Origin of the sequence: Microbacterium sp. UBA1612, from assembly GCF_002321605.1 — a bacterium.
Taxonomy (GTDB): domain Bacteria; phylum Actinomycetota; class Actinomycetes; order Actinomycetales; family Microbacteriaceae; genus Microbacterium; species Microbacterium luteum.
Window position 1 is genome coordinate 144,925 of record NZ_DCMW01000019.1, and the last position, 113,192, is coordinate 258,116.

General features: G+C 70.3%; 105 protein-coding genes, 4 tRNA genes, 1 other RNA gene and 1 pseudogene (1 of these 111 running past the window's edge). 71 read left to right on the top strand and 40 right to left on the bottom strand.

Annotated elements, in window-relative coordinates; all coding sequences use genetic code 11:
• Positions 1-246 precede the first annotated feature (246 nt).
• The 3 genes from B3S45_RS08495 (at position 247) to rplL (ending at position 2,547) form a co-directional block, all read left to right on the top strand.
• Entirely contained in the window at positions 247-1,221 is a 975-nt protein-coding gene (locus B3S45_RS08495; RefSeq protein WP_286719752.1) for a type IV toxin-antitoxin system AbiEi family antitoxin domain-containing protein, read from the top strand.
• A 373-nt stretch (positions 1,222-1,594) separates the two neighbouring features.
• A complete protein-coding gene (gene rplJ, locus B3S45_RS08500) occupies positions 1,595-2,110 on the top strand; it encodes a 50S ribosomal protein L10 (RefSeq protein WP_071044368.1) in 516 nt (171 codons plus the stop codon).
• Positions 2,111-2,151: 41 nt separating this feature from the next.
• Positions 2,152-2,547 (top strand): 50S ribosomal protein L7/L12, encoded by a 396-nt coding sequence (gene rplL / locus B3S45_RS08505; RefSeq protein ID WP_071044369.1) that lies wholly within the window; start codon positions 2,152-2,154, stop codon positions 2,545-2,547.
• Between the two features lie 107 nt (positions 2,548-2,654).
• Here rplL and B3S45_RS08510 read toward each other — a convergent pair whose 3' ends face one another.
• Positions 2,655-3,683 (bottom strand): LacI family DNA-binding transcriptional regulator, encoded by a 1,029-nt coding sequence (locus B3S45_RS08510; protein WP_286719755.1) that lies wholly within the window; start codon positions 3,681-3,683, stop codon positions 2,655-2,657.
• A 228-nt stretch (positions 3,684-3,911) separates the two neighbouring features.
• Between B3S45_RS08510 and B3S45_RS08515 the strand changes: the two genes are divergently transcribed.
• The 5 genes from B3S45_RS08515 to B3S45_RS08535 all read left to right on the top strand — a co-directional run bounded on the left by B3S45_RS08515 (position 3,912) and on the right by B3S45_RS08535 (position 9,605).
• Positions 3,912-5,267: an ABC transporter substrate-binding protein gene (locus B3S45_RS08515; RefSeq protein WP_071044371.1), complete on the top strand. Its 1,356-nt coding sequence runs from the start codon at positions 3,912-3,914 to the stop codon at positions 5,265-5,267.
• A gap of 94 nt (positions 5,268-5,361) precedes the next feature.
• Positions 5,362-6,330, top strand: a complete 969-nt coding sequence (locus B3S45_RS08520; protein ID WP_071044372.1) for a carbohydrate ABC transporter permease — start codon at positions 5,362-5,364, stop codon at positions 6,328-6,330.
• The gene (locus B3S45_RS08525; protein ID WP_194384745.1) at positions 6,327-7,313 is read left to right on the top strand and encodes a carbohydrate ABC transporter permease; all 987 of its coding nucleotides are present in this window, start codon (positions 6,327-6,329) and stop codon (positions 7,311-7,313) included. The genes B3S45_RS08520 and B3S45_RS08525 overlap by 4 nt, the downstream gene beginning before the upstream one ends.
• A gap of 144 nt (positions 7,314-7,457) precedes the next feature.
• On the top strand, positions 7,458-8,849 hold the full coding sequence (locus tag B3S45_RS08530) for a multidrug effflux MFS transporter (RefSeq protein WP_286719759.1): 1,392 nt from the start codon (positions 7,458-7,460) through the stop codon (positions 8,847-8,849).
• 39 nt (positions 8,850-8,888) lie between these two features.
• Positions 8,889-9,605 (top strand): phosphatase PAP2 family protein, encoded by a 717-nt coding sequence (locus tag B3S45_RS08535; RefSeq protein WP_083336473.1) that lies wholly within the window; start codon positions 8,889-8,891, stop codon positions 9,603-9,605.
• Here the strand turns inward: B3S45_RS08535 and fdhD are convergent.
• Positions 9,561-10,409 (bottom strand): formate dehydrogenase accessory sulfurtransferase FdhD, encoded by an 849-nt coding sequence (gene fdhD, locus B3S45_RS08540; RefSeq protein WP_286719762.1) that lies wholly within the window; start codon positions 10,407-10,409, stop codon positions 9,561-9,563. The genes B3S45_RS08535 and fdhD overlap by 45 nt on opposite strands.
• Positions 10,410-10,508: 99 nt before the next feature.
• Between fdhD and B3S45_RS08545 the strand changes: the two genes are divergently transcribed.
• From B3S45_RS08545 to moaA, 3 genes are read left to right on the top strand one after another with little or no spacing between them, the layout of a single operon-like run.
• Complete coding sequence (locus tag B3S45_RS08545) at positions 10,509-10,988, top strand: MogA/MoaB family molybdenum cofactor biosynthesis protein (protein WP_071044377.1); 480 nt, start codon at positions 10,509-10,511, stop codon at positions 10,986-10,988.
• On the top strand, positions 10,988-11,416 hold the full coding sequence (locus tag B3S45_RS08550; protein WP_071044379.1) for a molybdenum cofactor biosynthesis protein MoaE: 429 nt from the start codon (positions 10,988-10,990) through the stop codon (positions 11,414-11,416). The genes B3S45_RS08545 and B3S45_RS08550 overlap by 1 nt, the downstream gene beginning before the upstream one ends.
• On the top strand, positions 11,413-12,420 hold the full coding sequence (gene moaA, locus B3S45_RS08555) for a GTP 3',8-cyclase MoaA (RefSeq protein ID WP_083336474.1): 1,008 nt from the start codon (positions 11,413-11,415) through the stop codon (positions 12,418-12,420). Before B3S45_RS08550 ends, moaA begins: the two co-directional genes overlap by 4 nt.
• A 12-nt stretch (positions 12,421-12,432) precedes the next feature.
• On the opposite strand, the gene B3S45_RS08560 is transcribed toward moaA, so the two are convergent.
• The 5 genes from B3S45_RS08560 to B3S45_RS08580 are packed head-to-tail and all read right to left on the bottom strand — an operon-like array spanning position 12,433 to position 16,382.
• A complete protein-coding gene (locus tag B3S45_RS08560; protein WP_286719767.1) occupies positions 12,433-12,690 on the bottom strand; it encodes a MoaD/ThiS family protein in 258 nt (85 codons plus the stop codon).
• Positions 12,687-13,559 (bottom strand): molybdenum cofactor guanylyltransferase, encoded by an 873-nt coding sequence (mobA, locus tag B3S45_RS08565; RefSeq protein WP_286719770.1) that lies wholly within the window; start codon positions 13,557-13,559, stop codon positions 12,687-12,689. The genes B3S45_RS08560 and mobA overlap by 4 nt, the downstream gene beginning before the upstream one ends.
• Positions 13,556-14,038 carry a cyclic pyranopterin monophosphate synthase MoaC gene (gene moaC / locus B3S45_RS08570; RefSeq protein ID WP_071044384.1) on the bottom strand — a complete coding sequence of 161 codons (483 nt, stop codon included), beginning with the start codon at positions 14,036-14,038 and terminating at the stop codon, positions 13,556-13,558. Before moaC ends, mobA begins: the two co-directional genes overlap by 4 nt.
• Positions 14,035-15,273: a gephyrin-like molybdotransferase Glp gene (glp, locus tag B3S45_RS08575; protein WP_071044548.1), complete on the bottom strand. Its 1,239-nt coding sequence runs from the start codon at positions 15,271-15,273 to the stop codon at positions 14,035-14,037. The genes moaC and glp overlap by 4 nt, the downstream gene beginning before the upstream one ends.
• The gene (locus B3S45_RS08580; RefSeq protein ID WP_286719774.1) at positions 15,270-16,382 is read right to left on the bottom strand and encodes a ThiF family adenylyltransferase; all 1,113 of its coding nucleotides are present in this window, start codon (positions 16,380-16,382) and stop codon (positions 15,270-15,272) included. Before B3S45_RS08580 ends, glp begins: the two co-directional genes overlap by 4 nt.
• A 67-nt stretch (positions 16,383-16,449) precedes the next feature.
• Here B3S45_RS08580 and B3S45_RS08585 point away from each other — a divergent pair, with 67 nt between their 5' ends.
• Genes B3S45_RS08585 through B3S45_RS08610 form a run of 6 tightly spaced genes read left to right on the top strand, consistent with a single transcriptional unit; the run spans position 16,450 to position 21,757 of the window.
• On the top strand, positions 16,450-16,845 hold the full coding sequence (locus B3S45_RS08585; RefSeq protein ID WP_071044386.1) for a TOBE domain-containing protein: 396 nt from the start codon (positions 16,450-16,452) through the stop codon (positions 16,843-16,845).
• Positions 16,845-17,597 carry a molybdate ABC transporter substrate-binding protein gene (gene modA / locus B3S45_RS08590; RefSeq protein WP_071044387.1) on the top strand — a complete coding sequence of 251 codons (753 nt, stop codon included), beginning with the start codon at positions 16,845-16,847 and terminating at the stop codon, positions 17,595-17,597. The genes B3S45_RS08585 and modA overlap by 1 nt, the downstream gene beginning before the upstream one ends.
• The gene (locus tag B3S45_RS08595; protein WP_286719779.1) at positions 17,594-18,406 is read left to right on the top strand and encodes an ABC transporter permease; all 813 of its coding nucleotides are present in this window, start codon (positions 17,594-17,596) and stop codon (positions 18,404-18,406) included. Before modA ends, B3S45_RS08595 begins: the two co-directional genes overlap by 4 nt.
• A complete protein-coding gene (locus tag B3S45_RS08600) occupies positions 18,403-19,533 on the top strand; it encodes a sulfate/molybdate ABC transporter ATP-binding protein (RefSeq protein WP_071044549.1) in 1,131 nt (376 codons plus the stop codon). The genes B3S45_RS08595 and B3S45_RS08600 overlap by 4 nt, the downstream gene beginning before the upstream one ends.
• A gap of 9 nt (positions 19,534-19,542) precedes the next feature.
• Entirely contained in the window at positions 19,543-20,148 is a 606-nt protein-coding gene (locus tag B3S45_RS08605) for a GNAT family N-acetyltransferase (protein ID WP_286719782.1), read from the top strand.
• Positions 20,149-20,206: 58 nt separating this feature from the next.
• Positions 20,207-21,757, top strand: a complete 1,551-nt coding sequence (locus B3S45_RS08610; protein WP_286719784.1) for an SDR family oxidoreductase — start codon at positions 20,207-20,209, stop codon at positions 21,755-21,757.
• 4 nt (positions 21,758-21,761) lie between these two features.
• Here the strand turns inward: B3S45_RS08610 and cydC are convergent, their stop codons facing one another.
• The 4 genes from cydC to B3S45_RS08630 all read right to left on the bottom strand — a co-directional run bounded on the left by cydC (position 21,762) and on the right by B3S45_RS08630 (position 27,644).
• Positions 21,762-23,435, bottom strand: a complete 1,674-nt coding sequence (gene cydC / locus B3S45_RS08615; RefSeq protein ID WP_414683082.1) for a thiol reductant ABC exporter subunit CydC — start codon at positions 23,433-23,435, stop codon at positions 21,762-21,764.
• On the bottom strand, positions 23,432-25,093 hold the full coding sequence (gene cydD, locus B3S45_RS08620; RefSeq protein ID WP_286719786.1) for a thiol reductant ABC exporter subunit CydD: 1,662 nt from the start codon (positions 25,091-25,093) through the stop codon (positions 23,432-23,434). The genes cydC and cydD overlap by 4 nt, the downstream gene beginning before the upstream one ends.
• A gap of 73 nt (positions 25,094-25,166) precedes the next feature.
• Positions 25,167-26,198, bottom strand: a complete 1,032-nt coding sequence (gene cydB / locus B3S45_RS08625) for a cytochrome d ubiquinol oxidase subunit II (RefSeq protein ID WP_071044391.1) — start codon at positions 26,196-26,198, stop codon at positions 25,167-25,169.
• Between the two features lie 18 nt (positions 26,199-26,216).
• On the bottom strand, positions 26,217-27,644 hold the full coding sequence (locus B3S45_RS08630; protein WP_071044392.1) for a cytochrome ubiquinol oxidase subunit I: 1,428 nt from the start codon (positions 27,642-27,644) through the stop codon (positions 26,217-26,219).
• A gap of 122 nt (positions 27,645-27,766) precedes the next feature.
• On the opposite strand from B3S45_RS08630, the gene B3S45_RS08635 reads away from it, so the two are divergent.
• The 3 genes from B3S45_RS08635 to B3S45_RS08645 all read left to right on the top strand — a co-directional run bounded on the left by B3S45_RS08635 (position 27,767) and on the right by B3S45_RS08645 (position 29,235).
• Positions 27,767-28,270 (top strand): MarR family winged helix-turn-helix transcriptional regulator, encoded by a 504-nt coding sequence (locus tag B3S45_RS08635; RefSeq protein WP_071044393.1) that lies wholly within the window; start codon positions 27,767-27,769, stop codon positions 28,268-28,270.
• Between the two features lie 70 nt (positions 28,271-28,340).
• On the top strand, positions 28,341-28,844 hold the full coding sequence (locus B3S45_RS08640) for a bifunctional nuclease family protein (protein WP_071044394.1): 504 nt from the start codon (positions 28,341-28,343) through the stop codon (positions 28,842-28,844).
• Between the two features lies 1 nt (position 28,845).
• Positions 28,846-29,235, top strand: coding sequence for a (deoxy)nucleoside triphosphate pyrophosphohydrolase (locus tag B3S45_RS08645; protein WP_286719792.1), 390 nt, complete (start codon positions 28,846-28,848; stop codon positions 29,233-29,235).
• Between the two features lie 178 nt (positions 29,236-29,413).
• Here B3S45_RS08645 and B3S45_RS08650 read toward each other — a convergent pair whose 3' ends face one another.
• Entirely contained in the window at positions 29,414-30,454 is a 1,041-nt protein-coding gene (locus B3S45_RS08650; RefSeq protein ID WP_071044396.1) for an LLM class flavin-dependent oxidoreductase, read from the bottom strand.
• A 90-nt stretch (positions 30,455-30,544) separates the two neighbouring features.
• Between B3S45_RS08650 and B3S45_RS08655 the strand changes: the two genes are divergently transcribed.
• The 4 genes from B3S45_RS08655 to B3S45_RS08670 all read left to right on the top strand — a co-directional run bounded on the left by B3S45_RS08655 (position 30,545) and on the right by B3S45_RS08670 (position 34,261).
• Positions 30,545-31,618, top strand: coding sequence for a lactate/malate family dehydrogenase (locus B3S45_RS08655; protein WP_071044397.1), 1,074 nt, complete (start codon positions 30,545-30,547; stop codon positions 31,616-31,618).
• 3 nt (positions 31,619-31,621) lie between these two features.
• Positions 31,622-32,062: a hypothetical protein gene (locus tag B3S45_RS08660; protein WP_071044398.1), complete on the top strand. Its 441-nt coding sequence runs from the start codon at positions 31,622-31,624 to the stop codon at positions 32,060-32,062.
• A gap of 92 nt (positions 32,063-32,154) precedes the next feature.
• Positions 32,155-32,802, top strand: a complete 648-nt coding sequence (locus B3S45_RS08665) for an SDR family oxidoreductase (protein ID WP_071044399.1) — start codon at positions 32,155-32,157, stop codon at positions 32,800-32,802.
• Positions 32,803-33,073: 271 nt separating this feature from the next.
• Positions 33,074-34,261 (top strand): IS481 family transposase, encoded by a 1,188-nt coding sequence (locus B3S45_RS08670; RefSeq protein WP_286719799.1) that lies wholly within the window; start codon positions 33,074-33,076, stop codon positions 34,259-34,261.
• Positions 34,262-34,308: 47 nt separating this feature from the next.
• Here the strand turns inward: B3S45_RS08670 and B3S45_RS08675 are convergent.
• From B3S45_RS08675 to B3S45_RS08690, 4 genes are all read right to left on the bottom strand, one after another.
• Positions 34,309-34,393, bottom strand: a tRNA-Ser gene (locus B3S45_RS08675).
• Positions 34,394-34,442: 49 nt separating this feature from the next.
• Positions 34,443-36,728 carry a transglutaminase TgpA family protein gene (locus B3S45_RS08680; RefSeq protein ID WP_286719802.1) on the bottom strand — a complete coding sequence of 762 codons (2,286 nt, stop codon included), beginning with the start codon at positions 36,726-36,728 and terminating at the stop codon, positions 34,443-34,445.
• Positions 36,712-37,959, bottom strand: coding sequence for a DUF58 domain-containing protein (locus tag B3S45_RS08685; protein WP_286719806.1), 1,248 nt, complete (start codon positions 37,957-37,959; stop codon positions 36,712-36,714). Before B3S45_RS08685 ends, B3S45_RS08680 begins: the two co-directional genes overlap by 17 nt.
• A 7-nt stretch (positions 37,960-37,966) precedes the next feature.
• Positions 37,967-38,983, bottom strand: coding sequence for an AAA family ATPase (locus B3S45_RS08690; RefSeq protein ID WP_414683083.1), 1,017 nt, complete (start codon positions 38,981-38,983; stop codon positions 37,967-37,969).
• Positions 38,984-39,106: 123 nt separating this feature from the next.
• On the opposite strand from B3S45_RS08690, the gene ffs reads away from it, so the two are divergent.
• The 7 genes from ffs (at position 39,107) to recR (ending at position 48,989) form a co-directional block, all read left to right on the top strand.
• An RNA gene (ffs, locus tag B3S45_RS08695) (signal recognition particle sRNA small type) lies at positions 39,107-39,203 on the top strand.
• A gap of 97 nt (positions 39,204-39,300) precedes the next feature.
• A complete protein-coding gene (pta, locus tag B3S45_RS08700) occupies positions 39,301-41,442 on the top strand; it encodes a phosphate acetyltransferase (protein WP_286719809.1) in 2,142 nt (713 codons plus the stop codon).
• A 1-nt stretch (position 41,443) separates the two neighbouring features.
• Positions 41,444-42,670 (top strand): acetate/propionate family kinase, encoded by a 1,227-nt coding sequence (locus B3S45_RS08705; RefSeq protein WP_286719811.1) that lies wholly within the window; start codon positions 41,444-41,446, stop codon positions 42,668-42,670.
• 93 nt (positions 42,671-42,763) lie between these two features.
• Positions 42,764-43,507 carry an HAD family hydrolase gene (locus B3S45_RS08710; RefSeq protein ID WP_286719814.1) on the top strand — a complete coding sequence of 248 codons (744 nt, stop codon included), beginning with the start codon at positions 42,764-42,766 and terminating at the stop codon, positions 43,505-43,507.
• A complete protein-coding gene (locus tag B3S45_RS08715) occupies positions 43,504-46,026 on the top strand; it encodes a glycoside hydrolase family 65 protein (protein WP_286719816.1) in 2,523 nt (840 codons plus the stop codon). The genes B3S45_RS08710 and B3S45_RS08715 overlap by 4 nt, the downstream gene beginning before the upstream one ends.
• A 186-nt stretch (positions 46,027-46,212) precedes the next feature.
• A complete protein-coding gene (locus tag B3S45_RS08720) occupies positions 46,213-48,393 on the top strand; it encodes a DNA polymerase III subunit gamma and tau (protein ID WP_286719819.1) in 2,181 nt (726 codons plus the stop codon).
• Positions 48,393-48,989, top strand: a complete 597-nt coding sequence (recR, locus tag B3S45_RS08725) for a recombination mediator RecR (RefSeq protein ID WP_071044406.1) — start codon at positions 48,393-48,395, stop codon at positions 48,987-48,989. Before B3S45_RS08720 ends, recR begins: the two co-directional genes overlap by 1 nt.
• Before the next feature lie 35 nt (positions 48,990-49,024).
• Here the strand turns inward: recR and B3S45_RS08730 are convergent, their stop codons facing one another.
• A complete protein-coding gene (locus B3S45_RS08730) occupies positions 49,025-50,422 on the bottom strand; it encodes a threonine/serine ThrE exporter family protein (RefSeq protein WP_071044407.1) in 1,398 nt (465 codons plus the stop codon).
• 229 nt (positions 50,423-50,651) lie between these two features.
• On the opposite strand from B3S45_RS08730, the gene B3S45_RS08735 reads away from it, so the two are divergent.
• The 7 genes from B3S45_RS08735 (at position 50,652) to B3S45_RS08765 (ending at position 58,495) form a co-directional block, all read left to right on the top strand.
• Positions 50,652-51,938, top strand: coding sequence for an aspartate kinase (locus tag B3S45_RS08735; RefSeq protein ID WP_071044408.1), 1,287 nt, complete (start codon positions 50,652-50,654; stop codon positions 51,936-51,938).
• A 78-nt stretch (positions 51,939-52,016) separates the two neighbouring features.
• Positions 52,017-53,087: an aspartate-semialdehyde dehydrogenase gene (locus B3S45_RS08740; RefSeq protein ID WP_286719821.1), complete on the top strand. Its 1,071-nt coding sequence runs from the start codon at positions 52,017-52,019 to the stop codon at positions 53,085-53,087.
• 37 nt (positions 53,088-53,124) lie between these two features.
• Positions 53,125-54,597: a malate:quinone oxidoreductase gene (locus tag B3S45_RS08745; RefSeq protein WP_071044410.1), complete on the top strand. Its 1,473-nt coding sequence runs from the start codon at positions 53,125-53,127 to the stop codon at positions 54,595-54,597.
• Positions 54,598-54,658: 61 nt separating this feature from the next.
• Positions 54,659-55,315: a thymidine kinase gene (locus tag B3S45_RS08750; protein WP_286719824.1), complete on the top strand. Its 657-nt coding sequence runs from the start codon at positions 54,659-54,661 to the stop codon at positions 55,313-55,315.
• Between the two features lie 35 nt (positions 55,316-55,350).
• Entirely contained in the window at positions 55,351-56,373 is a 1,023-nt protein-coding gene (galE, locus tag B3S45_RS08755; protein WP_071044412.1) for a UDP-glucose 4-epimerase GalE, read from the top strand.
• A gap of 81 nt (positions 56,374-56,454) precedes the next feature.
• On the top strand, positions 56,455-57,171 hold the full coding sequence (locus B3S45_RS08760) for a FadR/GntR family transcriptional regulator (RefSeq protein WP_071044413.1): 717 nt from the start codon (positions 56,455-56,457) through the stop codon (positions 57,169-57,171).
• 28 nt (positions 57,172-57,199) lie between these two features.
• The gene (locus tag B3S45_RS08765; protein WP_286719828.1) at positions 57,200-58,495 is read left to right on the top strand and encodes an alpha-hydroxy acid oxidase; all 1,296 of its coding nucleotides are present in this window, start codon (positions 57,200-57,202) and stop codon (positions 58,493-58,495) included.
• 136 nt (positions 58,496-58,631) lie between these two features.
• Here B3S45_RS08765 and B3S45_RS08770 read toward each other — a convergent pair whose 3' ends face one another.
• The 5 genes from B3S45_RS08770 to B3S45_RS08790 all read right to left on the bottom strand — a co-directional run bounded on the left by B3S45_RS08770 (position 58,632) and on the right by B3S45_RS08790 (position 65,862).
• The gene (locus tag B3S45_RS08770; protein ID WP_286719829.1) at positions 58,632-59,411 is read right to left on the bottom strand and encodes an HAD-IIB family hydrolase; all 780 of its coding nucleotides are present in this window, start codon (positions 59,409-59,411) and stop codon (positions 58,632-58,634) included.
• An 81-nt stretch (positions 59,412-59,492) separates the two neighbouring features.
• Positions 59,493-59,566 (bottom strand) — tRNA-Pro (locus B3S45_RS08775).
• Positions 59,567-59,635: 69 nt separating this feature from the next.
• Entirely contained in the window at positions 59,636-62,095 is a 2,460-nt protein-coding gene (locus B3S45_RS08780) for a hypothetical protein (protein ID WP_286719831.1), read from the bottom strand.
• A gap of 96 nt (positions 62,096-62,191) precedes the next feature.
• Positions 62,192-63,127 carry a metallophosphoesterase gene (locus B3S45_RS08785; protein WP_071044417.1) on the bottom strand — a complete coding sequence of 312 codons (936 nt, stop codon included), beginning with the start codon at positions 63,125-63,127 and terminating at the stop codon, positions 62,192-62,194.
• Positions 63,127-65,862, bottom strand: coding sequence for a transglycosylase domain-containing protein (locus B3S45_RS08790; RefSeq protein ID WP_071044418.1), 2,736 nt, complete (start codon positions 65,860-65,862; stop codon positions 63,127-63,129). The genes B3S45_RS08785 and B3S45_RS08790 overlap by 1 nt, the downstream gene beginning before the upstream one ends.
• An 86-nt stretch (positions 65,863-65,948) precedes the next feature.
• Between B3S45_RS08790 and B3S45_RS08795 the strand changes: the two genes are divergently transcribed.
• Positions 65,949-66,176: a DUF4177 domain-containing protein gene (locus tag B3S45_RS08795; RefSeq protein WP_071044419.1), complete on the top strand. Its 228-nt coding sequence runs from the start codon at positions 65,949-65,951 to the stop codon at positions 66,174-66,176.
• Positions 66,173-66,640 (top strand): RidA family protein, encoded by a 468-nt coding sequence (locus B3S45_RS08800; protein WP_071044420.1) that lies wholly within the window; start codon positions 66,173-66,175, stop codon positions 66,638-66,640. Before B3S45_RS08795 ends, B3S45_RS08800 begins: the two co-directional genes overlap by 4 nt.
• Positions 66,641-66,648: 8 nt before the next feature.
• Here the strand turns inward: B3S45_RS08800 and B3S45_RS08805 are convergent, their stop codons facing one another.
• On the bottom strand, positions 66,649-67,224 hold the full coding sequence (locus B3S45_RS08805; protein ID WP_286719834.1) for a uracil-DNA glycosylase family protein: 576 nt from the start codon (positions 67,222-67,224) through the stop codon (positions 66,649-66,651).
• A gap of 35 nt (positions 67,225-67,259) precedes the next feature.
• Entirely contained in the window at positions 67,260-69,233 is a 1,974-nt protein-coding gene (acs, locus tag B3S45_RS08810) for an acetate--CoA ligase (protein WP_286719835.1), read from the bottom strand.
• Positions 69,234-69,636: 403 nt separating this feature from the next.
• Here acs and B3S45_RS08815 point away from each other — a divergent pair, with 403 nt between their 5' ends.
• The 11 genes from B3S45_RS08815 (at position 69,637) to B3S45_RS08865 (ending at position 79,312) form a co-directional block, all read left to right on the top strand.
• The gene (locus B3S45_RS08815; protein WP_194384793.1) at positions 69,637-70,692 is read left to right on the top strand and encodes a TadA family conjugal transfer-associated ATPase; all 1,056 of its coding nucleotides are present in this window, start codon (positions 69,637-69,639) and stop codon (positions 70,690-70,692) included.
• On the top strand, positions 70,677-71,645 hold the full coding sequence (locus B3S45_RS08820) for a type II secretion system F family protein (protein ID WP_349675991.1): 969 nt from the start codon (positions 70,677-70,679) through the stop codon (positions 71,643-71,645). Before B3S45_RS08815 ends, B3S45_RS08820 begins: the two co-directional genes overlap by 16 nt.
• A 48-nt stretch (positions 71,646-71,693) precedes the next feature.
• Positions 71,694-71,888, top strand: a complete 195-nt coding sequence (locus B3S45_RS08825; protein ID WP_143003687.1) for a DUF4244 domain-containing protein — start codon at positions 71,694-71,696, stop codon at positions 71,886-71,888.
• Positions 71,885-72,238 (top strand): TadE family type IV pilus minor pilin, encoded by a 354-nt coding sequence (locus B3S45_RS08830; RefSeq protein WP_194384794.1) that lies wholly within the window; start codon positions 71,885-71,887, stop codon positions 72,236-72,238. The genes B3S45_RS08825 and B3S45_RS08830 overlap by 4 nt, the downstream gene beginning before the upstream one ends.
• On the top strand, positions 72,238-72,555 hold the full coding sequence (locus tag B3S45_RS08835; protein WP_286719838.1) for an Rv3654c family TadE-like protein: 318 nt from the start codon (positions 72,238-72,240) through the stop codon (positions 72,553-72,555). Before B3S45_RS08830 ends, B3S45_RS08835 begins: the two co-directional genes overlap by 1 nt.
• Before the next feature lie 66 nt (positions 72,556-72,621).
• On the top strand, positions 72,622-75,318 hold the full coding sequence (gene topA, locus B3S45_RS08840) for a type I DNA topoisomerase (protein WP_286719840.1): 2,697 nt from the start codon (positions 72,622-72,624) through the stop codon (positions 75,316-75,318).
• Entirely contained in the window at positions 75,315-75,968 is a 654-nt protein-coding gene (tmk, locus tag B3S45_RS08845; protein WP_286719842.1) for a dTMP kinase, read from the top strand. Before topA ends, tmk begins: the two co-directional genes overlap by 4 nt.
• Positions 75,969-75,978: 10 nt before the next feature.
• On the top strand, positions 75,979-77,163 hold the full coding sequence (locus B3S45_RS08850) for a DNA polymerase III subunit delta' (protein ID WP_071044426.1): 1,185 nt from the start codon (positions 75,979-75,981) through the stop codon (positions 77,161-77,163).
• A gap of 11 nt (positions 77,164-77,174) precedes the next feature.
• Positions 77,175-78,713 (top strand): alpha/beta hydrolase, encoded by a 1,539-nt coding sequence (locus B3S45_RS08855; RefSeq protein WP_286719977.1) that lies wholly within the window; start codon positions 77,175-77,177, stop codon positions 78,711-78,713.
• Positions 78,714-78,787: 74 nt separating this feature from the next.
• Positions 78,788-78,860 (top strand) — tRNA-Thr (locus B3S45_RS08860).
• Positions 78,861-78,919: 59 nt separating this feature from the next.
• On the top strand, positions 78,920-79,312 hold the full coding sequence (locus B3S45_RS08865; RefSeq protein ID WP_071044427.1) for a hypothetical protein: 393 nt from the start codon (positions 78,920-78,922) through the stop codon (positions 79,310-79,312).
• A 5-nt stretch (positions 79,313-79,317) separates the two neighbouring features.
• Here B3S45_RS08865 and B3S45_RS08870 read toward each other — a convergent pair whose 3' ends face one another.
• Positions 79,318-80,277: an EamA family transporter gene (locus tag B3S45_RS08870; RefSeq protein ID WP_286719845.1), complete on the bottom strand. Its 960-nt coding sequence runs from the start codon at positions 80,275-80,277 to the stop codon at positions 79,318-79,320.
• Positions 80,278-80,333: 56 nt separating this feature from the next.
• On the opposite strand from B3S45_RS08870, the gene B3S45_RS08875 reads away from it, so the two are divergent.
• The 4 genes from B3S45_RS08875 to B3S45_RS08890 are packed head-to-tail and all read left to right on the top strand — an operon-like array spanning position 80,334 to position 86,482.
• Complete coding sequence (locus B3S45_RS08875; RefSeq protein WP_286719847.1) at positions 80,334-82,640, top strand: MMPL family transporter; 2,307 nt, start codon at positions 80,334-80,336, stop codon at positions 82,638-82,640.
• Complete coding sequence (locus B3S45_RS08880) at positions 82,637-83,218, top strand: isochorismatase family protein (protein ID WP_286719849.1); 582 nt, start codon at positions 82,637-82,639, stop codon at positions 83,216-83,218. The genes B3S45_RS08875 and B3S45_RS08880 overlap by 4 nt, the downstream gene beginning before the upstream one ends.
• Positions 83,219-83,255: 37 nt before the next feature.
• Positions 83,256-83,525 (top strand): hypothetical protein, encoded by a 270-nt coding sequence (locus B3S45_RS08885; RefSeq protein ID WP_286719851.1) that lies wholly within the window; start codon positions 83,256-83,258, stop codon positions 83,523-83,525.
• A gap of 5 nt (positions 83,526-83,530) precedes the next feature.
• Complete coding sequence (locus B3S45_RS08890) at positions 83,531-86,482, top strand: DUF2207 domain-containing protein (RefSeq protein ID WP_286719853.1); 2,952 nt, start codon at positions 83,531-83,533, stop codon at positions 86,480-86,482.
• Here B3S45_RS08890 and B3S45_RS08895 read toward each other — a convergent pair.
• From B3S45_RS08895 to B3S45_RS08905, 3 genes are all read right to left on the bottom strand, one after another.
• Positions 86,469-87,266 carry an MOSC domain-containing protein gene (locus B3S45_RS08895; protein WP_286719856.1) on the bottom strand — a complete coding sequence of 266 codons (798 nt, stop codon included), beginning with the start codon at positions 87,264-87,266 and terminating at the stop codon, positions 86,469-86,471. The two genes, B3S45_RS08890 and B3S45_RS08895, sit on opposite strands and share 14 nt — an antisense overlap.
• A 47-nt stretch (positions 87,267-87,313) precedes the next feature.
• Positions 87,314-87,389, bottom strand: a tRNA-Lys gene (locus B3S45_RS08900).
• A gap of 118 nt (positions 87,390-87,507) precedes the next feature.
• A complete protein-coding gene (locus B3S45_RS08905) occupies positions 87,508-88,173 on the bottom strand; it encodes a fasciclin domain-containing protein (RefSeq protein ID WP_286719978.1) in 666 nt (221 codons plus the stop codon).
• A gap of 191 nt (positions 88,174-88,364) precedes the next feature.
• Between B3S45_RS08905 and sigK the strand changes: the two genes are divergently transcribed.
• The 4 genes from sigK (at position 88,365) to B3S45_RS08925 (ending at position 91,614) form a co-directional block, all read left to right on the top strand.
• Positions 88,365-88,967, top strand: a complete 603-nt coding sequence (sigK, locus tag B3S45_RS08910; RefSeq protein WP_176759402.1) for an ECF RNA polymerase sigma factor SigK — start codon at positions 88,365-88,367, stop codon at positions 88,965-88,967.
• Positions 88,964-89,731, top strand: a complete 768-nt coding sequence (locus tag B3S45_RS08915; RefSeq protein ID WP_286719859.1) for an anti-sigma factor — start codon at positions 88,964-88,966, stop codon at positions 89,729-89,731. The genes sigK and B3S45_RS08915 overlap by 4 nt, the downstream gene beginning before the upstream one ends.
• Before the next feature lie 29 nt (positions 89,732-89,760).
• Positions 89,761-90,399 carry a DNA-directed RNA polymerase subunit beta gene (locus B3S45_RS08920; protein ID WP_071044435.1) on the top strand — a complete coding sequence of 213 codons (639 nt, stop codon included), beginning with the start codon at positions 89,761-89,763 and terminating at the stop codon, positions 90,397-90,399.
• 330 nt (positions 90,400-90,729) lie between these two features.
• Positions 90,730-91,614, top strand: a complete 885-nt coding sequence (locus tag B3S45_RS08925; RefSeq protein WP_286719862.1) for an aminodeoxychorismate lyase — start codon at positions 90,730-90,732, stop codon at positions 91,612-91,614.
• A gap of 68 nt (positions 91,615-91,682) precedes the next feature.
• On the opposite strand, the gene pstB is transcribed toward B3S45_RS08925, so the two are convergent.
• From pstB to B3S45_RS08945, 4 genes are all read right to left on the bottom strand, one after another.
• Positions 91,683-92,462, bottom strand: coding sequence for a phosphate ABC transporter ATP-binding protein PstB (gene pstB / locus B3S45_RS08930; RefSeq protein ID WP_071044437.1), 780 nt, complete (start codon positions 92,460-92,462; stop codon positions 91,683-91,685).
• 25 nt (positions 92,463-92,487) lie between these two features.
• Positions 92,488-93,579, bottom strand: coding sequence for a phosphate ABC transporter permease PstA (gene pstA, locus B3S45_RS08935; RefSeq protein WP_071044438.1), 1,092 nt, complete (start codon positions 93,577-93,579; stop codon positions 92,488-92,490).
• A complete protein-coding gene (gene pstC, locus B3S45_RS08940) occupies positions 93,579-94,547 on the bottom strand; it encodes a phosphate ABC transporter permease subunit PstC (RefSeq protein WP_071044439.1) in 969 nt (322 codons plus the stop codon). Before pstC ends, pstA begins: the two co-directional genes overlap by 1 nt.
• A 109-nt stretch (positions 94,548-94,656) precedes the next feature.
• Positions 94,657-95,763: a phosphate ABC transporter substrate-binding protein PstS gene (locus B3S45_RS08945; protein WP_071044440.1), complete on the bottom strand. Its 1,107-nt coding sequence runs from the start codon at positions 95,761-95,763 to the stop codon at positions 94,657-94,659.
• Between the two features lie 221 nt (positions 95,764-95,984).
• On the opposite strand from B3S45_RS08945, the pseudogene B3S45_RS08950 reads away from it, so the two are divergent.
• Together B3S45_RS08950 and B3S45_RS08955 are read left to right on the top strand one after the other, a co-directional pair.
• Positions 95,985-96,695 (top strand): annotated as a pseudogene (locus B3S45_RS08950) (AMP-binding protein); the annotation flags it as partial.
• A gap of 31 nt (positions 96,696-96,726) precedes the next feature.
• Positions 96,727-97,275: a M1 family aminopeptidase gene (locus B3S45_RS08955; RefSeq protein WP_286719866.1), complete on the top strand. Its 549-nt coding sequence runs from the start codon at positions 96,727-96,729 to the stop codon at positions 97,273-97,275.
• A 12-nt stretch (positions 97,276-97,287) separates the two neighbouring features.
• Here B3S45_RS08955 and B3S45_RS08960 read toward each other — a convergent pair whose 3' ends face one another.
• The 4 genes from B3S45_RS08960 to B3S45_RS08975 are packed head-to-tail and all read right to left on the bottom strand — an operon-like array spanning position 97,288 to position 101,650.
• A complete protein-coding gene (locus B3S45_RS08960) occupies positions 97,288-97,794 on the bottom strand; it encodes a chemotaxis protein CheY (RefSeq protein ID WP_286719869.1) in 507 nt (168 codons plus the stop codon).
• Between the two features lies 1 nt (position 97,795).
• Positions 97,796-98,737, bottom strand: coding sequence for an NUDIX hydrolase (locus B3S45_RS08965; protein ID WP_071044444.1), 942 nt, complete (start codon positions 98,735-98,737; stop codon positions 97,796-97,798).
• Entirely contained in the window at positions 98,734-100,899 is a 2,166-nt protein-coding gene (locus B3S45_RS08970; RefSeq protein ID WP_071044445.1) for an RNA degradosome polyphosphate kinase, read from the bottom strand. The genes B3S45_RS08965 and B3S45_RS08970 overlap by 4 nt, the downstream gene beginning before the upstream one ends.
• A 49-nt stretch (positions 100,900-100,948) precedes the next feature.
• Positions 100,949-101,650: a winged helix-turn-helix domain-containing protein gene (locus B3S45_RS08975; protein WP_071044446.1), complete on the bottom strand. Its 702-nt coding sequence runs from the start codon at positions 101,648-101,650 to the stop codon at positions 100,949-100,951.
• A gap of 114 nt (positions 101,651-101,764) precedes the next feature.
• Between B3S45_RS08975 and B3S45_RS08980 the strand changes: the two genes are divergently transcribed.
• The 4 genes from B3S45_RS08980 (at position 101,765) to B3S45_RS08995 (ending at position 105,007) form a co-directional block, all read left to right on the top strand.
• Positions 101,765-102,055: a hypothetical protein gene (locus B3S45_RS08980; protein WP_071044558.1), complete on the top strand. Its 291-nt coding sequence runs from the start codon at positions 101,765-101,767 to the stop codon at positions 102,053-102,055.
• 135 nt (positions 102,056-102,190) lie between these two features.
• Entirely contained in the window at positions 102,191-102,793 is a 603-nt protein-coding gene (locus tag B3S45_RS08985; RefSeq protein WP_071044447.1) for an FABP family protein, read from the top strand.
• Positions 102,794-102,798: 5 nt separating this feature from the next.
• Positions 102,799-103,899, top strand: a complete 1,101-nt coding sequence (locus B3S45_RS08990; protein WP_071044448.1) for a YgfZ/GcvT domain-containing protein — start codon at positions 102,799-102,801, stop codon at positions 103,897-103,899.
• Between the two features lies 1 nt (position 103,900).
• Positions 103,901-105,007, top strand: coding sequence for an FUSC family protein (locus B3S45_RS08995; RefSeq protein ID WP_071044560.1), 1,107 nt, complete (start codon positions 103,901-103,903; stop codon positions 105,005-105,007).
• An 11-nt stretch (positions 105,008-105,018) separates the two neighbouring features.
• Here B3S45_RS08995 and B3S45_RS09000 read toward each other — a convergent pair whose 3' ends face one another.
• Complete coding sequence (locus B3S45_RS09000) at positions 105,019-105,861, bottom strand: class I SAM-dependent methyltransferase (RefSeq protein ID WP_176759403.1); 843 nt, start codon at positions 105,859-105,861, stop codon at positions 105,019-105,021.
• Positions 105,862-105,894: 33 nt separating this feature from the next.
• Here B3S45_RS09000 and B3S45_RS09005 point away from each other — a divergent pair, with 33 nt between their 5' ends.
• Positions 105,895-106,644: a phosphoglyceromutase gene (locus B3S45_RS09005; RefSeq protein ID WP_194384796.1), complete on the top strand. Its 750-nt coding sequence runs from the start codon at positions 105,895-105,897 to the stop codon at positions 106,642-106,644.
• Positions 106,645-106,711: 67 nt separating this feature from the next.
• Here B3S45_RS09005 and phoU read toward each other — a convergent pair whose 3' ends face one another.
• Positions 106,712-107,395 (bottom strand): phosphate signaling complex protein PhoU, encoded by a 684-nt coding sequence (gene phoU / locus B3S45_RS09010; protein ID WP_071044450.1) that lies wholly within the window; start codon positions 107,393-107,395, stop codon positions 106,712-106,714.
• Positions 107,396-107,553: 158 nt separating this feature from the next.
• Here phoU and B3S45_RS09015 point away from each other — a divergent pair, with 158 nt between their 5' ends.
• Together B3S45_RS09015 and B3S45_RS09020 are read left to right on the top strand one after the other, a co-directional pair.
• Complete coding sequence (locus B3S45_RS09015; protein ID WP_286719880.1) at positions 107,554-108,759, top strand: sensor histidine kinase; 1,206 nt, start codon at positions 107,554-107,556, stop codon at positions 108,757-108,759.
• Positions 108,756-109,439 (top strand): response regulator transcription factor, encoded by a 684-nt coding sequence (locus tag B3S45_RS09020; protein WP_071044452.1) that lies wholly within the window; start codon positions 108,756-108,758, stop codon positions 109,437-109,439. The genes B3S45_RS09015 and B3S45_RS09020 overlap by 4 nt, the downstream gene beginning before the upstream one ends.
• A gap of 74 nt (positions 109,440-109,513) precedes the next feature.
• Here B3S45_RS09020 and B3S45_RS09025 read toward each other — a convergent pair whose 3' ends face one another.
• Positions 109,514-110,035, bottom strand: a complete 522-nt coding sequence (locus B3S45_RS09025) for a hypothetical protein (RefSeq protein ID WP_071044453.1) — start codon at positions 110,033-110,035, stop codon at positions 109,514-109,516.
• A 128-nt stretch (positions 110,036-110,163) separates the two neighbouring features.
• On the opposite strand from B3S45_RS09025, the gene B3S45_RS09030 reads away from it, so the two are divergent.
• Both B3S45_RS09030 and ispD read left to right on the top strand, forming a co-directional pair.
• Positions 110,164-110,646 carry a CarD family transcriptional regulator gene (locus tag B3S45_RS09030; protein ID WP_071044454.1) on the top strand — a complete coding sequence of 161 codons (483 nt, stop codon included), beginning with the start codon at positions 110,164-110,166 and terminating at the stop codon, positions 110,644-110,646.
• A 14-nt stretch (positions 110,647-110,660) separates the two neighbouring features.
• Positions 110,661-111,866 (top strand): 2-C-methyl-D-erythritol 4-phosphate cytidylyltransferase, encoded by a 1,206-nt coding sequence (gene ispD, locus B3S45_RS09035; protein ID WP_286719885.1) that lies wholly within the window; start codon positions 110,661-110,663, stop codon positions 111,864-111,866.
• Between the two features lie 12 nt (positions 111,867-111,878).
• Here the strand turns inward: ispD and B3S45_RS09040 are convergent, their stop codons facing one another.
• On the bottom strand, positions 111,879-112,799 hold the full coding sequence (locus B3S45_RS09040; RefSeq protein ID WP_071044561.1) for a DMT family transporter: 921 nt from the start codon (positions 112,797-112,799) through the stop codon (positions 111,879-111,881).
• Between the two features lie 74 nt (positions 112,800-112,873).
• On the opposite strand from B3S45_RS09040, the gene cysS reads away from it, so the two are divergent.
• A protein-coding gene (gene cysS, locus B3S45_RS09045) for a cysteine--tRNA ligase (protein WP_071044456.1) crosses the window boundary here: on the top strand, positions 112,874-113,192 show its start. Its footprint extends 1,091 nt past the window's final position; 319 of the gene's 1,410 nt are visible here — the first part of the coding sequence; the start codon lies at positions 112,874-112,876; the stop codon falls past the right edge of the window.

Below are 113,192 nucleotides of genomic sequence, written 5' to 3' on the forward strand. Positions count from 1 at the left end.
CACCCCTCCCGCGACACCCCCGCATCCCCCGCCCCGCTTCCCCACCCGTCCCCCTCGTCCCTCGACTCGAACCACCCCTTTGTTGCCGAACCACCCCCTTTCCGTTGCGGAGAAGGGGCCCGTTCGGCGCGAAAGGGATGGCTCGATGCGTGTGCAGTGCTCCTCCCCACCTCGGCGTGACTCGGCTTCGTCCACAAGATGGATTCGGCAGCGGCTCCGGCGAGCGACCTGCGGGACCGTGCGAGTATGCGTCACGCGAGTCTCGACGAACTCCTCGGTCTGCTGCGATCACGGCCGGCGCTTATCGACGAAGGGATGAGCGACCGCTCGATCGCCGACGCCGTCGACGCCGGGGTCCTCCACCGCATCCGCCGGGGCACGTACATCGACGGCGCGGTCTGGGCCTCATTGTGGCCGGAGTCCCGTCATCGTGCGCTCGTCCTCGCAGTCGAGCGTGCGTCGCGGGGTGCGACGGTGGTTTTCTGTGGCGTCTCTGCCGCGGTTCTCCACGGGTTGCCGCTCTATCGGCTTGCTCCTCGTCGCGCGCACGTCCTCGCGGCGGCGTCCGCCCGTCACAGCGCGGATGACGTGATGCGCCACGAGGGCAGCCTCGCGGAGACGGAGGTCGACATCGTCGGTGGCCTCTTCTGCACGAATCTCGAGCGGACGACCTACGACGTGATTCGTGCGGTGTCGGCCGAGGCGTCGATCTCGGTCGCCGACGCTGCTCTTGGGCAGATCGGCGGCGATCGGCGACGGTTTGACGATCGCGCCGCTGCCGACTTCACATCGCGGCTGCTCCACCGTACGGAGATGTCGGGCCCGCGAGGTATCCGCCAGGCGCGGCGCATCGTCGAGCTGGCAGATGGTCGGGCCCAGCTGCCGCTGGAGAGCGTGAGTCGGCTCCAGCTGCATCGACTGGGGTTCGAACGGGCGGAGCTGCAGGTGCCCGTACCGGCTCCGGGCGGCGGTTCGTACTTCGTCGACATCGGGCTGAGAGGACTGAGGACGTTCGGAGAGTGCGATGGAAAGGACAAGTACGTGGATGAGGCGCGGCGCTCGGGGCGCAGCGTCGAACAGGTGCTGCTCGACGAGAAGGCGCGCGAAGACTGGATCCGAGGAACGACCCAGTGGAGACTTGCCCGCTGGGGCGACGAGCATGCGGCCACCCCGGCAGCGCTCGGTGCACGTCTCGCTCGTTTCGGCATCCACCCTTCGTGACCGACGCCTCGGTCGAGCCACCCCTTTCGTGCCGAACCAGCCCATTGCCTGCGCCACGAAAGGGGTGGCTGGGCATCAAAGGGGTGGCTCGGCGATGGTGCGTGCGTACGCAGGGTGCGGGGATTTGGGGGAGAAGGGCGGGTGGGGTAGAGTAACCGGAGCCGAAGACCGCCGGTCATCGTGTCGTGCGAACGAGACGATCGAAGCTCTGTGAAGAACAGGGGCCTGCGCAGGTGTACGACAGAGATCCCGGTCTGATGGGAAATCCAGCTCCGTGCGCTTGCGCCGGGGCTTTTTTCTTTGCCCGAGCGACCGGATGTCCCAGGCCGACGCCCCACCACTGTCGGGCGTCTCGTACACACAAGGAGTGGCCATGGCGCAGAAGGAAGCATCGGTCGCCGAGCTCACGAAGAACTTCGAGGACTCGACCGCCGTACTGCTCACCGAGTACCGCGGTCTGACGGTCGCCGAGCTCAAGGAGCTCCGCAACAGCATCCGTCAGGACGCGGAATACGCCGTGGTGAAGAACACGCTGACCAAGATCGCCGCGAACAACGCGGGGATCTCGTCGCTGGACGACGACCTCAAGGGTCCGTCGGCCGTGGCGTTCGTGCACGGTGACCCGGTCACCGTCGCGAAGGGCCTGCGCGCCTTCGCCAAGGCACACCCTCATCTCGTGGTCAAGGGCGGTTACTTCGACGGTAACCCTCTCACCGCGGACGAGGTCAACAAGCTCGCCGACCTCGAGAGCCGTGAAGTCCTGCTGGCGAAGCTCGCCGGCGCGATGAAGGCCTCGATGACCAAGGCGGCATTCGTCTTCAACGCGCTCCCGTCGAAGGCCGTGCGCACGGTCGACGCGCTGCGCGAGAAGCAGGAGTCCGCGGCCTGATCCGGCCTGCGGCGACAGATACCCAAGCAAGGAGAATCATCATGGCAAAGCTCAGCACTGAAGAGCTGCTCGACCAGTTCAAGGAGCTCACGCTCATCGAGCTCAGCGAGTTCGTCAAGGCGTTCGAGGAGACCTTCGACGTCACCGCCGCGGCGCCCGTCGCCGTCGCCGGTGCCGCCCCCGCCGCCGGTGGTGCCGGTGGCGAAGCCGCCGCCGAGGAGGAGAAGACCGAGTTCGACGTCATCCTCGAGGCTGCCGGCGACAAGAAGATCCAGGTCATCAAGGTCGTCCGCGAGCTCACCTCGCTCGGCCTCGGCGACGCCAAGGGTCTCGTCGACGGTGCTCCCAAGCCCGTGCTCGAGGGCGCGAACAAGGAAGCCGCCGAGAAGGCCAAGGAGGCCCTCGAGGGCGCCGGCGCCACCGTCACCCTGAAGTAATCACGCTTCAGCGCCTGACAGAACAGAACCCCGGATGCTTCGGCGTCCGGGGTTCTGGCGTCTCCGGTGCGTCTCCGATGCGCTCCGTCGCCCACTGTTCGGATGCGTCAGGGGATGACGCCGACCGCCACCGACGGAGTGCCCGGCGGCGGTGACGTCGAGCCGCGCACGATGAGGCGCGCGTGCAGGCGCATCTGGGTGCGCTCGGTCCCCGGGGAGCGGAGGTGATCCAGGAGAAGCCGGGCGGCGGCCGCTCCCTGGCCGCGGGGGGACTGCTCGAGCGTGGTGAGGCCGAACATCTCCGAGTACTCGTGATTGTCGATGCCGACGACGCTCAGCGCGGACGGAACGGCGATGCCGAGTCGTCGCGCGGCGATGATCGCCCCGATGGCGACCTCATCGCACGCGGCGACGATGGCCGTGGGGCGTCGGTCGGGATCGCTCAGCAGGTCGACGGCCACGTCGTAGCCGCCCGGGAGTGACACCTCGGATGGAGCGTGGTCCGGACGCAGTCCCGCGTCGCGCATGCGCGACGCGTATCCGCCCAGCCGCTCGCGGTCGACGTGGGGGCCTTCATGGTCGGAGATCCCGCCCAGGAACGTGATGCGCTCGTGGCCGAGGTCGACCAGGTGCGCGGTGGCGCGACGGGCCGCGTGAACGTCATCCAGCCCGACGACGCTCGTCTGGTCGCTGTCGCCGACCACACTGACGACCGGCCGCCCGATTCCGACGAGGCGTTCGAGCTCATGGTCGTCGGGTTCGAGGGCGACCGCGATGAGGCCGTCGAACCTCTTTCGGGCGAGGAAGTCGTCGAAGACGCGACGCCTGCCCTCGGTGCCGGGCTTCGCGTCGTACAGCGTGAGATCGAACCCCTCCGCCAGCAGCACCTCCTGAACGCCTTCGAGCACCTCGGCGAAGAACCACCGGTTCAGGTAGGGCATCACGACGCCGATGTTCCGGGTGCGTCCGGTGGCGAGACTCGACGCGGATGAGGATGCGACGTATCCGAGGTCTTCGGCCACGCGCGCCACCCGCTCGCGCGTGGCGGGGGAGACGTAGCCGTTCCCCGTGAGAGCTCGGCTCGCGGTCGACTTCGACACGCCGGCCACGCGCGCCACCTCGGCGATGCCACCCATTGTGCTCCTCGGATGCCGGTCGTCTTCGTCCGGAAAGTGGAACCGGTTGCGAGACATCGTGGCACGCACACCCGCGCCGATTCCAGCCCGTGTGACCATGGTTATTCAGTTGTGACCCGAACCGGATTGTGCCCACGGGAGCGATCCCTTAGCGTGAGCGTGGGAACGGTTCCCGAGCACCTTGGGTCGGCGACGTCATGCCGACCTGCTACTCAATGAGGAGGCACCATGAGGACTCAGTCGCGTTCGCGCGTCTTCGCCGCGGCAGCCGGACTGGGAGTCGCCGCGCTGGCCCTGTCGGCCTGTACGGGCGACATGCAGCCCGACGCATCCGATGTCGATTGCACCGACTACGAGGAGTACGGCACCTTCGACGGCGCGGAGGTGACCATCGGCGGCACCATCCTCGATCTCGAAGCCGATCGCCTCGTGGAGTCGTGGAGCGACTTCTCGGCCTGCACCGGCATCCAGATCGACTATCAGGGCTCGAGCGAGTTCGAGGCGCAGATCGCCGTGCTCGCCGAGGGCGGCAATGCGCCCGACATCGGCATCGTGCCGCAGCCCGGACTGCTCGCCCGTCTCGCCGAGGGCGGATGGCTCATCCCCGCATCGGAGGCGGTCGAAGCGCACGTCGACGAATTCTGGTCGGAGGACTGGAAGACCTACGGAACCTACGACGACACCTTCTACGCCGCGCCGCTCATGGCGAGCATCAAGGGGTACATCTGGTACTCGCCCAGCGAGTTCGAGGAGAACGGCTGGGAGATTCCCGCGACGCTCGACGATCTCGAGGCGCTGTCGGAGCAGATCGCGGCCGACGGCGACCACAAGCCGTGGTGCGTGGGCCTGGAGTCCGGCGACGCCACGGGGTGGCCGGGCACCGACTGGATCGAGGACTGGATGCTGCGTCTGCACGGCGCCGACGTCTACGACCAGTGGGTGACCCACGAGATCCCCTTCAACGACCCGCAGGTCGTGGAGGCCTTCGACGCCGTCGGCGGATACCTCAAGAACGAGGACATGGTCAACGGCGGCATCGGCGACGTGTCGACGCTCGTGACCGAGGCGTTCCAGACGGCGGGACTGCCGATTCTCGACGGCGAGTGCTCGCTGCACCACCAGGCCTCGTTCTACGAGACCTTCTGGAACCCCGAGGGCGGCGATGAGGTGACGGTCGCGTCCAACGGCGACATCTTCGGATTCCTCACCCCGCCGGCGAACGCGGGTGACCCGCTGTCGGTCACCGGCGGCGGCGAGTTCCCGGTCGCCTTCACCGACGCCGAAGAGGTCGAGGCGGTCCGCGCCTACCTCTCCAGCGACACGTGGGCGAACAACCGGGTCAGCCTCGGCGGCGTGATCAGCGCCAACACGGGCGTCGACCCGGAGAACGCGTCGAGCGAGCTGCTCGTGCAGTCGATCGAGATCCTCCAGGACCCGGAGACGACGTTCCGCTTCGACGGTTCGGACCTCATGCCCGGCGCTGTCGGGGCCGACTCCTTCTGGAAGGGCATCGTCGCCTGGGTCTCCGGCGATGACACCGAGACGGTCGTCGACGAGATCGAGGCCAGCTGGCCCGCCAGCTGATCGGTTCGCTCCGGGACCGGGGCGGTAACGGCGCCGCCTCGGTCCTGGAGCCTCCGTCGCCGCGACATGCTTCAACGACGAAGGGAAGACCTCGATGACAACCGCTGACCTCACGGGGAAGATCCTGCAGGTGGTGATGGGGCTGGTGATCTTCGCCGCCATTATCGGCATCCTCGTGCTCCTCATGGGCCGCGGGCCGAAGAAGGGCAGGGACTACTGGCAGCTGACGTGGTTCCTGCTGCCGGCGATCCTCCTCCTCGCGGTCGGTCTCATCTGGCCGGCGGTGCGGACGACCGGACTGGCGTTCCTGGACAACTCCGGGAACTTCAGCTTCGACAACTTCGTGTGGATGTTCACGCAGCCCTCGGCCATCCGCACCCTCATCAACACGGTCATCTGGGTTCTCTTCGTCCCCACGATCTCGACGGCGCTCGGACTGGCGTACGCCGTGTGGATCGACAAGTCGCGCGGTGAGCGCTTCTACAAGGCGCTGGTGTTCATGCCCATGGCGATCTCCTTCGTGGGAGCGGGCATCATCTGGCGCTTCGTGTACGAGTACCGCTCGGCCGGTCGCGATCAGATCGGTCTGCTGAACGCCATGGTCGTGGGACTCGGCGGCGACCCCGTGCAGTGGCTGCAGACCGATCCGCTCAACACCTTCCTGCTGATCGTCGTCATGATCTGGATCCAGACCGGATTCGCGATGGTCGTGCTGAGCGCGGCGATCAAGGGCATTCCGACGGAGCAGATCGAGGCGGCGCAGCTCGACGGCACGAACGCGTGGCAGCGCTTCTCGAACGTCACCGTCCCCGGGATCCGCTCCTCGCTGGTGGTCGTGCTGACGACCATCTCGATCGCGACCCTCAAGGTCTTCGACATCGTGCGGACGATGACCGCCGGAAATTTCAACACGAGCGTGGTGGCCAACGAGATGTACACGCAGGCGTTCCGCGCCAGTGAGGTCGGGCGCGGGTCGGCACTCGCTCTGATCCTGTTCGTGATGGTCCTTCCCATCGTCATCTACAACGTCAACGTCCTCCGCAAGCAGAGGGAGATCCGATGAGCAGCGTGGCCCCGGTCGATCTTCCGATCGACGACGAGCGAAAAGAAGACGCCTTCGAGGAAGCGGCAGAAGGCACGCGCACGGCTCGCGCGAAGCGCCGTCTCACGTCGCGCTGGGCGACGCTGGCCGCGCTCATCATCGCGGTGCTGTGGACGATCCCGACGTTCGGCCTGTTCGTCTCGTCGTTCCGTCCGGCGGAGCTCATCCAGACCACCGGCTGGTGGACGATCTTCCAGAACCCCGGATTCACGCTCGACAACTACCAGGACGTGCTGTTCTCGCCGTCGATGTCGTCACCGCAGCTGGGGGCGTACTTCGTCAACTCGCTAGCGATCGCGATCCCGGCGACGATCTTCCCGCTCGTGCTGGCCTCGATGGCGGCCTACGCGTTCGCGTGGATCAAGTTCCCCGGCGCCAACACGCTGTTCATCTTCGTGTTCGCGCTGCAGATCGTGCCGCTGCAGATGGCCCTCGTGCCGCTGCTGCAGACGTTCTCGTTCTGGCTGCGCCCCGGGCAGGCCTGGCTCCACGACGTCATTCCGATCATCCCCGAGCAGAACTACCTGCCGGTGTGGATCGCGCACACGATCTTCGCGCTGCCGCTGGCGATCTTCCTGCTCCACAACTTCATCTCCGAGATCCCGCGCGATGTCATCGAGGCCTCCCGCGTCGACGGCGCCTCCCACGCGCAGATCTTCTTCCGCATCATCCTGCCGCTGGCCACCCCGGCGATCGCGTCTTTCGCGATCTTCCAGTTCCTGTGGGTGTGGAACGACCTGCTGGTCGCGCTGATCTTCTCCGGAGGAACACAGGATGTCGCTCCGCTGACCCAGCGGCTGGCGGAGATGGTGGGCTCGCGAGGTCAGGATTGGCAGCGACTGACGGCCGGGGCGTTCGTCTCCCTCGTTGTTCCCTTGGTGGTCTTCTTCTCGCTGCAGAGATTCTTCGTGCGAGGTCTGCTGGCGGGATCGACGAAGGGCTGAGGCGGGGCGTCCGATACACTGAGGAGTCGAATCGATTCGGACGCTCCTGTCCGCGATCGGCATCACGGCGCATCCGCCGTCTCCTCTGCGCCAGTCCGGTCATCCCCGGCCGACGCCCCGTCACGCCGCTGAAACGAAGTCCTCTTGCTCGATACCGCCTCTCTTCCCGTCCAGAACCCCACTGATCCTCGTCCGACCGACGGTGCGCGAGCACCGGAGACCGCGACCACCCGTCTCCCGCGCGCGACGGGGTCTCCCACGGGCGCCATCCGCACCCTCGGCACGAATCCGGCGACCGCGCCGATCGTCCTGCACCCGGGGGATGCGATCTCGACGCCGCGGCGGGTGCTCTACGTCATCCTGCTCGGAGCCCTCACGGCACTCGGTCCCTTCACCATCGACCTGTATCTGCCGGCCTTCCCCGTGCTCGAGGCCGACTTCCAGACGACGGCCGCGGCGATCCAGCTGACGCTCACCGGCACGATGGTCGGCTTCGCTCTCGGTCAGCTGATCGTGGGCCCGCTGAGCGACAAGGTCGGCCGCCGCATCCCGCTTCTCGCGGTCACCGCCCTCCATGTCCTGGCGAGTGTGGCCGCGGCGATGGCGCCCACCCTGTGGACACTCGGCATCGCCCGCGTTTTCATGGGGATCGGGGCCGCCGCCGGCGGCGTCGTGGCGATGGCGATGGTCCGAGATCTGTTCGGCGGTCGGCGCCTGGTGGTCATGCTCAGCCGGCTCGCGCTCGTGACCGGGGTCGCCCCCGTCGTCGCGCCGCTCATCGGCTCCGCCCTCATGGAGGTCATGCCCTGGCGGGGGCTGTTCGTGGTCCTCGCGTGCTATGGCGCGCTGATGTTCCTGTGCGCCATCCTGCTCCTCCCGGAGACCCTGCCTCCGGCACGCCGTCAGGACCGCGGCAACACGACGATGCTTCAGCGGTACAAGAGCGTGTTCAGCGACCGCGTGTTCCTCGGCGTGCTCGTCATCGGCGGAATGGCCTTCAGCGGGCTGTTCTCCTACCTCTCCGCGTCGCCGTTCCTCTTCCAGGAGGCCTATGGCCTGACGGCTCAGGAGTACGGCCTGCTGTTCGCCGTCAATTCGCTGGGGGTGGTCGTCGGCGTGCAGGTCGCCTCTCGCCTCGCGGCCCGATTCGGGCCGCAGTGGGTGCTCGCGTTCTCGACGGCGACGCTCGTGATCGCGGGGGCGACGATCATCGCGACCGACCAGCTCGGACTCGGCCTGTGGGGCACCGTCGTGCCGCTGTTCGTGTTCATGTCCGGGGTCGGGTTCACCATGCCGTGCGTGCAGGTTCTCGCGCTGGACCGGCACGGGAAGGCGGCCGGGACGGCCGCGTCGATCCTCGGCGCCGTCAACTTCGGCGTCGCGGGGCTGGTCTCTCCGATCGTCGGCGGCGTGTCCCACGGTGCGGCGATCACCGCGACGACGATGGCGGCCGTCATGGTCGGGTGCGGTCTCCTCGCGGTGGCAGCGCTGTGGTTCATCGTCCGTCCGCGTTCCGTGGAGCGGCTCACTCCCTGAGCCGGCCCCTCCGGATCGGGGTCGGGGCACAATGGTCGGATGCCCTTTCCCTCCCGTACGCGGACGATGACCTTCTCGCTGATCGCCCTCGGTCTCCTCCTGATCGCGCTGGCGACGGCACTCGGCGCGTGGGCGTTCGCCCGGGGCAACACTCCGTTCGCGGTCGACGCCTGGTGGAACAACCTGCTCGTCGACGCCGCGGTGCCGCTGGCCGGACCCGTGTCGCACGCCATGAACGTGATCGGAGGCGGGTGGGTGGGGGTGCTCGTCGTGCCGCTGGGCGGCGCGGGGGCGCTCATCGCGGTGCGGCGGCCGTGGGCGGCGGCCTTCTTCCTCACCGCGGAGGCCGTGTCGGCGGCACTCGTTCAGCTGCTCAAGCACCTGTTCGGCCGTGCGCGACCCACCGAGATCCTCATCATGTCGGACTACGGGTCCTACCCGTCGGGGCACGTCGCGAATGCCGCAACCATCGCGGTGTGCGCGGTCGTCCTGTTCCCACGGCTCGTCGTGGCCCTCGTCGGGGCGGCGTGGATCCTGCTCATGGCCTTCAGTCGCACCTATCTGCACGCCCACTGGCTGAGCGACACCGTGGGTGGCGCGCTCGTCGGCATCGGTGCGGCGCTCGTGGTCGCGGCGGTGTTCAGCGTTCCCCTCGCGCGTGAACGACGGCTGGTCGCGTCCCGCGGCTCTGCGCGTCGGCCCGGGGACGGGTCAGATTCCGACGACGCGTTCGGGGTGCGCGTGGATCGCGAATGAGCCGTTGCGACTGAATCCGACGAGGGTCAGCCCCGTGTCGTGCGCCAGTTGCGCCGCGAGCGTCGACGGCGCCCCGACCGCCGCCAGCATCGGGATGCCCGCAAGCCGCGCCTTCTGAACGAGCTCGAACGACGCCCGCCCCGACACCTGCAGCACGTGCTGTGCCAGGGGGAGTCTCCCGTCGCGGAGCGCCCACCCGATCACCTTGTCGACGGCGTTGTGCCTGCCGACGTCTTCGCGCACGCACACCGCGGTGCCGTCCGGTGCGAACAGACCGGCGGCGTGAACGCCCCCGGTGGCGTCGAAGACCTGCTGCGAGTCGCGCAGCGTATCCGGCAGCTGCGCGACGACCGCCGCATCGACGAGCGGTTCCGCCGCCCCGAGGGGGAGCCGAGCGGTCTTGGCCACCGCCTCGATCGACTCGGTGCCGCAGATGCCGCACGCACTGGTGGTGGTGCTGTGTCGTGCGGCGGCGTCGGAGGGCGGCACCGCGCCGGCACCGAGGTGGGCGTCGATGACGTTGTAGGTCTGTTCGCCCTCGGCGTTGCGCCCCGCGCAGTACCGCAGCGATCTCAGCTGGTCGGGGGCCGTGAGCACGCCCTCGCCGACGAGGAACCCGGCGACGAGGTCGAAGTCGTCGCCCGGCGTGCGCATGGTCACGGCCCAGGACGATCCGTCGATGCGGATCTCCAGCGGCTCCTCGGCGGCCAGCACGTCTTCGCGGCGCGAGACGGCGTGGACGCCCTCGCCGTCGGCATCGATTCGCACGCGGACGACGCGGCGACGGGCGGTGGAACGAGCCATTCACACACGATATCCCGGCTCGCGAAAGACGGATCGACGGCCTCGAAACGATCCGCCGTAACGGCGCCGCGAACCGATCTCGGCACCTATCGTGGAGGGATGACATCTCTTCGCGCCGCCGTCGTGACCGTCTCGGACCGGTCGCACCGCGGCGTGCGCGAGGACTCCGCCGGCCCGGTCGCGGTGGCGGCGCTGCGCGAGGCGGGTTTCGCCTGCGACGACGCGTCTGTCATCCCCGATGGCGTCGACGCGGTCGAGAAGGAGCTTCGCGCGCTGATCGGTGCCCGAGCGCGGGTGATCGTCACGTGCGGGGGCACGGGGGTCTCGCCGCGCGACCTCACGCCGGAGGGTACCGCGCGCGTTCTCGATCGCGAGGTTCCCGGCGTGGCGGAGCGCCTGCGGGCCGACGGCGCCGCGGACACCCCGCTCTCGGCGCTGTCCCGCGGGCGGGCCGGCGTCGCCGCGACGACGTTCATCGTGAACCTCCCCGGCTCGCCGAAGGCGGTCGCCTCCGGGATGCCCTTCGTCGTGCGGATCGCCTCGCACGTCGTGTCACAGCTCGAGGGGGGCGACCACTGATGGATGCCGGAGTCGTCATCGCCGAGATCAGCGACACGCCCATCGACGTCGCCGCCCACATCCACGCCGCGAGTGATCCGTCGGTCGGCGCGCTCACCACGTTCATCGGCACCGTGCGCGACCACGACCCGGAGGCGGCCGGCAGCGTCGAGGCGCTCGAGTACTCCGCGCATCCCGACGCCCCGCGCATCCTGCGGGAGCTGGCGCAGAAGGCGGCCGGCGAGCACGCGCTGATCGCCGTGACCCACCGGGTGGGGCGCCTCGCGGTCGGGGATGTCGCCGTCGTCGTGGTGGCCGCATCCGCCCATCGCGACGAAGCGTTCACCGCCAGCCGCGAGCTCATCGAGGCCATCAAGTCCGACCTGCCGGTGTGGAAGAAGCAGCAGCAGAGCGACGGGGCATCCACCTGGGTCGGGATCGGATCGTGACGGGCTCGCGTGGGACCCTCGTCGATCGCTTCGGCCGCGTGCACCGCGATCTGCGCATCTCGCTCACCGACCGCTGTTCGCTGCGCTGCACCTACTGCATGCCCGCAGACGGCGTGGAGTGGCTCGCGAAGGACAACATCCTCACCACGGACGAGCTCGCCCGGGTCGCCGCGGTGGCGGCCAGTCTCGGCATCACCGAGGTGCGCCTGACAGGCGGGGAGCCGCTGCTGCGCAGGGACGTCGTCGACGTCGTCGCCCGGATGGCGGCCATCGAGGGGCCGGAGGGCCCGCTCGAGGTGTCCATGACGACGAACGCGCTCGCCCTGCCGAAGCTCGCCGGGCCGCTCCGCGACGCCGGACTCGCGCGCGTGAACATCTCCATCGACACGCTGCGCCGCGATCGCTTCGCCGAGCTCACGCGGCGCGATCGGCTCGACGACACCCTCGCCGGCATCGACGCGGCCCGCGCCGTGGGGTTCGCGCCGCTGAAGTTCAACGCCGTGGCCATGCGAGGCGTCAACGAAGACGAGCTGGTCGACCTCGTGCGCTTCGCGGTCGACCACGAGGCGGAGATGCGCTTCATCGAGCAGATGCCGCTGGACGCCGGCCACATCTGGTCTCGCGTGGAGATGGTGCGGGGCGAGGAGATCCTCGACACGCTGCGCCAGGCGTTCACGCTCGAGCCGGTCGGCGAGCGAGGGGCGTCGCCGGCGGAAGTGTTCCACGTCGACGGCGGGCCGGCGACGGTGGGCGTCATCGCGTCGGTGACGGCACCGTTCTGCGGTGCCTGCGACCGTGTGCGGCTGACCGCCGACGGCCAGATCCGCAACTGCCTGTTCGCGCGCGAGGAGTCGGACCTGCTTCCGCTGCTGCGGGGGGATGCCGACGACGACGACCTCGCCGATGTCCTGCGGCGCTCGATCGCGGGGAAGCTTCCGGGTCACGGCATCGACGAGCCCGGCTTCCTGCAGCCGCAGCGGCCGATGAGCGCCATCGGCGGCTGATCCGCCGTTGGCTCAGCCTCCCGCGAACGGGGGCAGCACGTCCACCGTCGACGCCTCGTCGAGGGGGGTGGCGTCGTCGGAGCGGACGCCGTCGACGAGGAGTGCGCAGCGAGGCAGCACCGCCGCGAGGGCCGGATGAGCGCTCGTGAGTGCGACGCGAAGCGCGGCGATGTCCGGTGCCGCATATGTTCCGGATGCCGCGCCGGCCGCTTCCTCGGCAGCGGCGAAGAACCTGACGGCGACGGTGGGCGGTGCGCTGACCGTGCTCACTTCGCACCCTTCCAGCGGTCGGCGAGCTTCGAGACCTCGTCGATGACCTCGGAGATCTTCGCCGGTCCGCCGCCCTCGCGAGCCGCGACGAAACCCGCCACGAACGCCGCGAGGGGCGCTGCGGGCCTCGCGACAGCGTGAGCCGCGTCGCGAGCGAGGTCGAGGATGTCGCCGGTCGGCACGGCTTCGACGGACAGGTCGAAGCGCTCGCGCATCGACACGACCCACGCGTCGAGGTCTTCCGGGCTCAGGTGCGTCGGCGAGTCGGCCATGTCATCCTCCGATATCCGGGCGACGGACGCCCTGCCTCCAGCTTCGTTCAGATCGGCTCGCGTGTCCACGTCGGCGAGGTGATCCACGGCCATCACGGGATGCGCGCATTCCAGAGTGTGCATGAGCTCACGGACCGCGGCCCCGTCGACACGACCGGAGGCGTGCACGGCCGTCCGCAGCGCGGCGGTGCGGTAGCGGGCCGTGAGCCACTGCTTCCGGCCCGCGTCGTCCACCGGCACGACCGCGTCGGTGCCCGGCGGCACCGCGCCCAGCGCGGCGAGCGCATCCGTCGGCCTGCGCAGATCGCACGCGAGCACGAGCACCTCGTCGGCTGTCACGGCGCCGATCGCGGCGCCGATCCCGGCGGCCGGTCCGCCGAACGGTGGGTCCTCCCGGCACCAGAGCACGTCCGCTCCTGCCCGCAGCGGGCGTCGCGGGCCGACGACGACGACCCGGACGGCGCCCGCGCGGCGCGCGGCATCCACCACGCGCTGCAGGAGCGTCTCGTCATCGATCGTCGCCGCAGCCTTGTCCGCGCCGAACCGCGTCGCGCGGCCGCCGGCCAGCACGATGGCATCGAGGGACGGGGACGTCATGCTTCCGCGCGGCTCCACGCACCGGATCGGCCACCCGTCTTCGCCTCGAGGCGCACCTTCTCCAGCTGCACGAGGCGGTCGATGCCCTTGAGCATGTCGACGATCGACAGGCCTGCCACCGAGACGGCGGTGAACGCCTCCATCTCGACACCGGTGCGGTCGGCCGTTCGCACCGTCGCTCGGATCTGCACGCCCTCGTCGACGATCTCGAGGTCGACGACCGCGCCGTGCACGCCGATGATGTGGGCCAGGGGGAGGAGGTCGGCCGTGCGCTTGGCGCCGGCGATCCCGGCGATGCGGGCGACGGCGAGCACGTCTCCCTTCGGCACCGAACCATCGCGCAGGGCCGCGACGGCGGACGCCGAGCAGCGGACGAATCCGCTCGCGGTCGCGGCGCGGACGGTGGGCTGCTTCTCGGTGACATCGACCATGCGGGCGTGACCGTCGCTGTCGAGGTGGGTGAAGGGCTGCTCGCTCATGAGACCAGCATGACAGTCACGAGGTCGCCCGCCGTGACGGCTTCGACCTCCGCGGGGACGACGGCGTACGCCTCCGCCTGGGCCAGGCCGCCTGCCAGGTGGGAGCCCGATCCGCCCGCCGTCGCCGGGCGGACCGTCCACGCGCCCGGATCGGTGCGGTCGAGCGCGGCGGGCACGTACTGTCGGCGTCCGGGAGGCGTGCGCCATCCCGTCGCGGCGGGAACGGCGATCAGGGTGCGATCGAGCTCGCGGCGCGCCTGGAGGTGCCGAAGCGCGGGCCGCACGAACGTCTCCCACGACACCGCGACGCTGACGGGGTTCCCCGGCAGGCAGAAGACGGGGATGCCGCTGTCGAGCACGCCGAAGCCCTGCGGCTTGCCCGGTTGCATCGCCACCTTGTCGAATCGGACGCGGTCGCCTTCGAGCACGTCGCGGACGACTTCGTAGGCGCCCACGCTCACGCCGCCGGTGCACACGACCACGTCGGCCCCGGCGTCGGCGGCTGCGGCGAGGGTCGCGCGGAAGGCCTCGGCGTCGTCCGCCACGCGCCCGGTGTGCACCACCTGCGCGCCCGCCTCCGTCGCGAGCCCTCCGAGCAGAACGCTGTTCGATTCGGGAATCTGGCCGCGCCGTACCGGATCACCGGGGGAGACCAGTTCGCTGCCGGTCGAGACGATGGCCAGCCGCACGCGGCGGCGCACGACCACCTCGGCGATCCCGGCTGCCGCCAGCGCCGCCAGCCGGAAGCCGGTCAGCTCCTCACCCGCGTGTACGACGACGTCTCCGGCGACGAGATCGGTGCCTCGACGTCGGATGTGCTGCCCGCGCGTCGGGGCGATCGTCACCTCGGTGCGGGTGAGCGAGTCGGCGAGCCCTGCCGTGGTGTGTTCGACCGGAACGACCGCGTCGGCGTCGCTCGGCACCGGCGAGCCGGTCATGATGCGCGCCGCCTCGCCGGAACGGAGCTCCGGGTCGTCGCTCGAGCCGGCGGGAAGGTCTGCGACCACGCGCAGAGCCACCGGCGCCTCGGCGGTGGCATGAGCGAGGTCATCCGCGCGCACGGCGAATCCGTCCATGGCGGAGTTGTCGAAGACCGGGATGTCGAGGGCGGCGCGAGCGTCGACCGCGCACACCAGCCCCCCGGCGGCGTCCACGGGCACGGTCTCGACGGCGAGTGGATCGAGCGCTTCGAGGATGCGGGCGCGGTGCTGCTCGACGCTGATCAGTGCGTTCACGAGACGCTCGCCAGTCGCTGCGCGGCGGCCCGCCACGCGGCCATGCCGCCATCGAGCACCGTCGCCTCGACGCCGGTGGCCCGGAGGGCGTCAGCGGCTGTCGCCGCGCGGGCGCCGCGTTCGCACACGACGACCACCGATGCCGCCTCGATCAGCGTGGTGTCCTCGATCACGCGGTCGAGTGGGACGTTCACGGCTCCGTCGATGCACCCACCGGCGAACTCGTCGTGCTCCCGCACATCGAGCAGCAGCGCGACGCGTCCCGCGGCGAGCTCGCGGCGGAGGGCCGGGGCGCTGATCCGGGGGGCTCGGCTCGCCGCGCTCGAAGGCTGCAGGGCGGCAGGCCGCGACCGGAGGGGGATCTCGCGCTGGCGAGCGCCGAACGCATCGATGATGCAGATGCGACCGAGCAGCGGCTCTCCGACACCGATCACGAGCTTCACCGCTTCGGTCGCCATCAGCGCGCCGGCCTGCATGCACAGGGGGCCGAGGACACCTGCGGACGCGCAGTTCGGCGGCTCACCCGCCGTGCCGGGCGGGAAGAGGTCGGCCAGGCGCACGCCTTGGGCGGGAGCGGGCGGCGCCGCCCAGAAGACCGTCACCTGCGCGAAGCCCGCGAGCACCGACCCCCACACGAGGGGAACGCCGAGTTCGGCGCAGGCGGCGTCGACCGCATCCCGGGTCGCGAAGGAGTCGCTGCCGTCGATCACGAGATCGCAGTCGGCGAGCAGTCGCGCGGCGTTGCCGACATCGAGGCGCTCAGCGGCGGTCTCGACCGTGATGGCGCCCGAGAGGGCGCGTGCGCGCCGGGCGGCGGACTCGGCCTTCGCGGTGCCGACCGCGTGGAGGTCATGGATGACCTGACGCTGCAGGTTCGACAGCTCGACCACGTCGTCGTCGATGATGCGGAGCAAGCCGACGCCCGCGGCGGCCAGCGCGAGCACGACGGGACTGCCGAGTCCGCCGGCGCCGACGACGGCGATGCGGGCGGCCGCCAGCCGGCGCTGCCCGGCATCGCCGACCTGCGGGAGAGCACGGTGCCGCGCGGTGCGCACGGCCTCATCGGCGGCGAGCGCATCGACCGGTGCCACGAGGGGCGGGAACGTCATGACACCACGCTACGCCGGATTCATTCCCGCCTCTTCGCCACCGCAAAAGCGGTGATATTGTGACTGAATGACCGCATTTCGGGTTTCTGAGGCCGCTTCGCTCCTCGGAGTCAGCGACGACACCGTGCGCCGCTGGATCGATGCCGGACGCCTCTCGACCACCGGTGAGGCGCCCGCGCGCGTAGATGGCGCCGACCTCGCCGCTCTCGCGGTCGGGATCGCCCGAGGCGCGGAGGACCCCACCGGCGTCGCCCGCAGCGCCCGCAACCGCTTCGTGGGACTGGTCACGCGGATAGAGGTCGACGGCATCATGGCGCAGGTCGACATCCAGGCGGGACCCCACCGCGTCGTCTCGCTGCTGTCGCGCGAGGCCGCGGAGGAGCTGGGCCTCGCGGTCGGATCCCTCGCCGTCGCGGTCGTGAAGGCGACCAATGTCATCGTCGAGACCCCGCGGGAGGGCTGATGCGCCGGTTCGTTCTCCTGGCGGCGGTCGCCTCCGTGGCGCTCCTCGCCGGATGCACCGCTGCTCCCGCCGACGAGCAGACGTCCGTTCGCGTGTACGCCGCCGCGTCGCTGCAGGCCGCCTTCGACGATCTGGCGGAGGGCTTCGAGCTCGCTCACCCCGAGATCGACGTCGAGCCCATCGTCTACGACGGGTCGAGCACACTGGCCACGCAGATCGTCGAGGGCGCTCCCGCCGACGTGTTCGCCTCCGCGAACGAGGCGACGATGGCCGATGTCGAAGCGGCCGGGGTCACCGCCGAGCAACCGCAGATCTTCGCGACGAACACCCTCGTGATCGCCGTGCCCGCCGGCAACCCCGGTGACGTCACCGGACTGGCCGATCTCGCGGACCCCGCGACGGCCGTCGTCCAGTGCGCGGTCGAGGTGCCCTGCGGCGCCGCGACGGCGACTCTCCTGGAGTCCGCCGGCGTGACCGTGACGCCGGTGAGCGAGGAGCAGAACGTCACCGCCGTGCTCACGAAGGTCGCCGCGGGCGAGGCCGATGCGGGATTCGTCTATCGGACCGATGCGGCGGCGGAGGACGCCGTGGAGGCGATCGTGCCGCCGGAGGCCGCCGACGTCGTCAACAGGTATCCCATCGCTCCGCTCTCCGGTGCATCCGATGCCTCCGCCGCTGCGCTGTTCGTGGCGTACGTGCTCTCCGAGGCGGGACGCGACGTCCTCGACGAGCACGGCTTCGGCGCGCCGTGACGCCGCGCGCGGCGCCTCGCGAAGGCTTCCTGCCTCCGCTCCTGGCCGTTCCCGCCGTGCTGGGCCTGGCCCTTCTCGTGATCCCGCTCACGGCGCTCGTCGGTCGCGTCGAATGGTCCACGCTGTGGACCGACATCTCATCGCAGGCGGCTGTCGCCGCGCTGCTGCTGTCGCTGCAGACGGGGCTGCTCGCGACGGCGTGCTGCGTCGTGCTCGGCATCCCCCTCGCCCTCGTGATCGCGCGGGCCGGCGATCGCCTGGCGGGTGTGCTGCGCGCGATCGTGACCGTGCCCCTCGTCCTTCCCCCGATGGTCGGCGGCGTCGCGCTGCTCTACCTCTTCGGGCGGTCGGGGCCCGTGGGCGCTGCTCTCGCGCAGTGGGGAGTGTCCCTGCCGTTCACGACCGGCGCGGTCGTCATCGCGCAGACCTTCGTCGCCCTGCCGTTCCTCGTGCTCGCGCTCGAAGGGGCCCTGCGCACGTCGGGCACACGCTACGAGACCGTCGCCGCCACGCTCGGCGCGGGTCGGTGGCGCATCCTCTGGCGCGTCACCCTGCCGCTCGCTCTGCCCGGGATCGTCGCGGGGGTCGTGCTCGCCTTCGCCCGCGCGATCGGTGAGTTCGGCGCGACGGCCCTCTTCGCCGGGAACGCGCCCGGCATCACCCAGACCATGCCCCTCGCGATCTACACCGCCTTCAACGGCTCCGGCGTCGGCCAGGGGACGGCGGTGGCGCTGTCGCTGCTGCTGCTGCTGACTGCGGTCGCGGTGCTTCTGCTCGTGCGCGGGTGGCGGCCGGGAGCGACGCGATGACCGACGCCGCCGCGTCGGCGACGCGGACCGCGCTCGACGCGCAGGTGCGCGTGGAGCGGGCCGGCGGATTCGTGCTCGACGCCGCGGTGAGCGCGTCGCCGGGGGAGACGATCGCGGTTCTCGGGCCGAGCGGAGCGGGGAAATCGACGCTGCTCGGGGCGCTCGCCGGTCTCGACCGTCTGTCCGCGGGGCACGTGCGCATCGGCGACCGGCTCGTGTCGTCGCCGGAACTGCACGTGCCTCCCGCTCGTCGCGGCGTCGCGCTGCTCGGTCAGGATCCGCTCCTGTTCCCGCATCTCTCCGCCCGCGACAACGTCGCCTTCGCCCTTCGCTCGCGAGGGGTTTCCCGCGCCGACGCCCGGCGTCGCGCGGAGGACTGGCTCTCCCGTGTCGGCCTCTCCGGCCTCGGCCTGCGGCGTCCCGCGGACCTCTCCGGAGGGCAGCAGCAGCGGGCGGCCCTGGCCCGCGCGCTGGCCGCCGCCCCGCAGGTCGTGCTGCTCGACGAACCCCTCACCGGACTCGACGTCGAGACGGCATCCGAGATCCGCGGCGTGCTCCGCGACCAGGTGCGTGCCGTCGGGGCGACCACGATCGTCGTCACGCACGCCGCGGTCGATGCGGCGGCCCTGGCGGATCGCGTGATCGTCGTCGAGGACGGCACTGTCGTGCAGTCCGGCACGGTCGCGGAGGTGCTCCGCGCGCCGGCCACGCGTTTCGTCGCGGCGGTGGCAGGGCTTGATCGTGTGCCGGGCATCGTGCGCGCCGGAGCGTGGCGCGACGAGACGGGGATGCTGCAGCTGGCCGTGCCGGCGGTCGCCGACGGCCGGGCGAGCGCCGTCTTCCGCCCGGGCGCCGTGCGCCTTCGACCGATGGGACGCGAGGACGTCCGCGCCCTCGCCGCGGACGGAGCGGCGGAGAGGGAGATGGCGTGGACCGCACGGATCGCGCGCGTGGAGCCGTCGCCGTTCGGCGCACTCGTGCAGACGACGGCGCCGGATGTCGCCGTCGAGGTCGACGTGGAGGTGCTTGCCGATCGTGGGCTGGACGTCGGCGGCGAGGTGCGTCTGAGTGTGGACGCCTCGAGCATCCGCCTGGTGCCGATGAGCGCAGACGGCGCACCGGGGTAGCCTGACGCGATGAGCGGCATCCGCGCGTACCGACCGTCTGATCGCGACGCCGTCGCCGAAATCTGCGTGCGGACCGCCGACGCGGGTGCGGATGCGACCGGCGTGCTGAGCGATGACGCGATCTGGCCCGCGATCTTCGTGCTGCCGTACGTCGAGCGGCATCCGGATCTCGCGTTCGTCGTCGTCGACGATCGCGACGTCGCGGTCGGGTACATCGTCTGCGCGCCCGACACCCGGGCGTTCGAGGAGTGGTTCCACGATCACTGGTGGCCTGTGCGGGGACGAGCCTGGACGGCGTCTCCGCCCGCTGATGAGCGCGAGGCGGAGATCCTGCGCTACGCCGCGAATCGCCGGGCCGGGGCCGAACCCTACGGTGAGGCGCATCCGGCCCACCTCCACATCGACCTGCTCCCGGCGGCGCAGGGGCAGGGGTGGGGAAGGCGCCTGGTCGACACGCTTATCGGCGCGCTGCGCGAGCGCGGGGTGACGGGTGTGCACCTGGTCGCGAGCGCCGAGAACGCGGGCGCCCTCGCCTTCTACCGGCGCCTCGGGTTCACGCCCCTGCCGTCGCACGACGGCGTGCAGGCGTTCGCCATCGACCTCGCGGATCGGTGAGGCGGAGCCTTCGTCAAGCCCTCGTCGCGAGAGGATGCCGCCGCGTAGCCTCGCGATCATGGACGATCTCTCCTCGCCGACCGGCCGTGAACCCGCGCTGCAGGCTGAGCCTCGCGCCGATGGCAACCCCCCGCGCGCCCTGGTTCTCGGCGGCACCGGATACATCGGCGGTCGCCTCGTGCCGCGGCTGCTCGCGGCCGGATACCGGGTGCGCCTGCTCGCCCGAGACGCGCGTCGCGTCGCGGCCTTCCCGTGGGGCGAGCGGGTGGAGGTCGTGGAGGGAACGGCGACCGACGTCGATGCGCTCACCGAGGCGGCCGCCGACGCCGACGTGCTGTACTACCTGATCCACTCCATGTCGGCGGGGCGCGATTTCGAAGACGCCGATCGGCGCGCAGCCCACGCCGTCGTGCGCGCGTCGGAGGAGGCGGGCGTCTCGCGCATCGTCTATCTCGGCGGGCTGCATCCCGAGGGCGTGGATCTCTCGCCGCACCTGCGGTCTCGCGTGGAGGTGGGGGAGACGTTCCTCGACAGCACGGTGCCCGCGCTGGTGCTGCAGGCCGGAGTCGTGATCGGTGCGGGGTCGGCGTCGTTCGAGATGGTGCGCCACCTCACCGAGGTGCTGCCGTACATGCCGGCGCCCCGCTGGGTGCGCAACCGCATCCAGCCGATCGCGGTGCGTGACGTGCTCCACTACCTGCTCGGTGCCGCCCGCATCCCGGACGAGGTCAACCGGGCGGTCGACATCGGCGGGCCGGATGTGCTGCGCTACGGCCAGATGATGAACGGCTACGCGGTCGAGGCGGGGCTGCCGCAGCGCGCCATCGCTCCGCTGCCGGTCCTCACGCCGGGGCTCGCCTCCCACTGGGTGGGCCTGGTCACCCCCATTCCCGCGTCCATCGCGCGCCCCCTGGTGGCATCGCTGCAGAACGAGTGCGTCGTCAAGAACGACGACGTCGACAACCTCATCCCGCGTCCGGACGAGGGCCTCACCCCGTATCGCGACGCGGTGAGGCTGGCCCTCGGCCGCGTCGACTCCGACCAGGTCGAGACGAGCTGGCGCGACGCCGACCTCGTCGGGGTGCCGAGCGACCCGCTCCCGAGCGACCCCGACTGGGCAGGCCGCACGGTCTTCACCGATTCGCGCACGGCGATGACCGATGCTCCCGTCGATCAGCTGTGGAGCGTCATCGAGGGCGTGGGCGGAGAGAACGGCTGGTACTCGGCGGGACTCCTCTGGGCGATCCGCGGCTGGATGGATCGCCTCGTCGGCGGCGTCGGCCTGGCTCGCGGCCGCCGCAGCCGCGCGCGCCTCGGCGTCGGAGACGCCCTCGATTTCTGGCGCGTGGAGGCGATCGAACCCGGGCGGCTGCTGCGCCTGCGGGCGGAGATGAAGGTTCCCGGTGCGGCGTGGCTCGAGCTGCGTGCGCGCGCGGAGGGAGAGGGCGCCCGCTACGACCAGCGCGCCATCTTCTTCCCGCGCGGACTCACCGGCCGCCTCTACTGGCTCGCCGTGCTGCCCTTCCACGGGCTCATCTTCACCGGCATGGCCGCGCGCATCACGGCCGCGGCGGAGGACCGGGCTCAGGCCGCATCCGACACGACGTGAACCGTCATCGCACCAGTTCGCCGTGCGCGATCCGAACGGTGCGGTCCACGAGCGACTCCGGCACGCGCACGTGCGAGATCAGGACGACCGCCTGGTCGTCGCGCGTCGCCTGGAGCAGGTCGGCCAGCAGCGCGTCGGAGGCCGCCGGATCGACACCCGCCGTGGGTTCGTCGAGAACGAGCACGGGGAAGCCCCGCAGCAGCGCGCGCGCCAGCGCCAGGCGCTGCGCCTGCCCACCCGAGACGAGCGCGCCACGCTCGCCCACGCGGGCATCGAGACCGCCGCGCTCCCGCAGCCAGGGGCCGAGGCCGACACGCTCCAGCACCGCCTCGAGATCGGCATCCGTCGCGGTGTCGCGCGCGAAGACGAGGTTCTGACGGATGTCCTCGTCGAAGAGCATCGGATGCTGTTCGCACAGCCCGACCGTTCGGCGCACGTCGTCGGGGGCGAGCTCCGACACGTCGCGACCGCCGATCGTGTACCGGCCGTCGACATCGAGGAACCGAACCAGGGCGTGCGCCAGGGTGGACTTGCCGGCGCCGCTGGAGCCGACCACGAGCAGGCGTTCCCCGGGACGCACGTCGAGGTCGATCCCGTGCAGGGCGGGCGCGGACGCTCCGGGCCAGCTCACCGAGACGTCGCGCAGCGTCAGTCCGTCGCCCAGCGGGGGAGCGTCACCGGTCGCGTGCCGCTCGGGCGGGAGTTCGGAGGGTGCGGTCTCGGGCACGGTCGCCGCGATGCGCTCCGCGGAGCCGCGCACCTGCCGCCACGATGCGGCGGCGAGCGGCACCGCCGCGAACACCTCGAACACGGCCATCGGCACAAGCACGGCCACCGCGAAACCGGGGGCCTCGAGGGTGCCGGCCGTCACGAGCGGCGCGGTGGCGAACACCGCGGCGAGTGAGGCGAGCCCGGCCAGCAGCGAGACGATCGCGGCCGTTCCCGCCTGGGCGCCGGCTCGCCGCACGACGGCACGGCGCAGGGCGCGGTCGGCCTCGCGCACGCGCCGGCGGCTGCCTCGCTCCGCGCCGAACGCGGCGAGCACGTCGAGATTGGTGAGGTGATCGACCACGGCGTCGGCGAGGCGGCCACGCAGGGGCGCGATGTCGCGCTCGGAGCGAGACCCGGCGACCCATCCCCACCCCCACGCGGCGAAGCCCGCGGTGACCAGGCACGCGAGCAGCGTGACGGCGGCCGGCCACGCCACGACGGCCACGAGCACCACCGCGCCGAGCGCGACGATGGCCGACGACAGCAGCGGCTGGGCGACGCGCAGCGGCAGATTCTGCAGATCATCGACGTCGTCGACGAGGCTCGACAGCACCGAGCCGCGTCGTGTGCGGGTGAGGCCGTCCGGCGCGAGCGGCACCAGGCGGCGCAGCAGATCCGTGCGGGTGGTGGCCAGCTGCCGCAGCGCGGCGTCGTGCCCGGTGAGGCGTTCGAGGTAGCGGAAGCAGGCGCGCGCGATGGCGAAGAAGCGCACGCCCACCACGGCGGCGGTCAGGTACAGCACCGGGGGCTGCTCGCTCGCGCGCACGATGAGCCATGCGCTCACCGCCAGGAGCGCCACGGCCGAGGCCTCAGACGCGAAGCCGGAGGCGATCGCCGGCCAGAATCGACGCAGCGGTGGCATCGCCCCGCGCAGCACCTCGCGGGTGCGGGAGTCGGCGGCGTTCACGCGGGCACCTCCGCGGCGGCGAGGTCGATGACCTGGTCGGCGATCGCACGGGCGCTGTCGCGATGCGAGATCAGCAGCACCACAGCGCCGCCGTCGGCCTCGGCCCGCAGGGCGCGCCACAGCGACGCCTCGGTCTCGGCGTCGAGGGCGGCGCTCGGCTCATCGAAGGCGACCACCGGCAGAGCGAGGCGTGCGCGACGATACAGCGCTCGCGCGACGGCGACGCGCTGGGCCTGCCCGCCCGAGAGCCCCGCACCCTGAACGCCGAGCACCTTCTGCGGATCGACGTCGTCGGCGCATGCCGCGGTGAGGGATGCGCCGACGAGCGCCGCATCCGGTTCCTCGTCGCCGAGCGCGACGTTCTCGGCGACGGTGCCGGCCGACAGTCCCGGGCGCTGGCCCGCCCACGCGAGCCACGTCGACGCGGCGAGACGGCGGACGTCGCGTTCGCCCCACGTCGCCGAACCGGAGAAGTCCGCCGTGCCGAGGAGCGCGGCGAACACGCTCGACTTGCCGATCCCGCTGGGGCCGACCAGCACCGTCACGCTGCCCGGCGTGGCGGTGAACGACACCGGAGCCAGGGGGCGGCCGCCGCGGCTCACCCGCATCCCGCGGAGGGTCAGCGCCCCGCCGCGCGGTGCGGCTTCCCGGGCATCGGGCTGCGCGTCGAGGTCGCGGGCGGCATCCAGCACCTCGAACACGTCGGTCGTGGCCGCGACCCCCTCGGCGGCGGCGTGGAACTGCACGCCCACCTGCCGCAGCGGCAGGTACGCCTCGGGAGCCAGCAGCAGCACGAACAGGCCGACGCCGAGGGCGAGGGAGCCGTCGATCAGGCGGAAGCCGATCGAGACGGCGATGATCGCCACCGAGATGCTCGCCAGGAATTCCAGCGCGAACCCCGACAGGAACGACACGCGCAGCACCTTCATCGTCTCGACGCGATAGCCGTCGGTGACGCGCTCGACGGAGGCGACGGCGCGGTGCTGGCGGCCGAACACCTTGAGGGTTCCGAGCCCCTGCACGGTGTCGGCGAATCGCGAGGCGAGGCGGCGCAGGGTGCTCCACTGCCGCGCCTGCAACGTCTGCGTGGCCAGCCCGATCAGCACCATGAAGAAAGGGATCAGCGGCAGGGTCAGCACGACCGTGAGACCGGAGATCGCGTCCTGCCACCACATCACCGCGATCAGCAGCGGCGTGGCGACCGCGGTCATCACGAGCTGCGGAAGGTACCGCCCGAAATACGCCTCGAGCGCCGCGAGACCCCGCCCGGCGGTCAGCGCGAGCGCCGTGGTCGAACGTTCGGCGAGCCAGCCGGGTCCGAGGCGGTCCACGGCATCGAGCAGGCCGTCGCGCAGCTGCGACTCCACGCGCGCGGCAGCGCGGGAGGACACCGCCTCCCGCGCCCACAGCAACAGCGACCGCACGGCCACCGCGCCGGCCAGCCAGGCGCCCGTAGCGGCGAGCTCGGACCACGGCATCCCGTCGATCACGCCCGTCACCGCGCGGGTGAGCAGCCACGCGACGCCCACGATGACGATCGTGTGGGCGATCGCGAGCACCGCTATCGCGGCGAAGAAACCGCGTGAGGCGCGGGCATACCGCAGCAGGCGCGGGTCCACCGGAGGGGTGCGCCGCTCGGCTCGTCCTGTGTCGCTCACGTCGATTCGACCCTACTCGTTCGGATGCCGCGGGCCGCTTCCCGCCGGGAGAGCGGCCCGCGGGCGACGGGGATCAGTGCGCGGCCACCGACGCCCGCTCGATCACGTCGCGGGTCACGCGCTTGCGGAACACCCAGTAGGTCCAGGCCTGGTAGGCGAGCACGAGCGGCAGGAAGACCAGCGCGGCCCACGACATGATCGTCAGGGTGTAGTCGGTGCTCGACGCGTTCTCGATCGTGAGGCTGAACGAGGGGTCGGTGCTCGAGGGCATGACGTAGGGGAACAGGGCGAACCAGAGCGTCAGCACGGCCGCGACGATCGTCACCGCGCCGGCACCGAACGCCCAGCCTTCGCGGTCCCGCGCGTTGAAGATCACCGACATCACGAGAGCGACCGCAGCGATCCCGGCGCCGGCGATGACGACCGCGATCAGCGGCGCCTCCCGCCCGGCGGCGATGAAGATCGTCCAGACCAGGAACACCGCGGCGACCGCGACCGTCAGCAGACCCGAGCGCTTCGCGAGCGACCGGGCGTCGCGGTGCACCGGGCCGTCGGTCTTCAGAGCCACGAAGTACAGCCCGTGGGTGAAGAACAGCAGGAGGGTGGTCGCCCCTCCCAGAAGTCCGTAGGGATTCAGCAGCGTCAGCAGCGTGCCGGTGAACTCGAAGTCCGCGTCGATCGGCACGCCCTGCACGATGTTCGCGACGGCGACGCCCCACAGCAGGGCCGGGACGGCCGATCCGATCACGATCATCCCGTCGAAACGTCGCTTCCACTCCTCGCCCTCGCGCTGGTGCCGGTACTCGAACGAGACGCCGCGGGCGATGAGGGCGAGGAGGATGAGCAGCAGCGGCAGGTAGAACCCGCTGAAGAGCGTGGCGTACCACTCGGGGAACGCCGCGAACAGGCACGCGCCCGCGACGATGACCCACGTCTCGTTGAGGTCCCAGATGGGGCCGATCGTGTTGATGATCTGTCGTCGGGACACGTCGTTCCTGCCGAGGAACGGCAGCGACATGCCGACGCCGAAGTCGAAGCCGTCGAGGACGAAGTAGCCGACGAACAGGAAGCCGACGATCCAGAACCACAGGTAGGCGAGATCCATGATGTGCTCCGCTCTTGCTCAGTAGACGGTCGTGGGCGTGTCTTCGACGGACACGTCGTTCGGATCGGGGTCGTCGGGGCCGGGCAGGGGGTCGGGGCCCTTCTGCGCGGCCTTCTTGATGAGGCCGAATTCGACCACCGCGAGGGCCGCGTAGATCAGGGTGAAGGCGACGAGCGAGATCAGCACCGTCCACCCCGGCACGTTGGGGGAGACACCGTCCTCGGTGAGCATGAGGCTGAAGACGATCCAGGGCTGACGGCCCATCTCGGTGAACACCCAGCCGACGAGGCTGCCGAGCAGCGGCAGCGGTGCGGCCCAGATCGCCACGCGCCACGCCCACTGCGGCACGTCCCGCTTGGCGTTCTTGCGGGTGAGCCACAGGCCGGCGATCGCGATGAGGAACGCTGCGCCGCCGAGGCCCATCATCCAGCGGAAGGACCAGTACGTGACCCACACGATCGGCATGTAGTCCACGCCGGCGCCGTAGAGCGTCTCGTACTGCGCCTGCAGGTCGTTGAAGCCCTCGACGCAGCCGTTCAGATCGTGCGTCGACAGGAAGGCCAGGAGATAGGGCACGCGGAGCGACCACACCTCGTGCGAGGCATCGGGCGTTCCGATGGAGAAGATCGAGAACGACGCATCCGCACCGCACGCGCTCTCCCACATCGCCTCCGCGGCGGCCATCTTCATCGGCTGGGTCTCGACCATGACCAGACTCAGCTGATCGCCGCTGAGGGCGACGCCGATGAACGAGACGACCATGAACCACAGGCCGAATCGCAGCGATGAGCGCATCGTCTCGATGTGCTGGCCGCGGCGCAGGTGCCACGCCGAGACGGCGATGACGATGGCGGCGGCGAACATCCACGCGCTCGTGATCGTGTGAGGGAAGGCGGCGAGGACGACCGGGTTGGTGAGCACGGCGACGATGTCGACGAGTTCGGCGCGTCCGCCGTCGGCGGCCATCTGGTAGCCCACGGGGTTCTGCATGAAGGCGTTCGCCGCCAGGATGAAGTACGCCGACAGGGTCGAACCGAAAACGACGGCCCAGATGCTCGCCAGGTGCAGCTTCTTCGGCAGGCGGTTCCACCCGAAGATCCAGACGCCGATGAACGTGGCCTCGAAGAAGAAGGCCATGAGCCCTTCGAACGCGAGCGGCGCCCCGAAGACGTCGCCGACGAAGCGCGAGTATGCGGACCAGTTCATGCCGAACTGGAACTCCTGCACGATGCCCGTGACGACGCCCATCGCGAAGTTGATGAGGAAGATCTTCCCGAACAGCCGCGTCAGGTGCAGCCACTTCACATCGCCGGTGCGGTGCCACACCGTCTGGAAGATGGCGGTGACCAGCGCCATCCCGAGGGTGAGCGGCACGAAGAGGTAGTGGTAGAGCGTGGTGAGGCCGAACTGCCATCGGGCGAGGAGGAGGGGGTCGAGCAGTTCCACGGTGCACCTTCCGGGTAGGGGCGCTGGTTCAGGTGCCGTCAGAATATCCGGGTGTGGTCTGACCACTCAACATCGAGAGGGGGAGATGTCTCGTCGTCGAAGGAGTTCGGTAAGTTCGAGCCATGGCGAAAGCGGGGCCGGATGACGAGGTCGATCTGCTGATCGACGCGTGGTCGACGAGGCTTCCCGACGTCGACCTCACGCCGCTCGACGTGTTCTCGCGGCTGCGAAGGGTCGCGCTGCGTCTCGGGCGGCTCCGCTCGGCGGCTTTTCGGGGAGCGGGACTGGCGGCGTGGGAGTTCGACGTGCTCGCGGCGCTGCGCCGTGCCGAGCCGCCGCATCGCCTGTCGGTGGCGCAGCTGATCGAGGCGTCGATGATCTCGAGCGCCGCGATGTCGCACCGCCTCGACAACCTCGTCGCCCGTGACTTCGTTGCCCGCAAGGCCAATCCGCTCGACGGACGAGGAGTGCTCGTGCAGCTCACCGACGCCGGGGCCGACCACGTCGACGCGGCGATGACCGCGCTCGCGCAGCGCGAAGCCGAGGTGCTGGCAGGTGTCTCCGACGCCGATCGCGCCACCCTGACGAGGCTCTTGCGCACCCTGCTGGACGCGCCCGTCGACTGACGGCTCCCCACTCGAGACGTCTCGCCCGCCGGGTCGTACGATGGCACCACGCCCATCCAGGGAGGTCGCCATGGTGCAGGTCCGCGTCGCCGGCGTCGCGCTCGACGCCTCGCGACAGCACGTCATCCTTCTCAAGCCCGTGGACGAGATCCCGGGCGCCGGCAAGGTGCTTCCCATCTGGATCGGGGAGCAGGAGGCGACGTCGATCCTCGTCGCCGTCGAGGGTGCGCCCACCCCTCGGCCGCTGGCCCACGACCTCATGAAGACCCTCCTGGAGAGCATGGGTGGTGCGGTCGACCGGGTCGAGGTGACCCGCATCGAGGAAGGGACCTTCTACGCCGAGGTCACCGTGACCACCGCGCTGGGGGCACGGGTCGTGGATGCACGCCCCTCCGACGCGGTGGCGCTCGCCTCGCGCACGGGATCACCGATCTGGGTCGCCGATGCCGTCATGGACGAGGCGGGCGTGACCGACATGCTCGCCGATGCCGAGGAGACCGAGGCGGCCGAGCAGAAGGTCGACGAGTTCAAGCGGTTCCTGGACGATGTCGATCCCGACGACTTCCGCAGCTGAGGTGACCGTCCTCGAGGTCGTCGCGGCGGTGATCGAGCGCGATGGTCTCGTGCTGGCGTGCCGTCGGCGGACCGTCCGCTCCGCGGGAGGGCTGTGGGAGTTCCCCGGCGGCAAGGTCGAGCCCGGCGAGACGGCCGATCAGGCGTTGCGACGTGAGATCGCCGAGGAGCTCGGGGTAGAGATCAGCGTGGTCGGCGAGCTGACGGCCGACGTGACCGTCGTGGGCGGGCGCAGCATCCGACTCGTCTGCCTGCGAGCGACACTGCTCGACGCTGCACCCGAGAGCAGCATCGACCACGACGAGCTGCGCTGGATGCTACCGGCCGACCTGCCGTCGCTGGAGTGGGCCGCTCCCGACCTCCCCGCCGTCCGCCTCTTGGCCCGCCCCTGACCTCGCCCCGGGCTCCGGGCCGCCCGGGGGGCTCCGTGGATGTCGGAGAGTCGCGCCGATGTCGGAGGATCGGCCGCGAATCATCCGACATCGGGCCGATTCTCCGACCACGGTGAGGGGTTCGGGCGTGGCGCATGGGCAGGGCGCTGGGGCAAGGCGAGGCGCTCAGCGCGGAGGCTCAGACGCGCGTGGCAGCGGGAGCACCCCTCCAGCCGAGCGCCGGCGCGACGTGGGCGGCGAAGTTCTGCACGAGGCGCAGGTTGAAGTCGACGCCGAGCTGGCTCGGGATCGTGAGCATCAGCGTGTCGGCCGACTGCACCGCGGCATCGTCGCGCAACTGCTCGACCAGGGCATCGGGTTCACCGGCGTAGGTCTTGCCGAACGTGGAGCGCATGCCGTCGATCACGCCGATCTGGTCGCCGCCCTGCGCGCCGCCGAAGTACATGGCGTCTTCGGCGGTGAGGATCGGGAAGACGGACCTGCTCACCGACACGCGCGGGGTTCCGGGATGGCCGGCTTCGCGCCATGCCGCGCGGAAGGCGTCGATCTGCTGAGCCTGGAGGAGATCGAACGGCGTGCCATCGGCCTCGGTGAGAAGCGTCGATGACATGAGGTTCACGCCGGTTCGGCCCGCCCACTCTGCCGATTCGCGGTTGCCCGCACCCCACCAGACGCGCGAGCGCAGTCCCTCCGACAGCGGTTCGATGTGGGCACGTCCGGCCACACCGCCGAACGGCGATGTCGGGTCGCCGTCGGCGAGACCCTCACCGTCGATGGCGCGCAGGAAGGTCGCGAAGTGCTCGCGGGCGATGTCGGCGCCGCGAGGGTCGCGTGATCCGGTGTAGCCGAAGGCCTCGTAGCCCCGCACCACGGTCTCGGGTGAGCCACGGCTCACGCCCAGCGCAAGGCGGCCGTCGCTGATGAGATCCACCGCTGCGGCCTCTTCGGCGAGGTAGAGCGGGTTCTCGTAGCGCATGTCGATGACGCCGGTGCCGATCTCGATGCGGCGCGTGCGCGCGGCGATCGCCGCCAGGAGCGGCATCGGCGAGGACTGCTGGCGGGCGAAGTGGTGCACGCGGAAGAAGATGCCATCCGCGCCGATCTCATCCATGCCCTGCGCGAGATCGATGGCCTGGTGCATCGAGTCGCGCGCCGTGAGCTGACGGCCTCCGCCGAGGGGGCCGTAGTGACCGAAGGAGAGCGTTCCGAAGCGTTCCATATGGTCGGTAACCCCGGCCGCCCTGGATTCATTCCGATGGATGCAGTTCGCGCGACCGCGGCGGAAACACCGACCGGCTAGCATCCGAGCGTGGATGTGGCGGTGCTGGGTGCGACGGGCGACGTCGGACGAGCGGTGTGCGCGGGACTCATCGAGCGGCGGGTGATCCGCCCGACGTCGCGACTCCAGCTGGTGGGCAGGTCCGGCGGGGCGTCCGGACGTGCCGCGCACGGCCTGCGCGCCGACCTCATCGACGCCTATGACGAGCACGCCCCCTTCATCGACGTCGCCACGGAGCCCGACGACGTGGTCGCCGACGTCGTCGTGGTCGCCGCCGGGCGCACCGTGCCGACGGTGCCGGACCAGGTCATCGATCGCGACGCGCTCGCGCAGGCCAACCTGGAGATCTTCGAGACGTATGCGCGGGCGCTCGCCGCGCACGGAAGCGGTCACGAAGTCGTCATCGTCGTCTCCAATCCCGTGGAGCTGGGGGTCGACGTCTTCGCGCGGGCCCTCGGGCGGCATCGGGTCATCGGCATGGGCGCGTGGCTGGACACGCTGCGGTTCCGCCGCGAGATCGCCGCGGCACTCGGCATACGGCGTCAGCGTGTCGGCGGGTTCGTGGCCGGCCAGCACGGGGACGGAGCCGTGCCGCTGTGGTCGACGGTGCGGCTGCGCGGACTGGATGCCGACGAGCGACGCGGCGTCGTCGCCCGGCTCCGCGGCGACCGCGATCTCGACACGTTCGTCGACGAGGTCGCCCACGCCAAACAGGATCTCGCCCGCATCGGCCGCCGCGCCGCCGCCGAGGCGTTCACCCTCGTCGAGGAGTGGCCGCCGGATGTGAAGGCCGTCGTGCGTCCGTACCTCACGCACACGAGCGGCGCGAAGACCGCGAACGGCACGGCGGGTGCCGCGATCGAGATGGTCGACACCCTCCTCGACGGACGGGAGATCGTCGTCGCCGGTCAGGTCGCCGTCGCCGGCGAAGTCTCCTTCGGCGGTGAGCCCGTGCACGGGGTGCTGGGGCTGCCGGTGGTCGTCGGTCCCGACGGATGGTCGCGCATCCTCCTCGACGACCTCGCGGTCGATGAGGAGCGACGGCTGGCGGCGGTGTCCCGGCAGATCTCTTCCGCCCTGGCGGCGTGGACGAGTGCGGGGTGAGCGATGGCGGTCGATGAGCGCTGGGTGGTGTTCGTGCGTGCCGCGGATCGCAGCGGAACGCTCACCGCGCTGTCGGAGTGCTTCTCCACGCGGGGGGTGAGCTTCGAGGCGTTCAGCACCCTCGATGTGCATGGCGGAGAGGGGCACATGGCGATCACGTTCCGGGCCAGCCGGCGCCTCGCGGAGGTGCTGGTGCGCACGCTCGGCCGCTTCACGGCCGTGCGCGGCGTGCGCCTGGAAAGGGCGGGCGACCCTCGTGTGCGCGCGACGGCTGCCGTCGAAGGCGTCGAGGTCACGTCGGCCGACGGCGTGGTCACCCTGTCCGTGTGGAGCGGGGTGACCCTCCTGGCGGGCTCGCTGGATGCCGTCGAGCGCGCCGTCGACACAGCGCGCGGCGCGGGGGCGACCGCCGTGTCGCTCACCGTACTGCCTCCGCTCGGATGATGCCGCCGTAGCACACGCGGCCGGCGATGTCTCCCGGCGGAGTCGGTTCATCTCGCGTGGGTAGGCTCGCCGCACTGACGGAAGGAACACCCATGACCACGCGCATCCTGCTCATCGGCGGCCACGGCAAGGTCGCCCTCCTGGCCGAACCCCTCCTCGTGGAAGCCGGCCATCACGTGACCGCCGTCATCCGCAACCCCGAACACGAAGCCGACGTGCAGGCGACCGGTGCCACACCGCTCGTCGCCGACGTGCAGTCGTTCGACGAGGAGCAGATGCGCAACCTCGTCAGCGGCAACGACGTGGTCGTCTGGTCGGCCGGCGCGGGCGGGGGAGACCCCGAGCGCACGTACGCGGTGGACCGCGACGCCGCGATCCGGTCGATGGATGCGGCGGTCGCCGCCGGCGCGCGTCGCTACGTGATGGTGTCGTACTTCGGTGCCGGTCCTGACCACGGGGTGCCCGAGGACAACCCCTTCTTCGCCTACGCCGAGGCCAAGGCCGCCGCCGACGAGCACCTCCGTGCCGCCGACCTCGACGCGACGATCCTCGCACCGAGCTCGCTGACCGAAGATGACGGCACCGGCATGATCGACACCGAAGCCGCGGAGGCCGGATCGGTGGCGCGCGCCGATGTCGCCGGCGTGATCGCCGCGGTGATAGCGGATGACTCCACGATCGGCCGCACGATCCGCTTCAACAACGGCGACACCCCGATCGCCGAGGCCGTCCGCGCCTGAAGCCCGGCCGTGTCGGCCTCCCTGCGGAGGACATCCCGCTCCGAGAGGATGATTCCTCTCGGAGCGTCCTCGTCAAGAGGGATCTCCTCTCGAAGCGCGGCAGGGAGGCGAGCCGGGCCCCGAAACGAAGAAGCGCCGCACCCTCGGGGTGCAGCGCTTCGTTCGGCGGAGGATAGGGTGTCGGAGTTCACGACATAGGTCACACCTGATAGGTCTCTGCTGAGTCGGGACATAGGTCACACGTGAGTCGCGTCATAGGCGACACTCGTGCATGTCGTCGAAGCATCGGGTCGTGGTGTTGAAGATCGTTGCCGGGCAGCTGTCGGTCACTGACGCGGCGCAGCAGTACGGGATCTCCCGACGGCATCTGCACCGGCTGCTGGCTCGCTACCGGCAACAAGGCCTCGACGGGTTGGACGCCCGTTCCCGTGCGCCACGGTCGTCACCCCACGCGGTCACCGACCCGGTCCGTGACCGGATCGTGCAACTGCGCCACGCGTTGACCGCGGCAGGCGCCGACGCGGGCCCGGTCACCATCGCCTGGCACCTCTCCCAAGAAGGGCTCCGGACGCCGTCGACGTCCACGATCCGTCGCGTCCTGCATACCGCCGGCCTGATCACCCCCGGACCACGCAAACGACCCCGAAGTTCATACGTCCGGTTTGAAGCCGCCCAGCCCAACGAGACCTGGCAGTCCGACTTCACCCACTGGCGCCTCGCAGGCGGCACCGACGTCGAAATCCTGAACTGGCTCGACGACCACTCCCGCCTATTGCTGTCCTGCACCGCCCACCAGCCCGTCACCGGCCGCCACGTCGTGGACACCTTCCTCACCACCATCGACACCTACGGGCCACCCGCCTCCACCCTCACCGACAACGGACGCGTCTACACCGCACGCCACGGCGGCGGCCGCAACGAGTTCGAATACGTCCTCGCCGCCCTGAACATCGTCCAGAAGAACGGCACCCCCAACCACCCGCAGACGCAAGGGAAAATCGAACGCTTCCACCAAACCCTCAAACGCTGGCTGGACGCCCGACCCCGAGCTGCGACCATCCCCGAACTAAAAGCACAACTCGAACAATTTCAGAACTACTACAACACCCACCGACCACACCGCGCCCGCGACGGCATCACACCCGCAGCCGCCTACGCAGCATCCCCGAAAGCCGCCCCCGCAGGGCACACCACCGACATCCACTACCGCGTCCGACACGACCACGTCGACACCAACGGGAAGATCAGCTTCCGCCGCGCCGCCCGCATGCACTACCTCGGCGTCGGCACCGACCACCGCGGCACAACCGTGCTCATCCTCGCCGACGACACCACCGTCACCATCGTCGCCATCCGCACCGGCGAAATCATCGCCACCAACACCATCGACCCGAACAAGACCTACTGGCGAAACACGATGAAAGCCCCCGGCCGATGGCGGGAGGCTTCCAAAACGTGACACATGTCGCGACTCAAGTGAGACCTATGTCGCGACTCATCACACGGCGGAGGATAGGGGATTCGAACCCCTGAGGGCTTGCACCCAACACGCTTTCCAAGCGTGCGCCATAGGCCACTAGGCGAATCCTCCCGGGCCCCGAAGGGCCGCGGACCATCCTAACGCACGCGCGGCGCGGGTCTCACGCGCGGGCGTGGGTTCCCGCCCCGGCGAAAGCGCTGCCCGGGCGCATGACGAGCGATCGGGGCGCGATGACGGCGAGGATGCGCCGCGCGACGGGTGCGTTGCGCAGCAGTGCCGCCGAGGAGGCGGCGGCCGCATCCGCGAGCGCGTCGTGGTCGCCGGCGGCAATCGTGCCCGAGGGTGCGTAGCTGGCTCGCTCGAGGGCGTCGGCAAGGGTCGCCATGGCCGCCTCGGGCGCACCGTGGCTCTGCGCGAGGCGCGCAGCCAGCGTGCGAGGGGTGTCGCTCGCGGGAACAGGAATGCCGAGGTCGATCGCCGTGTCCTGCACGACCAGCCACGCTGCGGCCGCGTCTCCTCGCCGGGCGGCGAGCAGAAGGCGACGCGCTCGCACCGACCTCAGCGCGGCCGGCGCCGCCAGCAGCAGCACGAGGGCGGCGATGACCGCGAGGGCGGGGAGGGCGTCGTCGGAGCCGCTCGTCGTTCCAAGCGCTTCGCCGCTCTCCTCGTTCTGTTCCTCTTCGGGCAGGAGGGTCGGCGTCGGGCTCGGCTCCGTCTCCTCGGTCTCTTCGGCCTCTGTGCCGCCGGAATCCGGACCGGCCAATGACAGTGCCGCGGAGAAGCTGGTCGGCGTGCCGAGGCTGTTGGTGGGCTCGAAGGAGACCCACCCGAGCCCGTCGAAGTGGACCTCCGGCCAGGCGTGGAGCTGCGACGACGAGACCGAGTAGACCGTCTCGCGCTCGATCGCGTCGGTCGTCGAGGAGCCGGGAAGATAGCCGACCACGATGCGGCTGGGCATGTCGAGGGCGCGCGCCATGAGGGCGAAGGCGCCGGCGTAGTGCACGCAGTACCCCTCCTTCTGGTCGAGGAACTGCGCGATCGCCTGCGCGCCCGTGCCGTCGAAACCATCCTCGACCGGCGCATCGAGCGAGTAGCGGAACTCCGGCCCGCGGAACCAGCTCTGCAGCGCGATGAGCGCGTCGTAGTCGTTCGTGGTTCCCTCGGTCACCTCGATCGCGAGGTCTTCGACGATGGCGGGCAGATCGTCCGGCAGCTGGGTCAGCTCCGGGCTGAGTCCATCGGGGGCGGCCACGTCGGCGCGGATCTGCTCCCGGGTCGGCCGCGGCACCTGCGTGGTGACCTCGTAGTCCTGGTCCTGCGTGCGCGCCCCGTCGCTGACGACGGTGCGGTTGTAGGGCACGGTCGACCAGTCGCCCTCGAGCCCGCTCACACCAACGGCCGGGAACGGCATCGGCAGCCACGTCGAGGAGAGGCTCTGGATCGACACATCGGTGGTGTACTCCTCCACGCGAACATCGGCGGGGACCGAGACCGGCTCCATCGCGGTCTCGTCGTCGAGCACGGCGGTCTCGTCCTCGTCGGGAAGCCAGACGGCGCCGTCGAAGGTCGACAGCGTCGTCGCGCGCAGGTACGGCGGCAGCGGAGCGCTGCTGTGCACGCGGAGCACCTCGACCTCGCGGGGCCTGCGCAGGTCGTCACCGAGCTGCAGCGTGGCGTCGATGCCGCTGCCGACGTTCACGCCGCCGGGGAGGCTTCGGGCGACCGGCTGCGGAAGGGCCGGGGCGACGACGAGCGTGACGACCACCGCGACGGCGCCGATCCCCACCGCGGTGGCGGGGATGCCCGCTCCGCGGGTCGCCGCACGGGCGGCGGGCGCCTGGCGGGAGAGAGTGTCGACGCGCATGAGGAAGAGGATGGAGGCGGCCAACAGCACGAAGGCGACGACATCGACGTCGTCGGGCACGACGATCGACGGGATGAGCGAGACCGCGATGAGGGCGATGCCGGCCAGCAGCGGCATACGGGCGGTCACGACCACGTGGTCGACGATCACCGTCAGGAGTCCGACCGACGCGACGATGAGGAACGCCAGGGCGGGGCCGGCGCGGAGCGGGGCTGCGCCGTACGTGATCTCCTCGGCCGCGGTGGCGAGGAGCTGCATGACCTCGTCGGCCGTACCGGCGGTGGGGATGATCCACAGCAGCGCGGTGTCGCGCAGGAAGGCGAGCATCATGAAGGCCGCCCAGACGCCGGTCTCGATGAGGGTCACCGCGAGCGCGGCCAGGCCCGCCCGGCGCGCCAGGAAACCGGCTGCCAGCACGAGCAGCACGAGGGCGACTGTTCCGGGCATCCACTGCGCCGGAAGCACGACGCGCGCGAGGGGCAGGAGCGCGGCGAAGACGGCCGCTGCGATGCCCAGCGGCAGCATCAGCGCGGTCCTCAGCCGGTCGCGACCGGCGAGGGTGGACTCAGCCGACACGGTCACCCACCAGCCTCTCGCCGACGGCAGTCCACGCCAGAGCGAGGTCCGCGTCCTCGGGGATCGCGGCGGCGTGCCAGCCCGCTTCCTCGGCGCGGAGGAGGGCGTCGCCCCGGGGGGTCACCGCCAGGAGCATGGGAAGGGTGCTGTGGTGGGCGATCGGAGCGATGGCGCTCACATCGGACGGATCGATCCGACCCACGATCAGCACGACGGGGCCCGTCATCCCGCCGGTGAACTGGGGGGAAAGGCGCGCCAGATGGTCGTCGGGACGTGCCAGGAGGGTCGCGAAGCGGGCGGTCATCGTCTCGACCTCGATCACGTCGCCGCTGTCGATGCGGTCGGTGAGGGTGGCGCCGTCGCTGTCGGTGACCTCGACGCCGTAGCCGTCGTGGACGAGGCGGGACACCACCGAGACGCACGCCGACACCGCTGCTTCGAAGGCCGGATCCGACCCGGGCTCGGTCATCGCCTCGGGTGACCACCGGAGCATACCGAGATCGAGCACGACGGTCGCCTCAGGCGTGGACTCCTGCTCCTCCTGCCGCACCATGAGCTCATCTCGGTGCGCCGTGGCGCGCCAGTGGATGCGCCGCATCGAGTCGCCGGACTGGTACGGACGGGCGACGAGGTTGTCCGCTCCTTGACCGAGGTGCAGATCGACGGTGAGTCGGCTCCCGCCCGATGCGCCGCCGACGTCGGGGATGCCGGGCAGCTCGACGACGGCCGGCGTCACGGTCACCGCGGTGCGCTCGCCGCGCACGGTGCGGCGGCGCGCGAGGCCGAACGGGTCCGTCGTGGTGAGGGCGAACGGGCCGAGGTCATGGATGCCGCGGGTGAGGCCGGTGACGGTGTACGACCGCTCGACGGCGCGCTGCGAGCCGCGCAGTCCGGAGGCGAGAGCGGGGAAGGGGCCGGTGGCCGTGCCCCCGAGCCCGCGGGGGAGGGTGTCCTCCCAGGTGCCGGGAGGGGTCGGGACCGCCGTGCGCACCGTCACCCGCGCGGTGACGACGGCGGTGTCGCCGACGCCGACCGATTCGGGGATCATGGTGCGCTCGATTGCCCCGGTGCGGCGGGTGAGGAACAGCGACAGCACCGCGGCGACCAGAACGGCGATCAGCAGCACGCCGAAGTAGAGCAGCTCCACCAGGCCGAGTTCGTTCGCGGCGATGAGGCATCCGACGGCGAGGATCAGCGCGCCGGTACCGCGGACGGTGAAGGGCCAGAGACGTCGCACGGTCACCTCATCCGCGTGTGGCCAGAGGCACCCGCACCGACCCGGCGATGGTCTCGAGGATGTGGGCCACCGCGTCGGCGCCGGACCGCGCCCGCGCGCCACCGGCGGCCCGCGTCGGAATCAGACGGTGCACGAAGACCGGGGCGAGGAGTGCGGTGAGGTCGTCCGGGATCACGAAGCCGCGGCCGTCGAGGGCGGCCCACACCTTCGCGGCGCGCACGAGCTGCAGCGTGGCGCGCGGGCTCGCCCCGAGCCGCAGGTCGGGATGGGTGCGGGTGGCGGAGGCCAGAGCGACGGCGTACTCCTCGATCGCCGGAGCGACATGCACGCGCCGGGCCCAGGAGATGAGGTCTTCGACCTGCGCCGCACTGACGACTGGCGTGATTCCGCGCAACGGGTTCACCGTCTCGCGCTGCCGCAGCATGAGCGCCTCCGACGCGGGGTCGGGATATCCCATCGAGATGCGCATCATGAACCGGTCGCGCTGGGCTTCGGGAAGCGCGTACGTGCCTTCCATCTCCAGCGGGTTCTGCGTCGCGACGACGAGGAAAGGCTCCTCGAGTTCGTGGGACCGGCCGTCGACGGTGACCTGGTGCTCCTCCATCGCCTCGAGCAGCGCCGACTGGGTCTTGGGGGAGGAGCGGTTGATCTCGTCGGCGATGACGATGTTGGCGAAGATCGCGCCCGCCTTGAACTCGAACTCGCGCGCGACCGGATTGAAGACGCTGACCCCGGTGACATCTCCGGGAAGAAGGTCGGGGGTGAACTGGATGCGCCGCACGCTGGCGTCGACCGACGCAGCGAGGGCGCGGGCGAGCATGGTCTTCCCGACGCCGGGAACGTCTTCGATGAGCAGGTGCCCCTCGGCCAGCAGGCACACGAGCGCGGAACGGACGGCGGCCGGTTTGCCGTCGATCACCCGTTCCACGGAGCCGATGATCGCGCGGGTCGCGTCGGTGAAGCTCTCGGCGGAATCGATCGCGCTCGCACCGGACGCGGTTCCGACGGTGGTCGTGTCTGTCACTGGGACTCCCCTCGCCCGCGGTGCGCGAGCATCCTCGCCCACGGCTCGATCGTAACAATGCGCATCGGCCTCGGGGCCGGTCCGGCGCCGACTCGACGCGCGCACGAGAACCGTTAGACTGGGGACAGCTCTCCGCGAGGCGGCATCCAGGCCAACTCCCCCAGGACGGAAACGTAGCAAGGGTAACCAGGCTCTGCCGGGTTCGCGGAGAGTCTTTCTTTTCCGGTGGGGATGTACGGCGTGCTCAGGCTGTCCGCTGGATGGAACATCCAGCGAACTCCGATGACCGCCGCGATGCCCGGCTCTAGGCTGGGAGCGTGGCGCAGAGCATCTACATCACATCCGCCGAGGGGCACTCCGGCAAGTCCACCGTCGCCCTCGGAGTCCTCGAGACCCTGGGGCATGCGACCCCGCGGGTGGGGGTCTTCCGCGCGATCGCACGGTCGACCAAGGAGCGCGACTACGTGCTCGAGATGCTGCTCGCGCACGACGGCGTCGATCTCGCCTACGACGACTGCATCGGAACCACCTACGACGACGTGCGCCGAGACCCCGACGCGGCCCTGTCGACGATCGTCGAGCGCTACAAGGCGGTCGAGGCGAAGTGCGACGCGGTCGTGATCGTCGGCAGCGACTACACCGACGTCGGCAGCCCCGCGGAACTCGCCTACAACGCGCGCATCGCCGCGAACCTCGGCGCCCCGGTCCTGCTCGTGCTCGGAGGACGCGCCGCACAGGGTCAGCCCGAGCAGCTCGGCTCGACGGTGCCGCGCACGCCCGACGAGATGGGACAGATCGCCGCGCTCGCCGTCACGGAGCTGCTCCACGAACGCGCCGAGGTCTTCGCCGTCGTGGCCAACCGCGCGGGGGAGGACCTCGTCACCGAGACCGCTGAGGCCGTACGCGCATCCGTGGCGGCCTCCATCGCCTCGCACCCGCGCGCAGATCAGGCCGCGGTCCCGGTGTGGGCGATCCCGGAGGACCGCTTCCTCGTCGCCCCCTCGATCCGCGGCATCATGCGATCCGTCGACGGCGAGCTGCTGGCCGGCGACCCCGACCTGCTCACGCGGCCCGCCCTCGGCGTCGTCGTCGCGGCCATGTCGATCGTCAACGTCCTGCCGCGTCTGTTCGAGGGCGCCGTCGTGGTGATCCCCGCGGACCGCGCCGAAGTGCTCCTGGCGACGCTCCTCGCGAACGCCTCGGGCACCTTCCCCTCCATCGCCGGCATCGTGCTCAACGGCGGGTTCGACCTCGCCGAACCCGTGCGACGCCTGCTCGACGGCCTCGGCTCGAAGGTCCCGATCATCACCTCCGATCTCGGTACGTACGAAGCGGCCGTGCGCATCATGTCAACGCGCGGGCGCCTCGCCGCCGACTCGCAGCGTCGGTACGACACCGCACTGTCGCTGTTCGAGAACCACGTCGACACCACCGAGCTGCTGCGCGCCTTCGGCGTCGCCCGGGCGACCGTGGTGACCCCGCTCATGTTCGAGTTCCAGCTCATCGAGCGGGCGCGCGCCGGGCGCAAGCGGATCGTGCTGCCCGAGGGCGACGACGACCGCGTGCTGCGCGCCGCGGCGACGGTGCTCAAGCGCGGCATCGCCGATCTCGTCATCCTGGGCGAGCCGTTCGAGGTGCGTGCCCGCGCCCTCGAGCTCGGCATCGACATCCAGGCGGCGGAGGTGCTCTCGCCGTTCGATGCCGTGCACGTGCACAAGTTCGCCGACGAGTACACGCGGCTGCGCGCGCACAAGGGCATGACCTTCGAACGAGCCGCCGACACCGTCACCGACGTGTCGTACTTCGGCACGATGATGGTCCATGCCGGCCTCGCAGACGGCATGGTCTCCGGAGCAGCGCACACGACCGCTCACACGATCCGCCCCGCTTTCGAGATCATCAAGACCAAGCCCGGCGTGTCCGTGGTCTCGAGCGTGTTCCTCATGGCGCTCGCCGATCGCGTGCTCGTGTACGGCGACTGCGCGGTCATCCCCGATCCGACGAGCGAGCAGCTCGCCGACATCGCCGTGTCCTCGGCGGCGACGGCGGCGCAGTTCGGCATCGAGCCGAAGGTCGCGATGCTGTCCTACTCCACCGGCGAATCCGGAACAGGAGCAGACGTCGACAAGGTGCGGGCCGCCACCGCCCTCGTGCGCGAGCGTGCCCCGGAACTGCTCGTGGAGGGACCGATTCAATACGACGCCGCCGCCGATGCGGCCGTGGGAGCCGCCAAGCTCCCGGGGTCGGAGGTCGCCGGCCGGGCCACGGTCTTCGTCTTCCCCGACCTCAACACCGGCAACAACACCTATAAGGCGGTGCAGCGCTCGGCCGGCGCCGTCGCGATCGGCCCGGTGCTGCAGGGACTGAACAAGCCGATCAACGACCTCTCGCGCGGTGCCCTCGTGCAGGACATCGTCAACACCATCGCGATCACGGCCATTCAGGCGCAGGGGGAGTGAGATGACACCCGTCCTCGTCATCAACAGCGGCTCGTCGTCGTTCAAGTACCAGCTGATCGACATGGCGGCCGAGAACGTGCTCGCGGCGGGACTCGTCGAGCGCATCGGCGAGGAGTCGGGTTCTGCCACGCACACCGTCTTCTTCTTCGCCGAGGAGGGCCCGGCGCCCGCGGTGCGCAAGGCCACCTCCACTCTCACCGAGCGCATCCCCGACCACACCGCAGGCTTCGACCTGATGATCCGGGCCTTCGCCGAGCACGGGCCGTCGCTCGACGACGAGCCGCCGATCGCCGTCGGCCATCGCGTCGTGCACGGCGGCGCGCGGTTCTTCGAACCCACCCTCATCACGCCGCTGGTCGAGATCAACATCGACGAGCTGTCGGTGCTGGCTCCGCTGCACAACCCGGCGAATCTCCAGGGGATCACCGCGGCGAAGAAGGCCTTCCCCGACGTGCCGCACGTCGCCGTGTTCGACACCGCGTTCCACCAGACCCTTCCCGCGGCCGCGTACACGTACGCGATCGACGCGGAGCTCGCCGCCGCGCACCGCGTGCGCCGGTACGGGTTCCACGGCACATCGCACAAGTTCGTGAGCGAAGCGGCGGCCGACTTCCTCGAGCGGCCCCTGGAGCAGCTGCGTCAGATCGTCTTCCACCTCGGAAACGGCGCCTCGGTCGCCGCGATCGACGGTGGTCGCTCGATCGACACCTCGATGGGACTGACGCCGCTGGAAGGGCTCGTGATGGGCACCCGCTCGGGTGACCTGGATCCGGCCGTGCTCCTGCACCTGTCGCGACGCGCGGGACTGTCGACGGATGATCTCGACACCCTGCTGAACAAACGCAGTGGCCTGCTCGGTCTCGCCGGCGCCTCGGACATGCGCGACATCCAGGCCGGCGTCGATCGGGGGGACGAGACCGCGACGCGCGCGTTCGAGGTCTACATCCACCGCCTGCGCGCCTACGCCGGCGCCTACCTCGCCCAGCTCGGCGGCGTCGACGTCATCGTCTTCACAGCCGGTGTCGGCGAGAATGCGCCGGCCGTGCGCGAACAGGCTCTCGCGACCCTCGGATTCGCGGGCGTGCGCATCGATCCGGAGCGCAATGCGGCGCCCGCGCGCGGCATCCGCACCATCTCCGCCGACGACTCCGCAGTGACCGTGCTCGTCGTGCCGACGGACGAGGAACTCGAGATCGCGCGCCAGAGTCTCGAGGTCGCCCGCGGCTGAGCGCGAGGCTGTCTCGGGCGTGCCCCCGATCCCCCTAAGCTGGCCACAGGCGCGAAGGTGTGCCCACCCCGTCCGCCCCCGCGAGGAGGTCCCGTGTCTTCCCCCGCCCTGCCCGACCTGACGACCTACGACGCCGTGCTGTTCGACCTCGACGGCGTGCTCACCCCGACCGCCGAGGTGCACATGCACGCGTGGCGCACCATGTTCGAGGAGCTCTTCGCCCAGTGGGGGATCGAGCCGCCGTACACCGAACGCGACTACTTCGACCACCTCGACGGCAAGAAGCGCTACGACGGTGTCGCTGCGCTCCTGCGCAGCCGTGACGTGGAGGTGCCGTGGGGTGACCCGTCCGACCCGACATCGGCCGACACCGTGTGCGGCATCGGAAACCGCAAGAACGACGTCTTCGCCCGGGTGCTGCGCGCCGACGGCATCGCCCCCTACCCCGGATCGGTCCAGCTTCTCGACGCGCTCGCCGCCGTCGACATGCCGGTCAGTGTCGTGTCGAGCTCGAAAAACGCCGAGGAGGTGCTCACCGCGGCAGGGATCCGCGACCGCTTCCCGGTCGTCATGGACGGCGTGATCGCGGAGCGAGACCACCTGGCCTCCAAGCCCGCCCCCGACGTGTTCGTGACGGCGGCGAGAATGATGCAGGTCGACCCCGCGCGCAGCGTCGCCGTCGAAGACGCCATCAGCGGGGTGCAGTCGGCCGCCGCGGGCGGTTTCGGTCTCGTCGTGGGTGTGGACCGAGGTGCGGGCGAGGATGCGCTGCTCGCCGCCGGCGCCGATGTCGTCGTCTCGGACCTCGCCGAGTTCGTGCCGGAGGTATCCGCATGATCGATCGCGATCGTTTCCCGGCCGATCCGTGGCATCTCATCGAGACCCGTTTCGACATGTCCGACATCGGGGTCACCGAGACGCTGTTCGCCGTCGGCAACGGCTACCTCGGACTGCGCGGCAACCTGCCCGAGGGGCGGCACGCGCACGAGGACGGCACGTTCATCAACGGCTTCCACGAGACCTTCCCGATCCACCACGCCGAACGCGCATACGGATTCGCCGAGGTCGGCCAGACCATCGTCAACGCCCCCGACGCGAAGGTCATGCGCGTCTACGTCGACGACGAGCCCCTCTCGCTCGACCTGGCCGACGTGCGCGAGTACGAGCGGGTACTCGACATGCGCGAGGGCGTTCTGCGCCAGCGCATCCTCTGGGTCACGCCCTCCGGCAAGGAGGTGCTCATCGAAGACGAGCGGATGGTGTCGTTCGGCGAGAAGCATCTCGCGGCGATGCGCCGCACGGTCACGGTGCTCAACTCCGACGCGCCGGTCACGATCTCGTGCCAGCTGCTGAACCGGCAGGATGGCGAGGACGTCTACGGCGGAACGCCGAACGCCACCAAGAAGTCGGGATGGGATCCGCGCAAGGCCGAGCGCATCCAGGACCGGGTGCTCCAGCCGCAGGAGTACTGGCAGGACCACAACCGCTCGGCGCTGTCGTTCCGCGTCTCCGAATCCGGGATGACGATCGCCGTCGTCGCCGATCACGTCGTCGAGACCGACAACGAGTACGACGCCCGCCGCCTCATCGAGCCCGACATCGCCAAGAACGTCTTCCGTGTGGACGCTCGGGCCGGCGTGCCGACCACGGTGACGAAGTTCGTCAGCTATCACACCTCCCGCGGCGTGCCGGCTCGCGAACTCGTCGACCGCGGTCGTCGGGTGATCGACCGCGTGATCGGACGCGGGTACGACGAGCTCATCGACGGTCAGCGCGCATGGCTCACAGACTTCTGGGACCGCTCCGACGTGCGCATCGGCGGTCAGGACGACATCCAGCAGGCCGTGCGCTGGTGCCTGTTCCAACTGGCGCAAGCAGCGGCTCGCGCCGACGGGATGGGCGTTCCCGCGAAGGGGATGACCGGCTCCGGCTACAGCGGTCACTACTTCTGGGACACCGAGGTGTACATCATGCCGTTCCTGGCATACACCACCCCGCTGTGGGCGCGGAACGCGCTGCGGATGCGATACCTCATGCTCCCCGCCGCTCGCCGGCGCGCGCGCCAGCTCAACGAGGCCGGTGCGCTGTTCCCGTGGCGCACGATCAACGGCGAGGAGGCGTCGGCCTACTATGCCGCCGGCACCGCGCAGTACCACATCAACGCCGACGTCGCCTTCGCCGTCGCGAAGTACGTGCGCGCCACCGGCGACGAGGACTTCCTCTACCGCGAGGGCGTCGACATCGCCGTCGAGACGGCACGGCTGTGGACGACACTCGGATTCTGGCGCTCGAGCAACGGCCACGGCGAGGACTCGTTCCACATCCATGGCGTGACCGGGCCCGACGAGTACACGACCGTCGTCAACAACAACCTCTTCACCAACGTCATGGCGCGGTTCAACCTGCGCTTCGCAGCGCGCACGGTCGAGGAGATGGCCGAGAACGACCCCGACGCCTACCGCCTGATGGTCGAGCGGCTGCGGCTCGACCCGGCCGAGGCGGAGATCTGGGATCGCGCGGCCGAGGCCATGCACATCCCCTACAGCGAGGCGCTGGGCATCCACCCGCAGGACGAGGTGTTCCTCGACCGCGAGGTGTGGGACCTCGAGCACACGCCCCGCGAGCAGCGGCCGCTGCTGCTGCACTTCCACCCGCTGGTGATCTATCGCTACCAGGTGCTCAAGCAGGCCGACGTCGTGCTCGCGCTCTTCCTGCAGGGCAATCATTTCTCGCCCGAGGACAAGCTCGCGGACTTCGAGTACTACGACCCGCTGACCACGGGCGATTCCACGCTGTCGGCCGTCGTGCAGTCGATCCTGGCCGCCGAGGTCGGCTATCAGGAGCTGGCGCTGGAGTACTTCGTCCAGTCGTTGTTCGTGGATCTCGCCGATCTGCACCACAACGCCGCCGACGGTGTGCACGTCGCTTCGGCGGGCGGGGTGTGGACCGCGCTCGTCTCCGGCTTCGGAGGCATGCGCGACCACTTCGGCGAGCTGTCGTTCGACCCGCGTCTGCCCGCCGACTGGCCGGAGCTCGCCTACACGCTGCACTGGCAGGGCACGCGCCTGGACATCACCGTGCGTCATCACGAGATGCGCGTCGACGCGGGGGAGGGGAGCCCCGTGGCGTTCACGGTGCGGGGCGCGTCCTACGTCATCGAGGGCGGGGGCGAGGTCGTCGTGCCGCTGCCGGATCAGGGTCCGCTCATCTCGGGCCGCCCGTCGTTCCAGAGCTTCCTCGACGCGCGTCGCGAGGACGGCACGCTGATCTCCGCCTCGGTTCCGGCGATGACGACGAGCGTCCCGGTCATCGGCGACGAGGAGCAGGTGTCCTCGGAGCACGGCGTCGACGCCTGACAGGCAGCCCATCCCTGCCTTGGCCGCTCTCCCCATCCGCCCGCCCGGCCTCCGATGTCGGAGATTCGACCCGACGTCGGAGGATCTGGGCCGAATCTTCCGACATCGGCGGGATTCTCCGACGTTCGCGTGGCGGGCCGTGGCGGGCGCCGTCACGATGTCGGAGCGACGCCGTAGGCTGTCGGGGTGACCACCGCCCTCTACCGCCGCTACCGCCCCGAGGCATTCGGGGAGATGATCGGGCAGTCGCAGGTCACCGAGCCGCTGATGACCGCGCTCCGCGGTGATCGCGTCGGTCACGCCTACCTCTTCTCCGGCCCGCGCGGATGCGGCAAGACGACGTCGGCGCGCATCCTCGCCCGGTGCCTGAACTGCACCGAGGGCCCCACCGACACCCCGTGCGGCACGTGCGAGAGCTGTGTCGAGCTCGGCCGCGGGGGAGGGGGTTCCCTCGACGTGGTCGAGATCGACGCCGCCTCCCACAACGGTGTCGACGATGCGCGCGACCTGCGCGAGCGCGCGATCTTCGCGCCGGCGCGCGACCGCTTCAAGATCTTCATCCTCGACGAGGCGCACATGGTGACGCCGCAGGGATTCAACGCGCTGCTGAAGCTCGTCGAGGAGCCCCCTGACCACGTGAAGTTCATCTTCGCGACGACCGAGCCCGAGAAGGTCATCGGCACCATCCGTTCGCGCACGCACCACTACCCGTTCCGGCTGGTGCCGCCGGCAGCGATGCTCTCCTACGTCGAAGAGCTGTGCGCGAGCGAGAACGTCGATGTCGAGCCCGGTGTTCTGCCACTCGTCGTCCGTGCCGGCGGCGGGTCTCCCCGCGACACGCTGTCCTTGCTCGACCAGCTCATCGCCGGGTCCGATGTGACGCACGAGCGCGTCGCGGTGCGGTACGACCGCGCTGTCGCCCTCCTCGGCTATACGCACGGCGAGCTCCTCGACGAGGTGGTCCACGCGCTCGGCGCCCGCGACGCGGCGGCCGCCTTCGGGGCCGTCGACCGCGTCGTGCAGACCGGTCAGGATCCGCGTCGATTCGTCGACGATCTCCTCGAACGGCTGCGCGACCTCATCATCATCGCCGCGACCGGCGACGGCGCATCGGCCGTGCTGCGCGGCCTGTCGGGCGAAGAGCTGCAGAACTACACGCGCCAGGCCGACGCGTTCGGTGCCGCCCGCCTCTCCCGCACCGCCGACGTCGTCATCGCCGCTCTCGACGAGATGACGGGGGCCACCTCTCCCCGTCTCCAGCTCGAGCTGATGGTGGCGCGGGTTCTCACCGCCGCAGACGCTGCGGCCGGCGCTGTGGTGAACGGCGCTGATGCGACCGGCGCTGCCGCTCCCGTCGCGATCGCGGAGGGCCCGGTAGTGCCGGCGCCCGCGCCAGCGCCCGCCGTCTCCCCCTCGCCCGGCGTCTCCTCCTCGCCGTCGCCGTCCTCGTCGCAGCCGGTCGCGTCGGCGCCATCTGCGCCGCCGGCTCCGGAGCGCGAACCTGCGCCCGAGCCGCCGTCGGGCCCCATCACGACCGAGGTCGTGCGAGCCCACTGGGATGCGGTCCTCGGCCGTCTCGAGTCGATCAGCCGCTCATCGTGGCTCGTCGTGCTCGGCGCCCGCGTCGCCGATCTCACCGATGACGTGCTGACGCTGGCGTTCACGAGCGCCGCCGACATCCGTCGGTTCAAGCAGCGCACCGCGGGTGCCGGACCCAGCGAAGACCTGCGGCAGGCCATCGTCGCCGTGCTCGGCGTGCGGGTGAAGTACCTCGCGAACCTCGACGACGGTGGTTCCGGCCCCGGCGGCGGGTCGGCTCCCGAACCGTCCGGGCCCCCGGAGGCCGGCGATTCCGCACCGCCGCCTCCCGACCCCGCCGACACGGCACCGCCGCGCTCGCGCGGACCCGCGCCGGCCCGGGCAGCGGCGAGCGCGGTGACCGACTGGGCCGTCGCCCCCATCCCGCGCGACGAGCCCCGGCCCACCGACGCGCCCTTCTCGCACGCGCCGTCGCCGGGCGCGCCTCTCGGCCAGCTCGCCGTCGACGACGACCCCGAGGACGCGCGTGCGGCCACACGGACCGAGGTCCTCGCGCCCGCGAGGGAGGGCGACGTGCTTCCCCGCGAGGACGTGGCGCCGGTCGCCGACGACGATGGCGATGAAGACGAGCTCGACACCGACGTGCGACCCGACGATGCCCCCGCCCCGCCGATCGTCGTTCCGCGTCTGACGCCGTCGGGCCCGGAGACGACCGCGCGAGCGCGCGTCGGCGGTGGGCAGCGCTACGGTGAGGCCGTCGTGCGGCAGGTGCTCGGCGCGACCTTCGTCCGCGAGGAGCCCTACGACGCACCGACGAGGTTCGCCTGATGTACGACGGCATCGTCCAAGACCTGATCGACGAGTTCGGACGCCTCCCCGGCATCGGGCCGAAGTCGGCACAGCGCATCGCGTTCCACATCCTGCAGACGCCCGGTTTCGACGTCTCCCACCTCGCGCAGCTGCTGTCGGAGGTGCGCGACAAGGTGCGCTTCTGCGAGATCTGCGGGAACGTGTCCGAGCAGGAGCGGTGCGGCATCTGTCGCGACCCGCGGCGCACCCTCAGCGTCATCTGCGTCGTCGAGGATGCCAAAGACGTCGCGGCGATCGAGCGCACGCGCGAATTCCGCGGCCTCTACCACGTGCTCGGAGGCGCCATCAGCCCGATCGCGGGCATCGGGCCGGATGACCTGCGGATCACACAGCTCATGCAGCGTCTCGCCGACGGCACCGTGCAGGAGGTGATCATCGCGACCAACCCGAACCTCGAGGGGGAGGCCACCGCGACCTACCTCAGCCGTCTGCTCCAGACCCTGCAGATCTCCGTCACGCGCCTGGCCTCGGGCCTCCCCGTCGGGGGCGACCTGGAGTATGCCGACGAGGTGACGCTCGGGCGCGCGTTCGAAGGCCGGCGCGCCATCGGCTGAGCGAGCTGACCGTCGGCGTTCAGCCGTCGCCCGGGTCAGCGGCGAAGGCGCACCCGAGTTCGAGATACCGAGCCGAGCGAGGCGCGCACCGGCTGGCCGACGTAGATGCCGAGCGAGGCGCCGACCGCCAGGCTGACGCCGACCACCGCGGCGCCGACGAGGGTCTCGAAGCCCACGATCATGAGGGCCCCCTCGTCGCCGGCCTCGACGATGCTGAGGAGGCCACGGAACACCGCGGCACCGGGCACCATCGGAAGGATCGCGGCCGTGGTGATCGCGATCGAGGGTACGTGCAGGCGGAAGGCCACGACGACGCCGACGAAGCTGCCGACGAAGGCGCCGAACCCGCTCGCAGCGGCCGTCTCCAATCCGACGGCGTCGGCGGCCAGGTAGCCCAGCCAGGCGACGAGACTCAGCCCCGTGCTCACGACGATGATGCGTCGCCCGGCGCCGTTGTAGACGGCGACGGCCACGGCCACCAGCGCGGCTCCGAGGAACTGCAGGGGCACAGGTCCCAGGGGAAGCGCCTCGCTCGGTGGTTCCATCGCCTGACCGACCACGCGCGCGACCTCGAGAGCGGCCAAGATGCCCAGCACCACGCCGAGCGTGTGAGTGATCAGTTCGAGGATGCGGCCCATCGCCGTGAGCGCGAAGCCGTCGATGGCGTCTTGGGCGGCCCCGACGACCGTGAGTCCCGCGAGCATGAGCACGATGCCGGAGGCGACGATCACCGACGGGCGGATCTCCTGCGCGCCGGGGAGCGGCGTCATGGCGAGCAGCGGGCTGAAGGCTGCCGTCAGGGTGAGGACGAAGGCGCCCGCGATCTGGCTGAAGAAGTACGGCACACGGGCCTTGGCGAGAGCGTACTGCGTCAACGCGGCGAGGATCGCGGCGACGAAGGCCAGCACGATGACGATCCACGGCGCACCGAACATGACCGCCACGCCGACGGCCAGCATGCCCTGGGCGACGACGACGGCGGGCGGGCGGTATCGGAAGGCGGTGCGCCGGATGCGCCGGTAGCGCTCGGCGGCGGTCTGCGGATCCAGCCCCGCCCGGATGTCGGCCACGAGGGCCTGCACGCGCTGCAGCCGCTCGTAGTCGGGTGCCGCCCCGCGGACGACCCGCATAGAGGTGATCGGCCTCGCGGCTCCCGGGCGATGATAGGTCGCGGTGATCGAGTTGTAGGTGACGTCGACGTGCACCTGATCCAGCCCGTAGGTGCCGGTGACGCGCACGATGGTCAGCGTCACCTCGCTCGCCGGGGCGCCGGCGACGAGCATCGTCTCGCCCATGCGGATCGCGAGCTCGACGATCTGAGCGGCGAGCGCGTCGTCGATCACCGGGAGCGCTTCGGTAAGGGTGTCGGTGGGGACGTCGCTGTTGACGAGGTCGCGAAGGCTCGGCAGCAGGCGTCGGCGGCGAGGGGGCATGCGGGTGCATCCTCCGGGTGGTGCGAGGTGTGTGGTGCGTCGATGAATCGGCCGCGTTGGCCGACTCGATCCTAGATCTCGGATGCTGTGCGCGAACAGTGCGTGCCGTGCGGGTGACCGGCGCATCCGTCACATGGCGAAGAGCGCATGGGCCCGTCCGTAAGATGGTGGGTCGGGCGACCGTTCGCCCGCACCATTCTTCGTGCCCGCGCAACCCGGGAGATCCAACGTGGCGCTGATCGTCCAGAAGTACGGCGGTTCGTCCGTCGCCGACGCGGAGAGCATCAAGCGAGTCGCCAAGCGCATCGTGGATGCCCGTCGTGCCGGCGACGACGTCGTCGTCGCCGTGAGCGCCATGGGAGACACCACCGACGAGCTCATCGACCTCGCCGGGCAGGTGGCGCCCATCCCGGCGCCGCGCGAGATGGACATGCTGCTCTCCAGCGGCGAGCGCATCTCGATGGCGCTGCTGGCGATGGCCATCCACTCGATGGGATTCGAGGCGCGCTCCTTCACCGGCAGCCAGGCCGGCATGATCACCACGGCCGACCACGGCTCGGCGCGGATCGTCGACGTCACGCCGATCCGCCTGCGCGAGGCACTCGATGACGGGGCGATCGTGATCGTCGCCGGGTTCCAGGGTTTCAACCGCGACACCCGCGACATCACGACCCTCGGGCGCGGTGGCTCGGACACGACCGCAGTGGCCCTGGCGGCGGCCCTCGACGCCGACATGTGCGAGATCTACAGCGACGTCGACGGGATCTTCACCGCCGACCCTCGCGTGGTGCCCAAGGCCAGGAAGCTGTCCGTCGTCGGCGCCGAGGAGATGCTGGAGCTCGCCGCCAACGGCGCGAAGGTGCTGTACATCCGCGCGGTCGAGTACGCGCGTCGTCATGGCGTGCTCATCCACGCCCGCTCCACGTTCAGCTCGGGCGTGGGAACCTACGTTCTGGGTCCGGGGATGACCGTTCCCGACGGCGAAGAGGGAGAGACCATGGAAGAGCCGATCGTCGCCGGAGTCGCCACCGACCTCGGTCAAGCCAAGATCACCGTCATCGGCGTGCCCGATGTGCCCGGCAAGGCGGCGGAGATCTTCAAGATCGTCGCGAAGTCCGGTGCGAACGTCGACATGATCGTGCAGAACGTCTCCGCCGCATCGACCGGTCGCACCGACATCTCCTTCACCCTTCCCAAGCCCGACGCCGCCACGGCGATCAAGGCCCTCGCCGGTGAGCAGGACGACATCGGCTTCGCGAGCCTGGTGCACGACGATCAGATCGGAAAGCTCTCGGTCGTCGGCGCCGGGATGCGCACGCACTCGGGCGTCTCGGCGACCCTCTTCGAGGCACTGAGCACCGCGGGTATCAACATCGAGATGATCTCGACCTCCGAGATCCGCATCTCGGTCGTGCTGCGCGGGGACGATCTCGCGGATGCGGCACGCGTCGTCCACACCGCATACGGCCTCGACGGCGACGCCGACGCGACCGTCTACGCCGGCACCGGCCGCTAAACTCGGCTCTTCCACCCCTTCCGGCCGGTGCGTCCGGCCCTCCCGCTCCCCGAGCTCGACCCGAACCGAGGAACCGTCATGACCCGTATCTCCGATTCCGGACTCTCCGTCGCCGTCGTCGGCGCCACCGGCCAGGTGGGAACCGTGATGCGCAAGATCCTCGCCGAGCGGGCGTTCCCCATCCGTGAGCTGCGTCTGTTCGCCACCGCGCGTTCTGCCGGTCAGGCGATCGACTTCGCCGGCCAGAGCATCGTGGTCGAAGACATCGCGACCGCGGACCCCGCCGGTGTCGACATCGCCCTCTTCTCCGCCGGAGCCGCCGGAAGCCGTGCGCACGCGCCGCGGTTCGCCGAGGCCGGTGCGCTCGTGATCGACAACTCCAGTGCGTGGCGCATGGACCCCGAGGTGCCGCTGGTCGTCAGCGAGGTCAACCCGCACGCGATCGACGGAGCGGTCAAGGGCATCGTGGCGAACCCGAACTGCACCACGATGGCCGCCATGCCGGTGCTGAAGGCCCTGCACGCCGAGGCGGGTCTGGAACGCCTGATCGTCAGCACCTACCAGGCCGTTTCCGGATCGGGTCTCGCGGGGGCACAGGAGCTTCTCGGTCAGGTCGAAGGCGTTCTCTCACAGGGGGACACCCTCCGCCTCGTGCACGACGGTTCAGCCGTGGATTTCCCGCAGCCGGAGAAGTACGTCGCGCCGATCGCGTTCGACGTCATCCCGCTCGCCGGATCCGTCGTCGACGACGGCCTGAACGAGACCGACGAGGAGAAGAAGCTCCGCAACGAGAGCCGCAAGATCCTCGAGCTCCCCGACCTCCGCGTCGCGGGAACGTGCGTGCGCGTGCCGGTCTTCACCGGCCATTCGCTGTCGATCAACGCGGAGTTCGCCCGCGACATCACGCCCGAGCGCGCCCGCGAAGTGCTGGCGGATGCCCCCGGGGTGCGTCTGGCAGAGGTACCGACCCCGCTGCAGGCGGCCGGTCAGGACCCGAGCTTCGTCGGCCGCATCCGGCAGGACCAGTCCGCCCCCGAAGGCCGCGGTCTCGTGCTGTTCATCAGCAATGACAACCTGCGCAAGGGAGCCGCGCTGAACGCGGTGCAGATCGCCGAGGTCGTCGCGGCCCGTCGCGGCGTCACGGCGTGAGTTCGGCGCTTTCCGCCCGCGCGCCTAGAATCGACGGGTGACCGAACCCGCCGACGTCGTGCTGATCGGTGGTGGCATCATGAGTGCCACCCTGGGCACGCTCATCTCCGAACTGCAGCCCGACTGGAAGATCGTCGTCTACGAACGGCTGAGCGATGTCGCCGAGGAGAGTTCGAACGCCTGGAACAACGCCGGCACGGGTCACGCTGCGCTGTGCGAGCTGAACTACATGCCCGAGGCGAAGGACGGCACCGTCGACCCCGCCAAGGCCATCTCGATCAACGAGCAGTTCCAGCAGAGCCGGCAGTTCTGGACATCCCTCGTCGACGCCGGAGTGCTCGACGCCCCCTCGACGTTCATCAACGCGACGCCGCACATGACCTTCGTGCGCGGCGAGAAGGACGTGGCCTACCTCAAGAAGCGCTACGAGGCGCTGAAGGACCAGCCGCTGTTCGCCGGAATCGAGTACAGCGAGGACTCCCGCGTCATCAATCAGTGGGCGCCGCTGCTGATGGACAAGCGTCGCGCCGGTGAGCCATTCGCGGCCACGCGCGTCCCCGCCGGAACCGACGTCGACTTCGGGGCGCTCACGCGCCAGATGTTCGCCGCGCTCCGCGAGCGGGGTGTCGAGGTGATCACCAACCGCGAAGTGCGCAAGGTCAAGCGTCGCGGCGACGGCTCGTGGCGCATCCATTGGCGGGACACCATCGGCCGCACCCCCGGCACGAGCGATGCGAAGTTCGTCTTCGTCGGCGCGGGCGGCTGGGCGATCAAGCTGCTGCAGTCCTCGCGCATTCCCGAGATCTCCGGCTACGGCGTGTTCCCGATCGGCGGTCAGTGGCTGAAGACGTCGAATCCGGCGATCGTCGCCCGCCACCGGGCCAAGGTGTACTCGCAGGCCTCCGTCGGCGCGCCGCCCATGTCCGTCCCGCACCTGGACACCCGCGTCGTGGACGGTGAGACCTCGCTGCTGTTCGGCCCCTTCGCGACATTCAGCCCGAAGTTCCTCAAGAACGGACGCTGGTTCGATCTGTTCGCGCAGGTGCGCCCCGGCAACATCCTGCCCATGCTCAAGGTTGCGATCGACAACCCCGGCCTCATCAAGTACCTCGTGAGCGAGCTGCTGAAGAATCACGCGCAGAAGGTGGCGAGCCTGCGTGACTTCATGCCCACGGCCAAAGACGAGGACTGGGAGCTGCTCGACGCCGGTCAGCGCGCCCAGGTGATGAAGAAGGACCCAAAGAAGCTCGGCGTGCTGCAGTTCGGCACGGAGGTCGTCACGAGTGCGGACGGGTCGATCGCCGGTCTTCTGGGAGCCTCGCCCGGCGCGTCGACGGCGGTGTCCATCATGCTCGGGCTGCTGAAGACCTGTTTCCCCGACCGCGTGTCGGAGTGGGAGCCGCGGCTGCGAGAGCTCATCCCGAGCTACGGCGAGACTCTGAATCCCCGCCCGGAGGCGGCGGACGCGGTGCTGGAGACGACCGCCCGGGTCCTCGCGATCCAGCGATGATCCGCGCAGCGGGCATGTCCGCCGCGACGGGCACGGTCGGACGCCGGTAGGAGGGCGAGTTGTGGCGAAGCTCTACTTCCGCTACGGGGCGATGAACTCCGGCAAGTCCACCGCCCTGCTTCAGGCGGCGTACAACTACGAGGAGCGCGGTCAGCGCGTGCTGCTGGCCAAGCCCGCCATCGACACCAAAGACGCCGATCGCGTCTCGAGCCGTCTCGGTGTCACGCGTCCGGTCGACTTCCTGATCCGTCCCGATGAGGACCTGCGCGCTCTGTTCGCCGAGCATCGCGCGCGCGTTCAGGCGGAGGCGCGGGGGAGTCTGCTCCCCGATGAAGACCCACCGCGGCGCGCCGACGTGGCGTGCCTGCTGCTCGACGAGGCGCAATTCCTCACCCCGGCTCAGGTCGACGACCTGCTGCGGATCGTCGTCCTCGACCGCATCCCGGTTCTCGCCTACGGCATCCGCACCGATTTCCGCACCGAGGCGTTCCCCGGCTCGAGACGCCTCATGGAGCTGGCGCACAGTCTCGAGGAGCTGAAGACCATCTGCCGCTGCGGACGGAAGGCGCTCTTCAACGCGCGCCTGGTGGGCGGGAGGTTCGTCTTCGACGGCGACCAGGTCGCGATCGACGAGCTGACGGCGGACCGCGTGACCTACGAGTCGATGTGCGCGGAGTGCTACCTGGGTGAGTCGGGCGGACGGCTGGACGGGCGCTGATCGCCCGCCGGGGCGGTGCTGGCTAGTCTGGAGGCATGCGAGTACTCCTTGCCGGCGGGGCCGGCTACATCGGCGCGCACACCGCCGTCTCCCTGCTCGACGCCGGACACGAGGTCGTGCTGCTCGACGACCTGTCGGGCACGAGCGCCGTCGCGGCGCAGCGCGTCGAGCGGATCACCGGCAAGAGCGCCCCGCTCGTGGTCGGGAACGCCGCCGACGACGAGGTCGTCGAGAGCGCGTTCGCCGACCACGGCCCGATCGACGCCATCATCCACTTCGCCGCCTTCAAGGCGGTCGGGGAGTCGACCCAGAAGCCGCTGGAGTACTACGCCAACAACCTCGACACCACCTTCGCGCTGCTGCGCGTCGGCCTCGCACACGGCATCCGCTCCTTCGTCTTCTCGAGCACCGGAACCGTCTACTCCGACCCCGCCGACCTGCCGTTCACCGAGGAGTCGACCACGAGCGTCGACCTCTCGAACGCCTACAGCAAGTCCAAGCGCATGAACGAGGTCGTGCTGGCGGATGTCGCGCGCGTGAACCCCGACGTCAATGTCACGGTGCTGCGCTACTTCAACCCGGTGGGCGCGCACACGAGCGGTCTGATCGGCGAGGACCCCACCGGCATCCCGAACAACCTCATGCCGTACGTCTCGCGTGTCGCCATCGGAGCACTCGAGCGCATCGGCGTCTTCGGCGATGACTACGACACCCCCGACGGAACGGGACTCCGCGACTACATCCACGTCGTCGACCTCGCCGACGGGCACGTCTCCGCGCTCGAGAAGGCCGCACCGGGATACGCGGTGTACAACCTCGGCACGGGTCGGCCGGTGAGCGTGCTCGAGCTGATCTCCTCCTTCGAGAAGGCCGTCGGGCGCAAGCTCCCCACGCAGATCCTGGACCGCCGCCCCGGTGACGTCGCGGCGACCTACTGCGACCCGGCGAAAGCGGAGCGCGAGCTCGGGTGGAAGGCCCGCTTCGGCATCGACGAGGCGTCGCGCGACTACTGGACCTGGCAGTCGCAGAACCCGCAGGGATACGCGACCGCCGAGTAGTCACCGCGCCGCCTCGGCAGACGGCTTCCGTGGTCTGACCACAGTGTGTACGATGGTCAGACCACGGAAGGAAAACGTTTCATGGCGGAACCGTCGACGCCTGCACCGTCGCGTGCGTGGCAGATCGTGCTCGAGAAGATCGAGAACGATCTGCTCGAAGGGCGCCTCGGGCCGGGGGACCGGCTCCCCGCCGAGCGGGAGCTCGCCGGGAGCCTCGGCGTCGGCCGCTCGAGCGTGCGCGAGGCGCTTCGCGTGCTCGAGGTCATGGGACTCATCCGCACCGGCACCGGATCGGGCCCGGCCTCGGGTGCGATCATCGTCGCCGCCCCGACGGGCGGCATGCAGGCCCTCCTGCGGCTGCAGGTCGCCGCGCAGGGCTTTCCCCTCCACGACGTCGTGCGCACGCGGCTCGCGCTCGAGGAAGCCGTCGTCGACACGCTCGCGCGGGACCCGGATCGGAGCATCCGGGAGTCCCGCCGCGTGATGGCGGCGATGGCGGCGACCGATCTGACGCCGGGGGAGTTCCTCGCGCTCGACGCGCAGCTGCACCTGAGCCTGGCCGAGGCATCGGGCAACGTCGTGATCTCCGCGATGATGGCCGGGCTCCGCACATCCATCGAGTCCTACGTTCGCCGGGGCGCCGACAACATCGACGACTGGGATGCGACGGCGGCGCGCCTGCGCGACGAGCACGCCGAGATCCTCGCGGCCGTCGACGACGGCGACCCCGCTCGCGCCCGCCGTCTCGTCAACGAGCACATCTCCGGCTACTACGCCCACGCGGGGCTGTCCCGCTGATCGTCCATCGCAGAAGGAAAAGGAAACCATGGTCCAGCGTCAGCTGCCCAAGCCCGCCGAGCTCCTCGAACTCATGCAGTTCAAGAAGCCCGAGCTGAATCCCACCCGGCGTCGTCTCGAGGGTGCCCTCACGATCTACGACCTGCAGCGCATCGCCAAGAGGCGCACGCCGAAGGCCGCTTACGACTACACCGACGGTGCCGCCGAGGGGGAGCTGTCGCTGGCGCGAGCGCGTCAGGCGTTCGAGGACATCGAGTTCCATCCTGACGTGCTGCGCCCCGCCGAGCACGTCGACACCTCGACCGAGGTGCTCGGGGGACCGAGCGCGCTGCCGTTCGGCATCGCGCCGACCGGCTTCACGCGTCTCATGCAGACGGAGGGCGAGACGGCCGGGGCGGGTGCTGCCGGAGCCGCCGGCATCCCGTTCACGCTGTCGACGCTCGGCACGACCTCGATCGAAGACGTCAAGGCCGCCAACCCCACCGGGCGCAACTGGTTCCAGCTCTACGTCATGCGCGACCGCGACATCTCGTACGGCCTCGTGCGCCGAGCCGCCGAAGCAGGCTTCGACACGCTCATGTTCACGGTCGACACGCCCATCGCCGGCGCGCGACTGCGAGACAAGCGCAACGGATTCTCGATCCCCCCGCAGCTGACGGTCGGCACGATCCTCAACGCCATCCCGCGCCCGTGGTGGTGGATCGACTTCCTCACCACCCCCAAGCTGGAGTTCGCGTCGCTGTCGACGACGGGAGGAACGGTCGGCGAACTGCTCAACGCCGCGATGGATCCGACCATCAGCTACGAGGATCTCGAGATCATCCGGCAGATGTGGCCGGGGAAGATCGTCATCAAGGGCGTGCAGAACGTCGCGGACTCCAAGAAGCTCATCGATCTCGGGGTCGACGGCATCGTGCTCTCCAATCACGGCGGCCGTCAGCTGGACCGCGCGCCCGTCCCGTTCCACCTGCTCCCGCAGGTGGTGCGCGAGGTCGGCAAGGACGCCACGATCATGGTCGACACGGGCATCATGAACGGCGCGGACATCGTCGCATCGATCGCGCTGGGGGCGAAGTTCACCCTCATCGGCCGCGCGTACCTCTACGGCCTGATGGCCGGCGGGCGCGCCGGCGTCGACAAGACGATCGACATCCTGCGCACCGAACTCACGCGCACCATGGCCCTCCTCGGCGTCTCGTCGCTGGAGGAACTCGAGCCGCGTCATGTCACGCAGCTGCAGCGCATGACCCCGATCGCCGCTCCGGGAGCCCGCACCGCACCCCGCACGCGGTCGACGGCGTCGAAAACCGGCGCGAAGGCTTGACCCCGCCCGCCCGTTCGTAACTCCTCAAGACGGCGCCCGGCGATGGGCCGGCCGGGGAGTTCGGCGCTCCGCGGCACGATTCTTGCGGAGTTGCGAACAGGCGCGGCGGCCCTTGGCGGGCCCGGTGGGCCGTCTGTCAGCGCGAGGGAAGGGTGGGGATGAGAGCGTCGAGAACCTCGGCGGTGTCCTCCCACCCTTCCACCGCCTGGCAGGCCACGCCCATCGCGAGCACCGGGTAGTCGTTCCCGTCGGGGTCGAGGCGGTCGCCGATGAAGAGCATGTCGTCCAGACTGATGCCGGTCTGCTCCGAGAGCCGGCGCATCCCGTACGCCTTGTCGATCCCGCGGTGGGTGATGTCCACCGAGGTCGAGCCGCCCGAGCGCACCTCGAGGTCGGGGATGCGGTCGGCGACGGCCTGACGCAGCGCGTTCTTCTTCTCGTCGGTGGGATCCCAAGCCTTCTTGGCCTCGAGCGGCGCCGTCTGCCCGAGCGCGGAGAAGGTGATCTGCGAGCCGCGGTCTTCGAGGATGGGCCCCCAGGTCTCGCTCTCCCAGAGACCCAGGCGGCGAGCCTCCTCCTCGACGGCGGCGAGGGCGCGGGTCTTCTCGTCGTCGGTCAGGCTGTGTGCGTACACGGTCTGCACGTCGCCGTCGCGGAGGCGGTAGTACTGGGTGCCGCAGGTGGGCAGCAGGTGCAGGTGCTCGAGCGTCTGCGGGTCGGCCTCCGGCAGGCGTTCGACGACCTGACGGCGGAACTGCGTGAGCTGTCCGCCGGAGATCACGGCGACCTCGACGCGTTCGGCGAGCGCGATCAGCAGGTCGCCGATGCGCGGGTCGATGGCGCTCTTCGAGGGGGCGAGGGTGTCGTCGAGGTCGAAGGCGACCAGTCGGATGCTGTCGGGCACGATTCTCCACATCGTCGATGTTCACCGCACTCGAGGCATGCCGCGCACGCCCCTACAGGAAAGGCCCCACCCGAAGGTGGAGCCTCTCTGCGGTCGGGGTGACAGGATTTGAACCTGCGGCCTCTTCGTCCCGAACGAAGCGCGCTACCAAGCTGCGCCACACCCCGGTGGCAACCCGACGAGTCTACCCTGCTTCGTGCCGTGCTCCCAATCGGGACGGCACCGACGGCGCGGGATCAGGAGCGTCGCGCTCGCAGCCCGAGGGCGGCGAGACCGAGGGAGACGAGGCCGATCCCCGCTGCGGCCCACACCTGAACCGGCGCACCCGCGACGGCCGCATCGGCCCCGGTCGCGGCGAGGTCGTCGACGATGGTCGCTTCGCCCGCTTCGCCGCATTCGCCGCGGTGCAGCACGACCGGCTCCCCGTCGGACGACGTCGGCCGGTACTGCAGCTGTGCGATCCACTGCACCGTGCCGGAGGTCTCCGACACGACCGCGGGTGAGGTGTATTCGCCGCTGCCCGAGACCGGTACGGCGCTGGTCTCGGCGAGCAGGTCGGTGCAGTCCGGCGTGTCGCCGGTGGCGTGCCGGTAGGCGAAGAAGAGCAGCTCGGCGTCGGCCGCGGCGTCGAGACCGGTCACGGTGGCCACGTCGGTGAACTCCTCACCGGTCGCCGCGCGCGGTGTGGCGCGGGTGGTGACGCCAGGACGCTCGACCACGGTGGTCTCCTCCTCGATTCCGCACGCCCCCGTCGAGAGCACGCGCTCCTCGCCTCCGTCCGGCTGCCACCGCAGTTCCTCGACCCAGTAGTACGTGCCCGATGCGTCCGTCGAAACCGCGGGCGAGGTGTGGTCGCCCTCGGCGGCGACGGCGATGGGCTCGGTGACAGCGACGAGGGCGTCGTCGGTGCAGGCCTCCGCCGGCTCCACGCCGTCGCGGACGAGGTAGAGACGGAAGACGAGGGAGGCTGCGCCCGAGGTGGGAACGGGGCCGGTCACCGTCGCCGTGTCGACGATCGCGGCACCGAAGCCGGCGGTGGGCTGCGCGCGTGTGACGACGGTCGGCGGGACAGCCGTCCCGGTCTCCTCGGCGATGCCGCAGCGACCGAGGTGAACGAGCTCACCCTCGGCGTCGACAGCGGTCTCCTGCCAGTAGTACGTGCCGAAGTCGGGAACGACCGGTGCGGTGAAGGTGCTCGTGCCCGGCTCGAGGACGTGCTCGGGGTCCGACGCCCACACGAGATTCTCTTCGGTGCAGGTGTGCTCGGCGGCGACGCCGTCGACGGCGCGGTAGACCGCCGTGCTCACCGAGAGCCCGTCACGGGGGACCGGCGCCGCCACGAACACATCGTCGCTCATGGTTTCGCCGACCGTGAGGTCGGACTCCGCCAGAGAGGACACCGCCGGCACCATCACGGTCTGACTGCGCACCCCGTACTCCTCCTGCCACACGTAGTCCTCCGCCAGACGTTCGCGCACGGGGTCGGATTGGTCCTCTGCCCGGATGCGCCAGACCGCGGTGTAGAAGCCCGGCGCCGTGAGGAGGTCGGATCCCTCGACGCGATAGGTGATCGTCGGTCCGCCGGACGGGTCCGTCGTCAGAGCGAGGGTGGCGACCGGATCGCCGGGAGCGGGATCGCCCGGGTTCGGCTCGGCATCGCTGCGGTACAGGTCCGCCGACGCGCTCACCGGCAGGTAGGCGCCGTCGTCGTCCCGCGGCCAGATTCCCGTCACGGTCGAGAACGTCACTTCGTCGACGAAGACGCCGTCTGCGACATAGCGCTCGGCGACCTGCGTCGTGATCGTCGGCGCGAACTCGATGTCCCGCGGACGCTCATCGGCTCCCTCGATCTCGATCGGGGATGCTCCCGCGGGCCCGGCCGTGTCCTGGCCGCCCGGGGTGGTGAAGTAGCGCACCGCGGCCAGCGGGGCCGCCGGGAAGGCGCCGACGCCGCTCACCGTGACGCTTCCGCCATCGGCGGGTGGGACGACGCGGATCTCATACGTCTCGCCCGCGCGGGCCTTCTCGAGTGTCGTCCCGCCGGACGTGAACTCGGCGCCGGTCAGATCGATACGGCCGGTCCCACCGGCGCCGTCCACCTGTGCGGTGACCGTGCCGAGGAGCACGTCATCGGGGTCGGTGGTGAACACGAGGCGGCCGGATCCCTTGGCGGCACCCGCCGAGAGCGCGGTGGCCTCGGCGTAGTACGAGGTCGCGAGTTCCTGCACGCGCTTGTTGTGCTCCGGCGCGAGGGCCGAGAAGGTCCAGTTCACTGCTCCGGCGAGAGTGTCCCCGCGGTAGCCGAATGCGTGGAGCGTCTCGTCCCAGTCCGCGATGGCCTTCACCGCCCATCCGACACTCGCCGCCTGCACCGGATCGTCGGTCTGACCGTAGGTGGTCACGAGGTGGTTGATGGCGGTGAGCTGTTTCGCGCTGAGCCCGGCGGCGTCGCTGCGCACCCCGTGATCGGTCGTGGAACCGGTGGGGGCGGCGAGGCCGGGCCGGATGCAGTAGGTGTCGACGTCGCCCACGCGCATGGAGCCGTGCCAGCCGTACTGCGACGTGGGCGCCCACGTGCCGAAGCCGGCCCCCGCTTCGGCCGCCTGCGATGTGGAGGGCGCCAGCCACGACGCGATGACGAAGCCGCCGGAGACGACGGCGATCAGGATCCCGACAAGGAGGAGGGCACGCTTCATGCTCCGATCGTGCGGGTGCGCCCGCCCCGGATCGGCGGTGATCTCCGCGCCTGTGGACGAGGAACTGCCGACGGCGTGCTGTGGAGGGGAAGTGGGTCAGGCGCGTGCGGTGAGGGTGATCAGCGACGCCTCGGGGCGGCATCCGAACCGCACCGGCGCGAAGATCGAGTGGCCGATGCCCGCGCTGACGTTGAGGGGCACGTCGCGGCCGGCGCGTGCCCAGCTGCTGAGGCCGCGTGCCTGATCGAGCGGGATGTCGCAGTTGGCCACGAGCGCCGACGCCGAGCCGGGGATGCGCACCTGGCCGCCGTGCGTGTGACCGGCCCACAGGGTGCCTGCGCCGAGATCGACGAGCGCGTCCAGCACGTGTCGGTACGGGGCGTGCGTGACACCGAGGGTGAGGGCCGCCTCCGACCGGTCGCCGAGGGTCTCGAGCGCCCCCGGCAGCGCATCCAGCCGCTCCCAGCCGCGGTGGGCGTCGCTGACGCCGAAGGCGTCGAGGCGCAGTCCGCCGACGGCGAGGCTGACGGCGGCGTTGTTGAGATCCATCCACCCGAGCTCGTCGCGCAGGTAGGAGTCGAGGGCGTCGGTGTCCAACGCCACCTCGCGGTGCTTCGTGCGGCTGGGACCGAGGAAGTATCGGAACGGGTTGCGCGGCGAGGGCGCGCTGACGTCGTTCGATCCGTGCACGAACACACCCGGGATGCCGCGCAGCGAATCGAAGGCGCGACGGATGCCGACAAGGCCCTCGGCGTGGCCGAGGTTGTCGCCCGTGTTGACGACGAGATCGGGCTCCAGGTCGGCGAGGGTCGCCATCCACTGCTGCTTGCGATGCTGCCACGGCGCCATGTGGGCGTCGGAGACGTGCAGTACTTTCAGTGCGCGGCTTCCGGCGGGGAGTACGGCGAGCGTGTGGCGGCGGACGGTGAACAGGTACCGCTCGATGCCGACGCCCCAGACCGCGGCTCCCGCGCCGACCGCCCCCACTGCCGCGAGGGCGGTGAGGGCGGTCTGGCCGGCGCGTCGCGCCACTAGCAGGACTCGGCGCGGTAGTTCACCGAAATGGTGTCGCTGCGGTTGACGAGCTCGCCGGCTCCGGGGCTGGTGCCGGTCACCTGGGTGGTGCCGTTTCCGTCGCCATTCCCGTTGCCCCCGCCGTTGTCATCGTCATCGTCGTCACCGTTTCCGGTCGCCTCGCAGCTGCCCGGCTGGACGCTGCCGAAGCCCGCGGAACGCAGCGAGCTGACCGCATCCTGCAGCGACTGACCCGACACGTCCGGAACCGTCACGCCCTGACCGTTGGACGGGCGGATCGTGACGTTCGTGCCACCGGCCACGCGGCCCGCGCCGGGGCTCTGCTCGGCGATGGTGCCTGCGGCTTCGCTCGAGTCGACCTCGTCACCGACGGTCACGCTGAATCCAGCCTGTTGGAGGGTCGCCGTCGCCTGATCGACCGACATGCCCACGACGTTCGGCAGATCGGTGTAGACCGTGCGCAGCAGGTTCTGGTCGGGAGCGGGGAACTCGCCACCGCCGTACTTCGCGTTCGCCGCCGCCTGCACGCCCTTGCCCAGGGCGTAGCGGTAGTACGCGACGCCGTAGTCGAAGACGTCTTGGAATCCCTCGATGTTGCCGACCCATGCGGCGGTCGCGACCTTCGTGCTCGACTCGACGAGCCACGTCTGCGAGGTTTCGTGCGTTCCGGTCTTGCCGATCACGGGAATGCCGTCGTACGGGTTTCCCTGCGCGCCCGTACCGCCGTTCATCACGCCCTGAAGAGCGTAGGCAGCGGTCGCTGCAACCGATTCGTCCAGCACCCGCTCGCACGACCGCTCCGGGACGGGGAGCTCATTGCCATCGGAATCGGTCACCCGATCGATTGCCTGCGGCTCGCAATAGACACCACCGTTGGCGACCGTCGCATATGCGCCGGCGACCGAGATCGGCGACACGTTGAGATCACCGAGGACGGAGAAGGCGCCCATCTTGTCGGACTCGGCCGGCTGGCCCGTCTTCGCGTTGACGACGCCCATCTTCGTCGCGTCCGCCTGAATGTCGCACAGGTCGAGTTGCTCGGCCATGGCGAGGAAGCCGGAGTTGAGGGACGCGGCGGTGAACTGCATGGGAGTTCCTACGCGGCCTGGATCCCGTGCGAAGTTGTTGATCGCCTCCGCGCCGTTGTCGATCCACCACCCGCCTTCGACACAACTGTTCTGTAGACGAGTGACCTTGTGCACCCGCCCGTTGAGAACTTCGTTGAGAGAGTTCCCGTTCTCGAGCCAATCGATCAGGGTGAACAGCTTGTACGTAGAACCCGCAGAGAATCCGTTGGACGAGCCAAAGGTCGAGTCACCGGCGTAGACGAGTGACGTCTTCGTCGGGTCGCCGACGTCGTCGGCCCGCTCGCTGAACGTCTTGTTCTGCGCGATCGAGAGGATGCGGCCGGTCTCGGCCTCGATGCTCACGGTGGTCGATCCGAGCTGCATGCCGTCGATCGACTGCGGCACGGTCTCGTTCATGGTCTGCTCGGCGGCGAGCTGCAGGTCGATGTCGAGCGTGGTGTAGATGTTCAGGCCACCGCGGCGCAGGGCGGCGTCGCGCTCATCCTGCGTCTCGCCGAAGGCGGGATCCTTGGCGATGACGTCCTGCACGTACTTGCAGAAGAACGCCGACCCGCCGGCCTCGGCACAGCCGGAGGACGGCACGGTGATGTTCGGCTCGATGGGAGACTTGGCCGCTTCGACGTACTGCTCCTGCGTGATCTTGCCGTCGTCGAGCATGCGGCTGAGCACGTAGAGCTGACGTCCCTTGGTGAGGGTGTAGCCGTCGGCGGCCGCGAGGTACTCCTCTTCGGTGATCGTGCCGTCGGCCAGGAGGGTGTCGAGCGCCGTGATGGTGCCGTCGCCCTCGTTGACCTCGCCGTCGGGCGCGGTGTTCAGCGGGGTGCCCTCGCTGTTGGTGGTCGAGCCGCCGGGCTGGTCGATGCGGTACGTGTTCGGGTTCTGAACGATGCCCGCGAGCGTCGCGGCCTGGGCGACGCTGAGATCGGACGAACTGACATTGAAGTAGTACCGCGCGGCGGCCTCGATGCCGTAGTTGGTGCCGCCGAAGTTGGCGATGTTCAGATAGCCGAGCAGGATGTCGTTCTTCGAGTACTTCTGCTCCAGCGCGATGGCGTAGCGCATCTCCTGCAGCTTGCGCTGGTAGCCCTCGACGCCGGCTGCGGTGGTCGCCTCGGTCCAGCAGGCGAGCTTGGCGGCGGCCTCTTCTTCGGCCGTCTCGCCCTCGGCGTTGCTCTCGCACTGCTGGATGAGGATGTTCTTGACGTACTGCTGGCTGATCGAGGAGCCACCCTGCGTCTCGCCGCCCTGCGCATTGCTGAGAAGAGCGCGCGTGGTGCCGATGAGGTCGACGCCGCCGTGCTGGTAGTAGCGCGGGTCTTCGCTGGAGAGGATCGCGTCGTACATGACCGGGGCGACCTCGTCGTACGTCACCGGCTCGCGGTTCTGGTCGTAGAACTGCGTCAGCTCGACGTCCTCCCCGTCGGAGTTCGTGTAGTAGATGGTGGAGGGAAGCATGAGCTTCTCGATCTCCAGCACGCTCGGCAGCTTGTCGAACATCGTGATGGCGCTCGACGCCGCGGCACCGGTCACGGCGATGGCGGGCGTGACCGTGGCGGTGATGAGAACACCGGCGACCGCGCTCAGGCCTACGAGTCCCAGGATCCCCCCGAGCGCACCGCTAGCCGTCCGATTCTTCTGAGGCATAGGCTTGATCGTAGGGGAGGTAGCTGGGGAACCCCTTGACGACCGGCGCCGATCCGCCAAACGCACCGAACCCCCGAGGAGCCTCGATGACGACGTGGGAGTACATGACCACGCCCCTGCTGATTCACAACACCGCCGCCATCTTGAACAACTGGGGCAAGCAGGGCTGGGAGCTCGTGCAGGTCGTTCCCGGTCCCGAGGGTGGTTTGGTCGGCTACTTCAAGCGTCCTTCCGGCGGCGACGGCGCAGCGAACACGGCGGGGCTGGATGCGGCCGCGCAGGCCGCGCGCCAGTTCGACGGAGGTGCGGCGTGAGCGTCTCGGAACGTCTCGCGGACCTGGGGATCGAGCTGCCGCAGGTGGTGCCGCCCGTCGCCGCATACGTGCCGGCGAAGGTGCACGGCGACCTCGTCTACACCGCGGGCCAGCTCCCCATCGTCGGAGGTGCACTGCCCGCCACCGGCAAGGTCGGTGACGGCGAGGGCCTCGTCGCCGCCGCCGATGCCCAGGGCTACGCCCGCCAGTGCGCGTTGAACGCCGTCGCGGCAGCCGCGGCTGCGGCAGGAGGCGTCGACCGGCTGAGCGGCGTGCTCAAGGTCGTCGGCTTCGTCTCGTCCGTTCCCGACTTCACCGGCCAGCCCGGCGTCATCAACGGCGCGAGCGACGTGCTGGGGGAGATCTTCGGCGAGTCCGGCCGGCACGCCCGGTCGGCCGTCGGCGTGCCGGTTCTGCCGCTGGACAGCCCCGTCGAGGTCGAGGTCGTCTTCACCCTCGCCTGACGAAGCCGTCATCCCCGGCCGATGGCGTCACGCACGAGGCGGCGCAGCTGCGGCACCTTCTCCTCGACGAACCACGGGTTCCGCGTGCGCCAGCCGCGCGCGAGGGGCGATGGATGCACGATGGGGTACATCGGCAGGAACGTCTCGGCTGCGCGCACGTTGGCGGTCACATCCGATGACCCGAGATAGCGGCGCTGCGCGTAGCCGCCGATGACGATGCGCAGGCGCACGTCGGCGAACCGCTCGAGGAACATCGGGTGCCAGCGGTCGGCGAAGTCTCGGCGCGGCGGCTTGTCGCCGCTGGTCCCCTTGCCCGGGAAGTAGGCGTCCATCGGCAGCACCGCGACGAGGTCGGGGTTCCAGAATTCCTCGTCGGTCACTCCCATCCAGCTGCGCAGGAGGCGTCCGCTGGGGTCGTCGAAGGCGATGCCGGACGCCTGGGCGAGTCGCCCCGGCGCCTGGCTGAGGATGAGCACGCGCGCCCGCTCGGTGCCGACGATCAGCGGGTCCCATCCGCGCTCGCGCGCCCAGGCGTTGGAGGGATGCTCCGCGACGCGGGCGCGCAACGCGTCGAGAGAGCTCATCGGCCCAGTCTGCCGGGCGGAGCGCGCGGGTGTCGCTATGACGTGATCTTCGCCTGGATCGTGGACATCACCATCGTGTCGGCGAGGGTCGTGGTGTCGCCGACCTCGCGTCCCTCGGCGACGTCGCGCAGCAGCCGCCTCATGATCTTGCCCGACCGGGTCTTCGGAAGCTCGGCCACGATGTAGATGTCGCGCGGACGGGCGATCGGACCGATCTGCTCGCCGACCCAGCGGCGCAGCGTCTCGGCGAGACCCTCGGCCGAGTGGGCGTCGAGGAAGCTCTGCTTGAGGATGACGAACGCCACCACCGCCTGCCCGGTGGTCTCATCCGACGCCCCGACGACGGCGGCTTCGGCGGTCGCTTCGTGCGCGACGAGAGCCGACTCGATCTCCGCGGTCGACAGCCGATGCCCGGAGACGTTCATGACGTCGTCGACACGGCCGAGCAGCCAGACGTCGCCGTCGTCGTCGAGCCGCGCGCCGTCGCCGGCGAAGTAGAACCCGCGATCGGCGAACTTCGACCAGTACGTCTCGACGAACCTGTCGGGATCGCCCCAGATGCCGCGCAGCATGCTCGGCCACGGCTCGGTGACCACGAGCAGGCCGCCGTTGCCGTTCCCCACGTGCTCACCGCTCTCGTCGACGACGTCGACCGCGATCCCCGGGAGGGGCACCTGCGCCGATCCCGGTTTGGCCTCGGTGACCCCGGGAAGGGCCGAGATCATGATCGCGCCCGTCTCGGTCTGCCACCAGGTGTCCACGATCGGTGCGCGGCCCGACCCGATGATCTCGCGGTACCACATCCACGCCTCGGGGTTGATGGGTTCACCGACCGACCCGAGCAGACGCAGACTCGACAGGTCGAACGACTGCGGCACGGTGCGGCCGATCTTCATGAACGAGCGGATGGCGGTCGGTGCGGTGTAGAGCACCGTGACGCTGTACTTCTCGACGAGCTCCCACCAGCGCCCCGGATGCGGCGTGTCCGGCGTGCCCTCGTACAGCACCTGGGTGGCGCCGTTGGCGAGCGGGCCGTAGGTGACGTACGAGTGACCGGTGATCCATCCGATGTCGGCGGTGCACCAGTAGACGTCGGTGTCGGGATGGATGTCGTGCACGACCCGGTTGGTGAAGGCCGCCTGGGTGAGGTAGCCCCCCGATGTGTGCAGGATCCCCTTGGGCTTCCCGGTGGTGCCGGAGGTGTAGAGGATGAACAGCGGCGTCTCGGCGGGGAAGGCCTCCGCTTCATGGTCGGCCGAGGCCGCGGGGACGACGTCGTGCCACCAGAGGTCGCGCTCGGCGTTCCATTCGACGTCGTTGCCGCCGCGGCGCACCACCAGCACGTGCTCGACCGTCTCTTGCGGACCGCTGCCGTTGCGGTCGGCGAGGGCGGCGTCGACCGCAGGTTTCAAGGCCGACACCTTTCCCTTGCGATACCCGCCGTCGGCGGTGATCACGAGCTTCGCGCCGGCATCGTCGATGCGTGCGCACAGACTGTCGGCGGAGAAGCCGCCGAAGACGACCGAGTGGATGGCGCCGACGCGCGCGACGGCGAGCATCGCGGCGATCGCCTCGGGGATCATCGGCAGATAGATCGCGACGCGGTCTCCCCGGCCGACGCCGAGATCGGTGAGCACGTTCGCGACGCGCTTGACCTCGTCGGTGAGCTCCGCGTAGGTCACGCGTCGTTCATCGCCGGGCTCGCCCTCCCAGAGCAGGGCGACCCGGTCGCCGTGGCCGGCTTCGACGTGGCGGTCGAGGCAGTTGTAGGCGACGTTGAGCTCACCGTCGGCGAACCACTCCGCGAACGGCGGATTCGACCAGTCGAGGGTCGTGGTGAACGGCGTGTGCCAGTGGAGCAGGTCGCGGGCCTGCTCGGCCCAGAACGCCGGCCGGTCGGCCTCCGCCCTCGCGTAGAGCTCGGCGTCGCCGACGGCTGCGGCGGCGAACGCGGGGGAGGGGGAGAATCGCCGATCCTCGCTCAGCAGGTGGTCGATCTGACTGCTCATCGGGGCTCCTTCGCATCGGTGCGGGCGGCGCATGCGGCCGTCCGAGTCGCAGCAAATCTAGCCAGCGGGGGCGCGTCGGACCACCCCCGAGAGGAGGTATCGAGAACGCGCGCAGGAGATATCGAGAACATCACCGATATATCGGAAGGAAAGCGCTCAGAAGGCACTTTCCGCCCCGCCGGGCCACGTACACTCGTCTCGGCCGAACATCGATTCTGGCATCGCGACCCCCGACACCCCCCAACTCCGGGCGGTCGCACACGGCGGCATCCCATTCCCCCCATGGGATGCCGCCTTCTCTCTTTCCGGGACTCCTCCTCCACATCCCGCTACCCGCGCTCGGGCATCCACCGCAGCGTCGCCGGAGCCGTTCCGCTGCTCAGGGTCTCTCTACCGTCGGGGCATGGCCGCTCCTTTCGTCGTCGCTCGTCGAGGCGAGCCGCGCCCTGTTTCGGTGGAGACTCCGGGTGCCTCTGTCGCCGTCGCGGCGACGCCTCCGGTCGTGCGCGCCGAGGCGACCTCGCCCGAGGTGATGCGCCCGTTCGACCGTGTGCTCGAGGACCCGAGTGTGACCGACCTCTTCGTCAGTGCCGCGCGCGGCCTGCACGTCGACCGTGGCGGCGGCGCGCGCCCCGAACCGGGCTGGCGCCTGACCGAGGAAGAGGTGCGCAATCTCGCGATCGCGCTGATCGGAGCGGGGGACCGGCACATCGATGACGCCCACCCGTGCATCGACGTGCGGCTCGCCGAGGGCATCCGGGTTCATGCGGTGCTTCCGCCCATCGCCCTCGCCGGAACCGAGATCTCGATCCGGATCCCGCGCGTGGCTCGTCCGGGGCTCGACGAGCTCGAGCGCTCGGGCATGTTCGACGCGCCCGTTCGCGCCTGGCTGGAGAAGATCGTGGGCGAGCGCCGGAACATCCTCGTCACCGGGGCTGCGGGTGCGGGCAAGACGACGCTGCTCGCCGCGCTGCTGTCGGCGGCCGCGCACACGGAGCGCATCGTCACGGTCGAGGACGTTGCCGAGCTGAGAGTGGGGCATCCGCATCACGTGCGCCTGGAGGCGCGGCAGGCGAATCTCGAGGGTGCCGGGGCGATCGACCTTGCGCGGCTCGTGCGCGAGGCGCTGCGCATGCGCCCGGATCGTCTCGCGGTCGGCGAGGTGCGCGGTGCGGAACTGCGGGATCTGCTGGGGGCGCTGAACACCGGCCACGACGGCGGCGCGGGCACGGTGCACGCGAACGGCATCGCCGAGGTCGCCGCCCGACTCGAGGCCCTCGGCGCGCTCGCCGGCTGGGACGATCGCACTCTCGCTCGACAGACCGTCAGCGCGGTCCATCTCGTGATCCACGTCGCCCGATCCGGCGACGGCGCCCGGCGCATCGCGGCCGTCGGCCGGCCGACCCTCGAGGAGTCGGGTCGTCTTCGCGTGGAGGAACTGACGTGGCCGCCCGCCTGATGCGCCGTCGCGTCCAGCCCGACCGGGCCGATCCGGCGGGGACGGTGCTGCGGCTCGCGGTCATGCTGCAGGCCGGTGTGGGTCCCGCCCGCTCGTGGGAGATGCTCGCGGCCGCCGGCGACATCGCGGCGGTCCGCGTCATGGCCGCCGTCTCCGACGGAGGCGATCTGGCCACGGCGATCGCCTCGTCGGCGGCCGGACCGCCGCATCGGCGCCGAGACCCCGGGGCGTCGGAGCGCGCGGCGGCATGGGGTGATGTGGCGGCCGCGTGGCGCGTCGCGACGACGGTCGGAGCACCGCTGGCCGCGAGCCTGCGCGGATTGTCCGTCGCCCTCCGCGACGCCGAGGAGGCGGCCGACGACGTGCGCGTCGCCCTGGCGGAGCCTCGCGCGACGGCGAGGCTGATGGGATGGCTTCCCGCGGTCGGCGTCGTGCTGGCCGCGGCCTTCGGATTCGACACGTTCGCCGCCCTCACCCGCTCGCCCCTGGGCGCCGTGTGTCTCGTGGGCGGTCTGCTGCTCACCCTGGCGGCGCACCGGTGGAACGCGGTCCTCGTGCGTAAGGCCGGCGGCGCATCCCACATCCCCGGCATGGGGGCGGAGCTGTTCGCCATCGCCTTGAGCGGAGGGGTGTCGATCGCACGCGCGCAGGCACTCGTCGCCTCGGCCTCGGCACTCACGGAAAGCGCCGAGGAGCGCGACGTCGCCGAGCCGGCACTCGAACTCTCCCGTCGGGCGGGCGTACCCGCGGTCGAGATGCTGCGCGCATCGGCGGCTCTCGCGCGACATCGCGCCCGCGTCGACGGACGCCTGCGCGCCGCCCACCTCGCCTCGCGCCTTCTCGTACCGCTCGGGGTGTGCACGCTGCCGGCGTTCCTGCTGCTCGGTGTCGCCCCGATGATGCTCGGCGTGCTCGGGGCCGTGCCGCTCGATCTCCCATCCGCCCCGCCCTGACCCGACAAGCGTGCCCCGAAGAAACCACCGCAAGAGATGGAGTATCCGATGTCCTTTCCGACCCTCACCACTGCCCGAGCCCGACGTCTGTTCGCTGACGACAGCGGGGCTGCGACCGCCGAGTACGCGATCGCCACCATGGCAGCCGTCGCCTTCGCGGGACTCCTGGTGGTCATCATGAGATCCGACGAGGTGCGCGGCATCCTCACCGACCTGGTCCGCCGCGCCCTCACGGTCGAATGAGGCGCGGCGTTCTCGGCGGCGGGTTCCCGACCGACGACCGCGGGGCCGTCGCCGCCGAGTTCGCCGTCGCGCTGCCGGCCCTGGTTCTGGTGATCGCGCTGGGGGTCGGCGCGTTGAGCGCCGGCTCCCGGCAGGTGCGCCTGCAGGATGCCGTCGCCGACGCGGCGCGTCTGGCAGCCCGCGAGGAGGATCCCGGGCGGGCGGCCGGCGCCGTCACCTCGGCGGTCCCCGGCGCCTCGGTCGAGATCACGGCGCGGGGCGATCTCGTCTGCGTACGCGCTGCGATCGACGCCGCGCCGCTGCCGATCACCCTGCGGGCGGAAGGCTGCGCGCTGGCGGGCGGACTCTGATGCCAGGCACCGCAGCCACGGTCGGCGCGATCGGTGCCGCAACGACCCTCATCGGAGCGCTCGCCGTCGTCGGCATAGCGTCCGGCGCCGCCCAGCGACTCGCCGGGGCCGCCGACGCCGCGGCCCTCGCCGCCGCCGATGCCGCCTCGGGCGCGGCGACCGGGGTGCCCTGCGAGCGAGCCGCGGAGGTCGCCGAAGCGAACGGCGTCACCGTGTCGTCGTGCGACCTCGTGGAGCTCATCGCGACCGTGACGCTGTCGTCGACCTTCGCGGGGATGCCCTTCCACGCGTCGGCGCGAGCCGGCCCACCGCCGTGACGGGTGGCTCTCAGCGACACGCTATCGGGCGGTGTGTATGGTGTGCATCGACGAAAGGACCCCCCGTTGGCCACAGGCAAGAAGCTCGTCATCGTCGAGTCGCCGACCAAGATGAGGTCGATCCAGGGATACCTGGGCGATGACTACGAGGTGCTCAGCTCGGTCGGGCACATCCGCGATCTCGCGGACAAGAAGCAGATCCCGGCTGAGAAGAAAGAGGCCTACGGCAAGTACTCCATCGACGTCGAGAACGGCTTCGATCCGTACTACGTCGAGAGCGAGCGGGGTCGAAAGACGGTCACCGAGCTCAAGCGGGCGCTGAAGCAGGCCGACGAGCTCCTGCTCGCCACCGATGAAGACCGCGAGGGCGAAGCCATCGCGTGGCACCTTCTGGAGACGCTCAAGCCGAAGGTCCCGGTCAAGCGCATGGTCTTCCACGAGATCACCAAGGACGCCATCCGTGCCGCGGTGCAGAACACCCGCGAGCTCGACCTCGCGCTCGTCGACGCGCAGGAGACCCGGCGCATCCTCGACCGGCTCTACGGCTGGGACGTCAGCCCCGTGCTGTGGTTCAAGGTGCAGCAGGGAACCTCCGCCGGTCGCGTCCAGTCGGCCGCGACGCGCCTGGTCGTCGACCGCGAGCGCGAGCGCATGGCGTTCGTCTCGGCGTCGTACTGGGGGATCGACGCGACGGCGGTCACGCTGCGCGAGGCCACCGACCCCGAGAAGGCCTTCTCGGCACGGCTGGTGCGCATCGACGGGGGAGCCCTCGCGCGCGGCACCGACTTCGACGACCGCGGTGAGCTCAAGAAGGCGGTTCTCGTTCTCAGCGAGACCGAGGCGAACGACCTCGCCGAGGCCATCCGCACCGCGTCGCGCGCATCCGTCTCCCACCTCGAGGCGAAGCCGGGAACCCGCAGCCCCAAGGCCCCGTTCACCACCTCCACGATGCAGCAGGAGGCCGGTCGCAAGCTCTCGATGAGCGCGAAGCACGCCATGAGCGTGGCGCAGCGCCTGTACGAGAAGGGGTTCATCACCTATATGAGAACGGACTCGACCGCGCTGTCGAAGCAGGCGGTCGAAGCGGCGCGCGCCCAGGCCGTGAGTCTCTACGGCGACAAGGCCGTTCCTGCGAACCCCCGGCTGTATCGCAGCAACTCCAAGAACGCGCAGGAGGCGCACGAGGCGATCCGTCCTTCGGGCGACGACTTCCGCACTCCGTCGTCGGTGGCCGGCGAGCTGGACCGCGACGAGCAGCGCCTGTACGACCTCATCTGGAAGCGCACCATGGCCAGCCAGATGGCCGACGCCAAGTACGAGACCACCACGGTCACGCTCGAGGTCGACGCCGGCGGGCGCCGGGTCGAGCTGACGGCCTCGGGAACGGTCTACACCTTCAAGGGCTTCCTCGAGGCCTACGAAGAGGGCAGCGACGAGAAGCACGGCGACGCCGACAAGGCGGCCGACCAGTCGCTGCCGCAGCTCGCGGTCGGAGACGTGCTGCGCCTGACCGAGGTCGAGCCGAAGGGTCACGCCACCTCTCCCAAGCCGCGCTACACCGAGGCGAGCCTCGTCAAGGCGCTCGAGGAGAAGGGGATCGGGCGCCCCTCGACGTTCGCGAGCATCATCGACGTCATCCTCAACCGCGGGTACGTCTCCAAGCGCGGTCAGGCGCTCATCCCCAGCTGGCTCGCCTTCAGCGTCGTGCGGCTGCTCGAGCAGCACTTCGCTGATCTCGTCGACTACGACTTCACCGCGGCGCTCGAGGACGACCTCGATGCGATCGCCCGCGGCGAGCAGAAGCGCGTCGACTGGCTCCACGAGTTCTACTGGGGATCCGACGCGCACGTCGGACTGCGCAACATCGTCGACAACCTGGGCGAGATCGACGCCCGCGCGCTCAACTCCACGCCCATCGGCGACGTGGCGACCCTGCGCTTCGGCAAGTACGGGCCCTATCTGGAGGTGCCGAACGCCGAGGACCCGGAGGGCGAGCCGCGACGGGTCAACATCCCCGAAGACCTGGCCCCGGATGAGCTCACCGTCGAGAAGGCGACCGAGCTGATCGAGGCGCCCGTCGCCGGCGACCGCGTGCTGGGCGTGAACCCCGACACGGGCAAGCAGATCGTCGTGAAGGACGGGCGCTACGGGCCGTACGTGCAGGAGCTCGAGCCGGAGCCCGAGGAGCCGGCGGCTCCCGCCGAGGCCGAGGCCCCGAAGAAGCGCGCGACCAAGAAGAAGGACGCCCCCAAGCCGCGCACCGCGTCGCTGTTCAAGTCGATGTCGGTCGACACCGTCGATCTGGAGACCGCGCTGCGGCTGCTGTCGCTCCCGCGCACCGTGGGCGAGGACCCGGAGAGCGGCGAGCCCATCACCGCGCAGAACGGGCGGTACGGTCCGTACCTCAAGAAGGGCACCGACTCGCGCACGCTGGAGAGTGAGCAGCAGCTCTTCGACGTCACCCTCGAGCAGGCACTCGAGATCTACAAGCAGCCGAAGTACGGCGCGCGCCGCGCCGCCAGTGCGCTGAAGGAGTTCGAGGCCGACCCGACCTCGGGCAAGCCGATCAAGCTGCGCGACGGCCGCTTCGGGCCGTATGTCACCGATGGCGAGACGAACGCGACCATTCCCCGCGGCGAAGATGTCGAGGCGGTCACCTTCGAGCGTGCCGTGCAGCTCCTCGCCGACAAGCGCGCCAAGGGCCCGGCCCCCAAGCGCAAGCGGGCGACGACGTCGCGCAAGACGACCTCGAAGAAGTCGTGACCCGCGGACTCTTCGTCACCCTCGAGGGCGGCGACGGCGCCGGCAAGACGACACAGGCCCAGCTGCTCGCGGAATGGCTCTCCGATCGCGGGGCGAGCGTGGTCCGTACCCGGGAACCCGGCGGCACGGAGGTGGGCGCCCTCATCCGCGACATCGTGCTGCACCATCGGGGCGAGGTCGCCCCTCGCGCCGAAGCGCTCCTCTACGCCGCCGACCGTGCGCACCACATCGCCACGCTCGTACGGCCCGCGCTCGAGCGAGGCGATGTGGTCATCCAGGACCGCTACCTCGACTCGTCGGTCGCCTACCAGGGCGCCGGGCGCGTGCTCGGACGCGACGAGGTGCGCGACCTGTCCCTGTGGGCGACCGAGGGGCTCCTACCCGACCTGACGGTGCTCCTCGACCTCGATCCCCACCTCGCGCGCAGTCGGCTGGATGCGGACGACAAGCCCTTCGATCGCCTCGAGGCCGAGAAGGAGGTCTTCCACGCCGCGGTGCGCGCCGAGTTCCTCGCGCTGGCCACCGCCGAGCCGGACCGCTTCCTCGTCGTGGACGCCACGCGCCCCGCCGGGGAGATCGCCGGTGCAGTCCGCGACCGGGTGGCAGTCCTCCTCGAGGCGCGTTCCGGCGACGTCGGCGCGGCGGATTAGGCTGACGACCATGGATGCGACGGCCGACCCGGTGTCTCCCGTCGACGTCGTCGATCCCGCACCGCTTCCCTGGGACGCCGTGTGGGGCCAGCCCGACGCCGTGGAGATCCTGCGGGCCGCGGCGGCGGATCCCACGGCGATGACGCACGCGTGGCTCATCACCGGACCCCCCGGCTCCGGGCGCTCGACCCTCGCCTACGCGTTCGCGGCGGCGCTGATCGCGGAGCCCGGCGACGAGACGGTGATGCGGCAGGTGCTCGCCCGCACCCATCCCGATCTGACGGCGCTGCGCACGGAGCAGGTCATCATCCGCATCGACGAGGCGCGCAAGCTCGTCGAACGCGCCTTCTACGCGCCGTCGCTCGGTCGGCACCGCGTGATCGTGGTGGAGGACGCGGATCGCATGGCCGAGCGCACCTCGAACGTGCTGCTGAAGGCCCTCGAGGAACCACCCGACCACACGGTGTGGGTGCTCTGCGCGCCGAGCGACGCCGATCTGCTCCCGACCATCCGCTCGCGGGTGCGCACCCTGCGGCTCCGCGACCCGGAGGTCGACGACGTCGCCCGCCTGATCGTGCAGCGCACCGGCGCCGATCCCGGGGTCGCCGAGCAGTCGGCGCGGCACGCCCAGCGGCACATCGGCATGGCGCAGCGTCTGGCGACCGACGTGGCCGCCCGAGCGCGACGCGAGGAAACCCTTCGCGGCGTGCTCGGCGTGCGCGGGGTCGGCGACGCGGTCGAGGTCGCCGCGCGCATCGTGCAGGCGGCCACCGACGACGCGAAGGCGCTCACCGCGGAACGCGACGAGGCCGAGCGCGCCGACCTGCGGCGCACGCTCGGGGTCGCCGACGGTGCCGCACTGCCGCCCGCCGTGCGCTCCCAGGTGACCGCGCTCGAGGATGAGCAGAAGCGTCGCGCGACCCGGAGTCTGCGCGACGGCATCGACCGGGTGCTCACCGATCTGCAGTCGATGTACCGCGATGTCGTGATGCTGGCCTTCGAGCGCGAGGCGGACATGATCAACCGCGAGCTCGAGTCGGAACTGCGCGCGCTCGCTCAGACCTGGGGCCCGCGGCGCGCCCTGGTGGTACTGGATCGCATCGCCGAGACGCGGCGCAACCTCGAACAGAACGTCAACCCCACCCTGGCCCTCGAGAGCTTGCTGGTCACCGTCGCCAGCGGGAGGACACCGTGAAGACCACCCTGATGCGTCGCGTCGGCGCCGTCGTCGGCGGGATCGCCGTCGCGAGCCTCACGCTCACCGGATGCCTGTACGCGATGATCCCCGAGGAGGGCGGCGTGGCCGCCCCCACCACGAGCGCGGCTCCCGACACCGACGGCGTGGCGGCCGAGCTGCTGCCGTTCTACGAGCAGACACTCGACTGGGCCGCGTGCGGCTCGGAGTTCGACTGCACGACCGTCGCCGTGCCGCTGGACTGGGACGACCCGACCGTGGGCGAGATCGAGCTGTCCGTCATCCGCCACCGGGCGACCTCGGGAGACCCGATCGGGTCGCTGCTGACCAATCCCGGCGGGCCGGGGTCGAGCGGTGTCTCGCTGATCCGTGACTCGCTGACCTTCGCCGTGGGCGAAGAGGTGGTGGATGCCTACCACGTCGTCGGATTCGACCCGCGCGGCGTCGGCGCGTCCACGGCGGTGACCTGCTTCGACGCGGCCGAGATGGATGCGTACCTGTACGACATCCCGGAGGATCCGCGCGGAAGCGATGGCTGGACCGCGGAGCTCGAGGAGCGCAACCAGGAGTTCGCGGATGCATGCGAGGCGGGCAGCGACGGCATCCTGCCCTACATCACCACCGACAACGCCGCTCGCGACATGGACGTGCTCCGGGCCGTGCTGGGCGACGCGCAGCTGAACTATCTCGGGTATTCCTACGGAACATTCCTCGGGGCGACGTACGCCAAGCTCTACCCGGAGAAGGTCGGGCGCCTCGTGCTCGACGGCGCGATCGATCCCTCCATCTCCGGACTCGAGGTCGGCACGACGCAGGCCCTCGGTTTCGAGTCCGCGCTGCGGGCGTACATGGCCGATTGCCTCGATGGTCAGGAATGCCCCTTCCGAGGCTCGGTCGACGATGCCATGGCCGACCTCGGAATCCTGCTCGCCGCCGTCGACGCCGAGCCCCTGCCCGCGGCGGACGGGCGGCAGCTGGGCGCGGACTCGCTCATGACCGGGATCATCGCCGCCCTGTACTCCCAGGACAGCTGGCCCTTCCTCACCCAGGCGCTGACCGACGCTCTGGCCGGCGACCCGACCCTCGCGTTCACGCTCGCCGACTTCTACAACGGCCGGGAGGGCGGCGAGTACACCGACAATTCCGCCGAGGCCTTCCGCGCTTACAACTGCCTGGACTACCCCGACGACGCCACCGACGCGGAGGAGCAGGCGGCGGAAGACCTCATCGCCGCCGAAGCGCCGACGATCGCGCCGTACTGGTCGGGCCCCGACCCCTGCGATGCGTGGCCGGCCGCTCCGACCGGGGTGCGCGAGGAGATCACCGCGGACGGCGCGGCGCCCATCCTCGTCGTCGGCACGACCAACGACCCCGCGACCCCGTACGAATGGTCGGTGGCGCTTGCCGATCAACTGTCGTCCGGCGTTCTGATCACGCGCGTGGGTGAGGGTCACACGGGCTACAACAAGGGGAACGCCTGCGTGGATGACGCCGTCGACGCGTATCTCCTGAACGGCACCGTCCCCGACGGCGACATCACCTGCGAGTGACCCGGCGCCGATGGTTCGCGGCGGCGTTCACGAGGCTGTAAGATCGTTGATCGTGCATCGCGCAAGCGGGGCGCGCCACCTTAGCTCAGTCGGCAGAGCGATTCACTCGTAATGAATAGGTCAAGGGTTCGATTCCCTTAGGTGGCTCAGACGCGAAGGGGGTCGCATCCGCGGCCCCTGTCGCCCTCTCCACCGGAGGATCGCCGATGCACGGAGCGGTCGACACAGTCGCCGAGATCTTCGCGTGGCTCGGATTCGGTGTCGGCACTCTGGTTGCCGGGCTCGCGCTCATCCTCTATCTCGTCGACGGCACGTGGCGACCCGTGCGCATCGTCATCGACGACGCACCCGAGGGTCGGGTCGCTCGCTGGTTCGGCGATGACGGTGTCGGTCAGGCCGTGCTGACCGCGGAGCAGGAGCAGGCGATCGGTCACGACGACACCGCCGACGCCTTCGCCCGCCAGGGGAGCCGTGACCGCCTGCGCCTTACCGCGCATTCGCCGCTCGTGCGGGCCGTGACCTGGTTCGCCGTGGGGTTCCTCGGCGTCGGCGTCGTGTCGCTCGGCGTCTCGATCGCGCTGATCTTCGTGCGCGGGTGACCGCGTCAGCCGACCGCGAGCATCCCGCCGGCGACGAGCGCCAGAACGAGGCCGATCCACTGCACGCCCGCGACGCGCTCCCGGAGCACGAGCGCGGCGAGGAGGATCGTGCCGGCGGGGTAGAGCGCCGTGAGGGCGGAGACCACCGCGAGATCGCCCGATCGCAGCGCTAGGAGGGCTGCGACGTTCGCTCCCACGTCGAGCAGCCCGCATCCGATCGCCAGCCACCAGGGTGAGATCTGCGGAACGCGCCCAGCCGCGGTCGGGGCCCCGCCGGCGTGCTCGAGGTCGACGTGGCCGCTCGGCGCGGCACCCACGCGCGCGCCGACGGGCAGAAGAGCGTGCGTCGCCGGCCGCCCGCGCCGCCGGGCGATGACGACCATGCCGAGCACCACGGCGCCGGTGATGACGGTGCTCGTCGCGCGGTTGACGACGAGGGGAACGAGACCGCTCGCCTCGCTGGTCTGATCGAGCGCGATGAGGAACGCGCCGATCGCGGCGCCGGCGCCCAGGGCCATCAGGAGGCCGCGGAGGCTCGGGCGGACGACCTCCTCGCCGGGGATGAATCCCACCAGGATGACCGCGGCGAGCGCGACCGCGAGCCCCGCGTAGCCCAGGGCGCTGAAGGCCTCGCCCTGAACGAGCAGCCCCCACGACATCGGGGCGATCGCCGTCACGACGGCTGTCAGCGGCGAGAGGATGCTCATCGGCCCGATCGCGAGGCACGCGTAGAGGAGCACGATGGCGACGACGCCGAGCATGCCGGAGAGCAGTCCCCACATCACATCGGTGCTCAGCCAAGCGCCGCCGACGAGCGGCAGGGCGGCGAGGAGGGCGAGGAGACCGGTGGCGGCTGCGACCGCGGTGACGACGATGGACCGCAGACGTCGTGCGGCCAGCCCGCCGAGGAAGTCGGCGGAGCCGTAGACGAGGGCCCCGGTGAAGGCGATCAGCGCGGCGAACATCGGGATCAGCCTACGGGCCTCCGTCTGGGACGGATATCGCTAGATAGGCTAGCTATATGTCCTCGCCGCAGCACGTCCGACGCACGCCCCCACGATGGGCGCGTGTCGGCATCCCGATCGTCCTCGTTCTCGTCTGGCTCATCGGCGGCTCCATCGGGGGCCCGTACTTCGGAAAGGTCGACGAGGTCGCCACCAACGACCAGTCCAGCTTCCTTCCCGAGAGCGCCGACGCCACGCAGGTCTCCGAACGGCTGCCGGACTTCCTCGGCGACGACACCATCCCGGCCGTCGTGGTCGTCACCGGCGACGGCGCCCTCTCCGACGACGACCACGCGGAGATCAGCGATCTCTCCGACGAGATCGCGGACCTTCCCGGCGTCGTGGACGGCGTCTCCCCGCCGATCGTGTCGGAGGACGAGGAGGCGGCGCAGATCTTCGTGCCGATCGATTCGTCGGGCGAGGTGCGCGAGACGGTCGAGGAGATCCGCGACCTCATCGAGGCGGACCTGTCCGACGGCATGCAGGGCTGGGTCACCGGCCCGGCCGGGTTCACCTCCGATCTCACCGAGGGCTTCCTCGGCATCGACGGCCTGCTCCTCGCGGTGGCCCTGATCGCGGTGTTCGTGATCCTCGTGATCGTCTATCGATCCCCCCTCCTGCCGATCCTCGTGCTGCTCACGAGCGTGTTCGCGCTGTGCGTCGCGCTGCTGGTCGTGTGGTGGCTCGCGTTCGCCGACGTCTTCGTCTTGAACGGCCAGGTGCAGGGCATCCTCTTCATCCTCGTGATCGGCGCGGCGACCGACTACGCCCTGCTCTACGTCGCCCGGTTCCGCGAGGCCGCGGGTGAGGGACTCGGGCGCTGGGATGCGGCCCTGCGGGCCTGGCGCGGGGCGTTCGAGCCCATACTCGCGTCCGGCGGCACCGTGATCGCCGGACTCCTGTGCCTGCTGCTCAGCGACCTCGCGACCAACCGCGCCCTCGGTCCCATCGCCTCCATCGGCATCGTCTTCTCGATGCTGTCCGCCCTGACCTTCCTGCCGGCGCTGCTGGCGCTGTTCGGTCGAGCAGCATTCTGGCCGTTCATCCCGAAGGCGCCTCCCGCGCAGATCCCCGACGATCTGACCCAGCCGGTCGCCGGATTCTGGCAGCGGCAGGCGCGCCTGGTCGCGCGTCACGCGCGCCCCGTCTGGATCATCAGCACGGTCGTCCTTCTCGCCGCCGCCGTGGGCGTCACGCAGCTGAAGGCCGACGGCGTCGCCACCAGCGACCTCGTGCTCGGCGCCTCCGAGGCGCGCGATGGGCAGGACGTGCTCGCCGAGCACTTCCCGGCAGGGTCGGGAAGCCCGGTGTACGTGATCGTCCCCGAGTCCGATCTGGGCGCGGCCGCCGAGGTGCTCGACGAGAACGAGGGTGTGGATGCCGTCGCCGTCGCGAGCGAGGATTCGCCCACCGGCCAGGCCGGTGTCGTCGTCGATGGCGGCGAGGCCACGATCGAGGCGTTCGGACCCCCGGGATCCGCGGCGCCGGAGCCGACCCTCTCCGACGGCGACGTGCTCCTGATCGGAACCCTCACCGACGCAGCCGATTCGGTCGCCGCGGAGGACACCGTGCGCGACCTGCGCATCGCGTACGACGAGGAGCTGGGGGAGGGAACGGCCCTCGTCGGCGGGGTGACGGCGACCGACATCGACTCGAACGACACCTCGATCCGCGACCGGACGGTGATCATCCCGGTCGTCCTGGCGGTGATCCTCGTCATCCTCATGCTGCTCCTGCGGGCGGTGCTGGCCCCGGTGCTGCTGGTGGCGAGCGTCATCCTCTCCTTCGGATCGGCCCTCGGCGTATCGGCTCTCGTCTTCAACGGCGTCTTCGCCTTCCCGGGCGCCGATCCGGCCGTGCCGCTGTACGGATTCGTCTTCCTCGTCGCCCTCGGCGTGGACTACAACATCTTCCTCATGTCGAGAGTGAGGGAGGAATCGCTCGTCCACGGCACACGGCGCGGGATCCTGCGCGGACTCGTCGCCACCGGCGGGGTGATCACCTCCGCCGGCCTCGTTCTGGCGGCCACGTTCGCCGCGCTCGGGGTCATCCCGATCCTGTTCCTCGCCCAGATCGCCTTCATCGTGGCGTTCGGTGTGCTGCTGGACACCTTCGTCGTGCGCTCCCTTCTCGTTCCCGCGCTGTCGTACGACATCGGCCGGGCGATCTGGTGGCCCTCGAAGCTCGCGCGGCGCGAGGACTCGGCGCGCGGCGGCGCATCCGGAGCGGGCTCGTCGGATGACGGGCAGCCGGCGGAGGAACTCACGGCCGACGACGGCCACGCCCTGACACGAGCGGAGTACCGGCGTACGCTCGAAGAATGAGCACGGCCTTGTTCATCGTCGACGTCCAGAACGATTTCACCGAGGGCGGCGCCCTCGGGGTGGAAGGCGGTGACGACGTCGCCCGCCGCATCAGTGAGCATGTCGCCGCCCATCGCGACGACTATGTCATCGTCGTCGCGTCGCGGGACTGGCACGACGGCGACAACGACAACGGCGGTCACTTCGCCGACGGCGAGCCCGACTTCGTCGACACGTGGCCCGTCCATTGCGTCGCCGGAACGGCGGGCGCCGAATACGACGACCATTTCGACACGACGGGTGTGAGCCATCACCTCAAGAAGGGCAGGGGGGAGCCCGCGTACTCGCTGTTCGAAGGCGAGACCGACGACGGCCGCACGGTCGTGCAGCTGCTCGAAGAGCACGGCGTGCTCGACATCGACGTCGTCGGCATCGCCACCGACTATTGCGTTCGCGCATCCGCCCTGGATGCCATCGCCGCGGGTCGACGGGTGCGGGTGCTCACCGACCTGGTCGCCGGGGTCGCGCCCGACTCGAGCGACCGCGCCCTCGCCGAGATCGCCCACGCCGGCGGCGCGCTCGCCGCGTCTGTGGATTGATCCACCGGTCGCACCGCGTGCCGCGTAGTCTCGGAGGGTGACCGACGACGAGCCGGACGCTTCAGCCCCTGACCGCGTGACCAATCCCGTCGCGGTGGCCGGGCTCGTGCTCGCGATCGTGGCGATGCTGCTCAGCGTGATCAGTCCCGGCCTGTCGATCCTCGTCGGCGTGCCCGCCGTGGCGTGCAGCGCGTTCGGGTTCCGGCTGTATCAACTCGGGCGCGGAGGACGCTTCCCGGCCGCGGCAGGACTCGTCGTCGGCGCGGCGGCCGTCATCCTGCCCATCGCTCTTCTGCTCGCGCTCTGACCGGCGTGGAGAACCCCGGATCCTCCGACGCGCCCCCCGCGGATCGCGTCGACGACACGCGCCCTCGCCCGACGCCGCTGTGGGCGCTGCTGTCGCGCTGGCTCCTGGCGACGGAGGCATGGTTGCGGTCGCACGGCGGCGCGCGGCTGCGCTGGACGCTGCGCGGCGGCTGGGCGCTGGTCGCCGCGGTGGGCGTGCTCCTCCTGGTGGGTCCCGTCATCAACCCGCCGTTGACGCTGGATGACCTGCTCGATTCCGCTGAGAGCGCGACCGACAGCTGGATCGCCCGCGAGTTCGACGCCGCCTACACGCTGCTGCCGCAGAGCGACGGCCATCTGGATGCCGAGGTCACCGAGACCATCACGGCGCTCTTTCCCGACGACCTCGATCGATCGACGATCGCGCGCACGCTGCCGACGCAGTACGAGGGGCATGATCTGCGCACGGAGGTCATCGAGGTGACGCTCGACGGCGTGGCGGTGGCACCCGCGGTGCGTGACACCGGCAATCAGCTGCGCGTGCAGGTCGATGCCGGCCACGAGCTGTCCGGTGATCACACCCTCGTGCTGCGCTATCGCCTCCACGACCTCGCCTTTTCGGGGATCGACGCGGCGACGGGCCGCGACGCCGACATCGTCGAGTGGAGCGTGCTCGGTCCGGACTGGCCGCACGGCATGGCGGTGTTGAACGTGAGCGTCACGCTGCCCGAGCACCTCGATTCCGAGCTCGTGCGCAGCCCGCGAGGGGCGGCCGCGTGGAGCCTCGTCGGCGGCGGGGAGTGGCTGGAGCCGGAAGCGGACTCCCCGCCGTCGAGCGTGACGTACGCGTTCACGCTCGAGCAGAACATGCCCCCGCACTCGCAGGCATGGTTCACCCTCGTCTTCCCCGCCGGCACCATCGCGATGCCTCCGCCCTCGCCCCTCTTCCTCGTCCAGTCGTTCGGCCCTCTCGTTCCGCTCGCGATCCTTCTCGTCTCGCTCCTGTTCGCCCTTGCCGCGCGGGCGGTCGCCTGGAGCGATGCCCGAGGGCGGCCGTGGTACGTCGCTCAGCACGATCCGCCGGAGGGCGTGGATGTGCGCACCGCGGCTCAGCTTCTGGGTGCGGTCCGCACGCGCGAACTCGCCCTCGCGATCGATCGCCTCGGTGGCGGCCGCCGCGCCGAGCACCTGGCGGCGGTGGGGCGTGCGGCTGCGCGGACCGGCCGGTTCGGCGACCGCTTCCGGGCGGCGGCGGCTTTCCGGCTCGATCCCGCCCGCGGCGCGCAGCTGAGGGAGGGATACCGCCGCATCCCCCGAGGGTTCGTGCGCGACGCGTTCCTGTGTGCTCCGCCGGCTCTGTCACTCCTGCAGCTGGGACTGGTCCGGCAGCTCTCCCACCAGGCCACGCTCGCGATCGTGTGGTGGCCGGTCGCCTTCGTCGCCCTCTCGCTCGTGCTCACCGCGGCCATCTTCTGGATCGCGCTGTCGGCGCGCCCGCTGACTCGTCGGGGGGCCCTCGCTCGACAGCATCTGCTGGGCGTGCGTCTTCAGGCCGAACGAACCGAGCTGATCGCGCGCTCTCCGCTGACCGATCGAGGTTTTCCCTACGCCGTCCTCACCGGTGATCCGAGGCCGACCGGCGAGGTCGTCTTCGCGCGCGTGGCCGACGAGCTCGGCGCCGACGATCTCCGGCGTTGGCGCACGCGCGACTTCCTGACCTGGCCGAGGCTTCTCATCCGCGTCCTGGCGGTCTTCGTCGTCGTCGGCGCCGTGGGCGTGATCGCGATCGTGCCCAACCCGTACGAACGGGGAGGGACGAGTGCATCCTGGGACTTCGCCGCGGCCGGAACCCTCTACACGCAGGTGAGCGCGGTGGACATCGCGGCGAGGATCGAGCTCGTCGCCGGCGAACCGGTCCTGGTCGTCACGGAGCGCGTCGACGTGACGTTCGAGGAGGGGGCCGCGCGCGTGCCGCAGTTCGCCCAGCGATTCCCGGCCGAGGTGGACGGCCAGGACATCGGATTCGAGGTTGCCGCGGTGCGCGTCGACGGCGACGCTGTCGACTACAGCGCCTCGCGGGTGGGTGCCCAGACAGAGGTCTCGACGGCTCTGCCACGGGTGCTGGAGGGCGAGCATACGGTCGAGATCGCGTACGCGATCGAGCATCCGGTCACCGTCGGCGTCGGATCGCCGGTGTCGGGACACGACGAAGAGACGGTGCAGCGGATCCGCTGGAGTGCGCTGCTGGACGGGTGGGAGAGCGGATGGGGGCATCCTTCGGCGCCGTCGGCACGCGTCTCGATCGCCATTCCGGATGACCTCGCCGAGACAGCACTGTCCGCCGGGTGGCTACGGGAGGACCCGGACACCGCCGAGGAGGCGCGGGACTGGCGGGAATCGGGATTCCCGTTCGGCACGGCCGTCGAGGAGCTGGAGCGTGGGCTCCCGGACTCTGACGCCAGCGGGACTCTGACCGAGGAGCAGATCACGGAGGGGTCCGTGGTCACTCACGTGCTCGAGACAGCCGAGGGGGAGTACGGATATCCCACCTCCGGCACCTACTCCGGCCTCGGTGTCCTGCTGGAGTTCCCCGCCGGGTCCTTCACCGTCGACCGGGCCGGGTGGACGCAGCATCGCCTGTCCCAGGTGTTCCCGATCGTGCTCGTCGGCGTCCTCACCGCCGCGGCTCTCGCACTCGCGGTGCTGGCCGCGGTTGTCGTCCGTGTCCGCCGATCCCGTCGGTTTTCCCGCGGCACGTTCCGCGAGGCGATGTGGGTGCTCCCCCCGGCGTTCGCGGTCGCCGCCCTGATCGTGTTCTTCTGGGCGACGGCCGACATGCCGTCGGACTGGCGGGAGTTCCCGGCTCTCGCGGGGGGAGCGCTCACGGCGATCGCCGCGAGCGTGGCCGGCTGGATCCTCGTGCGCCCGGAGGCCTCCCGCGCTCGCGCTCGGACCGACGCGGACGTCAGAGCGGAGTGACGTCGTCTCCGACCCGGATGGTCCCGCCACCGTGTCGGGGGAGCAGGAGAACGCCCAGGGTCGGCTCCGCTTGGGCGAACTCCTTCGTGAGCAGGCCGAGGAGGCGCGCATCCCGAACGCCCGTGTCGGGATTGACGGTGATCGCCGCACAGCGGCCGATGGGCCGCTCGATGTCGAACTCCATCCCGCCGATGCGCAGCGATCCGCACCAGCTCAGCTCCTCCCAGGCGTGGGTGTCTCCGATGACGATGTTCGATCGAAAACGGCGATCGTCGATGGCGACCGGCGCGGCATCCGCCACCGCGTGCACCGACGCGGCTCCGTGCAGCGACACATATCCGCGGGCGCGGTCCTGGAAGCGCGAGGTCAGCCCGTCGCCGATGAGGTGGAGGGGCATGACGCCGTCCGCACGGAGAAGACGGGCGTCGGTGGTGCGGGTGAGCCACCCGCCGATCGCATCCGCCGCCTCTCGGCGACCCTCATCGTCGAGGACCGTGTCGAGCACGAGGCCTTCCTCGTCGTCGTGGATGCGCAGGCGCCGCTCTGCGGCGTCGAACGTCGTGCGCAGCCTCGCGAGGGAGGCGAAGCGCATGAGCGAGAGGCCGCGCTCCTTCGGCCAGTGGTCGAGCCCGCCGTCGGAATCGGGCGTCACGGCGTCGGCGAACCGGAAGGCCAGTACCCGATCGCCTCGCACGCGACCGTCGGCGTCGATCTCGAGAGCGGTCAGCGCCTCGGGTGTGAAGCCCTTGACCGGGTAGCGGAAGAGAGCGGTGACCGTGGGCACGCCTCATCCTCGCACGCGGTGGCCGAGGTCTCTTCGCATGACGAGGTTGGTGGGCCCCGTGGGGCTCGAACCCACGACCCGCGGATTAAAAGTCCGATGCTCTACCGACTGAGCTAGAGGCCCGTGAACCTCCAGCCTAATGGGCGACGCGGCCGCCGACGCACCTCGCATAGCGTCGACGACCGCGTCGTCTTGGTCGCGGCCGGCCCTCCCCCGAGTCCGGCCGCCGGCGGTTCGAGCCTTACGGCATCAGAACCGAGTCGATGAGGTACACGGTCGCGTTGGCGGTCTGAACGCCACCGCAGATGACCATCGCGTCGTTGACCATCAGCTCGTCACCCGAGCCGGTGACCTCGACGTCGCCACCCTGGACCGTGGTCTGGGTTCCGACGACCTCGTCGGGGCTCAGCTGCCCGGGAACGACGTGGTACGTGAGGATCGAGGTGAGCAGCTCCGAGTCGGTGGAGAGCGTCTCGATCGTGGCGTCGTCGATCTGAGCGAAAGCGTCGTCGACGGGCGCGAAGACGGTGAACTCGTCGCCGTTCAGGGTGTCGACGAGGTTGACGTCGGGGTTCAGCTCGCCGCTGACGGCCGCGGTGAGCGTGGTCAGGAGCGGGTTGTTCGACGCGGCGACCGCGACGGGGTCCATGGCCATGCCCTCGACCGAGCCCGCGCCGTCCGGAACGGCCTCGGCGTAGTCGGCGCAGCCCGGGCCGACGAGCATGGCGGCGGGGTCCATGGTGTCTTCCTCCATGGCGTCGTCCTCCATGGGGGCGGTCGTCTCTTCGGTGGGCATGTCCTCGTCCATCGTCTCCGACGACGTGGAGCCGGAACAGGCCGACAGCGCGAACGTCGCGGCGACGGCGAGCGAGAGACCAGCAGTGATGTGCGACTTCTTGGTGAGCATGACTTTACCTCCGGTGTAGGTGGCCGCGAGGGCCGGATCGTCGTCCGCAGAAGCGGCGTACACAGGCTGTTCGGAGCACCCGGGCGGGTGGATTGGAGATTTCTCGGATCCGGTTTCTCCGCAGCCGCTCACAGCCGTCGACACACGTCAAGCGGACCGCACCGATACCGGATTCCTCGCGCGCGTGAGGCATGCTGGAGCGTATGGTCATTGACGGCGTCGACGTCCCCGAGGACGGCAGCGACCGCACCGATCACGTCGCCGAACTCCTCGAACGCATCGCCGGAGGCGACCAGAGCGCGTTCACCGCGCTGTACGGCATGCTCTCCTCGCGCGTTTTCGGTCTCATCCTGCGTGTGCTCGTCGACCGATCGCAGAGCGAAGAGGTCCTTCAGGAAGTGTTTCTGGAGGTGTGGCAATCCGCCGCGAAGTTCGCTCCGAAGAAAGGGCAAGGAAGGTCGTGGGTGCTCACGATCGCCCATCGCCGAGCCGTCGACCGCGTGCGGTCGTCGCAGGCGAGCAGCGATCGCGACGTCCGCGCCGGCATCCGTGACCTCGGAGTGGCATACGACGGGGTCGCGGAGCAGGTCGAACTGAAGCTCGAAGGACGACGCGTCTCGACGGCTCTGTCGGCCCTTCCCGACCCTCAGCGCGAGGCCATCGTCCTGGCGTACTACGGGGGTTACAGTCAAAGCGAGATCGCGGCGATGACAGGATCGCCGCTGGGAACGGTCAAGACCAGGATGCGCGACGGTCTGTCGCGGCTACGGGTCGAGATGGGGGTGAAAGCGTGAATCGGAACGAGTTCGCGGAGCTGTCGGCGGGGCACGCGTTGCACGCCCTGTCGGCCGACGACGAGCGCGCGTACGAAGCCGCGCTCGCCGCAAACCCGGAATGGCAGCACATCGCCGCCGCCGACGCCGATGCCGCGGCCCTGCTGGGCTCTGCCGTCCCCGTCGTCGAGCCGCCCACGGCGATTCGCGAGGCACTCTTCGCCCGCATCGCCGAGACACCGCAGGTCCCCAAGGCGCCGGCATCACCGCCGGTCCAGCCGTCGACGGCGCCGCGCACCGAAGCCATCCAGACCGTCGCACGGCAGAAGTGGATGCGCGGCATGTTCGCGCTCGCCGCGTCGCTCGTGCTGCTGGTGGCGCTCGGCTTCGGCGCGGTCACGATCAACGAGTACCTCACGCGGCCGGCATCCGTCGTCGCGCTCCAGCAGATCGAGGACGCCCCGGATTCGGAGGCGACGACTGCCGAGCTCGTCAGCGGCGAGGGTGCGGTCACGGCCTACTGGTCGGAGTCGCTGGGACAGGCCGTGCTCGTCTCCGACGATCTGCCCGACCTCGGCGACGACCAGACGTACGAGCTGTGGTTCGTGCGCGGGGAGGGTCCGGTATCGGCCGGCCTGTACAGTCCCGCTGACAGCGACGAGCCCGCGCTCCTGGAGGGCCAGTTCGAGCCGGGAGATGCCCTCGCGGTGACGATCGAACCCGCCGGCGGATCGCCGACCGGACAGCCGTCGACCGATCCGATCGTGGTCATCCCCACGGCGTGACGTCGTCGTCGGGCGCGTAGCCTGGACGCATGAGTGACGAGTCCCGGGAATTCCACAAGCCCGTGCGGCGCCCCGCGGAGCTGTTCGATCGGCTCTACTCGGCGCAGGACCCGGCTGAGGTCTCGCGCGCCGCACACTCGACCGCCCAGGCGCTGCTCTCGCGCGTGCGGGACGAGCCGGATGCGGCGGTCGTCGACCGCCTGGTGACCTTCACCGACGACCACGGGATCGACGACATCGCCGAGCTGTGGTCGCGTTCGCCGGCGTCGAGCCTGCCGGGCGCGCTGTGGCGGCTGTACCTGCTGCAGCTGATGATCCACGACGATCCCGGCACCGCGGCGCTGCTGTACGAGCGCGGGCGCGCGGAGCTCGCCTCCGCCGACGACGTCGTCGCGGGTGCTCCCACGCCTGCCGGGCCGGAGGAGCTGGTCGCGCTCATCGACGTCATCCTGCGCGGCGCGTTCAGCGGGGACTTCGCCGTGGCGTTGGAGCGTGCGGCGGCGTTCTGCCGCATCCAGGCTGCCGGATCCACCCACCTCGCCGACGACTACGAGCCGACGGAGTCCGACCGTGCGAGTGCGCTCACGCGCCGAGCGCTCCGCCTGTCCGACTACGGCACCGATCTCGCGACCTGCGCCGGCCTGTGGCGGCGCGAGACCCTCACCTGATCGCACCAGATCCATCCTGATCGCACCCGATCGCCTCGCCGATGTCGGAGAATCGCGCCGATGTCGGAGAAAAACGGCAAATGTCTCCGACAAAGCGATGAATCTCCGACATCGGGCGTCGTGCCGAGCGGAGTGGATGAGGATGCGGATGCGCGTCCGGGCGGGCAGCGTCCGGGCCGGGCCGGGCAGCAAAGTGCCGGGCCGCAGAACGCCTCTCGGCGCAAGGCCGCTCGAAGCGGCAGAAGATGGAGCCCGGGGTTACTGCGGCCCGGCTGTTCCAGTGTAACGGACCGTGCGCCGGGGGTATTCCGGGCGCCGTAGGCTCGTGCCATGGCTTGGAGATTCGCGCTCATCATCGACCCCGCCGACGCGGATGCGGCCGCCGCCGACTTCGCGGCGACGTTCCAGCAGGTCGACCCTGCGGCGCCCGCGCTCAGCATCGGCGAGCTGAGCACGCAGCGCGGTGACGGCATCTTCGAGTCGATCGGCGTCGTCGACGGGCACGCGCAGGAGGTCGGACCCCACCTGGACCGGCTGGCGCACTCGGCGCGGCTGTGCGACCTGCCGGCACCGAACCTCGTGCAGTGGCGTGAGGCGATCGCCGTCGCGGCCGCGGCATGTCCGCCGGGGGAGTGCGTGATCAAGCTCATCCTGAGTCGCGGCATCGAGCACGGACCCACCCCGACCGCGTGGGTCACCGCCGCATCCGCCCCCGACAACACCGCCGCCCGCACCGGGGGTGTCCGCGTGGTCACGCTCGACCGCGGCTTCGACAGCGCCGCTCCCGCACGAGCGCCGTGGCTGCTGCTCGGGGCCAAGACCCTGTCCTACGCCGTGAACATGGCGGCGATCCGCGAGGCGCGGCGACGCGGCGCCGATGACGCGCTGTTCGTCACGACCGACGGCATCGTGCTCGAGGGGCCCACCAGCTCGGTCATCCTGCGATTCGGGGACCGGTTCGTCACGCCCGAACCCGGCGCGGGCATCCTGCACGGCACAACCCAGGTGAGCCTGTTCGCACACCTGCGCGACCTCGGCTTCGATGCCGCGTACGAGACCGTGCCGGTGTCCCGGCTGCACGAAGCGGATGCGGCGTGGCTCGTCTCGAGCGTTCGGCTCGCGGCTCCGGTGGTCGCGATCGACGGCGCGCAGCTGCCCCTCGACGCCGCCTTCACGGCATCGCTCAACGAGTACCTGCTCACGCCTCGCGACTGAGCGGCGCGCTCATACGGACGGCGCCCGCGCGGTGATCCGTGCGGGCGCTGTCTGACGGAGGCGGTCGATCACCCGAAGCGACCGGAGACGTAGTCCTCGGTGGCCTGCTCCTGCGGGGTGGTGAACAGCGTCTTGGTGTCGTTGTACTCGATGAGCTTGCCGGGCTTGCCGGTGCCTGCGATGTTGAAGAAGGCGGTCTTGTCGCTCACACGCGATGCCTGCTGCATGTTGTGCGTGACGATCACGACCGTGTACTCGTTCTTCAGCTCGCCGATCAGCTCCTCGATCGCGAACGTCGAGATGGGGTCCAGCGCCGAACAGGGCTCGTCCATCAGCAGCACGTCGGGGGAGACGGCGATGGCGCGGGCGATGCACAGACGCTGCTGCTGACCGCCCGAGAGGCCCGAACCGGGACGATCGAGCCGGTCCTTGACCTCGTTCCAGAGGTTGGCCCCGCGCAGCGACCGCTCGACGAGGTCGTCGGCATCCTTCTTGGAGATGCGCTTGTTGTTCAGCTTGACGCCGGCCAGAACGTTCTCGCGGATCGACATGGTCGGGAACGGGTTCGGGCGCTGGAAGACCATGCCGACCTGGCGACGCACCGCCACCGGGTCGACGCCGTTGCCGTAGAGGTCGTCGCCGTCGAGGAGGACCTCGCCTTCGACGCGGGCGCCGGGGATGACTTCGTGCATGCGGTTGAGGGTGCGCAGGAAGGTCGACTTGCCGCACCCGGACGGACCGATGAAGGCGGTCACCGAACGCGGCTCGATGTCGAGAGACACACCCTCGACGGCGAGGAAGTCGCCGTAGTAGACGTTGAGGTCGTTGACTTCGATGCTCTTGGACAAGACGGTTCTTTCTCTCGGGTGTGGGTCAGCGACCGGTCTTCGGGGCGAAGAACTTCGCGACCGCGCGAGCGGCGAGGTTCAGCACCATGACGATCAGGATCAGCGTCAGGGCCCCGGCCCAGGCGCGGGAGATGGCCGAGTCGGGGCTGGTGCCCTGGTTGGCGTACTGGTTGTAGACGAACACCGGCAGCGTCATCATGTTGCCGTCGAACAGGTTGAGGTTGAGGCTCGCGGTGTAGCCGGCCGTCAGCAGCAGGGGGGCCGTCTCTCCGATGACGCGGGCGATGGCGAGCATCACGCCGGTGGTGATGCCGGCGATCGAGGTGGGCAGGACCACCTTCACGATCGTCAGCCACTTCGGCACGCCGAGGGCGTACGAGGCCTCGCGCAGCTCGTTCGGCACCAGGCGGAGCATCTCCTCCGACGAGCGCACGACCACGGGGATCATCAGCACGCTCAGTGCGACCGCACCCATGAAGCCGTTCGAGATGCCGGGACCGAAGAAGACCACGAACAGCGAGTAGGCGAACAGACCCGCGACGATGGACGGGATGCCGGTCATCACGTCGACGAAGAAGGTGATGGCCTTGCCGAGCTTGCTGCGCGAGCCGTACTCCACCAGGTAGATGGAGGTCATCAGGCCGATCGGGACCGAGATGATCGTCGCCGCCAGCGTGATCAGCAGGGTGCCCCAGATGGCGTGGATCGCGCCGCCGCCATCGCCGATGACGTTGCGCATGCTGTACGTGAAGAACTCGATGTCGAAACGGGCGAGACCGTTGACGAGCACCGTGAACAGCAGGGAGATCAGCGGGAGGAGGGCCACCAGGAAGGCGGCCGACACGATGGCGGTGATGAAGCGGTCGGTCGCCTTGCGCTGACCTTCCACGATGGACGAGATGGCGTAGATCGCCGCGACGAACAGCAGGGTTCCGAGGAACACGGTGGCGGCGATGTTGAAGTCGCCGACGGGGTTGCCGATGTTGGCGAATCCGAACACGACCGCCATGAGGGCCCACGACGCTGCGAGGACGATCCACGGCGTCGCCTTCGGAAGGCGGCCGGTGGTGAGGGAGTTCGCCTTCGCCGGTGCGGCGGTCTTCTCGATGGTGGTCATCAGTTGGCTCCCGAGAACTCGGCGCGGCGCGCGACGATCCAGCGCGCCAGTGCGTTGACGCCGAAGGTGAGGACGAAGAGGACGAGACCGGTGGCGATGAGCACGCTGATGCCGTCACCGTAGGCCTCCGGGAACGACAGGGCGATGTTTGCGGGAATGGTGGTCGGGTTCGTCGCGGTGAGGAGCTCGAAGGTGACCACGCCCGACACGGACAGCACCATGGTCACGGCCATCGTCTCGCCGAGCGCGCGCCCGAGGGCGAGCATCGCCGCGGAGACCATTCCGCCGCGGGCGAAGGGGAGGACGGCCATCTTGATCATCTCCCAGCGGGTGGCGCCGAGCGCGAGAGCGGCTTCTTCGTGAAGTACCGGGGTCTGCAGGAACACCTCGCGGCAGATGGCGGTCATGATCGGCAGCACCATGATCGCGAGCACCAGGGCGGCGGTCAGGATGGTGCGGCCGGTGGCGGAGACCTGGCCGCCGAACAGCGGGATCCAGCCGAGGTATTCGTTCAGCCAGACGTAGAACGGCTGAGCCATGCCGGCGAAGACGAGGCCGCCCCAGAGGCCGAAGACGACGGAGGGCACGGCGGCGAGCAGATCGATGATGTAGCCGAGCACCGCGGAGATTCTGCGGGGCGCATAGTGCGAGATGAAGAGGGCGATGCCGATGGCGAAGGGTGCGGCGACGACCAGAGCGAGGATCGCCGACCAGATGGTGCCGAAGACGAGCGGCCACACGTACTCGAGGAACGAGCTGCCGTTGAGGATCGGGTTCTCGGCGGGGTCGGAGGTGAACGCCGGAACGGATTCGGCGATCAGGAAGACGGACACCGCGGCCAGCAGCACCAGGATGGTGATTCCTGCGGCCAGAGCGGTGCCCGAGAAGGCGAGGTCGCCGGGGCGGCGGCGTGCGCCGCGCTTGGTCTCGGTCTTCACGGGTGGGCGGTTGTCGGTGGTCGTCGCCATTTCTGTCCTTCGCCGGGAACCCATTGCCCCAGTATGTCTGCTGCGGGTCGGACGGGATATCCCGCCCTGCCCGACGGCGAGGCCGGGCAGGGCGGGATCAGGGGGATGATCAGCCGATCAGGGCGATCGCGGACTCGATCTGCGAGCGCAGGTCGTCCGAGATCGGGGCCGAGCCGGCGTTCTCGGCGGCGGCGTCCTGGCCCTCGGGGCTGGCGATGTAGGAGAAGTACGCCGCGACCAGTTCAGCGGTGTTCGCGTCCTCGTACTCGACGCAGCCGATGAGGTAGCTGACGAGGGCGATCGGGTAGACGCCGGACTCTTCGGTGCTGTAGTCCACCTCGAGGGCGAGGTCGCCCTCGCCGCGGCCCTCGACCTGCGGAGCCGAGTCGACGATCATCGCGGCGGCTTCGGCCGAGTAGGGGACGAACTCGCCACCGACGCCGACCGAGACGGTGCCGAGGTCGCCGACCTGCGAGGCGTCGGCGTAGGTGATCGCGCCGTTGCCGTTGCGGGTCGCGTCCACGACGCCCGAGGTGCCCTGAGCGGCCTCACCGGAGTCGATCGGCCACACGCCGTCGGCCTCGTACTCCCACGCGCCGCCCGAGGCGGCCTCGAGGTAGGAGGTGAAGGTCTCGGTGGTGCCCGAGTCGTCCGAGCGGTGCACGGGCGAGATGGCGAGGTCGGGGAGCTCGACGTCGGGGTTGTCGGCGGCGATGGCCTCGTCGTTCCAGTTGGTGATGTCGCCGGCGAAGACGCTCGCGATGGTCTCAGCCGACATGTTCAGGCTGTCGATGCCCTCGAGGTTGAAGGCGACGGCGACCGGGGAGATGTACATCGGCAGCTCGACGATGCCGGCCTCTCCGTCAGCGGCGCACGCGGCGAAGCCGCCGGCGGCGATCTCCTCGTCGTTGAACGCGCGGTCCGAGCCGATGAAGTTGCTGGCGCCGGCGATGAAGTTCTCGCGGCCGGTGCCCGATCCGGTGGGCTCGTAGTTGACCGTGACGTCGGGGTTGGCGGTCTGGAAGTTCGCGACCCACGCCTCCTGGGCGGCGGTCTGCGACGAGGCGCCGGTGGCGTCGAGGGTGCCCGAGAGCGTGCTCGTCTCGTCGGTGGTGTCCGAGGCGGTGTCGGTGCCCTCGTTCGCGGCGCAGGCGGTCAGGGCGAGTGCGGCGACAGCGCCGAGGGCGCCGATCTTCGCAAGACGGTTGAGCTTCACTGTGAATCCTCACGTGTAGGGGTTGGGGTTGCGGGCCCGGTGCGGGGCTCGCCGTGCACGCTAAGCACGCAGCCTTAAGAGAGTGCGCGCGGGAGGTGAACGACTGGTGAACGGATGTTGTGCAGGAAACCGGATCGCCCGAGCCGTGCGAAGGCGGCTTCGCGGAGTGGTTAGCGTGATGGTCATGTCCGAGATCACGAAGGCGGCGCGCGTGGCCGTGGATGCGACCGTCTGACGTGCCCGCAGACCTCGACCAGAGTGCGCTCGATCGCGCATCCCTCGCCACCCGACCGCGCACGCTCGTCGAGGTCTTCCGCGACACCGTCGCCCGGCACCCGGAGGCCTCGGCGTTCGATGACGGCGCCGGCGCCCTGAGCTACGGGGAGCTCGCCGCACTCGTCTCGCGCACCGCGGCGCGCCTGCACGAGGCCGGTGTTCGCCGCGGCGACCGCATCGGCATCCGGGTGCCGTCCGGCTCCCGGGATCTCTACGTGTCGATCCTCGGCGTGCTGGCCGCGGGAGCGGCCTATGTGCCGGTCGACGCCGACGACACCGACGAGCGCGCCGCGCTCGTGTTCGGCGAGGCGGCGGTGACCGGGATCATCGGCACCGGCGGCGTGTATGTGCCGACTGATCCAGCCTCGGGCGGTGGGGCGGCGACCGGGCCGGCGGTGCTCTACGCCGACGCCGCGCCCCACCCGAGCACGAGCGCGATCGCCGCGGTGCCTCCGCCCACCGTCGAGGACGACGCGTGGATCATCTTCACCTCGGGCTCGACGGGCGTTCCGAAGGGCGTGGCGGTCACGCACCGCAGCGCGGCGGCGTTCGTCGACGCCGAGGCGAACCTCTTCCTGCAGGATGCGCCCCTGGCGCCGGGGGATCGTGTGCTCGCGGGACTCTCAGTCGCCTTCGACGCGTCGTGCGAGGACCTTCGGGACCTATCCGCAGGAGGCGTGCACCCTGGTGGTGACTCCCGATGATCTCGAGATCCCGCTGGAGGCGCAGGGACTCGCCGTCTTCGGCGCGAACCATCTCGAACCGGAGTACGAGCGGCTGATCGCCCATGAGCTCGCCCACCAGTGGTTCGGCAACAGCGTCGGGATCGGCGCGTGGCGAGACATCTGGCTCAATGAGGGCTTCGCCTGTTACGCCGAGTGGGTGTGGTCCGAGGCCTCGGGCGGGCCCACGATCGAGGATCTCGCGGCCACAGCCCACAGCCGCGTTCGCGACCTCCGTGCCGACATCGTGATCGGAGACCCGGGGGCCCGAGACATGTTCGACGATCGGGTCTACAAGCGCGGCGCGCTCACCCTCCTTGCCGTGCGCCGCACCATCGGCGCCGAGGCGTTCGCGCAGCTGCTGACCGCGTGGACCGGCCGCCACCGCCATGCTCTGGTCTCGACGGACGACTTCATCGCGCTGGCGGAATCGTTCGCGGGCCGCCCGATGGCGGCGTTCTTCGACGAGTGGCTCTACGCCCGCGAGCTTCCGCCGCTTCCCGCGGACGCGTGAGGTCTCGGCCTGTCATGCCGAGCGCCACGCCGCACTGAGGACGGACCCGGGCGGTCCCGGCAGATCGCGCCCGCGCACGTCGGGGGCCGACGGGAGGGACGCCGTCCAGGTCGAACCCGCGGTGTGCACGACGACGGATGTCGGGTCGAGGCGCAGGAGCCGGCCGTCGGCCTTGGCGGCAGCCTCGAGTCGCACCCACTCCCGGAGGGTGGCGACACCGACCACGTCGGAGGCGTCCGAGGCGTCGCCGCGCTCCGCGTCGATGCCGAAGCCGACGAGTCCGCGTCCGTCGATGACAGCCGCGACCGCGGTCGCCACACGATTCATGCCGTCCCGGACATACGTCGTCGATGCGAGAAGTCCGCCGGGGGTCAGCCGCGGCGCGCCGTGGTCTCCACCGCACCGGGGGCACACCCGCGACACCTCGCGCCCGGGAGCGAGGCGGTGAAGCAGTTCGTCGGCGACGGCGCGTCGGCGGGCGTCCGCGACGGGTGCCCAGGCGACCCGGATCGCCTCCACGTCACACGCCGGCGTCGTGCTTCTCGGTGGCGACGATGCCCGAAGCCGGGTCGTCTGCCGAGAGATGCACGACCGAGAACTCTCCCGTGTCCAGCGCCGACGCGCTCCCCAGATACGAGCCGGGGATGCTGCCGGCCGCAAGCGCGAGCTCGCTGACGATGTCGGGAAGCACGGGGCCGTGGCTGCACAGAACGACGGGCCGGCGCGCGCGGATCCGATCACCGACAATGCGCCGCACATCCGATCGCCCCTCCTCCCACGCATCCTGGCTGATCCCCGGCTCGAGGTGCACCTTGCAGCCCAGAGCGGCCGCGAGCGGACGCACCGTGCTGGCGCACCGCACTGCGGGGCTGGAGACGATCTTGCGCACGCCGAACGCGACAAGCGGGCCGACGAGCTCGTTCGCCTGCCGGCGCCCGCGCGGGGCGAGCGGACGCTCGGCGTCCACCTCGCCGTCGAACGCGTCGCGCGAGACGGCCTTGGCGTGTCGGAGGATCACGAGGGGGAAGGTGCGCAAGGCCCCCTCGTCGAGGAAGGCGCGGAATCTCTCGACGATCTCGACGTCGACGGGGTAGCTGAGGCGCTTCACGGCCTTCTTCAGCGACACCCACTCGAGCCCGGCGATCTCCTTGTTCGGCGTGAACGAACTCGCCCGGATCGCGGCGTCGGTCGCCTCGGCGGCCCAGTAGTGCACGATCTTCTCCCGCGACGACGGAAGCCGGTAATGGGAGACGCCGATGTGCGCACCGAGGCTCACACGGATGCCGGTCTCTTCGTGGATCTCGCGCGCGGCCGTCTCGGGCAGGGTCTCCCCGGGGTCGACCTTGCCCTTGGGCAGGCTCAGGTCGCGGTACTTCGTGCGGTGCACGAGCAGGATGCGCAGCTTGCCGTCGACGACCCGCCACACCACCCCGCCGGCGGCGTAGACGATGGCCGAGCTCATCGGACGGCCCGTGCGCGACGGCGTCGCCGCACGTCGTGCATGGTGCGATCCTGCAGGTCCAGCAGCGGTGCGCCGTCGGCGCTCTGGGCGTGGCGCGTCCATTCCGCGTCCGCGCCCAGCCACCACGAGCTGGTGGCGTCGCTCATGGCGAGGGTGAACAGATCGTCCAGCTCGCGGAGGTGCGCGGGGGCGACGACCCGCACGAGCGCCTCGATGCGCCGATCGAGGTTCCGGTGCATCATGTCGGCGCTGCCGATGTACATCTGCGGATCGCCGTCGTTCTCGAACGCGAAGATGCGGGAATGCTCGAGGTAGCGCCCGAGGATGCTCCGCACCGTGATGTTCTCGCTCAGGCCCGGCACACCGGGGCGGAGGGAGCAGATGCCGCGCACCCACACCTCCACGGCAACCCCCGCCTGGCTGGCGCGGTACAGCGCGTCGATGATCTGCTCGTCGACCATCGAGTTGACCTTGATCCGCACCCGGGACGGCTTGCCGGCCAGCGCGTTCTTGCGCTCCTTGTCGATGAGCCGGAGGAGCCCCTTGCGCAGGTGCAGCGGAGCGACCAGGAGCCGCTTGAACTTCTTCTCGATCGCGTATCCGCTCAGTTCGTTGAAGAGGCGGGTGAGGTCGCGGCCGACCTCGTCGTCGACGGTGAACAGGCCGAAGTCCTCGTACAGCCGACTGGTCTTGGGGTTGTAGTTCCCCGTGCCGACGTGGCTGTAGTGGCGCAGCACCCCCTCCTCCTCGCGGATCACGAGGGCGAGTTTGCAGTGCGTCTTGAGCCCGACGAGGCCGTACACGACGTGCACGCCCGCCTTCTCGAGCTTGCGCGCCCACACGATGTTGTTGGCCTCGTCGAAGCGCGCCTTCACCTCGACGAGAGCGAGAACCTGCTTGCCGGCCTCTGCCGCGTCGATGAGCGCCTGGATGATCGGGCTGTCGCCCGACGTGCGGTACAGCGTCTGCTTGATGGCCAGAACGTGGGGGTCCTTCGCCGCCTGCTCGAGGAAGCTCTGCACACTGGTCGCGAACGACTCGTAGGGGTGGTGCACGAGCACATCCGCCTTGCGGATCGCGGTGAAGATGTCGCTGCGCTCGGTGTTGTCGCCCGGCTGGAAGGCGAGCGCCGTCGTGGGCAGGTGCGGCGGGTAGTGCAGATCGGGGCGATCGATGCGCGCCAGATCGAACAGGCCGCGCAGGTCGAGCGGTCCGGGCAGGCGGTAGACCTCCTGCTCGGTGATGTCGAGTTCGTTCACCAGGAGCTCGAGTGTGAGGTCGTCCATGTCGTCGGTGACCTCGAGGCGGATGGGAGGTCCGAAGCGCCGGCGCATGAGCTCGGCCTCGAGCGCCTGGATGAGGTTCTCGGTCTCGTCCTCCTCGATCACGAAATCCTCGTTGCGCGTGAGGCGGAACGCGTGATGATCGAGCACCTCCATCCCCGGGAACAGGTCGCTGAGGTTGTTGGCGATGAGGTCCTCGAGCGGCAGATACCGCACCGCGTCGTCGTCGCGCGAGACCTCCACGAACCGCGGGAGCATGGGCGGCACCTTCAGTCGCGCGAACTCCTGACGGCCGGTGCGGGCGTTGCGGATGCGGATCGCCAGGTTCAGCGACAGCCCGGAGATGTACGGGAAGGGGTGCGCCGGGTCGACCGCGAGCGGCATGAGCACGGGGAAGACCTGGGTCTGGAAGTAGGTGTAGAGCTTCGCCCGGTCGTCGTCGTCGAGCGCATCGTAGGAGAGCACCTCGATGCCGCTGCGGGCCATCGCGGGCTTCACCAGATTGGTCCACGCCGCGGCATGACGCACCTGAAGGGCGTGCGCCTCGGCGGAGATGTCGGAGAGCACCTCGTGGGGCGAGCGCCCGACGTTGGTGGGCACCGCCAGTCCCGTGACGATGCGGCGCTTGAGGCCGGCGACGCGCACCATGAAGAACTCGTCGAGGTTGCTGGCGAAGATCGCGAGGAAGTTCGTCCGCTCCAGGAGCGGTGTCAGCTCGTCCTCCGCCAGCTCCAGCACGCGCTGGTTGAAGGCGAGCCAGCTCACCTCCCGATCGAGATAGCGGTGCTCGGGCAGCTGCGCATCGAAGCTCTCGGACTGGTCGAAGTCATCGTCGTCTGCGTCGCCGAGACCGGCATCGAGAACCTCTGGTTCGATCATCCCTTCATCATTGCAGGACGAAGGTGACCGCGGTGTGAACCGCGGCGGGCTAGGACGCTTCGCCGCGTTCGCGCGGCGCCGGGACCTGGTCGTCTTCGTAGACGTTGAAGCGGTAGCCGACGTTCCGGACCGTCCCGATGAGCTGCTCCAGGTCGCCGAGCTTGGCACGCAGGCGACGAACGTGCACGTCGACCGTGCGGGTGCCGCCGAAGTAGTCGTATCCCCACACCTCGCTGAGAAGCTGCTCGCGCGTGAAGACCCGGGAAGGATGCGTGGCGAAGAAGTGCAGGAGCTGGAACTCCTTGTAGGTCAGATCGAGCGGCTTGCCGTGCACCTTCGCGGAGTACGACGACTCGTCGATGGAGATGCCGGAGGTCTGGATGCGGCTCGATCCCTGGTCCTGGCTCTTGCGTCCGATCGCGAGGCGGATGCGCGCATCCACCTCCGCGGGACCGGCGGTCACGAGGATCACGTCGTCGACGCCCCAGTCGGTCGACACGGCGGTCAGTCCGCCCTCGGTGACGATGAGGATCAGCGGAGCGTCGGCGCCGGTGGTGTTCAGGATCTTGCTGAGCGACTTGGCGCCGACCAGGTCGACGCGCGCGTCGATGAAGATGACGTCGGAGCTCGGCGCGTTCACCAATTGCGCGGCTTCGGCCGGGATCTGTCGCACGCGATGACTCAGCAGTTCGAGCGAGGGCAGGACAGGGCCGCCCCCCTGTGCGGAGCTGAGAACCAGAAGCTGTGCCAAGACGCCATCCTCTCGGCGTCGAACACGCCGTGGGCCCCATATTAGAGCGTGGGTGACACCGGCTCCGAAACGCGCCGGTTGGCGCCCGGCTCGGGGTGCGCGAGAATGGTCGCGATGTCCACCCCACCGCTCGCACCGCGCTCGACCTTCGGCGGCGTCGTCGCCGTCTGGATCGTCGCCGCAATCGTCGGCGTCGCGATCGGACTGTTCGTGCCGGCCGAGTGGCGCGCGGCGTGGATGCCGGTGGGACTCGGCGGGTGCCTGATCCTCGCGTTCGCCGTGCAGCTGTCCTACGGGCGCTCCTACCGCTTCATCCAGCGCGTGGCCGCGAGCGTCGTCGGAGCCCTCCTGATCCTCGGCGTGATCAGCCTCGGGTTCGGTCTCGCGTCGGTGGTTCCGGGATAGAGTGGTCGGCATGGATCTCGTGGCGCTGGAACTCTTCTTCATCGGCCTTCTGGGTCTGGCTTCGCTGGCGATCGTGTTCATCTCCGGCGTCGTCGTGAAGAACCTGTATCGCGGCCAGCGCTGACGGGGCGCGTCGTGCTCGATCTGCCGACCGACATCGCCGCAGACCTCGCCCCGCTCTCCTGGCTCATCGGGGTGTGGGAGGGCACCGGCGTTCTGGACTACACCGCCGGCGACACCCGCTTCTCGGGGGAGTTCACCCATCGGGTGAGCTTCAGCCACGACGGCGGCGACCACCTGAACTACTCCGCCGACGCCTGGACGATCGGAGCCGACGGCGGCCGTGTGCCGCTGGTCGCCGAGGTCGGCTTCTGGCGTCTGGAGCGTCCGGCGGTCGCCACCGACGCCGGCCCGGCTCTGCTGCCGCCGCGTGCGCCCGGACCCGCTCGCACGGCGGATGACGTCGAGAAGCTCCGCAACGCCGAGGGCGGGTTCGACATCCAGGCCCAGATCGTCCACTCCGACGGCGTCGGCGAGCTCTATCTCGGTCAGATCAAGGGGCCGCGCATCGACCTGGCCACCGACGCGGTCGTGCGCACCGCCGGTGCGCGGGACTACGCCGCGGCCACGCGCATGTACGGGCTCGTCGAGGGAGATCTGCTCTGGGCGTGGGACATCGCCGCTCTCGCACACGACCTGCGATCGCACGCGTCGGCACGTCTGAAGCGCGCGGAGTGACGGCGATGATCGATTCTGCGCGCGTGCCCGGGGCGGTGATCGAGGGCGGAGTGCTCCAGCACCTCGGGTCACCGCTCGGCGAGCAGCGCGCCCTTGCCGGCGGTCGGGCGGTGGCCGTGCTCGGCGACCGCCGCGTGCTCGCTGTCACCGGCGAGGACCGGCTGTCGTGGCTGGACTCCCTGACATCGCAGGCGCTGCGCACCCTCGAGCCCGGTGTCAGCACCGAGCTGCTCGTGCTCGACCCGCAGGGGCGTGTCGAACACGCCGCTGCCGTGCTCGACGACGGCGAGACGACCTGGCTGCTCGTCGACGCCGGCGACGCCGACGCGCTCCTGATCTGGCTGCAGCGGATGCGGTTCCGGCTTCGGGTCGAGCTCCGCGACGCCGGTGACGAGTACACCGTGGTGGGCGGCGCGTCCGATGCCGTCGCGCCGTGGGCGGCATCCGTCGACGGCAGGCCGCTCGTGTGGCGCGACCCCTGGCCTGACGTCGCCGTGGGCGGCTGGGCGTACGCCGCGACCGATCCCCACCCGGGGGGCCAGCGCGGATGGGCCGAGGCGCTCGTCACGTCCGACCGCGCCGAGGCGCTGGTCGAGGCCGCCGCGCGGGGAGAAGCGGCCCTCGCCGGCGTGATCGCCGCCGACGCCCTTCGCGTCGCCGCCTGGCGGCCCCGGTGGGCCGCCGAGGTCGACGGGCGGCTGCTGCCCCATGAGGCCGACTGGCTGCGCACGGCCGTGCACCTGGACAAGGGGTGCTACCGCGGGCAGGAGACCGTCGCCAAGGTGCACAACCTGGGGCATCCTCCGCGTCGCCTCGTCTCCCTGCATCTCGACGGCAGCGACAGCGTGCTGCCCGAGCGCGGTGCGGCGGTGCGTGCCGGTGGTGACGTGGTCGGCGAGATCACGTCCGCGGCGCTGCATTTCGAAGACGGTCCGATCGCTCTCGCGCTCGTCAAGCGATCCGCGCCGGTGCCGGGCACGCTCACGGTGGACAGCTCGGCGGGTGACATCGCCGCGGCCGCGGAGACGATCGTTCCGCCCGATGCCGGGCGCACCGCCGCGGTCCCGCGCATGCCGCGGCTCGGGCGACGCACCGCGGCCGGGTGAGATGAGCGACGCGCCGCCGCCGCTGACCGAGGCGATCCCGGTCGGATGGCGTGCCCAGCTCGATCCTCGACCGCGGCTCCGGCGGCTGCGCGACTCGGCGAACGCCATCGTGCAGATCGTGGTCGCCGCAACGGCGGCGTACGCCTTCGCCCACTATCTCCTCGGGCATCCGGCACCGCTCATCGCGGCGACGGTGACCGTCTCCAGCCTCGGGCTCGTGCGCGACGCGCGGCCACGACGCGTGCTGCAGACCGTGCTCGGCATGCTCGTGGGCATCCTCGTCGCCGAAGTGATCGCGATGGTCGCTGGGTCGGGCTGGTGGCAGCTGGCGATCGCGCTCGCCGTCACGATGACCGTCGCACGCCTGCTGTCGGCCCACGCCGGGTTCACCATCGCGGCGGCGATCCAGGCCATCATCGTCATCGTCGTCCCGGCGGAGACGCCCTTCCTGAGACTGGTGGACGGCGTGGTCGGCGGGATCGCCGCCCTCGCGGTGACCGCGCTGATCCCGAGGAACCCGCACAAGGCGGAACGGCGGGATGCGGCGGCCCTCTTCCTCGCGGTGCAGAAGACGATGGACACCCTCGTGCAGTCGCTGCGACGCGGCGACAGGCTGCGCGCGGAGCGCGGTCTGCAGCGAGCGCGGGCGCTGCAGAAGCACGTCGACCGCTGGGCCGATTCGCTCGACTCCGGCCTGTCGATCGCGCGCATCTCGCCGTTCCTGCGCCGCGCCCGCGGCGAACTGCTGCGGCACGACCGTGTGCGGCAGGCGATGGATCTCGCGACCCGCAACCTGCGCGTGGTGGCGCGGCGGGCGGTGTACCAGACCGACGACCGTCGCCCCCGGGTCGTCGTCGCCGAGACGCTGGCCGAGATCGCGCGCGTCATGGCGCTGGTGGAGGACTCGCTCGACGACATCGCGCTCGCCCCGGCCGCGCGCGAGGCCGGGAGGGCGGTGGCCTCCCGGCTGGACCCTCGGACGATCCTTCCCGACGCGGACCTCGGGGAGCAGAACCTCATCGTCGCGATGCGCCCGCTCGTGACCGACCTGCTCACGGCCACCGGGATGACACCCGACGAGGCGCGGGAGTGCCTGCCGCGCCTGTGACCCGGCGGCGGTCACGGCTGCGGTGCGATCGCCTCCCACGGGATGGTGACCTCTCCCAGACGCCACCTCGAGCGATCCCGCAGCGGCCATCCGGATGCCGCGGTGACCTCGAGTGTGCGGCGCCACCGGTCCACCGGCCCGAAGGCTCGCAGCGCGGTCGAGCGCTCCCAGGATGCCGCGAGGTCGCGCAGGAAGGCGTGCACCGGCTCGCCGGGCACGTTGCGGTGGATGAGGGCCTTGGGCAGTCGCTCGGCGGCGACGGCGGGGGAGTCGAGGTCGGTCAGCCGCAGCGAGAGGGTGAGGGTCGCGGGGCGCCCGTCCGCGCCGACGGCGATCCACGTCGCGACCCGGCCGATCTCATCGCACGTGCCCTCCACGAGCACGCCTCCCGGCTGCAGGCGCGCGGTCATGCGGTCCCACGCGCCGGCGACATCGGACTCCTCGTACTGCCGCAGCACGTTGAACGCTCGGATCGCGACCGGTCGACGACCGTCCGGGGTGGGGATCTCGAAGCCACCCCGCGCGAAGGACACGGCCGTGGCCGCCGCGAAGGGCGTCTCGCCGGAGCGCACGCGCTCGAGCTGGGCGGTCGCGCGCGCTACGCGCTCGGGATCGATCTCGAGGCCGCGCACCTCGACATCCTGTCGCCTGCGCGCCAGTCGTGCGTGCAGTTCGAGCGAGGTGACTGCGCTCGCGCCGAAACCCAGGTCGACCACGAGCGCGTCGTCCGTGCGCCGCAGAGCCGGGTGGCGGGCCAGCCAGCGATCCACGCGACGGAGACGGTTGGTCCCCGTAGTGCCACGGGTGGCGCGGCCCACGATCGTCGTGCGCGAGGACGGGGGAGATGGGGCCACGAGACCATCCTCGCAGTCAGTAGGATTGCGGGTATGAGCGAGCCGTACACGCTGATCCTCCTCCGCCATGGCCAGAGCGAATGGAACAAGACCAACCAGTTCACCGGGTGGGTCGATGTCCGCCTCACCGAGCAGGGGAAGTCCGAAGCCGCCCGCGGCGGCTCGCTGCTCGCCGAATCAGGGATGCTCCCCGACGTGCTGCACACGTCGCTGCTGAGCCGCGCCATCCAGACCGCCGACATCGCCCTCGACGCCGCCGACCGGCTCTGGATCCCGGTCAAGCGCACGTGGCGCCTCAACGAGAGGCACTACGGCGCGCTGCAGGGCAAGGACAAGGCGCAGACCCTCGAGGAGTTCGGCGAGGAGCAGTTCATGCTCTGGCGTCGGTCCTTCGACGTTCCGCCGCCGCCGCTTCCGGCAGACGCCGAGTACAGCCAGGTGGGCGACCCGCGCTACGCCGACATCGACGGCGACGTGCCCGAGACCGAGTCGCTCAAGCTCGTCATCGATCGCATGCTGCCGTACTGGCACAGCGACATCGTGCCCGACCTCCAGGCGGGCAAGACCGTGCTGGTGACCGCCCACGGCAACTCCCTGCGCGGCCTCGTCAAGCACCTCGAGGGCATCAGCGACGACGACATCGCCGCGCTGAACATCCCGACCGGAATCCCGCTCGTCTACCGTCTCGACGAGTCCCTGACCCCGCTGGGCCCCGGCGAGTACCTCGATCCGGAGGCCGCCGCCGCCGGCGCCGCCGCGGTCGCCTCGCAGGGCAAGGGCTGACCTCCCGACGCACGAACGAAGGGCGGGCCCGCATCGCGGAGCCCGCCCTTCGTTCGTGCGTGTCAGGTCAGTCGGATGCGACGATCGTGGTGTCGATCTCCTGGTCGTGGCTGGCCCAGTCGCCGGTGGCGAGGTAGAGGACCTTCTTCGCCACGGAGACGGCGTGGTCGCCGAAGCGCTCGTGGAAGCGGCTCGCGAGCGTCGCGTCGACGGTCGCGGAGGCCTCGTGGTCCCATGACTCCGACAGCACCTTCTCGAAGACGCTCACGTGCAGCTCGTCGATCTTGTCGTCGATCTCGCGGATCTGCTCCGCCAGGCGGAGGTCCTCGGTGCGCAGCAGGTCGGTGAGGGTTCGTGCTGCAGCCACGTCGAGCTCGCCCATCTTGGTGAAGGTGGACTTCAGGCCGTGGGGCACGACGCGCTCCGGGAAGCGCATGCGCACGAGCTGTGCGACGTGCTCGGCGATGTCGCCCATGCGCTCGAGCGAGGCGCTCATGCGCAGGGCGCTGACGACGATGCGCAGGTCGCGTGCGACCGGCTGCTGACGAGCGAGGATCTCGATGGCCAGCTCGTCGAGCGCCACCGCCTTCTCATCGATGATGATGTCGGCCTCGATGACCTCCTCGGCGAGGGAGACATCGCTCTTCTCGAACGCGGTGGAGGCCTTCTCCATCGCGATCGTGACGAGTTCGGAGATCTCGACGAGACGTGACTGCACGTCTTCGAGGGTCTGGTGGAAGACTTCGCGCATTGCGGCACCTTTCCTTCGGTCGTGCGGGGTGCGGCCCCGGCGATTCTCGTCAGGGAAGGTTAACGAACGGTTCCCCCGGGGTGAATAGTACTGATCCCGCGCGGAGGGCATCGGGACTTGCGCGAAGCCGCCGTTCGCGATCCGTTTACGCTGGTCCAATGACCACGACGGCTGCCGCGCTGCTCGCGCTCCTGGTCGGCTCCCTCATCGGCGCAGGCATCGCCGTCGTCATCTTCCTCTCCCTGCGTGCGCGTGACCGGGCCCAGGCCCACTCCTCGCGCGCGGTTCCGGACGGGATCCGCGAAGTGCTGCACGGCATGGAAGATCCCGCCGCGATCGTCGACGCGTCGTCGACCGTGCTCGCCGCGTCGTCGGCCGCGGCGCCGTACGGCATCGTCGAGGCCGCGGCGCTCGGCAGCGACGACCTGAGACGTGTGGCGAGGAAGGCGCGCGATGCCGGGAGCGTGTCCGCCGAGACGCTCCGGCTGATGCGCGGCGCCCCGCCGGCCGAGTCGCGCCTCGTGACCGTGCGGGCCACGCGGGTGTCACCGCGCCTCACCCTCATCGTTCTGCGCGACATCACCGAGCGCGAGCGGGTGGAGCAGATGCGCCGCGACTTCGTGGCGAACACCAGCCACGAGCTGAAGACGCCGGTGGGGGCGGTGAGTCTGCTCGCCGAGGCCATCGAGTCTGCGGCCGACGACCCGGAGCAGGTGCGGGTGTTCGCATCCCGCCTCACCGCGGAGGCCCAGCGCCTGGCGTCGCTCACCTCCCGCATCATGAACCTGACCCGCCTGCAGGCCAGCGATGAGCTCAGCGAGATGCGCGATGTCGCCGTCGACGAAGTGCTCACCTCGGCGATCGAGTCCAGCATGATCCAGGCTGCGGCATCCGGGGTGGAGATCGTGCGGGGCGGCGACCGAGAGCTGTTCGTGCGGGGCGACGCCCAGGTGCTCTCCGAAGCCCTCGGCAACCTGATCGTCAACGCCGTCGCCTACTCGCCGCACGGCAGCAAGGTCGGGGTCGGCGTCAAACGTGTCGACGACGTCGTGGAGATCGCCGTCACCGATCGCGGCATCGGCATTCCGGAGGCCGACCAGCAGCGCATCTTCGAGCGCTTCTACCGCGCCGACCAGGCGCGCTCGCGCCGCACGGGCGGAACCGGTCTCGGGCTGTCGATCGTCAAGCACGCGGTCCAGCGGCACGGCGGAGAGGTGCGGCTGTGGTCGCGCCCCGGGCGGGGTTCGACCTTCACCATCCGCCTGCCGCTGGTCGACGCGCCGCTCGACGCCGCGATGGGCAAGCGCAAGAAGAAAAAGAAGAAGGACAAGATGAAGGCTCCCCTGAACGGAGAAACCCGATGACCCGCGTTCTCATCGTCGAAGACGAGCCCGACCTCGCCGACCCGCTCGCCTACCTGCTGCGGCGTGAGGGATACGAGGTCGAGACCGCCGAGGACGGCGCGCTCGCGCTGACGGCGTTCCGTGAGCGGGGCGCGGACATCATCCTCCTGGACCTCATGCTGCCGGGCATGCCCGGCACCGAGGTGTGCCGGCAGGTGCGCACCGCGTCGCAGGTGCCGATCATCATGCTCACCGCCAAGGACTCCGAAGTCGACATCGTGGTGGGGCTCGAGCTCGGGGCCGACGACTACGTCACGAAGCCGTACTCGACCCGGGAGCTGCTGGCCCGCATGCGCGCGGTGCTCCGCCGCAACGCGCAGGCCGAGGCCGACCTCGAAGATCACATCCTCGAGGGCGGCCGTGTGACGCTCGACATCGATCGCCACACCGTGTCGGTCGACGGCAGCGAGATCAGCATGCCCCTGAAGGAGTTCGAGCTGCTGGAGGTGCTCATGCGCAACGCGGGTCGCGTGCTCACCCGCGGTCAGCTGATCGATCGCGTCTGGGGCACGGACTACTTCGGCGACACCAAGACTCTCGACGTGCACATCAAGCGCATCCGCTCGCGCATCGAGCAGAGCCCGAGCGACCCCACGATGCTCGTGACCGTGCGCGGTCTGGGCTACCGCTTCGAGGCCTGAGCCCGACGACGACGAAGGCCCCGGGGGAGATCGAGATCTGCTCCGGGGCCTTCACCGCTTCGCGGCGCGGGCCGTCAGGGGACGAGCGGCGCGAGGTAGTCCTGTTCGCCGTCGAGCACCGGCACGGGCACGACGGTCGTCTCGCCGTCGCCCGACTGGAACGACATCGGGATGTCGGTGCCCGGCATCGCTCCGCCGAGGTCTTCGATCAGCAGCGGCTCGGTCTCATCGGACCCGAGGCTGATGACCGTGTTCGCGGGGACGCGGATCGTCGCGGTGCCCACCGACCCGGCGTCGCCGATGTCGATGCGGAGCGTCTCGGCGCTGTCGGTGCCGTTGACGACCGCGGCGACGAGGTTGCCCTGCTCGCCGTCGTCGGTGACCACGAGCACGTTGCGCACCTGCAGGGGACCGGAGGTGTCGGGGACCATCATCCCGTCACCCGGCGAGTACTGGATGGTCGTCGCCTGCGTGGAGATCATGCTGCAGCCGGTCGCCCCCAGGACGACGGCCGCGCCGAGCGCCAGAGACGCCAGTCGCCGCGCAGCGGTGCGGTTGTTCGAGATCACGGATCCTCCCGGGACGGATGACGGCATCGTCTCCGATTCTAGGGTGTCGCCGGCGCGGGTGCCGACCGGGGCCGTGACGGGTCACCGCACGCGGTGGAGAACCTTAGCGTATGTCGCCTGTGGTATTCTGGAGGTTGCCGAAGGGACATAACTCCATGCTTTTTGAGGTTGGCGAAACCGTCGTTTACCCCCACCACGGAGCGGCGACCATCATCGAGGTCAAAGACCGTGTGATCAAGGGCGAGACGAAGAAATACCTGAAGCTCAACGTCACCCAGGGCGATCTGGTCATCGAGGTTCCGGCGGAGAACGTCGACCTCGTCGGCGTCCGCGACGTGATCGGCAAGGAAGGCCTCGACAAGGTCTTCGAGGTGCTGCGTGCCCCCTTCACCGAGGAGCCCACCAACTGGTCTCGCCGCTACAAGGCGAACCTCGAGAAGCTCGCTTCCGGTGATGTCATCAAGGTGAGCGAGGTCGTCCGCGACCTGTGGCGCCGCGATCAGGACCGCGGGCTCTCCGCCGGCGAGAAGCGCATGCTCGCGAAGGCCAAGCAGATCCTGATCTCGGAGCTCGCCCTGGCCGAGAAGACCGACGAGGACAAGGCGAGCGTCATGCTCGACGAGGTGCTCGCGAGCTGATCTCCCCGGATGCCGTGAGCATCACACCCGTTCCCCGCGTCGCCGTCGTCGTCGTCGCGGCCGGCGCCGGCACCCGACTGGGCGCCGGCGGACCGAAGGCGCTCGTCGGCATCGACGAGCATTCGCTGCTGCGGCACTGCCTCGCCGGTGTCTTCCGCGCCGCCGCGGCGCAGGTGGTCGTCGTCGCCCCCGCCGGGCGGGAGGGCGACGCGCTGACCGAGGCGATCGAGGCGGCAGGCGAGCGGCGCGACCTCGTCACCGTCGTGACGGGAGGGCGCTCGCGCCAAGAATCGGTGCGCGCGGGTCTGGCCGCCCTGTGGGGTGATGTTCGGTACGTGCTCGTGCACGACGCGGCGCGAGCGCTCACCCCGCCCGATGTCTTCGCCCGTGTGATCTCCGGGCTCGAAGCCGGCGCCGACGGCGTCATCCCGGTGCTCCCGGTGATCGACACGATCAAACGCGTCGAAGATCGTGCCGTCGTCGCAGCGGTGGACCGTTCCGAGCTGTCCGCGGCGCAGACGCCGCAGGGTTTCCGCCGAGATGCGCTGGATGCCGCCTACCGCGCCGTCACGCGCGAGCACACCGACGATGCCGCACTCATGGCGGAGGCGGGGCACGACGTGTCGGTCGTGGCCGGCGACCCGCTCGCGTTCAAGATCACCACGCCGGCCGACCTCGAGCGCGCCCGTCATCTCGTCGCGGCGGATCCGCTCCCGGTTCGCCGCGCGTCGCTCACCCCAACCGGTGGGGCGCCTCGTGTGGGCGTGGGCACGGACGTTCACGCCTTCGCGACGAGCGGCGAGCTCCGTCTCGCGGTCCTGTCGTGGCCGGGGGAACCGGCCCTGGCGGGTCACTCCGACGGGGATGCGGTGGCACACGCCATCGTCGACGCCCTGTTGTCGGCGGCGGGTCTGGGAGACATCGGAACCCACTTCGGCACGGGCCGCCCGGAGTACGACGGCGCGCACGGCGAGGTCTTCCTCACGCGCACAGTGGGCCTTCTCGGGGAGGCGGGCTGGCGCGTCGGAAACGTCGCGGTGCAGATCCAGGCGAACCGCCCGCGCTTCTCGCCGCGGCGGCTCGAGGCCGAGAGGGCGCTCTCGGCGGCTCTCGGCGGCGCGCCGGTGTCGGTGTCGGCCACGACGACCGACGGCCTCGGGTTCACGGGTCGCGGCGAGGGGGTGGCGGTCACCGCCGTCGCGCTGGTGCTGCCCGCCTGAACGGAACCGCCGTCAGCCTTCGACGGCGAACGGCTCGGGATCGCGCGGAGTGCGCGCTCCCCAGGCAAGCAGGGCCAGTCCCGCCCCGAGAACCGCGAGGCCGAGGAGAGCGACGGTCGGCAGGCGTTCGCCGAGCACGACGACGCCCAAGAGGGTCGCCGTCAGCGGCTCACCCAGGGTGAGCGTCGCGGCCGTCGCGGCGGTGAGGCCGCTCAGTCCCCAGGTGAACACGGTGTAGGCGACGGCGATCGTCGCCACCCCCAGCCACGCCGTCATGGCGATGCCCGCGGGGTCGGCCAGCCACGTGAGGTCGACGAACGGGAGCGCCCCGAGGGCCAGCACGCCGGAACCGGCGCCCATCGCCCCGACGACGAGGAACGGATCCCACCCGGCGTCGAGCAGGCGGCGCTGAGAGACGGCGATCACGGCGAAGCTGGCGCCGGCGCCGAGCGACCCCGCGAGGCCGGCCGGGTCCGTGCCGGCCTCGCCGCCGCCGGCGAACCCGAGCATCACGACGCCGGCGGTGGCGAGAGCGGTCGCGCCGATCCACGTCGCGGTCGGGCGGCGACGGGTGAGCATCCATTCGGCGACACCGGCGAGGACCGGCGCCGACCCCAGGGCGACCACCGTTCCCACCGCCACGCCGTTGCGTGCGGTGCCGAGGAAGAACAGCGGCTGGTAGACGGCCAGTGCGACGGCGGTCAGGGCCATCAGGGTGAGCGCCCACGGTGTCGCCCGAGGTCGCGGTATCGGCGACCGCCGCGCTCGACGGGCGGCGAGGGGGAAGGTGATCGCGGCGATGGCGATGCCGCCCACGATCAGCCGCATCGCGCCGACCGACAGCGGCGTGGTCCCGTCGGGGCCGAGCACCTGCGCGGTGCCGGTGGTGCCGAACAGCATCGCGGCGACCAGGACGGCGAGAACGTGCAGCACCACACCGTTCTACCCCACCTCGGTGCGGCACCTCCCGGAGCGGCCGCTCGGCGCGCCGCGGGTAGGCTGGGCGGGTGACTCTCCGGCTCTACGACACCAAGGCGCAGCTCCTGCGTGACTTCGTGCCGATCGATCCCGCGAACGTCACCGTGTACGTCTGCGGCCCTACCGTGCAGTCGGGGCCCCACCTGGGGCATCTGCGCGGCGCGCTGAGCTTCGACATCCTGCGCCGCTGGCTCGCCCACCGATACGACCGCGTGACCTTCGTGCGCAACGTCACCGACATCGACGACAAGGTGCTCGAGAAGGCCGTCGACGGCGAGCCGTGGTGGGCGCTCGCCTACCGCATGGAGCAGGAGTTCAGCCGCGCCTACGCGGCGATCGGCATCCTCC

What these genes read in the sequence shown, in the direction of transcription:
- mobA (WP_286719770.1), bottom strand. Translation starts at nt 13,559, where the DNA reads ATGACGTCCCCGTCCCTCGATGCCATCGTGCTGGCCGGCGGCCGCGCG.
- B3S45_RS08850 (WP_071044426.1), top strand. Translation starts at nt 75,979, where the DNA reads ATGGATGCGACGGCCGACCCGGTGTCTCCCGTCGACGTCGTCGATCCC.
- B3S45_RS08610 (WP_286719784.1), top strand. Translation starts at nt 20,207, where the DNA reads ATGGACGATCTCTCCTCGCCGACCGGCCGTGAACCCGCGCTGCAGGCT.
- B3S45_RS08635 (WP_071044393.1), top strand. Translation starts at nt 27,767, where the DNA reads ATGGCGAAAGCGGGGCCGGATGACGAGGTCGATCTGCTGATCGACGCG.
- B3S45_RS08665 (WP_071044399.1), top strand. Translation starts at nt 32,155, where the DNA reads ATGACCACGCGCATCCTGCTCATCGGCGGCCACGGCAAGGTCGCCCTC.
- B3S45_RS08730 (WP_071044407.1), bottom strand. Translation starts at nt 50,422, where the DNA reads ATGCCCCCTCGCCGCCGACGCCTGCTGCCGAGCCTTCGCGACCTCGTC.
- B3S45_RS08980 (WP_071044558.1), top strand. Translation starts at nt 101,765, where the DNA reads ATGTCCACCCCACCGCTCGCACCGCGCTCGACCTTCGGCGGCGTCGTC.
- B3S45_RS08995 (WP_071044560.1), top strand. Translation starts at nt 103,901, where the DNA reads ATGAGCGACGCGCCGCCGCCGCTGACCGAGGCGATCCCGGTCGGATGG.
- B3S45_RS08660 (WP_071044398.1), top strand. Translation starts at nt 31,622, where the DNA reads ATGGCGGTCGATGAGCGCTGGGTGGTGTTCGTGCGTGCCGCGGATCGC.
- B3S45_RS08795 (WP_071044419.1), top strand. Translation starts at nt 65,949, where the DNA reads ATGACGACGTGGGAGTACATGACCACGCCCCTGCTGATTCACAACACC.
- B3S45_RS08765 (WP_286719828.1), top strand. Translation starts at nt 57,200, where the DNA reads ATGGTCCAGCGTCAGCTGCCCAAGCCCGCCGAGCTCCTCGAACTCATG.
- B3S45_RS08905 (WP_286719978.1), bottom strand. Translation starts at nt 88,173, where the DNA reads ATGCTCACCAAGAAGTCGCACATCACTGCTGGTCTCTCGCTCGCCGTC.
- B3S45_RS08600 (WP_071044549.1), top strand. Translation starts at nt 18,403, where the DNA reads ATGACCGACGCCGCCGCGTCGGCGACGCGGACCGCGCTCGACGCGCAG.
- rplL (WP_071044369.1), top strand. Translation starts at nt 2,152, where the DNA reads ATGGCAAAGCTCAGCACTGAAGAGCTGCTCGACCAGTTCAAGGAGCTC.
- pstA (WP_071044438.1), bottom strand. Translation starts at nt 93,579, where the DNA reads ATGACCACCATCGAGAAGACCGCCGCACCGGCGAAGGCGAACTCCCTC.
- pstC (WP_071044439.1), bottom strand. Translation starts at nt 94,547, where the DNA reads ATGGCGACGACCACCGACAACCGCCCACCCGTGAAGACCGAGACCAAG.
- B3S45_RS09005 (WP_194384796.1), top strand. Translation starts at nt 105,895, where the DNA reads ATGAGCGAGCCGTACACGCTGATCCTCCTCCGCCATGGCCAGAGCGAA.
- B3S45_RS08545 (WP_071044377.1), top strand. Translation starts at nt 10,509, where the DNA reads ATGACATCTCTTCGCGCCGCCGTCGTGACCGTCTCGGACCGGTCGCAC.
- B3S45_RS08920 (WP_071044435.1), top strand. Translation starts at nt 89,761, where the DNA reads ATGAGTGACGAGTCCCGGGAATTCCACAAGCCCGTGCGGCGCCCCGCG.
- sigK (WP_176759402.1), top strand. Translation starts at nt 88,365, where the DNA reads ATGCTGGAGCGTATGGTCATTGACGGCGTCGACGTCCCCGAGGACGGC.
- B3S45_RS08640 (WP_071044394.1), top strand. Translation starts at nt 28,341, where the DNA reads ATGGTGCAGGTCCGCGTCGCCGGCGTCGCGCTCGACGCCTCGCGACAG.
- B3S45_RS09030 (WP_071044454.1), top strand. Translation starts at nt 110,164, where the DNA reads ATGCTTTTTGAGGTTGGCGAAACCGTCGTTTACCCCCACCACGGAGCG.
- cydB (WP_071044391.1), bottom strand. Translation starts at nt 26,198, where the DNA reads ATGGATCTCGCCTACCTGTGGTTCTGGATCGTCGGCTTCCTGTTCGTC.
- B3S45_RS08535 (WP_083336473.1), top strand. Translation starts at nt 8,889, where the DNA reads ATGCCCTTTCCCTCCCGTACGCGGACGATGACCTTCTCGCTGATCGCC.
- B3S45_RS08670 (WP_286719799.1), top strand. Translation starts at nt 33,074, where the DNA reads ATGTCGTCGAAGCATCGGGTCGTGGTGTTGAAGATCGTTGCCGGGCAG.
- modA (WP_071044387.1), top strand. Translation starts at nt 16,845, where the DNA reads ATGCGCCGGTTCGTTCTCCTGGCGGCGGTCGCCTCCGTGGCGCTCCTC.
- B3S45_RS08815 (WP_194384793.1), top strand. Translation starts at nt 69,637, where the DNA reads ATGGCCGCTCCTTTCGTCGTCGCTCGTCGAGGCGAGCCGCGCCCTGTT.
- B3S45_RS08780 (WP_286719831.1), bottom strand. Translation starts at nt 62,095, where the DNA reads ATGAAGCGTGCCCTCCTCCTTGTCGGGATCCTGATCGCCGTCGTCTCC.
- B3S45_RS08790 (WP_071044418.1), bottom strand. Translation starts at nt 65,862, where the DNA reads ATGCCTCAGAAGAATCGGACGGCTAGCGGTGCGCTCGGGGGGATCCTG.
- B3S45_RS08715 (WP_286719816.1), top strand. Translation starts at nt 43,504, where the DNA reads ATGATCGATCGCGATCGTTTCCCGGCCGATCCGTGGCATCTCATCGAG.
- rplJ (WP_071044368.1), top strand. Translation starts at nt 1,595, where the DNA reads ATGGCGCAGAAGGAAGCATCGGTCGCCGAGCTCACGAAGAACTTCGAG.
- B3S45_RS08525 (WP_194384745.1), top strand. Translation starts at nt 6,327, where the DNA reads ATGAGCAGCGTGGCCCCGGTCGATCTTCCGATCGACGACGAGCGAAAA.
- fdhD (WP_286719762.1), bottom strand. Translation starts at nt 10,409, where the DNA reads ATGGCTCGTTCCACCGCCCGTCGCCGCGTCGTCCGCGTGCGAATCGAT.
- B3S45_RS08550 (WP_071044379.1), top strand. Translation starts at nt 10,988, where the DNA reads ATGGATGCCGGAGTCGTCATCGCCGAGATCAGCGACACGCCCATCGAC.
- B3S45_RS09015 (WP_286719880.1), top strand. Translation starts at nt 107,554, where the DNA reads ATGACCACGACGGCTGCCGCGCTGCTCGCGCTCCTGGTCGGCTCCCTC.
- B3S45_RS09020 (WP_071044452.1), top strand. Translation starts at nt 108,756, where the DNA reads ATGACCCGCGTTCTCATCGTCGAAGACGAGCCCGACCTCGCCGACCCG.
- phoU (WP_071044450.1), bottom strand. Translation starts at nt 107,395, where the DNA reads ATGCGCGAAGTCTTCCACCAGACCCTCGAAGACGTGCAGTCACGTCTC.
- B3S45_RS08650 (WP_071044396.1), bottom strand. Translation starts at nt 30,454, where the DNA reads ATGGAACGCTTCGGAACGCTCTCCTTCGGTCACTACGGCCCCCTCGGC.
- B3S45_RS08515 (WP_071044371.1), top strand. Translation starts at nt 3,912, where the DNA reads ATGAGGACTCAGTCGCGTTCGCGCGTCTTCGCCGCGGCAGCCGGACTG.
- B3S45_RS08990 (WP_071044448.1), top strand. Translation starts at nt 102,799, where the DNA reads ATGATCGATTCTGCGCGCGTGCCCGGGGCGGTGATCGAGGGCGGAGTG.
- B3S45_RS09025 (WP_071044453.1), bottom strand. Translation starts at nt 110,035, where the DNA reads ATGCCGTCATCCGTCCCGGGAGGATCCGTGATCTCGAACAACCGCACC.
- B3S45_RS08520 (WP_071044372.1), top strand. Translation starts at nt 5,362, where the DNA reads ATGACAACCGCTGACCTCACGGGGAAGATCCTGCAGGTGGTGATGGGG.
- B3S45_RS08870 (WP_286719845.1), bottom strand. Translation starts at nt 80,277, where the DNA reads ATGTTCGCCGCGCTGATCGCCTTCACCGGGGCCCTCGTCTACGGCTCC.
- B3S45_RS08855 (WP_286719977.1), top strand. Translation starts at nt 77,175, where the DNA reads ATGCGTCGCGTCGGCGCCGTCGTCGGCGGGATCGCCGTCGCGAGCCTC.
- B3S45_RS08605 (WP_286719782.1), top strand. Translation starts at nt 19,543, where the DNA reads ATGAGCGGCATCCGCGCGTACCGACCGTCTGATCGCGACGCCGTCGCC.
- B3S45_RS08965 (WP_071044444.1), bottom strand. Translation starts at nt 98,737, where the DNA reads ATGAGCTCGGCCATCGTCTACGCCGCCGGCGGGGTGGTGTGGCGGGTC.
- B3S45_RS08580 (WP_286719774.1), bottom strand. Translation starts at nt 16,382, where the DNA reads ATGACGTTCCCGCCCCTCGTGGCACCGGTCGATGCGCTCGCCGCCGAT.
- B3S45_RS08835 (WP_286719838.1), top strand. Translation starts at nt 72,238, where the DNA reads ATGCCAGGCACCGCAGCCACGGTCGGCGCGATCGGTGCCGCAACGACC.
- galE (WP_071044412.1), top strand. Translation starts at nt 55,351, where the DNA reads ATGCGAGTACTCCTTGCCGGCGGGGCCGGCTACATCGGCGCGCACACC.
- B3S45_RS08770 (WP_286719829.1), bottom strand. Translation starts at nt 59,411, where the DNA reads ATGTGGAGAATCGTGCCCGACAGCATCCGACTGGTCGCCTTCGACCTC.
- B3S45_RS08880 (WP_286719849.1), top strand. Translation starts at nt 82,637, where the DNA reads ATGAGCACGGCCTTGTTCATCGTCGACGTCCAGAACGATTTCACCGAG.
- B3S45_RS08805 (WP_286719834.1), bottom strand. Translation starts at nt 67,224, where the DNA reads ATGAGCTCTCTCGACGCGTTGCGCGCCCGCGTCGCGGAGCATCCCTCC.
- acs (WP_286719835.1), bottom strand. Translation starts at nt 69,233, where the DNA reads ATGAGCAGTCAGATCGACCACCTGCTGAGCGAGGATCGGCGATTCTCC.
- B3S45_RS08495 (WP_286719752.1), top strand. Translation starts at nt 247, where the DNA reads ATGCGTCACGCGAGTCTCGACGAACTCCTCGGTCTGCTGCGATCACGG.
- B3S45_RS08510 (WP_286719755.1), bottom strand. Translation starts at nt 3,683, where the DNA reads ATGGGTGGCATCGCCGAGGTGGCGCGCGTGGCCGGCGTGTCGAAGTCG.
- B3S45_RS08925 (WP_286719862.1), top strand. Translation starts at nt 90,730, where the DNA reads ATGGCTTGGAGATTCGCGCTCATCATCGACCCCGCCGACGCGGATGCG.
- B3S45_RS08705 (WP_286719811.1), top strand. Translation starts at nt 41,444, where the DNA reads ATGACACCCGTCCTCGTCATCAACAGCGGCTCGTCGTCGTTCAAGTAC.
- B3S45_RS08740 (WP_286719821.1), top strand. Translation starts at nt 52,017, where the DNA reads ATGACCCGTATCTCCGATTCCGGACTCTCCGTCGCCGTCGTCGGCGCC.
- moaC (WP_071044384.1), bottom strand. Translation starts at nt 14,038, where the DNA reads ATGAGCGAGCAGCCCTTCACCCACCTCGACAGCGACGGTCACGCCCGC.
- B3S45_RS08970 (WP_071044445.1), bottom strand. Translation starts at nt 100,899, where the DNA reads ATGATCGAACCAGAGGTTCTCGATGCCGGTCTCGGCGACGCAGACGAC.
- B3S45_RS08830 (WP_194384794.1), top strand. Translation starts at nt 71,885, where the DNA reads ATGAGGCGCGGCGTTCTCGGCGGCGGGTTCCCGACCGACGACCGCGGG.
- B3S45_RS08760 (WP_071044413.1), top strand. Translation starts at nt 56,455, where the DNA reads ATGGCGGAACCGTCGACGCCTGCACCGTCGCGTGCGTGGCAGATCGTG.
- B3S45_RS08865 (WP_071044427.1), top strand. Translation starts at nt 78,920, where the DNA reads ATGCACGGAGCGGTCGACACAGTCGCCGAGATCTTCGCGTGGCTCGGA.
- recR (WP_071044406.1), top strand. Translation starts at nt 48,393, where the DNA reads ATGTACGACGGCATCGTCCAAGACCTGATCGACGAGTTCGGACGCCTC.
- B3S45_RS08585 (WP_071044386.1), top strand. Translation starts at nt 16,450, where the DNA reads ATGACCGCATTTCGGGTTTCTGAGGCCGCTTCGCTCCTCGGAGTCAGC.
- B3S45_RS08825 (WP_143003687.1), top strand. Translation starts at nt 71,694, where the DNA reads ATGTCCTTTCCGACCCTCACCACTGCCCGAGCCCGACGTCTGTTCGCT.
- B3S45_RS08875 (WP_286719847.1), top strand. Translation starts at nt 80,334, where the DNA reads ATGTCCTCGCCGCAGCACGTCCGACGCACGCCCCCACGATGGGCGCGT.